We start from the raw sequence: 115343 nt of genomic DNA on the forward strand, positions 1-115343 counted from the left end.
TACAGCCAGCGCGCCAGCAGCAGCAGGCTCAGCCACTGGCCGATCTCGGCCGGATTCAGCACCGGCAGCCACAGCAGCGGTGCGGCGTCGCCCGGCAGCAGCTGGCCCAGCAGCCAACCGATCGCCAGCAGGCCGAACAGCACGCACTGCAGCGGGACGCGCGCGCTGTCGAATGCCGCGCCCAGCGGCCAGCGCAATGCGTTCCAGCGCCACAGCGACAGCGCCGCCATCAGCAGCCACGGCAAGGTCACCAGCAGGGTCGTCCAACCCTGCGCCAGGCCGGCCTCGCCACTACCCCACAAGGCCAGCAACGAAAGCAGCGACGGCCACAGCAGCCACCACAGGAACTGCGCGATGCGGGCCACGGTATCGCCGCCTTGGCGCAGGCACAGCAGGGTACGCACGCCCAGTACCGCGAACACCGCCCAGGCCAGCGCGCCGTGGCCGGCGAACGGCTGGTGGTGTGCATCGCTCTGCATCAGGGCCAGCGGGAAGCCCAGCGCGAGCATGGCCAGCGCGGTCACGCCCAGCGCACGCGCCGGCTGGCGACGCTGCGCTTCGGCCGCCAGCCAGGCAGTGACCGCGGCCAGCACCAGCAACGCGTCCACTTCGGTGCGGTACGGGAAGAAGCGGGTGATCTCATGGACCAGGCCGCCCAGCCACCACAGCAGGCCCCACAGGTAATACACCAGTGCGACCTCATGACGCGGCCTGCGCTGGTAGCTCCACGCCGACGCGAAGCCGGCCAGGGCCAGCAACAGCGCGCCAACGGCGGTCGGGTTGATCAGGAAGCGCAGGTCTTCGTGCCAGTGGTCGCCACCGGCAACGAAGGCGAATGCGGCGCCGATCTGCAGCAACGCGCCGGAGACCTGCGGCAGCCACCGCTTCTGGCGCAGCCCCAACCACGCCAGGCCAGCGCCTTCCAGTGCAAACACGGCGCCCGTGGCGCGCGCCGACAATGCCAGCGGCACCGCCAGCGTGGCGAAACCCACCGCGAGCACGGCATGCGACTGCGCCAGCACGGTGTACGACGCACGTGCGATCAGCGCCCGGGCCAACACCGCGTAGATCGCCGCCAGGCCCAGCGCGCACAGTGCCAGCGTCATCGGTTGCGCGTGCAGCATGCCTGCCTGCAGCGAGAACGCGACCAGCGGCGTGCCGAACACCAGGCTGCCATCGATCAGGTCGCGCCGGCCGGCCGGCTGGCGACGCGCGTACAGCAGCGGAATCAGCAGGTAGAACACGAAGAACAGCGCCAGGAACGGCTCGGTGCTGCTGAACTTGTCCGGTGCGTACTGCAGCACGCCCCAGAAGGTGCCGATGCCGAAGGTGAAGGCGAAGCCCAGCAGGTTCAGCGCGCGCCACGGGCGGAACCAGGCGATGGCGAAGATGCCCGCATTGAGCACGGCGTAATAGCTGAACAGCCCCACGTGGTTGCCACTGCCGGTGGACAGCCACAGCGGTGCCATGAAGCCGGCCAGGATGCCCAGTACGGCCAGCGTGCGCGAGTTCTGCACCACCGCCAGCACGCACAGCCCGGCCACCAGTGCGATCGAACTGGCAAAGGCAAAGGCCGGCGGAATCAGGTCGAAGCGCTTGAACGCCGCGAAGATGGTCAGCAGCAGTACGCCGATGGCACCGCCCTGCAGCGCCAGGGCAAACAGCCGCCGGCGTTCACGCTGGTGCCAACCGAAGGCCAGCAGGCCCAGCGCAGCCACGGTGATGCCGGCAAGGCGCAGTTCGATCGGCAGCACCAGCCAGCCCTGGTCGCTGACGTACTTCAGCAGCGCTGCGACACCGGCCAGCAGCACCAGCATGCCGATCTTGACCGGCACGTTGCCTTCGGTGAACCAGCGCTTGACCGCACCGATGCCACGCTCGATGACATTGGGCAGTTCCGGTTCGGAAGGCAGCGGCGGCTGCACCGGCACCGGCGGCACCGGCGGTGGCGCAGCAGGACGGGGGACAGGCACCTCGGTGGGCGTTGCTTCGCGCACCGGTGGCTGCGGGGGCTGAGGCGCAGCAGCAGCGGCGGCCGGCCGCAGGAACGGTGGATCGGCGCTGGCAGCAGGTGCGGCCACAGGCCGTTCAGGCGCGGGTGCGGTGGCGGCCGGCCTGACGGCGGCCGGCGCGGCGGCCATCGCGCTTTCCAGCGCAGCGACGCGGCGGCGCAGGCCGGCAATCATCACCAGCGCGACCACCAGCAACAGCGGAATGGCCAGAAGAACCAGTACGACCAGGGCTATCAGTGCTTCCATTGCGTGCTTCCAATGCGATCCCGCGCCCCAGCGGCGGCGGTCGACCGCCCCATGCTACGACAGGGTGGGTCCCATAAACGACGAACCCCGGCCAGGCCGGGGTCCGTCTGCGATCTACACCGGCCTTACTTGGCGGCGATGACCTTGGCCATTTCCAGGCACTTGTTGGAGTAGCCCCACTCGTTGTCGTACCAGGTCACCAGCTTGACGAAGGTGCCGTCCAGGGCGATGCCGGCGTCGGCGTCGAACACCGAGGTGCAGGTCTCGCCGCGGAAATCGGTGGCCACGACCTTGTCTTCGGTGTAGCCGAGGATGCCCTTCAGCGCGCCTTCGCTCTGTGCCTTCACTTCAGCGCAGATCTCGGCGTAGGTGGCTTCCTTCTCCAGCTCGACGGTCAGGTCGACCACCGACACGTCCGAGGTCGGGACGCGGAAGCTCATGCCGGTCAGCTTCTTGTTCAGTTCCGGGATGACCACGCCGACGGCCTTGGCCGCACCGGTGGACGAGGGAATGATGTTTTCCAGGATGCCACGGCCGCCGCGCCAGTCCTTGTTGGACGGGCCATCGACGGTCTTCTGGGTGGCGGTGGCCGCATGCACGGTGGTCATCAGGCCGCGCTTGATGCCCCACTTGTCATTGATGACCTTGGCCAGCGGAGCCAGGCAGTTGGTGGTGCACGACGCGTTGGAGATGATTGCCTGGCCAGCATAGGTCTTGTCGTTCACGCCGAACACGAACATCGGCGTGTCGTCCTTCGACGGGGCCGACATGATGACCTTCCTGGCGCCGGCATCGATGTGCTTCTGCGCGGTTTCCTTGGTCAGGAACAGGCCGGTGGCTTCCAGCACCACGTCGGCGCCGACCTCGTCCCACTTCAGGTTGGCCGGGTCGCGTTCCTGGGTCAGGCGGATCTTCTTGCCGTTGACCAGCAGGTCGTTGCCCTGCACCGCTACGTCGGCCTTGAAGCGGCCGTGCACGGAGTCGTACTTGAGCATGTAGGCCAGGTAATCCGGCTCCAGCAGATCGTTGATGGCCACGATTTCGATGTCGTCGCCGAAGTTCAGCACCGCCGAGCGCAGGACGTTACGCCCGATGCGACCGAAACCGTTGATACCAACCTTGATTGCCATTTCTCAAGCTCCTGCAGCCGCGACGGGTGCGGCGGGATGGATAGGGCCCACAAGTCTAGCAGGCCGGGGCTGGCCACCGTGGGCCAGGCCGGGCCGCCAGCAGGTCGGCGGACAGGATTTGATCCGGATCAAAGCGTTAGCGCGGCGTGAGGCCGAGACTGTCGCCATCCACCCAGCAACGAGAACACCCCCATGCGCAAGACCTCCTCCCTGATCGTGGCCAGCCTGGCCGCCGCCCTGTCCCTCGCCGCCGCCCCGGCCATGGCCCAGTCCAAGGGCGACTGGACCGTTTCGGCCGGCGTGCACCAGGTGGCGCCGAAGTCGAACAACGGCTGGCTGGCCGGCGGCACCCTGAAGGTCGACGTCGACAACGACGTCAAGCCGACCATCACCGGCGAGTACTTCATCGCCGACAACCTGGGCATCGAAGTGCTGGCCGCGCTGCCGTTCAAGCACGACATCAACATCAACGGCCTGGGCCGCGTCGGCAGCACCAAGCAGCTGCCGCCGGTGGTGACCCTGCAGTACCACTTCAACAGCAAGGGCAAGGTGTCGCCGTTCGTCGGTGCAGGTGTGAACTACACCACCTTCTTCAGCGAAGATACCACCGGTGCATTGGCCGGCAGCAAGCTGAAGCTGCAGGATTCGTGGGGCCTGGCCGCGCATGCGGGCATCGATTTCGCGATCGGCGAGAAGGGCGCCCTGCGCGTGGACATGCGCTGGATCGACATCGACAGCAAGGTGAAGTTGAACGGCGAGAAGATCGGCACCGTCAACATCGATCCGCTGGTCTACGGCGCTTCGTACGTCTTCAAGTTCTAAAGCGGTGTGTTGAGTGCGGGGGGCTTCGCCCCCCGCTCCCCCGCTATACGCAAAACCCTCGCAGCATGTTGCCCCGGTGATTGCCGGGGCTTTTTTGTGCCTGGGACTGAAGCGGTTCCGGAGCTGGGGCGAGGCGGGGAGCAGAGCCTGTACATCCGAGGCGTAATGGTTGCCTGCAATTGCAAAAGGCGGATTTTGATCCTGCATTTGTTCTTGATGTTGCCTTTGACGTTTGCATCCGCCTCCGCAGCCATGTTGGATGGGGCTGCAGGGGCAGGCGCTGCGGGACCGTCCGCGGCATGAATGCCGCGGACGAGCTTACAGGGACGTACTTGCAACGTGTCCCGCAGCGCCAGCCCCTGCAGCCAGCCCCCAGCAGACAGCAACGCGCCGCTCTTCAATCCACCTACCCCGCTAGAATATGTGCATGAAAGCCCTGCACTCCCTGTTCCTCGCCGCCACCCTGGTGCCGGCCCTGCTGTCCGTCTCCGCCCCCGCCCATGCCTGGGGCGCGCAAGGCCACCGCCTGGTTGCCGAAGTCGCCGACGCCCGCCTCAACCCCGCCGCCCGCGCCGAAGTGGACCGCCTGCTGGCCACCGAAGCGGACGCCACCCTGGCCAGCATCGCGCCGTGGGCCGACCAGCTGCGCGCCAAGGACCCCGGCCTGGGCCGTCGTTCGGCCGGCTGGCACTACGTCAACATCGCCGAAGACGACTGCCATTACGAAGCACCGAAGCACTGCAGGAACGGCAACTGCATCGTCGAGGCCCTGAAAGCACAGAGCGCCATCCTGGGCGACCGCAGCCTGACCGATGGCGAGCGCCTGCAGGCACTGAAGTTCGTCGTGCACCTGGTCGGCGACATCCACCAGCCGATGCATGCCGGTTACGCTCATGACAAGGGCGGCAACGATTTCCAGCTGCAGTTCGGCAACCGCGGTACCAACCTGCACTCGCTGTGGGACAGCGGCATGCTCAACACCCGCAAGCTGGACGACGCCGGCTACCTGCCGCTGCTGCAGAGCCAGCGCGCGCCGAAGCTGGCGCGCCAGTCCAACCCGCAGCGCGACCCACAGACCTGGGCCGAGGCCAGCTGCCGCATTTCCATGCAAGCTGGCGTTTATCCGGCCACGCGTAAAATCGGTGACGAATACACCGAGCGCTACCGGCCGCTGGCCGAAGCGCAGCTGCGACTGGCCGGCGAGAACCTGGCGCAGTTGCTGAACCGCGTGCTCGGCACGCGCTGAGGAGAGTTCCGATGCCGGTCCAGGTGCAGTCGTTCTTCCACCGTGACAGCAATACCTTCAGCTACCTGGTCAGCGATCCGGCCAGCGGTGATGCGGCGCTGATCGATCCGGTCCTGGACTACGACCCGGATACCGACGCCAGCAGTGAAGCGCCGCTGCATGCCGCATTGCAGGCCATCGAACAGCAAGGCTTGCAGCTGCGCTGGCTGCTGGAAACCCATGCCCATGCGGACCACGTGTCGGCCGGGCGCCGGCTCAAGCAGCGCTTCCCGCAGGCCACGCTGGCCATCGGTGAAGGTATCCGCGCGGTGCAAGCCACGTTCGCGCCGCGCTATGGCCTGCAGCTTCCGGCCGCCGATGAGATCTTCGATCACCTGTTCAGCGACGGCGAAACCTTTGCCATTGGCGAGCTGCAAGGACAGGTGATCGCCGTGCCCGGCCACACCAGCGACAGCATCGCCTACCTGATCGGCGATGCGCTGTTCACCGGCGATTCGCTGTTCATGCCCGACGGCGGCACCGCACGCTGCGATTTCCCGGGTGGCGATGCCGCGCAGCTGTATCGCTCGATCCAGCGCCTGCTGGCGCTGCCCGATACCACCCGGGTTTTCGTCTGCCACGACTACGGCCCGGGGGGCCGTGATTTCGCCAACGAAACCACCATCGGTGAACAGCGCGCGCACAACATCCACGTGCATGACGGCGTGGCCGAGGCAGAGTTCGTCAGCGTGCGCCAGGCCCGCGATGCCACGCTGGAAGAACCGAAGCTGATGCAACCGGCGGTGAAGGCCAACATCCAGGGAGGGGCCTGACGTACGCCGGGCAGAGCCCGGCGCCATCGGTTTCCATCACGGACCGCGAGCGTTCATTTTCCCTGCGTGCGCACCACATGCTGGCCCTTCACGATCTCGAAGGTGAAGGCGTACTGCAGGGTGACCGCCACCGGCTCGACCCGTTCGGCGCCCCGGCAGTCACCGCGGTCGGCAGGCACCTTGCCAGCCGCGAAGTGGCAGACCGCTGCGGACGAGTACTTCCACATCGCCACGGCCTCCTGCGCAGCCTGCAGCAGGGGCGCATTCTCGCCCGCAGCACCTGCCGCGCACTCCGGGCGATCGGTCAATGGCAGGCTGCGCTCGACGACGCCGTTGGCATCAACCACCACCTGCAGGCAGATCGTGGTCGGCGCCAGTTCCGCACGCGGGTCACGATCGCCGACCTCCGGGTCCGGTGCCGCGTACAACTGCGGCATCCGGTAGCCCTCGGTCGCACCCAGCGAATACGCCTGCAACTGCCCACTGCCACCGCCCGCCTGCGGCTGCAGTCGCTGGTGGCCGACATTCTCGCTGCGGGTGTGCACGGTGGCCAGCCGTTCCTGGCTCGCACACCCCATCATCAGCGCCGCCACCACGAGCAGCGGCGCGGACTTCACTGGGCGTCCTCGCTGTTGTCCATCGCAAAGGTGATCGGAATCTTCACTGCGCCTGCCACCGGCTTGCCGTTCTTCATCGCCGGCCGATAGGTCCAGCTGCGCGCTGCGGTGATCGACACCGCGTCGAACACGCCCGGATTGGTGGCACTGAGCACCCTGACATCGGTGGGTTGGCCGCTGGCATCCACTTCCACGCGCAGGTTCACCACGCCCACCTGGCGCTCCTCGACCGCGGATTTCGGATAGGAAGGCGGTGGCATCTTGACGACCTGGATCTCCCGATCCATGACCGCCGCTGCCGGGCGGCCAGCCATCGCATCGCCCTGGCTGGCCCACGCTACTGCGCCCATTCCCAGGCACAACCCGACGACCAGCACCTGCCCCGATACCCACGGCAATGCCTTCCGCTTGGACTGCTTCAACATGGCGATACGCTCCTTCAACACGGGTTGGCTGCGCCAATGGCAGACCGCTGGCGCAACCGGGTGGACCAGCTGCGCCTTCAGCAGCGTGCTGGCGTAAAGCCCGCGCAGCGCAGGCTGCGGGGCGATGGTGCGGGCATCGCAGGCCAGTTCCTGGTCGCGCAGGAAGCAGCGTGCGGCCCAGGGCACCAGCGGGTGGAACCAGAACACCGCACGCATAAGCAGCAACGCACCATTGGCCCAGTGATCGCCATTGCGGCGGTGGCTGCGCTCGTGCAGCAGGATCAGGCTCTGTTCCTGCGCGCTGAACTGCTGATCGAAGTCAGGACCGACCACGATGCGCGGCCGCCACAACCCGACCAGCGCGGGCAGGCCGGGGTCGCCACTGGCCTGCCAGCTGCCATCGGTGCGCGGCGTCAGCTGGCCCATGCGCCGTTCGAAGCGACGCTGCGCGCGCAGGTCGCGCAACAGGCAGGCACCTGCGCCCGTCGCCCACAGCGCCAGCAACAGCCCACCCCATGGCAGCGACGGCCGGCTCAGCGCATCGATGGCACCGGGCATCACTTTCAGCGGCAACGTCGGTACCTGCTGCAACAGCGCAACCTGCGGCAGCGGCAGCATCAGCGCCAACAGCAGCATCGGCAGCAACCACCAGCTGCGATAGGCCAGTCCAACGCCGCCCAGCCGCAGCAGCAACGGACGCAGCACAGCCAGCATGATCACGCCTGCCGCCAGCCACACGCTGGCCTGCCACAGTCCACCGAGCAGCTCAGTCATGGTCCAGCTCCTGGATCAGCTTCTTCAGTTCGGCGATGTCCTGTGCGCTCAACTGGCCGCGTTCGCTGAAGTGCGCGACCAGCGGCGCCACGCGCCCTTCGAAGACACGGCCGATGAAGTCCTGGCTCTGCGCCTCCACCCACACCTGGCGCTGCAACAGCGGGCGATACAGATAGCGCCGGCCATCGCGCTCAGCGGCGATGGCGCCCTTGGTCAGCAGGCGGTTGAGCAGGGTCTTGATGGTCGGCTCGGCCCAGTCGCGGTGAGCCAGCGCAGCCACCACATCATCGGCGCTGCGCGGTGCCTGCTGCCACAGCACCTCCATCACAACGGCTTCGGCTTCGCTGATCGGGGTCATGGTTTACATCCGTAATCGATAATCTGATTACGCGCGTAATCGAACCTCCTGTCAAGCCCCTCGACTCCGGATTCATCGGCTTTGCGCCAGCATCGAGCACTCCCGGCCGAGGCTTCGGATGAAAGCGCTTCCCAAGAAGGAATTCCCGGTCGAGCAGGCCCGACGCTTCCTCGAACCCGGCCCGATCGTGCTGGTCAGCACCGCCTGGCGCGGCCAGCGCAACCTGATGACGATGGGCTGGCACATGGTGATGGGCTTCTCGCCGTCGCTGGTCGCCACCTACCTGTGGAATGAAAACCACAGCCATGCACTGGCCGTCGGCAGTGGCGAGTGCGTGATCAACGTACCCGGCGTGGAACTGCTCGATACCGTGGTGGACATCGGCAACTGCAGCGGCCGCGAGGTCGACAAGTTCGCCCGTTTCGGGCTCGATGCGCTGCCCGCGCGCGAGGTCGGTGCGCCGCTGGTCGGGCAATGCCACTCGAACTTCGAATGCCGGTTGTACGACGACAGCCAGGTGGCGTCGAGCAACCTGTTCATCTGGGAGATCGTGCGCGCCCATGTTGCGTCCCGGCCGAAACTGCCGCGCACGGTGCATTACCGCGGCGACGGGCAGTTCATGGTGTCCGGCGTGGAAGTCTCGCGTCGACGGCGGTTCAAGCCCGACATGCTGTAATGCCCGCACTCCCCCGCACGCAGGACCGCCACGCATGACCGAACACCTCACCGACCTGGACGCCGCCGTCGACTGGTTGTTAGCGCGCGTGGACGGGCCGCTGCGGATCGGGGCACCGCTGGCGCTGGGCAAGCCACATCGGCTGCTCAACGCCCTGTATGCGCGCGTCGAGCACGATCCCTCACGGCCGCTGCAGCTGTATACCGCGCTGTCGTTGAATCCGCCGAAGGCGCGTGGCAACGGCCTGGAGGCACGCTTCCTGGCGCCGTTTGCGCAGCGCCACTTCGGCGACGATTTCCCGCGCCTGGCCTATGCCGATGCTATCGCGCGCGACGCGTTGCCAGCGCACGTGCAGGTGGAAGAGTTCTACATGCAGTCCGGCGCCCTGCTCGGTTCACGGCAGGCGCAATCCAGCTATACCAGCCTGAACTACACCCACGCCGCCGATGCGGTCGCTCAGCGCGCACCGCAGGTGATCGTGCAGAAGGTGGCGATGCGGCCGAATGACCGCCGGCTTTCGCTGTCGTGCAACAACGACATCACCCAGGACACGCTCGATGCTATGACCGCGCGCGGCCTGCCGCGCCCGTTGCTGATCGCCGAGATCGATCCGCAGCTGCCCTACCTGGCCGGCTCGGCGACGGTCGATGTGTCGTTCTTCGATCTGGTGATCACCCCACCGCCACCGTACCCGGCGCTGTTCGGGCTGCCGCGGCAGCCGGTCGGCGATGCCGACTACGCCATCGGCCTGTATGCCAGCACCCTGGTGCGCGACGGCGGCACCCTGCAGATCGGCATCGGCACGCTGGCCGACGCGCTCAGCCATGCGCTGGTGCTGCGCCACACCGACAACGCGCGCTACCGCCGCGTGCTGCATGCACTTGATCCGCAGCTGGCCAGCCACCCGCTGGTGCAGGAGATCGGCGGCGTGGACCCGTTCGAAGTGGGACTGTACGGCTGCAGCGAGATGCTCAACGAGGGCTTCCGCCGACTGGTGCAGACCGGGGTGATCAAGCGCAAGGTGCACGACGACCTGGCGCTGATGCAACGCATCGAAAATGGCAGCACGCTGTCCATCGACCATGCCACCCTGGCCGCCGAAGGCGAGTACCTGCATGGTGCGTTCTACCTGGGCTCACCGGAGTTCTACGAGTGGCTGCGCACGCTGCCGGAAGACGAATGCCGTGCGATTGGCATGCGCCGCATCAGCGAGATCAACCAGCTGTATGGCGGTAACGAGGCACTGGAGCGCCTGCAGCGCCGCCATGCGCGTTTCTTCAATTCCTGCATGATGGCTACCGCGCTCGGCGCGGCGGTGTCGGACGCGCTGGACGATGGACGCGTGGTGTCCGGCGTGGGCGGCCAGTACAACTTCGTGGCGATGGCACATGCCCTGCCGGAAGCGCGCAGCGTGCTGATGTTCCGTGCCGCACGCGATGACAAGGGCCACCGGGAATCGAACGTGCGCTGGAACTACGGCCACACCACCATCCCGCGCCACCTGCGCGACATTTACCTCAACGAATACGGCATCGCCGATCTGCGCGGCCTGACCGACGAAGACTGCGTGCATGCGATGACCGCGATCACCGAAGCGCCCTTCCAGGGCGATCTGCTGCAGCAGGCACACGCCTCGCGCAAGCTGCTGGCGGCGTCCCAGCCCGACCCGCAGCGCCAGCAGCGCAACACGCCGCAGGCACTGGCCGCGGCACTGGCTCCATTCCGTGCCGATGGCAGCCTGCCGGACTACCCGCTAGGCAGCGACTTCAACGAGATCGAGCAGGTGCTGGTCAAAGCGCTGGCGTGGCTGAAGGCCAACACGCAGTCCCGCAGCGACAAGCTGCGCACCGTCTGGGCAGCGCTGCGGCAACCGGCCGGCGACGGCGATGCCGTGTACCTGCAGCGCATGGGCCTGCAGGCACCGAAAGACTTCGCCGAACGCCTGGACGCGCGGCTGCTGCGGCTGGCGCTGGCGCGTACCGCCTGAGAAAAAGGGGACGGAGGGAATTAAGTCGTTTGTGCACAAACGACTTAATTCCCTCCGTCCCCTTTTTCTTCCGGCAACGAGAAAGGCCGGCTTCCGCCGGCCTTTCCTTTGTTGCGCCGAGAGGCTGCTTACAGCGCCTTGGCGGCTTCCACCACGTGCGCCGTGGTGATGCCGAAGTGCTTGTACAGCTGGTCGGCCGGGGCCGAAGCACCGAAGGTGTCGATACCGATCACCGCGCCGTCCAGGCCGACGAACTGGCGCCAGAAACCGGTGACGCCAGCTTCCACGGCCACGCGCTTGCGCACCGCGTTCGGCAGCACCGATTCACGGTAGGCCGCATCCTGGCGCAGGAACACGTCGGTGGACGGCATCGAGACCACGCGGGTCTTGATACCGGCCGCATCCAGCTGGGCCTTGGCTTCGGTAGCCAGCGAGACTTCCGAACCGGTGGCGATCAGGATCACGTCCGGGGTACCGGCGGCATCGGCCAGCACGTAACCGCCGCGCTCGATCTGCTTGATCTGCTCGGCGCTGCGCGGCTGGTGCGGCAGGTTCTGGCGGCTGAACACCAGGCAGCTCGGGCCGTCCTGGCGGGTGATCGCGGCCTTCCAGCTCACGGCCGACTCGACCGCATCGCACGGGCGCCACACGTCGTTGTTCGGGATATAGCGCAGCGAGGCCAGGTGCTCCACCGGCTGGTGGGTCGGGCCGTCTTCGCCCAGGCCGATCGAGTCGTGGGTATAGACGTGGATGGCGTGGGCCGGAATCAGCGCGCTCATGCGCACGCCGTTGCGGGCGTAATCACTGAACACCAGGAAGGTGGCGTCGAACGGAATGAAGCCACCGTGCAGGGCCAGGCCGTTGGCGATGGCGGTCATGCCGAACTCGCGCACGCCGTAGTACACGTAGTTGGCGTTGGCGTCGTCGCTGGCAACCGATTTGCTGCCCTTCCACAGGGTCAGGTTGGAGTGCGCCAGGTCGGCCGAGCCGCCGACGATTTCCGGCAGCAGCGGGGCGTAGGCTTCGATGGCCAGCTGCGAGGCCTTGCGCGAGGCGATCGTCGGGCCCTCAGCGGCCACCTGGGCGATGTAGGCATCGGCCTTGGCAACGAAGTCGGCCGGCAGCTCGCCGTGCGAGCGGCGGGTCAGCTCAGCCGCCTCCGCCGGATACTGGCTGGCGTACTTGTCGAACAGCTGTTCCCACTCGGCCTGGCGCAGGGTGCCGGCGCCATTGGCGCGCCAGCCGTCGTAGATCGCCTGCGGGATCTCGAACGGGCCGTACTCCCAGCCCAGCTGCTTGCGGGTGGCTTCCAGCTCGTCCTTGCCCAGCGGGGCACCGTGGCTGGATTCCTTGCCCGCCTTGTTCGGCGAACCAAAACCAATGGTGGTGCGGCAGCAGATCAGGGTCGGCTTGTCGCTCTGCGACAGCGCGGCCTCGATGCCGGCCTTGATGCTGTCCGGGTCGTGGCCGTCAACATCGCGAACCACGTTCCAGCCATAGGCCTCGAAACGCTCCGGGGTGTTGTCGGTGAACCAGCCCTCGACATTGCCGTCGATCGAGATGTGGTTGTTGTCCCAGAAGCAGACCAGCTTGTGCAGGCCCCAGGTGCCGGCCAGCGAGGCCGCTTCGTGCGACACGCCTTCCATCAGGCAGCCATCACCCATGAACACCCAGGTGCGGTGGTCGACCACTTCCAGCTCCGGGCGGTTGAAGCGCTGTGCCAGCAGCTTCTCGGCCAGGGCGAAGCCGACGGCATTGGCGAAACCCTGGCCCAGCGGGCCGGTGGTGGTTTCCACGCCCGGGGTCTCGTGGCGCTCCGGGTGGCCGGCGGTGTGGCTGCCCAGCTGGCGGAACAGCTTGAGCTGCTCGATCGGCAGGTCGTAACCGCTCAGGTGCAGCAGCGCGTACTGCAGCATCGAACCGTGGCCGTTGGACAGCACGAAACGGTCGCGGTTGAACCAGTGCGGGTTGCTCGGGTTATGGCGGAGGTAGTCGTTCCAGAGGACTTCGGCGATGTCGGCCATGCCCATGGGCATGCCGGGGTGGCCGGACTTTGCGGTTTCAACCGCATCGGCGGCGAGGAAGCGGATGGCGTTGGCCAACTGGCGACGGGTAGGCTGCGTCATGGTTCTGTCGGAATCGGGAGGCGGCCGCGGACGTGCGGGCGGCCTATTGTCCCACAGACCCGGGGCCGGGTTCAGGCGTAGGACCAGATCCCTTGCCAGTGAAAGGGATCTGGTCCCGCCAACCCCTTACTTGGGCGCGGCAGCCTCGATCACGCCACACATCGACTTCTTCTGGAAGTCCTCGCCAGTGGCGTAGGTGGCCGGGGTGGTCTTGGTCACGGTGATCTTCGAACCCTTGCCCTCGGCTTCAACCAGCACGTTCCACGGCAGGGTGGTCTGGCCACCATTGAACTGGACGTTCTGTTCCAGGGTCAGCATGCCCAGGTCCTTGTCCACGCTGGCCACCTTCAGGCCCGACTTCACGCCCTCGATCTGGATACGCTTGAGAGCGTCGGCCGGGGTAACGTTGGGCACCACGTCCCAGGTGGTGAAGGTGCGCCCGGCGAAGAAGCTGCCGGTCTTGGTGTAGTTGGTTTCACAGGCCTTCTGGGCACTGGCGTCGAAAGCCAGCAGGCCCAGGGCGGCGACCATCACGTACGAAATCCTCATTTCTGCTCCCTTTCGCACGGCGCCAATCCCGACGCCTTCCATGCGTCGGGATAGTATCCATGGCATTCAGGGCGCGTTCAATCGAGGGGCGTGCCCAGCGCCGGTCCGTCATGCGACTCGCCCTTGGCCACCAACGTGGTCAGGGCCAGGTCGCCGGTCACGTTCAGGGCGGTACGGCACATGTCCAGGAAGTGGTTCACGCCCAGGATCAGGCCGATGCCCAGCGGATTCACACCGACCATCGCGCAGATCATCGCCACCACCGGCAGCGAGCCCGACGGCACGCCCGCCGTGCCGATGCCGCCGAGGATGCAGACCGCCATCACCATGATCTGCTGGCCAATGCTCAGGTCCACGCCAAAGAACTGGGCCAGGAAGATCACCGTCACGCCCTCGAACAGCGCGGTGCCGTTCTGGTTGGCGGTGGCGCCCACGGTCAGCACGAAGCGCGACACGCGCTGCGGCAGGCCCATCTGGTCGGCCACGCGCAGTGCGGTCGGCAGGGTCGCGTTGCTGGAGGCGGTGGAGAACGCCATCACCGTCGCTTCCTGGGTATCGCGGAAGAACGACAGCGGCGAGCGGCCAGACAGCCATACGGCAGTACCGTAGGTCACGACCATGTGCAGGCCGAGCGCCAGCACCACCACGCCCACGTAGGCGCCCAGGCGGATGATCAGCTCGAAGCCGAACAGCGCGGCCAGGTTGAACATGAAGCAGGCCACCGCATAGGGGGCCAGGCGGATGACCAGGTTGATCAGGGTCATCGAGATTTCAAACACGCCTTCGATGGCGCGGCGCAGCGGGGCGACCTTCTCGTTGTCGGTCAGCACCATGCCGATGCCGAACATCAGCGCGAAGAACATCAGCGACAGGATCGCACCGTTGTCCGACGCGGCCTGCAGCACGTTGCTCGGCACGATCGACAGCAGCATGTCCATGCCCTTCGGCGTGCCATGGATGCCAGCGACGATTTCCTTGCTGCGCTCGGCGTTCTCCGACAGCATCATGGCGGCGACCTGCGGATCGACGCCCGCGCCCGGCTTGAGCAGGTTGACCAGCACCAGGCCGATGCCCACGGCAATGCCGGACAGCAGCACGGTATACGCCAGGGTCTTCCAGCCGATGCGGCCGAGGGCGCGGATGTCGCCCATCTCCGATACGCCCATGATCAGCGCCGAGAAGATCAGCGGCACGATCAGCATGAAGATCAGGTTGAGGAACAGGCCCGACGCCGGGGTGGTGACGTAGTCCATGACCCACTTGGCACCGGCCTGCAGACCATCGACGCTGCCGCCCAGGGCGTGCACGATCAGTCCCAGGACCAGGCCGATCGCAAAGCCGATGCCCATCTTCCAATGCAGGGGCAACTTCTTCTTGTCGGCAGCAGCTGCTGTCATACGCGGGTTTCCTCGAAAAATGAATGCACTCTAACAAAGCGCGCAAGCGGCGCCGGTTCAGGTTCGCCGCGTTGGATACAACGGCGCCAGGCCAGTTTCGGCGGTGCCCTTAGCCGCCGACCAGTGCGGTCCGTCACGGAAGACCTCGCGCAGGCGCGTGCGCAAAGGGGCCAGTTCGCCCTGCCCGCCCCAGCGCGCCTGCTGCAGGTCCAGCAACACCTGGCGCTGGGCCGGGTCATCCAGCCGGGCGATCACCTGCTCGATGCGCTCCACGCCCGCCATCGCACACAGATGCGCCTCCACCTGATCGAAACCCTCACCATCCAGCGCGCGGCGCAGTTCGGCCAGGCCCGCGCGCCCGCTCACCACGGTCGGCACAGAGGGCGTGCCGGCTGCAGGCGCCGCCACACGCGGGCGTCGGCCTCGCTGCCAGCCCCACAACAGGGTCAGCAGCCACAGCAGCGCCAGGCCAATGGCCGCCGCCATCCACGGCCACGGACGCTCGGACAGGCCGCTGGCGCGTGGATCGGTCGCGGCGATACGCGCATCCTGTCCATCGCTGCCCGGCAGCGCGGCAGCGGTGTCGATCGGTGGCAGCGCTGCCGGCGAGGCAGTGGCAGCGCCGGTACCGGCCGCAACGGCCAGCGTCAGGTCCGGCAGCTTGGCTTCCTGTGCCTTGCCGTTGCGCACATCCCACCAGGGCAGGCGTGGTCCCGGCACCACCAGCGAACCCGGCTGGCGCGGCACGATCGAATAGCGGCGGGTGATCTTCAGGCGCGGCGTGCTGCCGTTGAAGGTCTCTTCGTACTGTGCCGGTTCGGCAAACACCTGCGCTGCGTTGCCGACATCGGGGACCGGCAGGTCGGTGAACTGTGCTCGGGTGGCGCCTTCGGCAACCGCTTCGACCACCACGTTGGCTGCCTCGCCGGTACGGGCACTGGTGGGCGCGCTGGTGTAGCGCAGCTGCAGGCTCTGCAGGGGCAACCACGGCTGCGGCGCCTGTGCCGGCTGTGCCTGCACCTGCAACGTGCGGTCTGCGCCAGTGGCATTCATGCGGCCATCGCCGCCCCCGAAGAAGTCATCGAAGAAACCTCCGGCGCTGCGCCCGCTGAAACGCGCACCGGACAGCCGCAACGTGCCGCTGCGCTCGGGGATCAGCAGGAAACGTCGTTCGACCACGTTGTAGCGGCGCCCGTTGACCTGGCGCACATCTGTGCGGTCGTCGCCAACGCGCTGCAACGACGCGCCCGCCGGGGTATCCAGCACCAGCTCGCCGGAGGCCAGCTGCGAGGCGAAATACAACCGCACCACCACGCCCACGCTCTGCTGCACGTACGGCGTATCGTCATCGACAAGGGTTTCGATGAAGGCCATCGCATTGCTGTCAGGCCCGGCCACGGCGGCCGCATCGACCTGCAGCGTCAGCGGCGCAGTGCGCACACTGCCCACCTGCAGGCCCGGTACCACCAGCGCACCACTGCGCCGCGGCGTCAGCGCCACGCCATACAGGTTGCGCTGCTGCATGCTGCCATTGCTCCATTCCACCTGGCGGCTGCTGGTCTGGCCGCTCAGGTCGAAGTCGGTGCGCAATGGCGTGAAGTCGGGAGCGCCCTGATCGCTCTCGACATTAAGGGTGACCGTATCACCCATCGCGATGCGGTCGCGGTCCAGCCAGGCGCGTGGTTGCGCCCAGGCCAGCAGCGGCAGCCACAGCAACAGCGCCGCCAGTACCGGCCGTGACCAGTGCCCGTGCATGTTGATCGCCCGCGTCATCGCCCTTCCCTCTTCCTGCGTTCGTTTTCCAGCTGGAACTTGGCCCGCAGCAGCGCGCCCGGATCATCCGGCACACGCCGCATCCACGCTTCCACCGCCTGTTGCTCCTCGCGCTCGCGCGGCGTGCGGCCCTCCCCCCCCGGTACGGGTTTGCCGTCCTTGCCAGCCTCGCCCTCGCGTGCCTGCTGCATCGCCTGCTGCATCCGCTGGCGCTGCTGCTCATCGGCCTGGGCCTGTGCCTTGGCATCCTCCACCTGTGGTGGCGCCTGCTGGCCATCGCGGCCGCGCTCGCCGGGCTGCGGGCTCGACGGGTTCTTGTCGTCACCCGCCTTGGGCTGCCCCTGCTGGCCCGACGGCGGCTGGCCCTGGCCGGGATTCTGCTGGCCCTGCTGCGGCTTCTGGCCCTGCGGGTTCTGCTGGCCCGGGGCATCGTTCTGCTGCTTCTGCTGCCCGTTCTGCGGTGGCTTCTGCTGATCCTGGCCTTTGCCACCCGACTGCTTGCGCTTGCGCGCGGCATCGACCACGGCACGGTTGGCGACCGCATCGGCCATACCGGGATGCAACGCCAGCGCGCGGTCGTAGGCGGCGATCGCTTCGTCGTAGTTGCCTTCGCGTGCCAGCGTGTTGGCCAGGTTGTACCAGCCGGCATCGCTGTCGATACCCTCGAACTGCCTGCGCGCAGTGGCGAAGTCGCCCTTGCGGTAAGCCTGGACCCCCTCGGCCAGGCGCTGATGCTGCGCCTGGTCGCTACGCTTCCACAGCGTGCCCTGCGCGGGTTGCGAGGCCTGCGTCGCAGGTGCCTGCGCCTGCGCGTCATTCATCCATGGCACGAGGCCGACCGCGAGCACCGCGGCCAGCAGCGCACGACGGCGGAAGGCCAGCAATGCCAGCAGCATCACCGGCGGCAGCAGCCAGAAGCCTTCGTCACGCCACTGCTTGCCTTCGCCCGGCCGCTGCGCCGCCGTGCCTTCGCGCGCGTCGAGTACACCGAGCGCACGCAGATCGCTGTCATCGGCGGAGATGCGTGCATAGCGGCCGCCGCCGGCAGTGGCCACCGCGCGCAGGCTGCCCTCATCCAGCGCAGCCTGGCGGATCTGCCCGCTGCCATCGCGGTAGGCCGCACCGGCAGGCGTGCCCAGGCCCAGCACCGACACCTGCAGGCCCAGGCTGCGTGCCTGCGCTGCCGCCAGTGCAGCTTCACCATCCGCCTGGTCGCTGACCAGCAGGATCTGCCCCTGCAGCGCACCGATCTGCCGCATCAGCCGTGTTGCCCAGTCGATGCCGCGGTCGGCACGCTGGCCATCGCGTGGCATAACGTCCGGCGACAGCGCATCCAGATACAGCGCAACATTGCGGCCGTCATCAGTCAGCGGCGCCACGGTGTAGGCATCATCGGCATACACCACCAGGCCCACCTGCCCGCCCTGGCGCGCGCGCAGCAGCTGGCCTACTTTCGCGCGCGCCTGCAGCAGGCGCGACGGTGGCAGATCGGTTGCGCTGATCCGGCTGGACAGGTCCAGTACCACCAGCAGTGGTGCGCTGGCCTGGAACATCGGCTGCGCCTGCTGCCGCCAGCTCGGCCCGGCCATCGCCAGCGATGCCAGTGTCCAGCCCAGCAGCAGCGCCCATGGCAGGCGCACGCGACGCTTCGCGCCGGCGGCCAGCAGATGTGGCAACAGATGTGCATCCACCGCCTGCCGCCACGCATCACTGCGCCGTTGCCGGTACAGCGCCAACGCGATGATCAGCGGCAGCGCCAGCAGTGCCCACAACCACTCGGGCCGCAGGAAGTGCAGCGCGTTCCAGTCGGGAAGATTCGAAGCAAACGCGATCATCGGCGACGCTCCGGCCACAGCCATGCCAATGCGCCCAGCAGCAATGCCAGGCCCAACGGCCACGCATAGCGTTCCTCGCGAGGGCGCAGGCTCGGGCCCTTTGCGGCCACTGGCTCCAGGCGATCGAGCTCGGCATAGATGCCGGCCAGCTGCGCGGTATCACGCGCGCGGAAGAACTGGCCGCCGGTCATGCTGGCGATCCTCTTCAGAGTGGCCTCATCGACCGGATCCTGGTCGGTGGAAATCGGAATGCCGAACAACCGCATGCTGCCATCGCCGCCAAACGCAACCGTGTGGATGCGCACGCCTTCGGCGCGTGCGACTTCCGCAGCGCGCAGGGGTTCCAGCACACCGGCATTGCTGACACCATCGGTCAACAGGATCAGTACGCGCTGCCCCTCCGGCTGGCTACGCAGGCGCTTGACCGCCAGGCCGATGGCATCACCGATGGCGGTCTCGCGCCCGGCCAGGCCGACCACGCTGTCGCGCAGCTGGTCGCGCACGCTGGCCAGGTCCGCAGTCAGCGGCGTGAGCGTATAGGCGCGGTCGCCGAAGATCAGCAGGCCAACGCGGTCGCCGGCACGACGATCCAGGAAGTCGGCCAGCACAGCCTTGGCCGCGGTGAGGCGATCGACCGCCTGGCCGCCCAGCACCATGTCGCCCTCGCCCATGCTGCCGGACACATCCATCGCCAGCATCATCTGCCGCCCCTGCTGCGGCGGGGTGATGGCTTCGCCCAGCTGCTGCGGTCGTGCCAGCGCGATGCACAGTGCACACCAGCCCAGCCACAGCAGCAGCGTGCGCAGCCACGACGCGTCAACACGGCCGCCACCAGACAGGGCTTCGAGCTCGGCGGCAGCATAGGGCACACGCAGTGCGGCGCCGGGTTCTGCACGGCGCTTCCACCAGCGCATCAGCAGCGGCATCGGGAGGGCCAGCAGGGCCAGCGGCCACGCCAGCTGCAGGTCCGGCCATGGCCAATAGGTCGTCCACAGGTTCATCGGCTGCGCTCCAGCAGCATCGCCAGATAGCGTTCGCGGGCCCAGCTGCGCACAGCGGCCACGTCCTTGCTGTCGACGCGCGGGCGATAGGCGCCTTCGGCCAACAGGCTGCGGCGCGCATCGGGCAACGTGCCCTGCGGGTCCAGGCGTTGCCACCAGGCGTCATCGCGCAGTGATTCGCTGCCCGGCTTCGCATGGCGTGCGGCACGGCGCAGCAGTCCCGCGATGGCCGCCAGTTCGGCCGTAGCGTCGGGGGCGATTGCCAGTTCCTGATCGAACAGCTGCAACCAGCGCTGGCGGCGGCGGCGACGTCGCCACATCACCACGGCGATCACCAGCAGCACCAGCACGACCACCGCGCCGATCATCAGGTAACCAGGGGCTGGCGGCCACCATGACGGTGCTGGCGGCAGCTGCACATCGCGCAACGGCAGCGCGGCGCTCATGCCGGCACCTCGGTCGGCGACGGCGCCAGCCAGGCGTCGCTGGGCGCATCGGAGGACAGCACCTGCACGTCGACACGGCGTGCGCCGAGCTGGCGCCGAAGTTCCTGCAGCGGCTCGACAAAGTGCGCCTGCCAGTGCGCCTGCACTTCCCTGCGGCGCAGGTCGAGACCGATGCGCTGCTGCGCGGTCTGGAACTGCAACGCCGCCGACGGTGGCCGCAGCTCCAGTGGATCGACCAGCAGCACCAGGCTGAGGTCGTGATGCTGGGCCAGCGCGCTCCAGCGCGCGGGCGGAATGCGGATGGCCTGCTGCGGATCGGCCAGCACCAGCATGCGTGCCCCCGGGCGCAGCACGCGACCGGCATGGTCCAGCGCGCGCTCCAGGCCCAGATCGTCGGCTGGCGGCTGTGCGTACCAGCGGGTCAGCGCGTCGAGCACGCGCAGCACGCCGCGTGGCCCACCTGCCGGAGCGATCGGCGCTTCGCGGTCGCTGCCACGCAATGCGCCCACGCGGTCGCCACGGCGCTGCGCCGACCACGCGGCAACAGCACCGGCGCGTGCGGCCTGCACCGATTTGAAGCGCACGCGGGTGCCGAAGTACAGCGCCGGCGAGGTATCGGCCACGATCAGGCTGACTCGTTCGCGTTCGGCCTGGAACAGTTTGGTATGGGCGCGACCGGTGCGCGCCGTCACACGCCAATCGATGTGGCGCGCGTCGTCGCCGGCCACGTATTCGCGCGACTCGGCGTACTCCATGCCGCGGCCGCGCAGCGGGGACGGTGCCTGGCCCGCGTTGCCGGTGCGGCCACGGCGCGGCGGCGGCGGACGCTGTGCCAGCCGGCGCAGCGCGACCAGTTCGGCCAGCTGCGGGCGCAGCCCGTCACCTTCGAGCGCAGACGGTGCCTGTTCCACGGATGGATCGGTCATGCGCAGGCTCAGGGTGCCGGCACCCGGGCCAGCAGCTCCTGCACCAGGCGCTCGCCGTCCCAGCCTTCGGCGGTGGCTTCATAGCTGGGCAGCACGCGATGGCGCAGCACGTCGGCGGCGACCGCGCGCACGTCGTCGGGCGTGACGAAGTCACGGCCAGCCAACCACGCCCGCGCGCGGGCACAGCGCTCCAGTGCGATGGAACCGCGCGGGCTTGCCCCCCATGCGATGCGGCGGCCGAGGCCGGCGTCGTAGCGCGATGGATCACGCGAGGCCAGCACCAGTTCGATCAGGTAGCGCTCCAGTGCCGGTGCCATGTGCAGGTCCAGCACTTCGCGGCGGGCGTCGAACACGTCCTGCATCGGCATCTTGTCTGGCGCCGGCGCGGCCTCGCCCAATGCACCACGGGCACGCTCACGGGCCAGCCGCAGGATCTCCGATTCGGCGGCCTGGTCCGGGTAACCGATGCGCACATGCATCAGGAAGCGGTCCAGCTGCGCTTCCGGCAGCGGGAACGTGCCTTCCTGCTCGATCGGATTCTGCGTGGCCATCACCAGGAACAGCGGCGGCAGCGCATAGGTATGGCGGCCAACGGTAACCTGGCGCTCGCCCATGGCTTCCAGCAGCGCCGACTGCACCTTGGCCGGCGCACGGTTGATCTCGTCGGCCAGCAGGATCGGGTGGAAGATCGGGCCAGGCACGAACTCGAAGCGGCCCTCCTGAGGGCGCCAGATCTCGGTGCCGGTGAGGTCGGCCGGCAGCAGGTCGGGGGTGAACTGCACGCGGGCAAAGTCTGCTTCCAGGCGCGAGGCCAGTGCACGGATCGCCGTGGTCTTGGCCAGGCCCGGCGCGCCCTCCACCAGCAGGTGGCCGTCGGCCAGCAACGCGATCAGCAGGCGTTCGACCAGGGCCGCCTGGCCGACGATCTCGGTCGACAACGCATCGCGCAGCTGGGTGAATGCCGCATGCAGGCGGGAGGTTGCCGGCGCGGGCGGCGGCGAGACAGTTTCGGGCATCGGCGGTGGCAGGTTCATGGGGGCCTTTGACCGGCGCAGGACGGCACGGGTTCCCGACATCATCGCAGGGTGCCTTGCGATTGGCATCAAGAACGGCTGAACAGCGCATCCACGCATGGCGTGGATCTACCGGCGGAAACGAGGAAGGGCCGCACAGGGCGGCCCTTCTTCGAAGACTTCGGAGCGGTGGCTCAGTTCTGCTTGGCCACGCGCAGCACCTTCGGGGTGACGAACACCAGCAGTTCGGCCTTGTCCTTGTTGCGGCCGCGCTTCTTGAACAGGTTGCCCAGGAACGGCACGTCGCCCAGGAACGGCACCTTGCTGATGCTGTTGCGATCGGTGAACTCGTAGACACCACCGATCACCACGGTCTGCCCGTCCTCGACCAGCACCGCGGTATTGACTTCGCGGCGGTTGATCGACGGCACGGTGCCGTAGCCCTCCAGCTGGATCAGCTGGTCGACTTCGTCCTTCTTCACCTGCATGTTGAGGAACACGCGGTTGTCGTTGGTGATGGTCGGAGTGACCTTCAGCTCCAGCACCACTTCCTTGAACTGCACGTTCGGCGTCGCCACGCCGCCAGCGGTACCACCGCTGATGGTGACGTAACCGATCTCCTTGCCCTGCTTGATCATCGCTTCGCGCTGGTTGGTGGTGACCACGCGCGGGTTGGAGATCACCTCGCCTCGCGATTCCTGCTGCATGGCCGACAGTTCCACGTCCAGCAGGTAGCCGGCATTGAGGATCGACAGTGCCAGCGAACCCGGGTTGCTGGCGGCGGCCACCGGCAGGTTCCAGTTCAGGCCACGGGTGATCGCCGAGCCGGACTTCACCGGCGGCGGGCCGACCCGGCCACCGGCTTCCCAGTCACGCTCGGCCTTGGCGTTGGCCAGGTCTGTTGCGACCTGCGACTTGCGGGTCTCGGCATTGGCATCCAGGCTGCCGCTGAAGTACACGTTGTCACGGCTGCCGCTGACACCGAACTTCGCGCCCAGTTCGCGGGCGAAGGTATCGGTGGCGATGACGATGCGGCTTTCGATCAGCACCTGGTCGACCGGGCGGTCGATCACGTTGATCAGCTCGCGCATGCGCGCGATCTTCTTCGGGATATCGCTGATCATCAGCGTGTTGGTGCGCTCGTCGGCCACGATGCGGCCGCGCGAGGACAGGAAGCCACTGTCTTCCTGCGACGAGCTGCCCGAACCACCACCGCTGCCACCACCGCCACTGCCACCGATGCCCTTGGCCTCGGTCAGCGCTTTGAAGATCTGCGTGGCGCTGTGGTAGTTGATCTGGATGTAGTCGGTCTGCAGGTCTTCGCGGTTCTCGATGGCGATGCGCGCGTCTTCCTTCTCCTGCTCGAACTTGGCCAGTTCAGCCTGCGGCGCCACCCAGATCACGCTGCCATCGCGACGCTTGTCCAGGCCCTTGGCGCGCAGGACGATGTCCAGCGCCTGGTCCCACGGCACATTGACCAGGCGCAGGGTCACATTGCCCTGCACCGAGTCGGACGCAACCACGTTCAGGTTGGACTCCTCGGCGATCAACTGCAGCACGGTGCGCACCGGCACGTCCTGGAAGTTGAAGGTCACCGGCTTGCCGGTGAAGCCGCGCTGGCCGACGGCCTTGGCCGCCTGGGTGACGCTGCCGGCGGTGACCGCGCCGACGGCGGCCTGGGCCTGCCGCGGGCTGATCTCGACCACGTACTCGTTGCCGCTCTGGTAGGCCAGCGACTCCACTGCACCGCCGGTACTCAGCACCAGCTGGGTGCCGGCACCCGACGGCTTGGCGTCGATGCGCTGTACCGGCGTGGCGAAGTCGGTGACGTTCATCGGCTTCTGCAGGTTGGCCGGCAGTCGGGCATTGCCGACGTCGACCACCACGCTGTTGCCCTGCGTGCGCAGGTCAGGAATCGCGCCCTGCCCGTCGAACTGCACGATCAGGCGCCCGGCGCCGTCATCGCCACGCTTGAAATCGATCTTGGCCACCGACAGGCCTGCCGGCGCAGCGGCCGGTACCACGGTGGCGCCCACCGGCTTTTCCGCCGGTGCGGCAGCCAGCGCCGGAGCGCAGGCCAGCATCAGCGCGACTCCCAGCGCGCTGACACGGTTCAAGGTAGAGCGCCGGATGGGACGCAGCCCCTTGGCTTGGTGAAAGGTCATCGTGCTATCCCCAGTAAACGATCATTGATCTTCAAGCGAGAGCGTTGCCGGCCGTTCCAGCCAGCCACCCGCGCCATCCGGCACCAGTTCGATCAGCTCCACGCGGTCTTCGAAGACCGCCGTGACCCGCCCGTCGCTCTGCCCCAGGTAACCGCCCGGGCGAACCCGGTAGGTGACCTTGTCCGGCCCCATCACCAGCGCCACGGTGCCTGCACCGGTACCGATGGTGCCGACCATGTCCAGCGCATCCAGCGGGAAGCCTTCCAACGGCTCCTTGCGCCGGTTCGGGTCCGGTCGCAATCCGCCGTTCCCCTGCTGCGGATTGGTCCAGGCATCGGTGAACGGATCGCGCATGCCCTGCGCGGAGTATTCAAAGGTCTCGAACTGCTGCATCACCGGCAGCGGCTCCAGCGGTTGCGCCGGTCGCGCGCGCTCGCCTTCCACCCACTTCTCAAGGTTCGGTGCGTCGCCGGGCGTGCTGGTCACGCCACGGCCGCAACCGGCCAGCAGCAGCAGTACAGCCAGCACCATCGCACCACGTACGGTCTGCGCGCGCATCACTTCTTGCCCTCCTTGCCAGCGTCGGCCGCCTGCTGCGCCTGCACTTCGGTCTCGTCCAGGTAACGGTAGGTCTTGACCGTACCGGACAGTTCCAGTGCACCGCTGCGGACGTTGCCGCCGGTCTTTTCCTTGGGCTTGAGGTTGATGTCATGCATGGTCAGGATCACCACCCGCGGCAACGAGGCCACGCCACTGACGAATGCGCCGAACTGGTGGTAACTGCCCACCATGCGCAGCTTGATCGGCTTCTCGGCGTAGAACTCCTTGATCTGCTCCTGCTCCGGCTCGAACAGCTCGTTGGTCAGGCCGCTGGACAGCGCGGTCTGCGAGATGTCGATGATCAGGTCGGGCATTTCGGTCTTGCTCGGCAGCTGCCGCAGCATCTGCTGCAGCACCTGCTCCATCTGCGCCAGCTGCTGCTTCAGCGGCCCCAGGTTCACCGCGCGTTCCTGCTGCTTGGTGAACTCGGTGCGCAGCTCGACTTCCTTCGATTCCAGGCCGGCCAGTTCCTCGCGCTTGCCGCTGATCAGCAGCATCCACGCCACGAACATGATGACCAGCGCCAGCAACGAGCAGAAGACGATCTTGGCCTTCTGCGGCCAGTTGCCGATGTCGTTGAAATCCAGGTTCTTGATGTCGATCTTCTGGCTCATGCGCGGTCCCCCTGCAGCAGCGCATTGAAGGCCTGCGGCGGCTGCGCCAGGCGGCTGCCCTCAGGCTTCGGGGCAGGTGCCGGAGCCGGCGCGGCAGCCGGAGCGGCCGGTTGGTTCGGCTTGGCCGGAGTGGCCGGCGGTGCAGCGGCCGGTGCGGCCGGAGCCGCTGCCGGCTGGCCCGCTGCCGGAGCCGCAGGCGTCGCGGCATCCGTACCTGCGGCCAACGGAGCCACCGGTGCCGGCGGAGCCGTCGCCACCGACCCATCGGCGTTCAGGCCCGGCGTCGCCGAGACCTCTTCGCTCTGTGCCGGCAGTTTCACCTTGACCACGAACACGTAGGGCAGCGCCTTGATGTCGGCCAGCGGACCGACCTTGCCATCCTTGTCCTTCTCCGGGTCACGCGCTTCGATGATCGACAGCTCCGGATTGGTCATCCAGCCGGAGGTCTCCAGGTTGCGCATGTAGGCCGAAACGCGGGCATTGGACTGGGTGCGCCCTTCCAGCGTCAGCACATCCCCTTCCTGCTTCAGTGCGGTCAGCACCACGCCATCGGGAATGGTGCGCACCAGCGCGTCGAACAGGTGGACCATCTGCGAGCGCTTGGCCTGCAGTTCCTCGATCACCTTCTTGCGGGCCAGCAGGCGTTCCTTCTGCGCGTCGAGGCGATCGATCTCCTTGTTCTGTTCCTTGACCTTCTCGATCTCGGCTTCCAGATAGGCGTTGCGGTCCATCTGGCCGCTCACCTGGCGGTCGTAATAGAACCAGATCATCAGCGACAACAGCAGGCCACCGACAGCGGCCATGCCCAGCATTGCGTAGAACTCGCGCTGGCGTTGCTTGCGCCGTTCGGCGCGCCAGGGCAATAGATTGATGCGTGCCATCAGTCGAAGCTCCTCAGCGCCAGACCGGTCGCGATCATCAGCGCGGGGGCATCCTGGGCCAACGCATGCGCGTTCACCTTCGGCCCCAGGGTCATCTGCGCCAGCGGGTTGGCGACCACGGTCGGCACGCCCAGCTGTTCCTCGACCATCTCCGGCAGGCCACCGAGCACGGCGCAGCCGCCGGCCAGCACGATGTGATCGACGCGGTTGAATTCGCTGCCCGCATAGAAGAACTGCAGCAGGCGGCTGATCTGCTGGACCGTGGCTTCCTTGAACGGCTCCAGCACTTCCATCTCGTAGCTTTCCGGCAGGCCGCCCTGGCGCTTGGCCAGCCCGGCTTCCTCGTAGCTCAGGCCGTAGCGGCGCATGATCTCGTCGGTCAGCTGCTTGCCACCGAACACCTGCTCGCGGCTGTAAAGGCTACGACCGCCGCGCAGGACATTGAGGGTGGTCATGGTGGCGCCGATGTCGACCAGCGCAACCACGCCGTCGATGGACACCGGCAGCTCGCTGGCGACCAGGGCGTAGGCGTTCTCGACCGCGAAGGCCTCCACGTCCATCACCTTGGCCTGCAGGCCACCGAGCTCCAGCGCGGACTGGCGCAGCTCAACATTCTCCGAACGCGACGCGGCCAGCAGCACCTGGACCATCTCCGGGTTGTTCGGGATCGACCCGATCACCTCGAAGTCCAGGTTCACTTCCTCGATCGGATACGGAATGTAGTTGACCGCTTCCAGCTCGATCTGGGCTTCCATGTCGTTTTCGTCGAGATCGGCCGGCATCGGGATCACCTTGGTGATCACCGCCGACCCCGCGACGGCGGCAGCGGCCAACTTGGCCTTGCTGCCTGAACGGTTCATCGCCCGGCGGATGGCCTCACCGACGGCCTCCACTTCGACGATGTTCTTCTCCACCACCGCATTCGGCGGAAGAGGTTCCACAGCGTAATGTTCCACGCGGAAACGATTGCCGCTGCGGGACAGCTGCAAAAGCTTTACCGCAGTCGAACTGATGTCGACGCCTACAAGCGGCGACTGACTTTTTGGGATGAGCCCCACGGTTTCTCCCCTGCCGACGGGCACTTGGACGCAAGACCTGCGTCCGAGCATTAATAACGTATTCTTAGCAAATGGCAACGGCCCTGCTGTGAAATCCCTCACGGATTCACCATGCAGCCCCTGACTGTTCCCCTTGCGCTCCCCGGTGCCGACCCCAGCCGCCACCTTGCGTAATCTATACTCTGCGACCACGAAATTCGCAATCGGAATCTGAACCCGATGACTCGACTCCGCCGCTGGCTGCGCTGGATCTTCCTGATTGTCCTGGTCCTGGCGCTGATCGGCGCGGCCGCCGTGGGCGGTCTGTACTATGCCGTTTCCTCCAAGCTTCCCGACGTGCAGACCCTGCGCGACGTGGAAATGCAGGAGCCGATGTACGTCTACGCTGCCGACGGCAAGCTGATGGCGGTGTTCGGCGAGACCCGGCGCACCCCGGTCACCATGAAGGACGTGCCCGAGCGCCTGAAGCAGGCCTTCCTGGCCACCGAGGACGCCCGCTTCTACGAACACGGCGGCGTGGACTACATGGGCATCGGCCGCGCGGTCTGGCTGCTGGCCACCACCAACGACAAGCGCGTGCCGGGTGGCTCCACCATCACCCAGCAGGTCGCCCGCCAGTTCTTCCTCAGCTCCGAGTACAGCTACACCCGCAAGCTGGCCGAGATCCTGCTGGCGCGCAAGATCGAGTCCGAGCTGAGCAAGGACGAGATCTTCGAGCTGTACCTGAACAAGAGTTTCTTCGGCAACCGCGCCTACGGCGTGGCCGCTGCCGCCGAGTTCTATTACGGCAAGAAGCTGAACGAGCTGGACCTGGACGAGATGGCCTCGCTGGCCGGTATCCCCAAGTTCCCGTCGTCGGGCAACCCGATCTCCAACCCGGAACGTGCCCGCCAGCGCCGCGACAATTACGTGCTGCAGCGCATGGCCGACCTGAAGTTCGTCAGCCAGGCCGAAGCCGACGCGGCCAAGGCCGTGCCGATGCACGCCACCGCGCATGAGCCGCCGGTGCAGGTCGATGCACCCTACGTGGCCGAGCTGGTGCGCCAGGAAATGATCGCCCGCTTCGGCGGGGATGTGGTCAACAAGGGCTACCACGTCACCACCACGATCGACTCCACCCTGCAGACCGCCGCCAACCTGGCCGTCCGTGATGGCCTGCTGCTGTACGACCACCGCCACGGCTGGCACGGCGTGGAGAAGCAGGTGCAGCTGGGCGCCGGCGACGATACCGCCGCGCTGGCCGAGCACCTGCGCGGCATGTACGGCCAGGCCGGCCTGCTGCCGGCAATCGTCGCCAGCACCGCGGCCGATGGCAGCGCCACGGTGGTGCTGGCCAACCGCACCGAGATCGTGCTGCCGGCCGGCGCCGCCAAGTGGACCAACAAGACCCCTGGCAAGCTGGTGCAGCGCGGCGACATCGTGCGCGTACGCGCCGGTGCCAAGGAAGGGGAATGGCTGCTGGACCAGATCCCGCGCGGCCAGTCCGCACTGGTCTCGCTGGATGCCCACAGCGGCGCGCTGAAGGCGCTGGTGGGTGGCTTCAGCTTCTCCGGCAACAAGTTCAACCGCGCCACCCAGGCCCGCCGCCAGCCGGGTTCGAGCTTCAAGCCGTTCGTCTACGCGGCCGCTTTCGACAAGGGCTACAACCCAGCCTCGATCGTGCTCGACGCCCCGGTCGTGTTCCGCGATCGCCGCGGCAAGACCTGGGCCCCGCAGAACGACGGCGGCGGCTTCCGCGGCCCGATGCGCCTGCGTGAAGCGCTGGTGCAGTCGCGCAACCTGGTCTCGGTACGCCTGCTTGATGGCATGGGCGTGGACTACGCGCGCAAGTACATCAGCGAGTTTGGCTTTGCCGAATCGGAGCTGCCGCCGAACCTGTCGATGTCGCTGGGCACTGCATCGCTGACCCCGCTGTCGGTGGCGCGTGGCTACGCGGTGTTCGCCAATGGCGGCTCGCGCGTGGATACCTGGCTGATCGACCAGGTCAATGACCGCGACGGCAACCTGGTGTTCAAGGAAAACCCGGCGCTGGCCTGCCGCGACTGCGCCGGCAGCAGCGATCAGCCGGTCAACCAGGTGGTGGATGGCTTCAACTTCGGCGCCCCGGCCCCGAAGGTGGACCCGGCCGCTGCGGCCAAGGCCGAAGCCAAGACCGAAACTGCCGCCGCTCCGGCCAACCCGGATGCCCGCACCGCTCCGCGCGCGATCGACGCCCGCACCGCCTACCAGCTGGTGTCGATGATGCGCGACGTGGTCCAGCGCGGTACCGGTGTGCAGGCCAAGGTGCTCGGCCGCGAGGACGTGGGCGGCAAGACCGGCTCCACCAACGACCATCGTGACGCCTGGTTCTCCGGCTTCGGCGGCCCGTACGTGACCACCGTGTGGGTGGGCCGCGACGACTTCCGCTCGCTGGGTTACCGCGAGTACGGTGGCAAGGCGGCGCTGCCGATCTGGATCGACTACATGCGCACCGCGCTGAAGGACACCCCGATCGCGCAGAACGAGCCGCCCAGCGGCATGGTCCAGGCCACGCTCAACGGCGCGACCGAGTGGGTGAAGGTGGAAGACATGGATCGCCTGACCGACTACGACCTGAACCTCAATACGCCGCAGGCCGACGCCGCCGCGTTCGATATCTTCTGAGGAAGGGTGCAGTGGGTGCCAACCGTGGGTTGGCACCGATGCGACTGTAGAGCCGAGCCCATGCTCGGCTCCGGGCCCCGCGTAGAGCAGCCGAGCGTGGGCTCGGCTCTACAGGATCAACGGCACCCGCTTGCTCCCCTCCGTGAAATACCTACGCGGATGTCACATCCGTGCGCTAGTCTGTAGCCAGGTCGCAACAGGAGTCCTCGCATGCATCGCGCCCGCCAGCATGCTGCCAGCCAGACCCGCGAGCGGCGCCACCGCCTCGCCCACGAAGCCGCCCGCCTGATGGCTGAAGGCGGCATCCGCGACTACCACCAGGCCAAGTTGAAGGCCGCCAGCCGGCTCGGCATCCACGACGATGCCTCCCTGCCCCGCAACACCGAGATCGAAGACGCCTTGCGCGAGTACCAGCGGCTGTTCGCCGGGCCCCAGCACGGCAATGAACTGCAGCGCCGCCGCGAGGCTGCGATGCGCGCGCTGGAGTTCCTGCACGGCTTCGCCCCACGGCTGGCCGGCCCGGTGCTGGACGGCACCGCCGATGCCAACAGCCCGGTGCAGCTGCACCTGCACAGCGACGACCCGGAAGCCGTGCATCGCTTCCTGGACGAGCACGGCATTCCCGCTGAATCGCGGACGCGCCGCCTGCGCATGGACCGCGAGCGCAGCCTGGACGTGCCGGTGTGGGTGTTCAGTGCCGAGGAGCTGACCTTCGACCTGGCCGTACTGCCGTACGATGCGCTGCGCCAGGCGCCGCTGTCGCCGGTGGATGAGAAACCGATGCGGCGCGCGTCTGTCGCACAGCTGCGGCAGCTGCTGGCCGAAGCGGAGATCACCGCGTATATCGGCGGGTGACAGCTGCGCGGGTTCTGGTGGGTGCGGACCGTTGGTCCGCACGGTGCATCAGGCATCCGGACACCTGACCGAAGAGCAGCCGAGCATGGCTCGGCTCTACAAGAGGTGCGTTGCCCTACCAGACATCATGGTGCTGCTCCTCCGTCTCATCGCCAAGCAGGCGCATCAGCCAGGGGGCTCCCACCCGCTGCGGGTACGCCATCATCATCCGCGCGTGCATGTTCTGCAGATCACCCAGCAGCCAGGTCTGGTTGTAGACATCGCCGAACGGATCGGACCACGCCGTCTGTATCCGCGCGCGCTCACCGCCGTTGAGGTTGGGCATCCTGTCCAGCGGGATCTCCAGTACCGGCTCCAGCGCCCGGTTGATGGCCGCGTTCTCCGCCTCCGCCGCACGCATGAGTTCCAGCCGATGGCTCACCTGCCAGCACGGGAAAGGGAAGCAGCTTCCCGTGGCATCGATGTACGCCGCGATGTCGGCCAGCATGTGGGCCTTCAACTGCCACACCATCGCACTGTCCAGCAGCTGCCGCACCCGCAGCGTGCGCAGCGTGCCGGCACGGACATCCTCCGGGGTGGTGAACGGCTCGCCCGGGGTTGGGCCGCCATGCCGCACCAGCACGATGCGATGGATCGCCTCCTGGGTGATGTTCTCCACGCGCAGCGCGGCGGCCTCCGGATGAACGCGCGGCGGCGGCACACTCGATACCCGCCAGGTGTACCAGGCCGCCAAGCCCACACCCGCCACGCACAGCAGGGCGAACAGCAGCCAGCGGTCCAGATTGCGGGTGTAGTAGTAAAAACGTGCCCGCCACAGATAGAACGTGCGGTAGCTGATGAACCGGCTTACCCATCGATACATTGCCATTTCCTCGGCAAGAGCCCCGGCGCGGCGGGGCGGATTACGCGCGTCACGCCGGGGCTCCATGGCTTACCAGCCGATGCCCACGCCGACGCCCATGCTGCGCTCACCGCTGTTGGTGAATGCACCATTGAGGCTGAAGGTGGCCGAGCCCTTTTCGTTGAGCACACGCTGGTAGCCCACGGCCATCGCGGACTCACCCTCGCTGTAGCCCACGCCCGCGCCGAGGCGGTTGTAGGTGGCCAGGCCCGCGGTGTTCATCGCCATCGCGGTCTGTGCGCTGCTCATCGCCGCCATGCGGTTGAAACGCTTGTCCATCTTGTCCAGGCGACGTTCGAAACTGCTGATCGCGCCATCGGTGTACTCGTTGGCGCGTGCCAGCATCTTCTCCAGTTCAGCGGTGTCGACCTGCGGCTTGGGCGTGTCGTCCTTCTTCGACTTCGGCTGCGGCGCGGGCTTCTCACCTTCGCCGGTCGACGCTACCTGCTGGCCGCCTTCGGCCTGCGGCACCGGTGCTTCCGGTTCGGGCACTGAAGCCACCGCCATTGCCTGCGGCTGCGGCGCATCGATGCGCTGCTCGAGCCCATCCATACGACCGTTGAGCTGCTGCTGCATCGAGTGCAGCTGGCCGCCATTGACTGCATCACGACTGCCAGCCGCGATCAGGCCATTGGCCACGTTGGAAATGACCATGCCGTGGGTTCCGGCCAGGGTGAGCTGGTTGAGACCGTCGGCGCGGACGGAGGGCGTGTCCTGGAACACGCTGCGCAGCTGGGACTCGACCTGGTTCACGCGCGAGCGGTTGCTGACCACTGCGCCATCGAGCGCTTCCAATGCGCCATTGAGCGTGGACTGGGAGTGGCCCTGCACGGTGAAGCTGGGGCCGACGATGTTGCCGTCGGCATCGACCTCACCGCCGAGCGCGGACAGCGCGCCGCGGAGCTGGCCGACGGTCGCGGCATTGTGGTTGGCGGTGCCGTTGGCGATGTTTACGAGGCGGCGTTGAAGAAGCTCATTACCAAATGACGCAACTCCTTTTTCGTTTGCTTCAGCACCAAGTCCCAAGGCAAGCGAACCATTGGCCCCCTTCTGGACCTTCGCACCGACGCCGAGAGCAATACCTCCGACTGCAGTTCCACCATCAAACTCTCCCACACCAGCTCCAGTTCCAATAGCAATGCCAAAGTCAGAACCCTCGAAGACAGTAGACCCGCGACCAAGCGCAACTGAATTCATACCCATTGCAAGAGCGCGTGTTCCTACCGCGGTTCCGCCTTCAGCACCTGCTTTCGCGGAGTTTCCAAGTGCTACCCCAGCCAGACCCGCCTCCGCGCCGACAGTTGCGGGAGCCACACCCACGCTAAGGAATCGACCAGCCTCCTCCAGAACATCGAGTCGACCATTGGCTGAGTACAGCTGACTTCCACGAACAACGTCCTGACTATCAGCCGACAACTTCGCTTCGGCCACACCAGTCAAACGCGCACCGCCATAGTCGATGACGCCCGCATCCAGTCCACGCATTGCCTGCGGTCCCATCGCCCGCTCCTTGCGCATCGCCTCCAGATCATTTCGATTCTGCGAGATCTTCTGCTCTGCGGCGTACAGCTGATTGCCCGTTACGGCATCACGGCTTCCTGGCGCCACCCGACCGTCAGCCAGATTGGTCAACACCATGCCGTTCGCGCCATTCAGCGCGATCTGGCTCATGCCATCGCCACGGGCCGAGGGTGAATCCTGGAAGATCGAGTTGAGCTGGCCTTCTACCTTGTCCGCACGGCGACCTACGGTGGTGACAGCTCCATCGAGCGCCATCAACGCATCCTCCACGGTGTTCTGCGTCCCGCCCTGCACCGAGTAGATCGGTGCAATGATGTTGCCGTTGGCATCCATGCCTGCGCTGCCGCCGAGGGTGGCGAGGGAGTCCTTTAGCTGGGAGACAGTGGTGGCATCGTGATCGGCGGTGCCACGATCAACGTTTACGAGACGACGTTGATTGGAGGCATTACCAAAAGACACTGTGTCGGCGGCAGTAGCTTCAGATCCCAATCCGATGGCCACCGAGCCTGACGCTCCAGCCTCGACAGCCGCCCCGGCGCCAACTGCAACGCCGCCGCCCGCGTAGACCTGAGCACCAGCGCCCATCGCGAAACCGTTCGAGGATTCAGCAGAAACGCCGGAACCGCGTCCAATTGCTACGGAGTTGATCCCGAGTGCAGCCGAAAAGGCTCCCACCGCAGTTCCCCCATCCCGCCCGGCTTTAGCAGAATCACCGATTGCCACGCCCAACACTCCTGCATCTGCTTGCCTACTGAATTCATCGAATCCCACACTCACAAACTTGCTATTACTTTCCAGCGACGAGACACGGCCATTCGTTTCGAAAAGCTGCCTCCCCGATACCGCATCGGCGCTGCTATCACTCAGCACCCCATCTGCAAGTCCACTGACTCTACGATTTGCATTGCCGCTGTTACGCACGTCCAGCACAGTCCCACTATTCTTCTCGCCCAGACGAACATTGCCGTTGACGGCGACCTGACTGACCAGTCCTTCCAGCGCCCCCGTGCTGACCAATGCCTTGGCAGCCTCTACCTTCGCAACCGTTGCATCCGCCTGCGCCGCCGTGGCCGCCTTCTCCACGGCAGCCACCTGCGCATTGGTGGCATTGAGCTGCTTGCCGTTGACAGCTTCATTGCTGCTGGCGCCTACCGTGCCATCCGCTACACCGGCAACCTTCCGGCTGGCGTTGGCACTGTTGCGCACGTCCAGTACAGTTCCGCTGTTCTTCTCGCCCAGACGGACATTGCCGTTGGCGGCGGTCTGGCTGACCAGTCCTTCCAGCGCGGTCGTGCTGACCATCGCCTTGGTAGCATCTGCCTTCGCAACCGTGGCATCCGCCTGCGCAGCTGCGGCCGCCTTCTCCACGGCAGCCACCTGCACATTGGTGGCATTGAGCTGCTTGCCGTTGACCGCTTCATTGCTGCTGGCGCCTACCGTGCCATCCGCTACACCGGCAACCTTCCGGCTGGCGTTGGCGCTGTTGCGCACGTCCAGTACAGTGCCGCTGTTCTTCTCGCCCAGGCGGACATTGCCGGTGGCGCCTGTCTGGGAGACCAGGCCGGCGAGCGCAGTCGTCTCGGTCAGTGCCTTGGCGGCGTCGGCCTTGGCGGCATTGGCCGCCGTCTGCGCGCTCGTGGCCGTGCTCTGCGCGGTGGACACGGCCTGGTTGGTCGCGAACAGCTGATTGCCGGTGATGGCATCGGTACTGCCATTGCTGACCGCGCCATCGGCAATGTACTGGATCTTGCGCTTGAGAGTGGCACTGCCCACCGATACGGAGTTGACCGACGCTGTGACGGCGCCAGCACCCAGTGCCACCGCATTGTCATGGCGGGCGTTGGCCCGGTCACCCAGTGCAACGGCGCTGGTGTTGGCCGACACCGCAAGATTGCCCAGCGCGGTAGCGAACTGCGCGGTGGCCTCGCTGCCACGTCCCAGCGCTGTGGACTGCTTTGCGGTGGCTTTGCTCAAGTACCCCATTGCAGTGGCATGCTCGGCGACCGCATTGGCGTCACCGCCTACGGCGATGGAGAAGTTTCCGCTGGCAATGGCCCGGAAGCCCGTCGCGACCGCGCCGTTTGCGCTGCGCGTATTTGCACCGATGGACACGCCGGCATTCTGGTTGTTCACCTTGTTGCCCTCTGCATCGACGCCGGCCAGCGCATCGAATCCGAGTGCGACACTGCGACCGTTGTAGGCCTTGGCATTGTTGCCGATGGCGGTGCTGATGCCGTAGCTGCCCGACTCTGCAACCGCGCCCTTGCCCAGCGCCAGGGTGGTGGCATCGATACGGTTGGTGGCGGACTGCGCAAGCGTACGGACGTCGGCAAGGTCTCCCTTTACAGTTCCCACTGCCGATTCCACTGTCCCCAGCCTGGAGTTCGTGGCGTTGAGCTGCCGGCCATTCACGGCATCCGTACTGCTTGTCGTCAACGTTCCATCAGAAACGCCACTCACTTTTCGCGTCGCCAACACTGCATTGCGCATGCTGACTTCCGTGCCGGTATTGCTGTTGGCAATACGCACTATGCCACTCGCGGAATCCTGCTTGATCAAGCCATCGACCCGCTCGTTCATCGCATGCAGTTGCTTGCCGGTAACGGCATCTGAGCTTGACGCCGTGATGCGGCCGTCTTCCACGTTCACAATCCGCCGTCGCAGCGTGGAACTGCCCACGGAAACAGTGTTCTTTTCGGTTGCGGAAGAACGCACACCCAGCGCAACTGCTCCTTGCACGGCTGCCGACGCACCGTAGCCCAGGGCTACGCTATCAATGCGCGCCTCGGCGCCACCGCCTATGGCGATTGCACCGGTGTAGCCCGGCGTCCCGGCCTTCGCAGCAGCACCTATGGCGATGCCGGACGTGCCGCCGCCGGTATCGACCGAGGCTTTGCTGCCCAGGGCGACGCCATCAACGCCATTGGCGAAAGCGTTTGCGCCCATTGCGACCGCATTCTCGCCCTGTGACAACGAGCCACTGCCGACCGCAAGCGCGTTCTGACGCGTTGCAGCAGCGCTGTTTCCGAATGCGGTGGAGCCGATTCCCTTGCCGTAGGCATTGGCGCCTACAACCGTGCTGTGACCACCATTGGCGGTCGCGTTGTAGCCCACGGCAACACTGTCTACGCCATTGATGTTGGCCTTGTAGCCAAACGCGGATCCATAGTTGCCAACGATCCGGCTTTGGTGCCCGAAACCCGCCCCCCAGCTACCGCTCATATACGTTCCGGCACCGATGACCAGGTATTCCTTCGCGCCGGCAGCCGCGCTGGCCCACAACGTTCCGTCGGTCTGGCCGACATGTGGCAGGCATCGGAGAAAGTCGGAGCCAGCATCAAGGGATGAACAGCCGTAGTACGTCACTCCCGCGAACGCTTCTGTAGTACCCAGCAGGAAGAGCAACGAGGCAATCAGCGAAGCAGACAGTTTCTTCTGCCCGCCAGCACTGTGTCTTGCTACAGCCAGCTCGCTGGCTACCTCCCAGCACCCCTTGGCCCGGTTCCAGATACGCCGATAGATTCGATTCATGGTCTTTCTCCTTAACAGTTTGCGGAAAAGGCATCCCGCGCCATGCGCGGGACGCAGGGAGGGGATCAACTGGACTGGATGGCCACGTCCTGGACATGCTCGCGATAGCCGTCCTGGCTGAGCCGGTAGCGCAGGCGCAGCGAATTGCCCGGCTGCGGCTGGAACGGCAGGGTGAAATCGGCATCCGGGTACAGGCTGTGCGAGAGGTCGTGCGGTGTGCAGACGCCGGCGGCCGTGCATTCGGCCGCATGGACGATGCCGACGCGCAGGGTGCCGCTGTTGTGCAGCGTGTTGCCGCGTACACTCAGGTTGACCACGCCGTCGGCGGGCACCACGTTCACCAGCGCGCCCCACACCAGGCTGACGCCGACGTCGGCGTGCGCAGCGTCGTCGCTGCTTTCCAGTTCAGTGCCTTCCGGACCGCGCACGCCTTCGAAGTACACGCGATATGCGGTTTCCTTCTGCACCGGCTGCAGGGGGATCAGCCGGATCAGGCGATTGCCACCACCTGACAGCGCGAACTTTCCGGGCGTGATGGCAATGGCCGAATCGGCAACCTCGATGTCCTGCTCCTGTTCGCGGGGCGTTGCCGGGTTGTCGATGCGTCGCAGGCTGGCCTGTACATACTGCGGGCGGGTGGACTGCGAGTAGACGCGGATCTGCGCACCGCGCTTGGCATCCATCGCGGTTCGCATGGGATGGATGGACAGGTTGGCGTGTGCTGATGGCGCAAGCAGCGCACTCAACGGCAGCATCCAGACGATCAGTTTGTTCATGGCAGGCTCCGTGTGGGATCAGGGTTTGGCGGTGGGGACGCGCAGTTCCACCGTCAGCTCGCCCTCGTAGAGACCGGGGCGCTTGCTGGCGACGGGGGTGGGAGGTGTCAGCAATGTCAGCGGCGTGGGCACGCAATAGACCGGCTGGCTGATACCGGGCAGCATGACCAGGCGCAGTTCGGCGCCGTCGATGCCATGCAGCAGCTCTTCCACGCCATGCCGCATGCGGATATCGCGCCCGCCGTAGTTCAGGCTGACGTAGTAGTCCAGGCGCTGGCGGTCGTCGCTGCCACCATCGCGATGCCAGACCGCGAAGTCGCTGCCGGGTGGCGGGCGCGGCCCGCTGTCACGCACGGTGACGCCGAGGAATTCGCTCTGCGAGCCGAGGCCGTCGTAGAGGCACATCTCCAGCTGCTTGCGGCCGCCCACCATCTGCTTGATGGGGTCGTAGCGCAGGTCCATGTTGACCAGCGGCGCGATGGTGTCGAAGGCCGGGAAGTAGATCGAGATCGCGTCGTAGTCGGTGACGGTGAAGTCGAAGTTGAAGGTGGCTGTGGCGACGGGTGCTGCGGCGGGGTCGGCCTTGATGTTCAGGCGCATCGTGGCCTTCCAGTGGCCGGCGACGAGACGCGCCAGCTCACCCGAAGCCATGTGCAGCTGAATACCTGTTCCAAGCGGCTCGTCGGCGTTACTTCCAATGCCGCAGCGAAACCAGGTTGCGGCGTGAAACGGATACTTAACGTCGTACCAGAAATCTGTCGCGCAGATCCGCCCTGACATAATTCTGGTCATGAATCCAATAGCGCGAATCTCAGCCCTTAATCCGGTTCGTTGGTCAACCAGCCTAATTACGACCTCAGACGAACTATTTCCGACGCCAAGCTCTCCCTCTGTTGGGCATCTGCCAAACTCAGCGTCAGAAGCAGACCCGCAAACCACATGCATCTGCCCATACTTCAGCGCCAGGTCATGACTGAATCCCAACACCGTCCGCGGCGCCCACAGCACCACGTCACCGGGCACCGCCGAGCGGTCCCACGTCATCACGATGTCCCGGCTCTGGTCGGTGGGATGCGTCTCTGGCGGCCACTGCGCCCACGCCCGTGGCATCAGCACGGCCAGCGCGCACACCAGCATCAACACGAACAACACACGCCGGCTCATGGCGCTCCTCCTGCAGCAGCGGTCTGGGGCGTGGCGGCAATCAGCGCGCGTTCCTGCAGCAGCCGGGTGACGCGGGCCTGCTGGCGGATCTCCGCCGGCAGCTGGGCCACGGCCAGCGGTTCGCAGTGCACGGCACCGACCAGCAGCACCACCTGGCGGCGCTCGCGCACCTGCAGCGGGCAGTGCAGCAGGCGGTCGTCCTGCAGCAGGTAGAGCGTTGTCTCGCGACGCGGGAAGTCGGCGACGAAGCCGCCGTTGGCGCTGGTGCCGGGCACCGGCGCGTTGAGGATGCGGGCGCCGCCCAGCGGCGCGCCGGCAAGCGTGCGGGCGGTGCCGATGAAGGTGTAGGTCACTTCGATCGGCACCGGCATGCGCATCAGCCGCCCCGGGGCCAGGAACATCGGGCGCGCACCGCCTGCGCCGCTCACGCGGATGGCGGCCATGCTGGCGTCGTTGCTGGCGTCCTGCAGTTCGGCACGGTGCGACTGGTAGGCGGTCAACGGCAGCAGCCGGCGCTCGCCGATCTGCAGCCGTTGCCGGCCTGCGCCACTCACCTGCAGTTCGGCCGCCACGCCCTGAAGGTCCAGGTCATCGGTGGCGGCTACCTGTACCGCCAGCCCGGCATCGGCGCCGCTGCCTGCGCCCCAGTAGGCCCCCCGCCGGCCCAGCGCGAAGGCGGAGCTGTGCGTGCCGCTGTAACCTGTCTCGCTGCGGCCATGCTGCTGGTAGTACGCCACGGTGGCGCCGGTCTGTCCGTAGCGGTTCTGCAGCTGCCCGCCCAGCGATGCGCTGTAGCGGTCGCTGTTGTTGGCGCGCAGCTCGGAGGTCAGCTCACGGAACTGCGCGTCCACCTCCTGGCGATAGCTCTGGCCGACGCTGTAGTTGATCTCCGGCCGCTGGTGCTGCGGCTGGCGCATGTCCACCGCATAGCGGCGCTGGCCGTTGCCAACATGGCTGCGCTGTAGGCGGGTGAAGCTCACGTTGAGGTAGATGCCACGGTCGCGCGTGCGGGTGTCACGGGCACTGTCGTGGCTGAGCTGCTGCCACAGGCCCAGCCGCGTGGAGACGCTGAAATCCTGCCAACGATGGCTGCGGCTGAAGCTGGCCTGCCAGGTGCGGCTGAGCTGCGGCTCACGGTGCGGTTGCAGCGGTTGCGGCGGCAGGAACGGATCCAGTGGCGCCAACGGATCATCGTCACCAGGACGGCTCCAACCGGTGCGCCAGGTCTGGCGCCGGGTATACCCCAGGTACGCAGTACCACCGGCGATCGGCAGCGAGACCGATCCGCTGAGCGAGTTGGTGCAGCCCAGGCGGTCCCGTGCATCGGCCTCGAACTGGCAGGCCTTGCCACGCATGCGCTGCTGATAGATGTTCCAGGACGCCTTGCGCCGGTATGACAGCTGATGCTGCTGGCCATGGCTGCCATCGCTGCCGCGCATGCCGCTGAACGTTGCGCGCATCTCCTGCGTGGCCAGCACGCGGCGCAGGTCGATCCGCAGTTCGCCATAGCTGTGCCCGCCCAGGTGGGCGACGCCCGCAGTAGCCGCCAGGTCGCGAGCCAATGGCACGCGCATGCCGGCCACCGTTACCTGCTCACCATCGAAGCGGTCACTGCGGCGCTCGTTGCGGCGGCCACTCTGCACGAACCACTGCCATTGGCTGTCGGTCCAGTCACCGCCCTTGTCGAAGGGGGCTTCTTCGGTACGCACCAGCACGCCATCCTCGTAGATGCGCATGCGCACCAGGTAGCTGCCGAACGGGAAGTTGCGGGTATCGATCTGGTTGATGCCGGCCTGCAGGTAGTAGGTCTGCAGCAGGCGCTCGCCGTCGAACACGTCCACGCGCGCATCGCGGGCGAGCAGGACCGTCAGTGGCGAGGCCTGCACGGCAGCATCGCTGTCCACGTAAGCCTGGGTGGTGCCCACGCGGGCACCGTCGAAGCGGTCCAGCGGCAGCATGCTGAAACCGAAGGTGCCGCCCTGTGGACTGGACAGGTTGCGGCGGTCCATGCGCCCGGCCTGCAGGTAGTACTGCTGGCCCAGGTCATGGCGGTAATAGACGTTGTCGAATTCGAAATGCGCATCGCCACCGCTGCTGCGGTAGCGCTGCTGGGTGAAGTACCAGTCGGCGGACATATGGCCCCGCTGGAACAGGCCCAGAACGCCGGTGCCGCGCGCACTGAACGACTGGTAGTCGCGCCCACCGGTAAGGTTGAGTACCTGCTGGTGCAGGAAAGCGTTCTCGGCATTGCTGCTGAGCGCGTGGAAGCGTTCCGCGGCGGGCTCGCCACCGATCCACTTGCGCGCCACGAACAGGCGCACGGCGCCCTCGCCTTCGTCATACAGCGCGCGCGCGGCCGCAGGGTCTTCCGGGGGATCCAGATAGCCGCAACCGGCCTCGGCGCCACCGAAGCGGCAGGCCAGGTGGCTGTTGCGTGGCAGCGGCTGCGACAGTGCCGGCAGCAGCGCGGCCTGCGCCTCGGCGGACAGGTCCAGTGCCTGCAGCACGCGCGCGGGATCTTCCAGCTGCACATGCTCCAGGGTGACGCGCACCGGCGACAGCCCGGCCGAGCGGCCGAACAGCTGGATGTCGAGTTGTTCGGTCTGTCCTTCGACCAGATCTTCGAAACCGGGCGGGACGCCGCGCGCGGCCGCCAGCGGAGTGGACAACGCCAGGGCGAGCGCGACCGCCAGCCGGGTGACGGCGGGGGCGTGTGAGGTCATGGGGGTACCGCTGGAGAAGCGGCCGGCCCGGGAACCGGGCCGGCGCGGGGATTACGGCGAGGTCGCCTTCTGGTTCAGCACGACGTTGACGATGCCGCTGTAGCGACCCTTGGTGGTGATCGGGGCCGGGGTGGCCTGGGCAATGGTCAACGGCATCGAGATCGAGGCGCCCGGGGTCGAACCGGCACCGGTGAACAGGTCGACCGCCTTGTACTCGATGGCGGCGGCACCCAGCGTGCGATTGTTGAGGCTGATGCTCATCGGCACGGTGACGCTGCCGGTTTCATTTGCGAGGGCAAACGCACCATCGATACGTGCCTCGATATCGGCGGTGTCATCATTGGAGTGGATACGCACGCGCTGGGTGTTCGGAATCAGGCCGCGCAGCGGATCGTGGGTCAGCGTGACCAGGTCTGGCAACGGGGTGCCGTCATCGCGCATCAGCGCCAGGGTCGGGTCGACGTCGGCATAGACGGAGATCTTGGTTTCCAGCGCGTGCGCGGACAGCGAAGCGGTGGCCAGCGCTGCAGCAAGCGCGGCCTTCTTGATGATGGCGTGCATGGGTGTCTCTCTCGGACAGGGGGAATATGAAAGCTCCCCTCCCCAAGGAGAAAAGGGAGGGAAGCATCGCCCGCGGGGATGGATGCGGGCGACGGAGAGAATGTTAGAAATCCATTGCCATGCAGGCCATTCAAGCATTCCTAAAACGTTGAACGTTAAGGGGAATTTTTGAATTCGCTCAATGTTTGAGGGTTATGCAATTTCCCTCATCGGTTCAATGCAACAAACCTCATTGCATTGAATTTGTAGAGCCGAACCCACGCTTTGCTGCCGTTCGCTTCAACCTGCAGGCACGACGGTGACGTGATCGACATCGATGTCGGTGGGCTTGAAGCGATGCGTGTCGACCTTGCCACGCAGCTCGACCACGGTGTCGGCACCGATGGCCTGTGGCGGCAGGTCTTCGTCATCGATCTCGACCTCGATCTGGCCGCTGGCATCACGGAACTGGTAGCGCTCGTCACCGATCTTGGCGGTGAGGGTGCCACGCAGCACCACCGGATGATCATCGCGCTGCGCACGTGCGTCAGCGACGGTGCTGGCAGCGGCCCCTGCCCCCGGCCCGGTGTACTGCGCAAAGGCCTGCGGGCTCAGCAGGGCCAGCGGCGTGGCGATGAAAGCGATGGCGATCAGTCGGTTCATGGCGTTCTCCATACAGGGATCAGTACGCACAGGTTCTATCGCCTTCGACGTGATACCCATGCAATAGATCCGAAAAGATGTGAATGCGACATTCATTGTCAGAACGCGTTCAGATCCGGAAGCGGGCTCTTGTCGTGCGGACCAACGTTCCGCGGTCGCCATCCGCCGAAGACGATCAAGACAAAAAAAAACGCCCCGCAGATGCGGGGCGCTTCCAGCACAACCTACGCGGGCGATCAGCCCTGGTAGTCGCGCACGTCGCTGCCGGTGTAGACCTGGCGCGGACGGCCGATCTTCATTTCCGGGTCGACCTGCTGTTCCAGCCAATGCGACACCCAGCCGGAAGTACGGCCCAGGGCGAACATGACGGTGAACATTTCGGTCGGGATCTGCAGCGCCTTGTAGATGATGCCGCTGTAGAAATCGACGTTCGGGTACAGCTTGCGGGCGACGAAGTACTCGTCCTGCAGCGCAGCCTGTTCCAGCTTCACGGCCACGTCCAGCAGCGGATCCTGCACGCCCAGCTGCTTGAGCACCTTGCTGGTCATCTCGCCGATGACCTTGGCGCGCGGGTCGAAGTTCTTGTAGACGCGGTGGCCGAAGCCCATCAGGCGGAAGCCGGAGGTCTTGTCCTTGGCCTTGACCACGGCGGACTCGACATTGTCGGCGCTGCCGATCTCTTCGAGCATCTTCAGCACGGCTTCGTTGGCACCGCCGTGGGCCGGACCCCACAGCGCGGTGACGCCCGCAGCGACCGACGCGTACGGGTTGGCGCCGGTCGAACCGACCAGGCGCACGGTCGAGGTCGAGGCGTTCTGCTCGTGGTCGGCGTGCAGGATGAACAGCAGGTCCAGCGCCTTCACCACGTCCGGGTTCAGGTCGTACTGGCCGTCAGCGGACTCGAAGGTCTGCTTCAGGAAGCGGCTGACGTAGTCCAGCGAGGTGTCCGGCTTATTGGCCGGCAGGCCCTTGCCGTGGCGGTAGATCAGCGCCGACAGGGTCGGCACCTTGGCGATCAGGCGCACGGCGGCCTTGCGGCGCTGCTCGGCGTCGGACAGGTCCAGCGAGTCGTGGTAGATGGCCGACAGCTGCGCGATCGCGGCCGCCAGGATCGCCATCGGGTGGGCATCCTTGGCGAAGCTGCCGATCAGGGTGTTGATCGAATCGTCGACGTTGGCTTCGGCGGTCAGCTCATCGGTGAAGGCCTTCAGCTGCTCGGCGCTCGGGCGCTCGCCGTTGATCAGCAGGTAGGCCACTTCGACGTAGCTCGACTTTTCCGACAGCTGTTCGATCGGGTAGCCGCGGTACAGCAGCACACCCTTGTCGCCGTCGATGTAGGTGATGGCGGACTTGCAGCTGGCCGTCGCGGTGAAGCCGGAATCGTAGGTGAAGAACCCCGTTTCCTTGGTCAGCTTCGCGATGTCGACGCAGTCGTTGCCAAGGGTGGGTTTGATGACGGGCAGAACGACGGACTTATCGCCGGCGTTGAGCGTGACCTGATCAAGATCGGACACTGTGTGCGCTCCTTCATGGGAAGGCGCCTGCCCAAGCGCATTGGTCAGGCACGTGAATGACGTCCTCGGCCTGTGCCGGGGATCACGTCATTATCGCACAGCAGCATTTGTCGGGTGCTAGACGGAAGTCGTATACGACAGGCGGCCGGACACCGGCCGTTGAGCGGCCCGGATCGGCAAAAGCGTTGTCACACGAACGCAGTGTTCCGTCCATCCCAACGCCCGTTGGGTTGGCGTTGGGGAAAAACAAACGGCCGCGCAGAGCGCGGCCGTCGGTTCGAAGCTGGATCGACAGATCAGCGCGCGTAGCGCTTCTGGAACTTGTCGATACGGCCCGAGGTGTCGATGACCTTGTGCTTGCCCGTGTAGAACGGGTGCGAAGCAGAGGAAATTTCAACCTTGACCAGCGGGTATTCGTTGCCGTCTTCCCACTGGATGGTTTCCTTCGTGCCCATGGTCGAGCGGGTCAGGAACTTGAAATCGGAGGTGACGTCATGGAAGACGACGTCGCGGTAGTTCGGATGGATATCGGCCTTCATGGGCTCACACCGTAAATGGGCTGGTGGTCAAGAGCGGCATTATAAGCACCGGTTGCCGCTCGGGGCAACCGGTGGCGGTCAATCGAGGTCAGTCCGCGCCCAGGGCCTGGCGCACCAGGGCCTCGAAACGCTGCTGGTCGTAGGCCATCAGCAGATCGCAGTTGTCCGGCTGGCCGGTCTGGCGGTTCCAGTCGACGATGGTGGCGCCGCGGCTGAACGTGCCATTCAGCTCCACGTTCAGCGGCCGCGACTCGACCTGCAGCTGCCCTTCCGGATTCAGCGCCCACGCCATGGCCACCGCATCGGCCGTATACCAGCGGCCGCCCTTGGCATCTTCCGACAGCGCGCGGGTCTTGCGCGAGATCAGTTCGTAGAAGCGGGCGCGGTCGGAATCGGCCTGCAGCCATTTCTCGGCGTCCTCCAGCGGCAGGCCGTGGGCAACGGTCGCCTCCCAGTCCGACACCAGCAGGTGCTTGAACGAGGTGAACACCACGTGCGCGGCTTCAGGATCGAAGGCGATGTTGAATTCGGCTGCCGGGGTGATGTTGCCGTGGCAGGTGACCGCGCCGCCCATCACCACGATGCGCTTGATGCGCTGGGGCAGGGTCGGGTCCAGCTTCAGTGCCAGCGCCAGATTGGTCAGCGGGCCCAACATCACCAGCATCAGTTCGCCGGCGTGTTCGTGCGACAGGCGCAGGATGGCCAGGGCAGCGTGCTCGGCCTCGGCCTGGTGGCTCGGCGGCGGCAGGTCCACGTCGCCGTAGCCATCACGGCCATGCACGTGGGCAGCGTCAACGGAGGGGTGCAGCAGCGGATCCGGGCTGCCGGCAAACACCGGTACGTCGGGGCGGCCGACGATGTCACAGAGCTTGAGGGCGTTGCGGACGGTGTATTCGAGGCCGACATTGCCGGCGGCGATGGTCAGGGCGACCACGTCGTGCCGTTCATCGGCAAAGGCCATCAGCAGGGCCAGGGCGTCGTCCACACCGGGATCGGTGTCGATCAACAGGGGGATCTTGTGGGTCATCGTTGCCGTCTTCAGATCGGCAACGAAGTGTGGACCGGGATGATGACCGTTGCAAGTACGGAGGTTGGGGTTCGGCAGGGCTGCGCCCTGCACCCGCAGAGGCAACATCAACAGCAACGGCAAAAGCTGGTTTCCTGGGGGAGGCCGGGGTGGATCCGGTTGCGGGGGACGCCGTAAACCCCCAGGCCGGCCCAGCCGCTGGCGGCTGTGCGTTCGGGCGCTTGCGAAGCAGGGCTTCGCCAGCAAAGCGCCCTCACCCATGGGGGCTTGGCTGCGGCTTGCTCGTGTGCGCTGTCCTGCGCACACGGCAAGGCCTGGGTTGGGCGTCCTGCCCAACCCGCCCGAGGCATGCCTCGGGCCCATGCCGCGGACACCCCCGCAACCGGACCCACCCTGCCTTCGACAGATCGCTACCGCTGTTGGTAGGTGTCGACCTTGGTCGACACATCCACGCGATGCGTGGATGAACATGGAAATGATCAAAAGCGCTGTCTGTAGCGTCGAGCCATGCTCGACTCCCGCGCGCAGCGCGAACGGCAGCCGAGCACGGCTGTACAGTAGATCCACGCCATGCGTGGGTGAGCGTGCCGGAAATGGGGTCAGAGCCCTTTGCTGTGCAAAGGGCTCTGACCCCACTACTCACGCCGAGGCGTAACGCACAGCGGTGCCGATCCAGCGCTGCACCACGCGATCAGCCAGGGCCGGTTGCTGGTCCAACAGGCGCTCGGCCAATTCATGCACGCCGGGCAGCAGGCCAGCGTCGCGGGCCAGGTCGGCAATGCGGAAACCGGCCAGGCCGGTCTGGCGCGTCCCGAGCAGTTCGCCGGGGCCGCGCAGTTCCAGGTCCTTCTCGGCGATGACGAAACCATCGTTGGTTTCGCGCATGGTCTGCAGGCGCTCACGCGCCATCTGCGAGAGTGGTGCCTGGTACAGCAGCACGCAGCGCGACACCGCCGAACCGCGGCCCACGCGGCCACGCAGCTGGTGCAGCTGGGCCAGGCCGAGGCGCTCGGCGTTCTCGATCACCATCAACGAAGCATTCGGCACGTCCACACCCACTTCGATGACCGTGGTCGCGACCAGCAGGTCGATCTCGCCGGCCTTGAACGCCACCATCGTCGCCAGCTTTTCAGCAGCCTTCAGGCGGCCATGCACCAGCCCCACGCGAACGCCCGGCAGCAGCGCCTGCAGCGATTCGTAGGTGGCCTGCGCCGGGGTGGCATCCAGTTCTTCGCTTTCCTCGATGAGCGTGCACACCCAGTACACCTGCCGCCCTTCCTGGCAGGCCAGCGCAATGCGCTCGATCAGTTCCGGGCGACGGTCATTGTTCAAGGCCACGGTCTGCACAGGGGTGCGGCCCGGTGGCAGTTCGTCGATGGCCGATACATCCAGGTCTGCGTATTCGGACATCGCCAGCGTGCGCGGAATCGGCGTGGCGGTCATCACCAGCTGGTGCGGCACGCTGTTGCCGCCCGCGCCCTTGTCGCGCAGCGCCAAGCGCTGGTGCACGCCGAAGCGGTGCTGCTCGTCGACGATGGCCAGCGCCAGGTCCTGGAACACCACCGCCTCCTGCATCAGCGCGTGGGTTCCGACCACCACCTGCGCTTCGCCGTTGGCGACCTGCTCCATCACTTTGGCGCGCGCCTTGCCGGTGACCTTGCCGGCCAGCCAGGCGATGCGCACGCCGAGCGGTTCCAGCCAGCCACGCAGATTGTTGAGGTGCTGCTCGGCCAGCAACTCGGTGGGGGCGGCCAATGCGACCTGCTTGCCCTGCTCCACCGCCAGCATGGCGGCCAGCGCGGCCACCACCGTCTTGCCGGAGCCGACGTCGCCCTGCACCAGCCGCAGCATCGGGCTGGGCCGCGCAAGGTCCTCACGGATCTGCTTGAACACGCGTGCCTGCGCGCCGGTCAGCGCGAACGGCAACTGCTTCAGCAGCGCCTTGGCCAGTTTTCCGGGGCCGGCCAGCGGCGGCGCATGGTGCGCCTGCAATGCAATACGCTGGCGACGCAGGCTGAGGTGATGGGCCAGCAGTTCTTCCATCGCCAGGCGACGCTGCGCCGGGTGGGTACCAGCCGCCAACGCGGCCAGATCGGCATCCGGCGGTGGCCGGTGCACGGTCAGCAGCGCGCTGCGCAGCGGCGGCAGGCCCAGGCCATCGAGCCAACCGTTGGGCAGCAGTTCCAGCGTGCTTTCCTCGGGCAGGCGGTCCAGCGCCTGGCCGATCAGCTTGCGCATGGTCATCGGGCCGACCCCTTCGACGGTGGGATACACCGGGTCGAGGCGGTCGCCGAGTTCGGGATCGTCGTTGCGGCCCAGCACCTGGTAGCTGGGATGGACGATTTCCAGGCCGAGGTGGCCGGGCTTGGGCGTGCCGAAGCAGCGCAGCCGGGTGCCGACCGCGAACTGCCCGACCTGCTGCTGGCGGAAGTGGAAAAAGCGCAGCACCAGAGTGCCCTGCCCTTCGTCTTCCACCGCCACTTTCAGCATCGGCCGGTAGCGCATGCCACGCTCGACCGCGACCACCCGCCCTTCCACCTGCGCCGGCACACCGTTGCGCAGGTCTTCGATGCGGGTCAGCCGGGTCCGGTCCTCATAGCGCAGCGGCAGGTGAAGCCAGAGATCCTGCAGGGTGGCCAGGCCACGTGCCTGCAGTTTGGCGGCCACGGCCGGACCGACGCCGGCAAGCATCGCCAGGGATGCTTCGCCGGACGGTGACAGGACCGGGGTGACCGCCGCCTTGCGTGCCACGTGGCGGTCAGTCGATGACCATCACCGCGTCGACCTCGAAGCTGGCGCCCTTCGGCAGGCCGGAGACTTCGATGGTGGAACGGGCCGGGTACGGGGCCTGGAAGTAGTCCTGCATGACCGCGTTGACCTTGGCGAACTCGCCCAGGTCGGTCAGGTACAGGCCCAGGCGCACGACCTTGTCCAGCGAGCCACCCGCCGCTTCGGCCACGGCCTTGAGGTTGTCGAAGGCGCGGCGGGCCTGTGCTTCGACGTCACCGGCGCCGACGATGTCGCCGGTGGCCGGGTCAAGCGGGATCTGGCCGGAGAAGTACACGGTGTTGCCGGCGCGCACGGCCTGCGAGTACGGGCCGATGGCGGCGGGAGCCTTTTCGGTGTTGATGATCTGGCGGGACATGGGTCGCTCCGGTGCTTGGGGGAAAACAGAGCGGTGATTGTACCGGCTGGGCGCGGCATCGGCCGGGGTCGGATCCGTTTCCTGGCGGGAAACGGCTCTGACCCCGTGCATGATGGGGTCAGAGCCCTCTCCGTTGGAGAGGGATCCGACCCCGGATCCGAAGCAGGGTTATTGGCGGCGTACCGATTGCACGACCGACAGGCGGCGCAGGCGGCGCATCACTTCGGCCAGGTGGTTGCGGTCGCGCACCTGGATGTTGAACGCCAGCACGGCGGCGTTGAAGTCGCGGTCCAGGTAGTCCACGCGTTCGATGTTGGAATGGCTCTGTGCGATGGCGGCGGCCAGCTGCGCCAGCACGCCGGTGCCGTTCTCCACTTCCACCACCAGCGAGGTGTCGTAGTCGCCGGAGACGGTGGTGTCCCAGCCAATCGGCACCCAGCGCTCGGGCGACTTGCGCAGCTCGGCCAGGTTCGGGCAGTCCATGCGGTGCACCACGATGCCCTTGCCGGCGGTGTGGTAGCCCATGATCTCGTCGCCGGGAATCGGCTGGCAGCAGCCGGCGAAGGTGACCACGCCGCGCTCGCTGCCGTTGATCAGGATCTTCTCCTGCGAGTGGTGGCGCGAATGCGGGCCGCCACGCAGTTCGGCGTAGGCCATCAGCGCCTGCGCGGCCTGGGTCGGCATCCAGTTGCCCAGTGCGACCTCGGCCAGCAGCGCTTCCAGGCGCGGGAAGCGGTGTTCGGCCAGGAACGCATCCAGGCGGCCTTTCGGCAGGCGCTCCAGCGACGAATCCATCGCTTCCAGCGCGCGGTCGAGCATGCGATGGCCGAGCTGCACGGCATCTTCGTGCTCCAGCTGCTTGAGCTGGTGGCGGATAGCGGTGCGTGCCTTGCTGGTCACCACGAATTCCAGCCACTGCGGTTTCGGCGTGGCCGAGCGCGCGGTGATGATCTCCACCGACTGGCCCGACACCAGCTTGGTGCGCAGCGGCACCAGTTTCTTGTCCACGCGCGAAGCCACCGCCATGTTGCCCACGTCGGTATGCACGGCGTAGGCGAAATCGAGCGCGGTGGAGTTGCGCGGCAGGGCCAGGATCTTGCCCTTCGGGGTGAACAGGTAGACCTCGTCAGGGAACAGGTCGACCTTGACGTTGTCGAGGAATTCCAGCGAGGAACCGGCGGCGCGCTGCGAGTCGATCAGCTCGACGATCCACGCATGGGCACGGCTCTGTGCGCTGTTGGGCGAATCGCCGCCGAACTTGTAGGTCCAGTGCGCGGCCACGCCGCGTTCGGCGATCAGGTCCATTTCCTCGGTACGGATCTGCACTTCGATCGGCGAGCCATACGGCCCGAACAACACCGTGTGCAGCGACTGGTAACCGTTGGCCTTGGGAATGGCGATGAAATCGCGGAAGCGCCCATCCAGTGGCTTGAAGGTGGCGTGCACCGAGCCCAGCGCGTGGTAGCAGCTGGGCACACTGCGCACGACCAGGCGGAAGCCGAACACATCCATCACCTGGTCGAAGGATTTGTTCTCGTCGCGCATCTTGTTGTAGATGCTCCACGGGGTCTTGATGCGGCTGATCAGCCGATGCTCGATGCCCTCCTTGGCCAGGCGCTGCGACAGCTGCACTTCCACCTGCGCCATCGCTTCGCGGCGCACCACCGGCTGGCTGCGGATGTGTTTTTCGATGATGGCGTGGCGCCACGGGTAGAGTGCCTTGAACCCCAGGTTCTGCAGCTCGCTCTTGACCAGGCTCATGCCCAGGCGCTGGGCGATGGGCGCGTAGATCTCCAGCGTCTCGCGGGCGATGCGGCCACGCGCTTCGCGGCTCTGCGCGCCCAGCGTGCGCATGTTGTGCAGGCGGTCGGCCAGCTTGATCATGATCACGCGCAGGTCGCGCGACATCGCCAGCAGCATCTTGCGGAAGCTCTCGGCGGCCGCCTCCTGGCGGTCACGGAACTTCAGCTTGTCCAGCTTGGTGACACCGTCGACCAGTTCGGCCACGGCTTCGCCGAACTCGGCGGCCAGCGCTTCGCGGGTCAGCGGGGTGTCTTCGATGGTGTCGTGCAGGATCGCGGCGATCAGCGCTTCCACGTCCAGGCCGAGTTCGGCCAGCACCTGGGCCACGGCCACCGGATGGGTGATATAGGGCTCGCCCGACTTGCGCGTCTGCCCAGCGTGCGCGGAGGCCCCGACTTCCCAGGCACGGCGCAACAGCGGCAGCTGTTCCGGCGGCAGGTAATGGGCGGCGCGTTCGAGCTGGAGGACGTAGTCGGGTACGGCGGCAGTGGGGGCTGCGGCGACCTTGGCAGTGGGGCCTGGGTTCATGCCCGAAGCCTATTCCAGCGCGACGTTTACGGCAAATCCTGAATGCGAAACAGCCCGCACGGGGCGGGCTGTTCGGTGTATCCAACGATTACGTTGATCGATGCGATCAATCGTCGTTCTTGGACATGTCTTCGTCGGCGACCACTTCGGCGGCAGCCCACTCCAGCGCTTCGCGCTCGGCGCGCTCACGCTCGGCCTTCTCGACTTCGTCGATCAGGGCGTTGTCGATCTTGCGGGCGGCGATTTCGCGCAGCGCCAGCACGGTCGGCTTGTCCTCGGTCTCGCTGTTGTCCAGCGTGGCCTGCACGCCGTTGGCGAGCTGACGGGCACGCTTGGAAGCCATCATGACCAGTTCGAAACGGTTGTTAACGACTTCCAGGCAATCTTCTACGGTGATGCGGGCCATACGGGCTCCCGGCGACCGGTCGGCCGCTCAGTCGAATGAGGGAAAGGGGACGGAGTGTACTGGCAGGGGCTGGACAAAATCAAGCCAACCCCTACCCGATTCTTTTGGAATCAGTCAGTTGCACCCGGATCGGGGGTCAGCAGCGCCTGGATCAGGCCGGCGTGGCGGACCTTCTGGGCCTCCCGGCGCAGGCGGCTGGCAGTGAAGATGGCGCACAGCTCGTCCACGGCAGTGTCGAACACCTCGTTGACGATGACGTAGTCGAACTCGTTGAAGTGCAGCATTTCATCACGGGCCGCGCCCAGGCGCTGGGCGATGACCGCCTCGCTGTCCTGGCCGCGCTTGCGCATGCGGTCCTGCAAGGCCTGCTTGGACGGCGGCAGGATGAACACGGTGACCGTGCCGGGCACCAGCTGGCGCACCTGCTGCGCGCCCTGCCAGTCGATCTCCAGCAGCACATCCTGGCCGGCGGCCAGCTGCGGCTCCACCGACTGCCGGGCCGTGCCCTTCCAGTCGCCGTGCACCCAGGCGTGCTCGAAGAAGTCGCCGGCGGCGATCATCTGCTCGAACTTCTCGGCACTGACGAAGTGGTAATGCTGGCCGTTCACCTCACCGGGGCGCATCGCGCGCGAGGTGAAGGAGATCGACAGGGCGATCTGCGGGTCACGGGCCAGCGTGGCATTGACGATGCTGCTCTTGCCGGCGCCGGACGGGGCGGCCACGATGTACAGCGTGCCGCGCGCAACGGCGTCCGACGGCTTCGACGGGGCGCTCATGCGCGGAACCCAATTGGTTGATTTCGCAAAATTTTTCCTCGGTGTTCCAGATCCGGCGCGGAGGATCGCGCCAGGACGGCGGGGGCTGCGCGGAACATCCTGGAACCAGGCCCGGCAGACGCTTCCCCAGGGGGCGGGCACGCAACTTTACCAGAGCAGGCCCTTTCCGGGCCCGTCCGGCAGGCGCCGCGCCTTGTGCCACATGGGCGTCCGGGGGCCTGTGCTATAACCGACCCGTACCCAACGACAGCCCGGAGGCCTGCGCCTCCCCGCCATCCCAGGAGAACGGCATGCCATCGATGAGCCGCCGCCAGTTCCTGAAAGTGACCGGGACAACCCTGGTCGGCTCCAGCCTGGCACTGATGGGCTTCGCGCCCGGCATCGCGCTCGCGGAGGTCAGGCAATACAAGCTGACCCGCGCGACCGAGACCCGCAACACCTGTACCTACTGTTCGGTGGCCTGCGGCATCCTGATGTACAGCCTCGGCGATGGCGCCAAGAACGCCGAGCCGAGCATTTTCCACATCGAGGGCGACCCAGACCATCCGGTCAACCGCGGCACGCTGTGCCCGAAGGGTGCCGGCCTGGCCGACATCATCCACAGCAAGTCGCGCCTGCTCTACCCCGAGTACCGCGCGCCGGGCTCGAACGAGTGGAAGCGGCTGAGCTGGGACGATGCGCTGGACCGCATCGCGCGGCTGATGAAGGAAGACCGCGATGCCAACTTCGTGCAGAAGAACGAAGCCGGGCAGACGGTCAACCGCTGGCTGACCACTGGCATGCTGGCGGCCTCGGCCACCAGCAATGAGACCGCGGTGCTGACCCACAAGGTCGTCCGCTCCCTCGGCATGCTGGCATTCGACAACCAGGCACGTGTCTGACACGGCCCGACGGTGGCAGGTCTTGCCCCGACGCTAGGCCGTGGTGCGATGACGAATCACTGGGTCGACATCAAGAATGCCGACCTGATCCTGATCATGGGTGGCAACGCCGCCGAGGCGCATCCGTGCGGGTTCAAATGGGTGACCGAGGCCAAGGCCCACAACAAGGCCCGGCTGATCGTGGTCGATCCGCGCTTCAACCGCTCGGCCGCGGTTGCCGATGTGTACGCGCCGATCCGCACCGGTACCGACATCGTGTTCCTGGGCGGCCTGATCAACTACCTGCTGACCGAGGACCGCATCCAGCACGAGTACGTGCTGAACTACACCGACATGTCGTTCCTGGTGAAGGACGAGTTCGCCTTCAAGGACGGCCTGTATTCGGGCTACAACGAAGAAAAGCGCAGCTACGACCGTTCCAGCTGGGACTATGCCTACGGTGACGATGGATTCGTGCGCAGCGACCCGACGCTGAAGGATCCGCGCTGCGTTTACAACCTGCTGAAACAACACTACGCGCGTTACACCGTGGAGATGGTCGAGCGCATCTGCGGCACGCCGGCCGACAGCATCCGCCAGGTGTGGGACATGATCGCGTCCACCGCCGGCAAGGACAAGGCGATGACCATCCTGTACGCGCTGGGCTGGACGCAGCACTCGATCGGCGCACAGAACGTGCGTGCCGGCACCATGGTGCAGCTGCTGCTGGGCAACATCGGCGTGGCCGGTGGCGGCATGAACGCGCTGCGCGGGCACTCCAACATCCAGGGCCTGACCGACATCGGCCTGATGTCCGACCTGCTGCCCGGCTACCTGACGCTGCCGAAACAGGATGAGCAGGACTACAACGCCTACATCGCCAAGCGCACGCAGAAGCCCCTGCGCGCCAACCAGATGTCGTTCTGGCAGAACTACCCGAAGTTCCACGTCAGCTTGATGAAATCGTGGTGGGGCGATGCCGCCACCGCCGACAACAACTGGTGCTTCGATTACCTGCCCAAGCTCGACAAGCCGTACGACATGCTGCAGGCGTACGAGCTGATGAACGAGGGCAAGATCCACGGCTACATCTGCCAGGGCTTCAATCCTCTGGCCTCGGCGCCGAACAAGGGCAAGCTGATCAGTGCGTTCTCCAAGCTGAAGTTCATGGTCAGCATGGATCCGCTGGAAACCGAGACCATCGCCTTCTGGCAGAACCACGGCGCACTGAACGACGTCGACCCGAGCACGATCCAGACCGAAGTGTTCCGCCTGCCCACCACTTCCTTCGCCGAGGAGAACGGTGCGGTGGTGAATTCCTCGCGCTGGCTGCAGTGGCACTGGAAGGGGGCCAACCCGCCGGGCGAAGCGCGCAGCGACATCGAGATCATGTCCGAGCTGTTCCATCGCATCAAAGCGATGTACGAGAAGGATGGCGGTGCGTGGTGGGAGCCGGTACGCGACCTGGCCTGGAAGTATTCCAACCCGGAGCTGCCGACGCCGGAAGAACTGGCGATGGAATACAACGGCAAGGCGCTGGCCGACGTGTTCGATCCGAAGGACCCGACCAGGCTGGTGCGCAAGGCCGGCGAGCAGCTGGCCGCGTTCGGCGAGCTGCGCGACGATGGCAGCACGTCCTCCGGCTGCTGGATCTACATCGGCGCCTGGGGCCCGACCGGCAACATGATGGCGCGGCGTGACAACAGTGACCCGACAGGCATCGGCAACACGCTGGGCTGGGCCTGGGCGTGGCCGGCCAACCGCCGCGTGATGTACAACCGCGCCTCGTGCGACGTGGCTGGCCAACCGTTCGATCCGCGCCGCACGCTGCTGGCCTGGAACGGCAAGAACTGGGGCAACGTGGACGTGCCGGACTTCAAGGCCGACGAAGATCCTGCCGGCGGGATGGGCCCGTTCATCATGAACCCGGAAGGCATCGCCCGCTTCTTCGCCAAGGCCGGCATGGCCGAAGGCCCGTTCCCGGAGCACTACGAACCGTTCGATACCCCGCTGCGCAGCAATCCGCTCAGCCCCGGCCAGGCCCTGACGCTGAACAACCCCGCGGCACGCGTGTTCGCCAGCGACCGTGCACAGATCGGTTCGCCGGACGAGTTCCCGCATGTGGCCACCACCTACCGCCTGACCGAGCATTTCCACTTCTGGACCAAGCACGGCAAGCTCAACGCCATCATCCAGCCCGAGCAGTTCGTCGAGATCGGTGCGGCATTGGCCGACGAGCTGGGCATCACCAACGGCAGCCGCGTGCGCGTGAGTTCCAAGCGTGGCCATATCGAAGCCGTTGCGATGGTGACCAAGCGGATCAAGGCCCTGCAGATCGAAGGAAAGACCGTGCACCAGGTGGGCGTGCCGATCCACTGGGGCTTCCTCGGTGCGGCCAAGCCCGGATATATCGCCAATACGCTGACCAATGCCATCGGTGACGGCAACTCGCAGACGCCCGAGTCGAAGTGCATCCTGGTCAAGGTCGAGAAGGTGTAGGAGACACGCCATGCCACTGCAATCGCTGGACATCATCCGCCGCTCGGCCACCACCACGCCCTCGCCGGAGGCGCGGGGCGCGCACACCGGCCAGGTCGCCAAGCTGATCGATGTGAGCAAGTGCATCGGCTGCAAGGCCTGCCAGGTCGCCTGCATGGAATGGAACGACCTGCGCGACGAAGTGGGCAGCTGCGTTGGCAGCTATGACAACCCGCCCGACCTGAGCGAACAGTCGTGGACGGTGATGAAGTTCCGCGAGTACGAGGACGAGAAGGGCAAGCTGGAGTGGCTGATCCGGAAGGAGGGCTGCATGCACTGCAGCGACCCGGGCTGCCTGAAGGCCTGCCCGTCGCCCGGCGCGATCATCCAGTACGCCAACGGCATCGTCGACTTCCAGGAAGAGAACTGCATCGGCTGCGGCTACTGCGTGACCGGCTGCCCGTTCGACGTACCGCGCATCTCCAAGAAGGACCACAAGGCCTACAAGTGCACGCTGTGTTCGGACCGGGTGGCGGTCGGCCAGGAGCCGGCCTGTGTGAAGACCTGCCCGACCGGGGCGATCACCTTCGGCAGCAAACAGGCGATGACCGAGCACGCCGCCGGACGCGTGGAAGACCTGAAATCACGCGGCTATGAAAACGCCGGCCTGTACGACCCGCAGGGCGTCGGCGGTACCCACGTGATGTACGTGCTGCAGCATGTGGACAAGCCCGAGCTCTACGCCGACCTGCCCAAGGACCCGCGCATCAGCCCGATGGTGGAAGTCTGGAAGGGCGTAGCCAAGCCGCTGGGCGTGCTGGCGATCGCCGCCACGGCCTTTGCTGGCTTCCTGCACTACATCGGCATCGGCCGCAACACGGTCAATGACGAGGAAGAAGAACAAGCCGAGCACGAGGCGAAGAAGATCGAAGAGGAGCAGCGGCCATGAAGTACGCCCCGCACCCGCGGCAGATCATCCGTTACCGCGCGCCGACCCGCATCAACCACTGGATCGTGGCGATCTGCTTCGTGCTGACCGCGCTGTCCGGGCTGGCGTTGTTCCACCCTGCCCTGTTCCCGCTGACCCAGCTGTTCGGTGGCGGACCGTGGACGCGCATCCTGCATCCGTTCATCGGCCTGGCCATGGTGGTGGGCTTTGCGCTGCTGGCGTTGCGCATGTGGCGCGACAATCTGCCGACCGCCGACGACCGCGCGTGGATGCGGGGCATGCGCGATGTACTGCGCAACGAGGATGAAAAGCTGCCGCCGGTCGGTCGCTTCAATGCCGGCCAGAAGCTGCTGTTCTGGGCCATCATCGGCTGCCTGTCGGCACTGCTGCTGACCGGCTTCGTGATCTGGCGGCAGTACTTCAGCCATTTTTTCCCGATCGGGGTGATCCGCTTCTCGGTGCTCGCCCATGCGTTGTTCGGCTGGGTGCTGATCTGCGCGATCGTGGTGCACATCTATGCGGCGATCTGGATCAAGGGGTCGGTGCGGGCGATGACCCAGGGCAAGGTGACCTATGGGTGGGCGTACAAGCACCACCGACAGTGGTTCCGGGACATCCTGCGCGGGCGGCGGGAACAGGGGTAGCTGCAGGGCCTGCGGCCCTGCACCTGCTTCAAGCCAAGGCAACAGCAACAGCGGCTATCCGTGGGATGGCGGGGTGGATCCGGTTGCGGGAGACGCTGCAAGTACCCCTCCGGGGCCCGGCCCAGCCGCTGGCGGCTGTGCGTTCGGGCGCTTGCGAAGCAGTGCTTCGCAAGCAAAGCGCCCTCACCCATGTAAGCTCGGTCGCCGCATGCGGCTCACGCTCCCGCAACCGGACCCACCCCGCCTTCGACAGTTGGCCGCGATCTGTCGGTGGGTGCCGACCGTTGGTCGGCACTGATCGAATCCCGACCAACGCTCGGGATCCACTTTCAACCAACCGATGGGGTCAGAACCGTTTTCCTGTGGAAAACGGATCTGACCCCAACCTTTCAAATGGCCGGCAACACGCTGGACGCCAGCGCCGACAACAGCGAGGATGGAGCCTGGTTCTTCTGGCTGGCCCTGCATGGCGCAACGCATCCTTGAACCCGGTGAGATCGAGACGCTCGCCTCGCGCGATGTGCCGCGCATCATCCTGCCTGATACCGGGTCACTGTTCGCTACGCGCGCGGCACGCCTGCGCAGCCTGGCCGCGCACAGTGCCATCGGTGGCTACCTGCAGCTGCTGGCGGCGCTGGCCGATGCACAGCAGGCGCTGCTGGATGAGTTGACGCCGCAGCAACGCGAGGGGCTTCAGGCACAGGCGCGCGCGCAGCAGTCGAGCGCGGCGGCTAGCGCCGGCATGCCGTTGCGGCCGGCCAACACACTGCAACTGGATGGGCGCTGGCGCGACTGGCTGCGCACCCTGTGCCGGCACTGTGCCGACGAAACCGGGCTGCCTGTGGAAACCCGGCAGGAACTACAGCGCGTCGCCGCCGCTGATGATGCGTGGCTGGATGCACAGGCGCATGCGGTGCTGGAACGCGATGACGCGCCCTCGGTCGACGCCGTCGCTGCGCTGCTGGTGATGAACGCGCTGCAGGTGTACTGGGCGGTGCTCGCCGCCAGCTTCCATCCGACCGACCTGAAGCCGCTGGCCGATGCGCCAGGGTTGTGCCCGCTCTGTGGCACGCTGCCGGTGGCCAGCGTGGTGCAGGCGCGCCCGCCCTACGCCGCCTATCGCTACCTGTCGTGCTCGCTGTGTGCCTGCCAGTGGCATTACGTGCGCGTGCAGTGCAGCCAGTGCGGCGCCGCCGGCAAGGACATTGCCTATCGCGCCCTGGCCGAGGTGGACGGTGACAGCGGCGAGGCGGTGCGCGAGAGTGCGGTGCGCGCCGAGACCTGCGACCACTGCCACAGCTATCGCAAGATCCTGTACCTGGAGAAAGATCCATCACTGGAGCCGGTGGCCGATGACCTCGGCACGCTGGCGCTGGACCTGCTGCTGGCCGAGGAAGGCTATGCGCGCGCCAGCCAGAACCCGCTGCTGTGGCAATCCGACGGCGACTGACCTATGCCACGCACGCACGCCACGCCGGCATCGGCCGCCGCCCTGCCTTCGCTGGACCGGCTGCTGCGCCTGCCTGCGTTGTCGGCCATGATCGAACGCCACGGCCGCAGCCGCATCACCCAACTGCTGCGCGCGCACCTGCAGGAACTACGCGACCGTATCAGCGCCGCGCAGCTCTCGGCCGAACGCCTCGAACAGGCCATCAACGGCCCGTCGCTGGTCGCGGCGCTCGGCGCCGCACTGGCGGCCGACGCACGCCTGGAGCTGCAGCCGATGTTCAACCTGACCGGCACCGTGCTGCACACCAACCTGGGCCGCGCGCTGTTGCCCGATGCCGCCGTGCAGGCGGTCACCCGCGCAATGACAGCGCCGGTCGATCTGGAATTCGACATCATCCGCGGCCGCCGCGGCGACCGCGATGCACGGGTGCAGGCGCTGGTCTGCGAACTGACCGGCGCCGAAGCCGCCACCGTGGTCAACAACAATGCGGCGGCGGTCCTGCTGCTGCTCAACAGCCTGGCCAACCGCCGCGAGGTGGTGGTGTCGCGCGGCGAACTGGTGGAGATCGGCGGTGCCTTCCGCATTCCCGATGTGATGCGCAGCGCCGGCGCGCGACTGCTGGAAGTGGGCACCACCAACCGTACCCACCCGGCCGACTTCGCCCATGCCATCGGCGCACGTACCGCGTTGCTGATGGAAGTGCATGCCAGCAACTACGCGATCACCGGCTTCACTGCCAAGGTCGACACTGCGGCGATGGCTGCGATCGCGCACGAGCACGGCCTGCCGCTGGTGGTGGACCTGGGCAGTGGCAGCCTGTGTGACCTGGCGGCCTTCGGCCTGCCGCACGAGCCCACCGTGCAGGAAGCACTGGCGGCCGGCGCCGATCTGGTTTCGTTCAGTGGCGACAAGCTGCTGGGCGGCCCCCAGGCCGGCATCATCGCTGGCCGCGCCGACCTGATCGCGCGGATCAACCGCAATCCGCTCAAGCGGGCGCTGCGCATGGACAAGATGGGCCTGGCCGCACTGGAAGCCGTGCTGGCCCTGTACCGCGAACCGGAACGGCTGGCACTGCGGCTGCCGACCCTGCGCAGCCTTTCGCGCCTGCGGGATGACATCGATGAGCAGGCACACCGCCTGCTGCAGCCGATGCGCGCGTCGCTGACCGCCGGCTACGCGCTTGAACGGGCCTCGATGTACAGCCAGATCGGCAGCGGCGCGCAGCCGCAGGCGCAGCTGGCAAGCGCCGGACTGCGCGTTACCAGCGCGCGCCGCGGCGGGCTGGATCGCTTGGCCAAGCGCTTGCGCCAGCTGCCGCGGCCGGTGCTGGGCCGCATTGCCGATGACGCGCTGTGGCTGGACCTGCGCTGCCTGGAACCCACCGACGAAGCCGCCTTCCTCGCGCAATGGAGCACGCTGCAGGCATGATCGTCGGCACCGCCGGGCATATCGACCATGGCAAGACCAGCCTGGTGCGCGCACTGACCGGCATCGAAACCGATCGCCTGCAGGAAGAACGCACGCGCGGTATCTCCATCGAGCTGGGCTATGCCTATGTCCCGGTGGAAAGCACAGGCGGCGGGAGTGCCGAAGCGACGCTGGGCTTCGTCGATGCGCCGGGCCATGAACGCTTCGTGCACACGATGGTGGCCGGCGCCACCGGCATCGATGTCGCCCTGCTGGTGATCGCCGCCGACGACGGTGTAATGCCGCAGACCCGCGAGCACCTGGCAATCCTGCAACTGCTGGGCGTGGACCGCGGCGCGGTAGCCCTGACCAAGATCGACCGTGTGGATGCGGCGCGCCTGGCCCGGGTCGAGATCGAGATCGCCGCGCTGCTGGCCGGAACGCCGCTGCAGGATTCCCCCGTATTCGCCTGCAACAGCACCGCACCAGACGATTCTGGCATCAACGCGCTGCGTACCCAGCTGCACGCGTGGGCGTCGGACAACGCCAACACGCGCCAGGCCGAACTGCGCAGCGAGCTGTTCCGCATGCCGGTGGACCGCGTGTTCTCGCTGGCCGGCCACGGCACGCTGGTGACCGGCGCAGTGCACGGCGGCATCGCTGCCATGGGTGAGCATCTGCAGCTGATGCCGGCCGCCACTGACGTGCGCGTACGCAGCATCCACGCGCAGAACCAAGCCAGCGAACACGCCATGGCCGGGCAGCGCTGTGCGTTGAACCTGGCTGCCATCGCCCGCGACGACATCCACCGTGGCGACTGGATCGCCGACCCGCGCGCCCTGCTGGCGACCCGTCGCGTCGACGTACGCCTGCGGCTTTCCGCACTGGCAACACCGTTGCGCGACTGGGCGCCGCTGCACATCCACTGGGGCACGATGCACCGGCAGGCCCATGTGGTGCTGCTGGAGGACGTCGATCACGGCGACGGACAGTTGGTGCAACTGGTGTTCGATGCACCGGTCTGCGCGATGTGCGGTGATCGCTTCATCGCCCGTGATTCAGGGGCCATCCGCACGCTGGGTGGTGGCATCGTGCTCGATCCGGACCCGCCACAGCGGCGCCGGCGCAGCCAGGCACGGCTCGCCTGGCTGGGCGCACTGGAGCAGCTGGCCACAGGTGCGGGAATCGGCCCGCTGTTGCAGCAGGCTTCCTTCGGCATAGCCATGGCCGCCCTGCAACGCTACTGCCGGCGCGCGGCCGACCGGATCGAACTTCCCGCGGGCACGCGGCGCATCGTCACCCGCGAAGACACGGTGGTCATCCTTGCCTCGCACTGGCAGGCGCTTCGCGAACAGGTGATCACGTCGCTGCGCAGCTGGCACGAGCGACGTCCGGACGAGCCCGGTGTTGATAGCGGGCGCCTGCAGCGCAGTACGCTGCCCGCGCTTGCAGCGAGCCTGTGGAATGCCCTGCTGCAGGGCCTGCTGGACGACGGCAGCGTGCAGCGCGTGGGCGCCTGGTGGCGCCTGCCCGGCCATGACCATGCGCCACCGGAACGCGAACGACTTCTGCTCGAACGCGTGCTGCCGCAGCTGCACGCCGGTCGCTTCGATCCACCGTGGGTGCGCACGCTGGCCACCGACGTTGGTCTGGCCGAAGACGAGGTCCGCGCCGTCCTGCGCCGCGCTACCGCGCGTGGCGAACTGTTCCAGGTAGTGCCGGACCTGTTCTATGCACCGGCCCGCATTGCCGAGCTGGCCGCGATCGTCGCGCAGCTGTCGCAGGCCACCGGCACGGTGGATGCGGCCACCTTCCGCGATGCCATCGGCCTGGGCCGCAAGCGCAGCATCCAGATCTTGGAGTTCTTCAACCACGTTGGCTACACTCGACGCGTCGGTGACCAGCATCGGCCGCGCGGCGACCTGCAGTGGAACGCAGCCCGCGACTGAGCCCACCGGTGCCGCCGTACTTTCGGAAGGCATGCGCATCCGGGCATGCGGCTGGGCTTCAAACCCAGTAGGGGGCGTCGATCGTTCCCTGGTAGGTTCGACTCCTGCTGCCTTCCGCCATTGGTGTTTCCGCAGGAGATGTCGGCATGGCCACGCACGCGCAGTCCCCCGCCCCTTCAACGGTCGATGCCCCGCAACGACTGACTTCGCTGGCACACGGCGGCGGCTGCGGCTGCAAGATCGCGCCGGGCGTGCTGTCCGAACTGCTGCGTGGCGTGCCAGCGCTTCCGGCACCGGCCGAACTGCTGGTCGGCCGCGAGACCAGCGACGACGCCGCGGTGTACCGCCTCGATGACCGCCAGGCAATCGTCGCCACCACCGATTTCTTCATGCCGATTGTCGACGACCCGTTCGACTTCGGCCGCATCGCCGCCACCAACGCGCTGTCGGACCTGTACGCGATGGGGGCACGACCATTGTTCGCGCTGGCCATCGTCGGCATGCCGATCAACACGCTGCCGCAGGAGACCATCCGCGGCATCCTGCAGGGCGGCGAGCGTGCCTGCGCCGATGCCGGCATCGTGGTCGCTGGAGGCCACAGCATCGATTCGGTGGAACCCATCTATGGCCTGGCCGCGATCGGCGTGCTTGACCCGCAGCGGCTCAGGCGCAATGCCGATGCCCGCGCCGGCGATGTGCTGGTGCTGGGCAAGCCGTTGGGCGTGGGCGTGTATTCGTCGGCGCTGAAGAAAGAAGTGCTGGACGCCGACGGCTACCAGCAGATGATCGCGTCGACCACCCGCCTGAACACCGTGGGCGTGGCCCTGGCCGCGCTGGACGGTGTGCACGCGATGACCGATGTCACCGGTTTCGGCCTGCTCGGCCACCTGCTGGAAGTGTGTCGCGCCAGTGGTGTCGCTGCGGAGGTGGACAGCGCACAGGTGCCGCTGCTGCCTCAGGCCCTGGAGCTGCTGCAGCGCGGCTGCTTGACCGGCGCGTCCAACCGCAACTGGGCCTCGTATGGTGCGGAGGTGCGTTTCGCCGATGGGTTGCCGGCACACTGGCAGCCGCTGCTGACCGACCCACAGACCAGCGGTGGGCTGCTGGTGTCCTGCGCCCCGGAAGCGGTGGACGCGGTGCTGGCCTGCTTCCACGACGCAGGGTTCGGCCAGGCAGCCGTGGTGGGGCGATTGGGCGCGGGCCTGCCGGGTGTCAGCGTCCGCTGAGACGCTGTAATGAGAAGGGCGCCCGAAGGCGCCCCTGCTGTAATGCTGGATGCAACATCACTCGATGTTCTGCACCTGTTCGCGGATCTGGTCGATCAGCACCTTCAGCTCCACCGCGGCATTGGACGTACGGCTGTCCACTGACTTCGAGCCCAGCGTATTGGCTTCGCGGTTGAACTCCTGCAGCAGGAAGTCCAGGCGGCGGCCGACCGGCTCGCGCTGCCTGAGCACGCGGCGGATCTCGACAATGTGGCTGCCGAGGCGATCCAGCTCCTCATCCACGTCCAGCTTCTGCAGCCACAGCACCAGTTCCTGCTCGGCGCGGCCGGGGTCGACCGGGTGCGGCAGGTCGGCCAGGCGTGCAGCCAGCTTGGCGCGCTGGCCGTCGCGAATGGCCGGAATCAAGGTGCGCACTTCGGTGGCGATGCGTTCGATGCCGTCCACGCGCTCACTGATGGCCGCCGACAACTTGCCGCCTTCGCGTTCACGCGCCTCGACGAAGCCGTCCAGCACCTGGTCCAGCAGGGCCAGTGCCTCGGCCTGCAGGGCCGCGGCATCGGTGGCCTCGCCACGGGTCACGCCGGGCAGCTGCAGCAGCTCGGTGAAGCTGACCTGCAGGTTGGGGAAATCGGAGGTCAACCGGTGCGCCAGGCGGCCGAGCTGGCCCAGCAGGGCCTCGTCCACCTGCAGGTTGGCCGCTGCTTCCGGCGCACGCAGGCGCATCACCAGATCCAGCTTGCCGCGGCTCAGGCGCGCGGCGATGCGCTCGCGCAGCTGCGGTTCCAGCGCCCGCAGTTCCTCGGGCAGGCGGGTGCCGACCTCCAGGAAGCGGTGGTTGACCGAGCGCAGCTCGCAGCCCAGCGTGCCCCACGGGGTGACCCGCTCGCCGCCGGCATAGGCGGTCATGCTTCGAATCATGGAATGTGTCCGGTGCGTGCAAAGGGGGAATGGTACCCTAGCGCCCTCACCAGAGCCCCCTTGCCCGCCCCGTGAAGGCCGCGGGCGTGGCGGCGTACTCCCTCGCCATTACGGAACCCGCACCATGTCCGATTCCCGCCCCAGCGGCCGCCAGCCCGACCAGCTCCGCCCGGTCGTCATCCAACGCGGCTTCACCCGCCACGCCGAAGGGTCGGTGCTGGTGTGCTTCGGTGAAACCCGCGTGCTGTGCACCGCCAGCGTCGAGAACCGCGTGCCGGGCTTCCTGCGCGGCAAGGGCGAAGGCTGGGTCACCGCCGAGTACGGCATGTTGCCGCGCGCCACCCATACCCGCAGTGATCGCGAAGCGACCCGCGGCAAGCAGGGCGGCCGCACGCTGGAGATCCAGCGCCTGATCGGCCGCAGCCTGCGCGCGTGCGTGGACCGCAACGCGCTGGGCGAGCGCACCATCACCCTGGACTGCGACGTGCTGCAGGCCGACGGTGGCACCCGCACCGCCGCCATCACCGGCGCCTACGTGGCCCTGGTCGATGCGGTGAACGTGCTGATGAAGCGTGGCGACATCAAGCGCAACCCGATCCTGGGCGCGGTGGCCGCGGTGTCGGTGGGCGTGTACCGCGGCACCCCGGTGCTGGACCTGGACTACGCCGAAGACAGCGACTGCGACACCGACATGAACGTGGTGATGAACGACGGTGGTGGCTTCATCGAACTGCAGGGCACCGCCGAAGGCCACGCCTTCCGTCGCGATGAACTGGACGCGCTGCTGGGCCTGGCCGAAAAGGGCGTGGCCGAGCTGCTGGCCGCGCAGCAGGCGGCGCTGTCGGCATGAACCGGCGCCTTGCCCTGAACACCCTGGTGGTGGCCGACTATGACGAAGCCATTGCCTGGTACACCGGCAAGCTCGGCTTCGCACTGCTGGAGGACATCGACCAGGGCCACAAGCGCTGGGTGGTGGTCGGCCCGACCGACGGCAGCGCCGCCGCCCTGCTGCTGGCCCGTGCCAGCGACGAGGCGCAGCGCAGCCGCATCGGCAACCAGACCGGTGGCCGCGTCGCCTTCTTCCTCAACACCGACGACTTCTACCGCGACCACGCGGCGATGCTGGCCGCCGGCGTCGAGTTCCTGGACGCGCCGCGCGAAGAACCCTATGCAACGGTTGCGGTGTTCCGCGATCTGTATGGCAACACCTGGGACCTGCTGGAGCCCCGTCAATGAAGAAACTGGTACTGGCCAGCCACAACGCCGGCAAGCTGGTGGAGATGCAGGAGATCCTCGCCGACCTGCCGCTGCAGATCACCTCGGCCGCCGAACTGGGCCTGGGCGACGTGGAAGAGACCGGCCTGACCTTCGTCGAGAATGCGCTGCTGAAGGCACGCGCGGCCTGCGAAGCGACCGGCCTGCCGGCACTGGCCGATGATTCGGGCCTGATCGTCGACGCACTCGGCGGCGCGCCCGGCCTGTACAGCGCGCGCTATGCCGGCCACCCGACCAACGCCGCGGCCAACAACGCCAAGCTGCTGGACGCGATGGCCGACATTCCCGACGGCCAGCGCAGCGCCCGCTTCTATGCGGTGATCGTGCTGCTGCGCCACGCCACCGACCCGCAGCCGTTGATCTGCGAAGGCCGCTGGGAAGGACAGATCATCCGCGAGCTGCGTGGCACGAATGGTTTTGGCTACAACCCGGTATTCTTGGACACCACCCACGGCATGACCGCCGCGGAAATGGAGCCGGCGCTGAAGAACGCCATCAGCCACCGCGCCATTGCCCTGCACCAGCTCAAGCAGCAGCTGGCGACGCTGTACTGACGCCACCCGATCGAACCAGGGAAGCCGGCCAGTGGCCGGCACTACCGAACAAGCCCATGCCGCACGACCACGACCACTGCAACCACCTGCCGGGCGAAGCCTGCTCCGCTGACCACGACAGCCCGCCGCGACTGGTGCCACCACCGCTGTCGCTGTATGTGCACCTGCCGTGGTGCGTGCGCAAATGCCCCTACTGCGATTTCAATTCGCACCAGGCCAAGGGCGAGCTGCCGTTCGACGCCTACATCGACGCGCTGCTACGTGACCTGGACCAGGACCTGCCGCTGGTCTGGGGCCGGGTGGTGCACAGCGTGTTCTTCGGCGGCGGCACCCCCAGCCTGTTCCCGCCGGAAGCGATCGACCGTTTCCTGCAGCAGGCCAGCGCGCGCCTGCGCTTCGCGCCCAATGCCGAAATCACGCTGGAAACCAACCCGGGCACCGCCGAGCATGGCCGCTTCGACCGCTACCGCGCGGCAGGCGTGAACCGCCTCAGCTTCGGCATCCAGAGTTTCAACGACGCCATGCTCAAGCGCCTGGGCCGCATCCACGACAGTGGCGAAGCCGAGCGCGCGGTGAAGATGGCGCAGGACGCGGGCTACGACAACTTCAACATCGACCTGATGTACGCGCTGCCGGAACAGACCCTGGCCGGTGCCGAGGCCGATCTGGAACGTGCATTTGCACTGCAACCGGCCCATATCTCGCACTACCAGCTGACCCTGGAACCGAACACGGTGTTCTTCGCGCGTCCGCCGCAGGGCATTCCCGATGAAGACAATGCCTGGGACATGCAGGAGCACTGCCAGGCGCTGCTGGCGCAGGCCGGTTTCAGCCAGTACGAAGTCAGCGCCTACGCACGCCCCGGTCGGCAGAGTGCGCACAACCTGAACTACTGGCGTTTCGGCGATTACCTGGGCATCGGTGCCGGCGCGCACGGCAAGATCAGCTCGGGTGCCGAAGAACACGTGCTGCGCCGCTGGAAGCTGAAGCACCCGCAGGCCTACCTGGACAGCGCGGGCACCCCGGCCTCGTTCGGTGGTGACGACGTGATCGCGCCGGAGCGGCTGCCGTTCGAGTACATGCTCAACCTGCTGCGTCTGCACGAAGGTTTCGGCCTGCGCGATTTCGAGTCGCGCACCGGGCTGCCGCGCAGCGTGCTGGACGCACCGCTGGCGGAGGCCGTCCAGCGCGGCTGGCTGGATGTGGCGGACGGCCATGTGCAACCGACCGAGCTAGGCCGTCGATTCACCAACGATGTGGTGAGCCTGTTCCTGGAGGAATAGACCTTCCCGCCGTTAGCGGATAGTGCCGGCCGCTGGCCGGCACTCCGGCGGAGACAGCGCTGCCGGCCCACGACCGGCACCACCGTTCATCCGTCGTCCCTCCCCAGCGGACGTGAGACACGTTCACCCTAAAGTAGCGCCGACTGCGGCCGACACGGTAGATTCACAAGATCGATCCGCGGGAATCCGGGTACCGCTCGCCGATGTCAGCTGTCTTTTCCATTACCTCTGCCGACAAAGCCCGCCTGGCCGCCAGCGACCTGCCACCGCGGGTGCGTGAGCTGCTGGGCGCGTTGATCGGCCTGTGCCGGCAGACGCTGGCCGCGCCGCTGATCCTGACCGTCGAAGCGTTGGAGCAGACGCTGCTGCACGACGCGGATCGCGCGCGCAATCCGCAGCTGCAGGCGGAGCTGATGGCCCAGCGCGGCCAGTTGCATGCCTTTTCCGGTCATTTCGCTGACCGCATGCTTGATGCCGTGGCCGATGCGCTGATACGGCTGCGCGAACCCACGGCCCACTTCAGCCCCGGTTCCACGCCGCCGCCGCAGCCCGGCATGCTCGGGCTGTCGCTGGTCGATGAACATGAAGTGGACCGCGACCTGCTGCTGACCGAGATGGTGCGGAGGGAGACGCTGCGTTCGACCAACACGCTGAACCTGCTGGGCCAACGCCTGGGCGTACTGGCGGCGGCACCGGCCTTCGAGGCCGACACCCTGCCGCTGGCACCACAGGCACTGTGCGCCATGCTGCGCCGGATTGCCGAACAGGATTCGCTCACTGTCGACGTTCAGCTGGCGCTGTACCGCAGCTTCGAACGCCAGGCGCTGGAACGCCTGGGCGACATCCTCGACCGTGCCAATGCCCTGTTGGCCCAGCATGGCGTGCTGCCCGGCCTGGTCTACACCCCCTATCTGGCGCGTTCATCGAGCACCCGGCGGATCATCACCCAGTCGGTGGGCGGTGGTCGCGCCACGCAGCCGGCAAAGCGTGCCGCCGCGCCACTGACCGGCTGGAACGGATCGGCACCGGCCGGCTCCTGGTCGAGCCTGGTGCAGGACGCTTTCCAGGATGACAGCACGGCCGGCGCGGCCTTGCCGGGCTTGACCACCTCCACGGGCAGCGCGCTGCATGCGCTGCTGCAGCAGGCACGCCATGCCAGCGCAGCACCTGCGGATCGCGATGCAGTGCCGAGCGCGGCCGTGGATGCGGTCCTCGCACGCTTGCAGGCGCAGTCCAGCGCCGCCACCGGCGTAGCCGACCTGCAGGCAGCCGTGGTGGCGCAACTGCGCAGCGAGCATGGCACGCAGGCCCAGCTGGGCAGCCACGACCGCGACAGCCTCGACCTGCTGCGCATGCTGATGCAGCACGTGCAGCAGCAGCAGCGTCCGGACCCGGTGCCGGCCGCCCTGCTGGCGCGCCTGCAGGTGCCGCTGGCACGTGCGGCAATGGCCGACCCCGGCTTCTTCGTGCGCGACGAGCACCCCGCGCGCGAACTGCTCAACCAGATTGCCGAAGTCGGCGCCAACTGGCTGGCCGACGATGATGTCGACCCGCAGTTGCTGCAGCGCATGGCACAGAGCGTGCAGGGCCTGCTGGGCCAGGATGCGCGGGCGCCGGAGGCCTTCGCCAGCGCGAACGAGGACGTGCAGCAGCATCAGCGTGCCGCAGCGCATCGCGCCGAGCTGGCCGAGCGCCGCCATGTGGAAGCTGCACGCGGCAAGGAGCGGCTGGAACTCGCGCGGCGACAGGCCAGTGCACAGATCGACCAGTGCTGCGACGCGCAGGAGCCGCCCCGCTTCGTGCAGACCCTGCTGCGTCAGGCCTGGGCCGATGCCCTCACCCTGACCCGCCTGCGCCACGGCGACGATTCACCGCAGTGGCAGGAACGCCTGCAGCAGACCCAACGCATCGCCGCCATCACCGCGCAACCCGTTGATGCACCCGGCGGCACCGATGCAACGCTTGCTGCCGAGGTCGAGGCCGCCCTGCTGCAGGTCGGCTACCACGCCGAGGAAGCCGCCGCCGTCGCACGCAGGCTGGCCACGCCTGGCGGCGAGGACGAGAGCACCTCGCGTACCGAACTGAGTGCCCGCCTGAAGGCGCGCGCGCGCCTGGGCGAGCACGCCGGTACGGCCGCCGGCACGACGCCCGCCACACCGCGCAGCAGTGCCGAGGAAGCCGCTTACCAGCAGCTGTCCTCCCTGCCCTTCGGCAGCTGGTTCGACATCGATACCGGCGATGGCACACTGCGCCGCCAGCGCCTGTCCTGGTACAGCCTGCTGACCGACCACGCCCTGCTGGTCAATCCGCGCGGGCAGAAGATCGCCGATACCGACCTGGATACGCTGGCCCGGCAGATCAGTGCCGGCCAGGCGCAGCTGGTCACTGAGGACAAGGCCCGGCTGGTTGACCGTGCCTGGGAGGCCAGCCTTGGCGCATTGCGTGCACTGGCGGCCGGCCATACGCAGGAGACTTCCGCATGATCACCCAACCGCCGCAGGATACCCGCCGCGCGCCGCGCCGCCAGGTCTCGGACCTGGTACCGGTCACCGACCAGATGCGCGAAAGCGTGGTCGGCCGGCTCGGCAATATCTCCGAAACCGGCATGCTGATGCTGGCCAGCGCACCGTTGCGCGAGGATGCGCTGTACCAGTTGCGCTTCCCCTTGCCGCTGGGCGATGGCCGCCACCAGGACATCGACGTGGGCGTGCACCTGCTGTGGAGCGAACCCGCACACGCCCCCGGACAGAGCTGGACCGGCTTCCGCTTCCTCACCCTGTCGCGCGAGCATCGGCAGCTGCTGCGCCAGTGGGTGGGCGAAGACAGCGACGAGGGGCCGGTTTCGACGGCCTGAGTGCCGGTTCCAGCACAGCGGTTTTTCCCGCTATGCGGCAGAATCTAGGGCCGTTTTCCGTGTCGAGCCACCGCAATGATCCAGCAAGACCCCGGCGCCCTGTATCCCGACCACCTGGCCGTGCTGTGCCGACGTGCCGAACAGGCGCTGGCCCGCGGCGGCTTCGACCACCTGGTGGTGCCCAGCGGCACTCTGCACTACCAGGTGTTCGATGATCGCGACTACCCGTACGCGGTCAATCCGCAGTTCAAGGCCTGGCTGCCGCTGACCCGCGTGCCCAACAGCTGGATCGTGTTCAGCCCCGGCAAGCGCCCGGCGGTGATCTTCCACCAGCCCTTCGACTACTGGCACGTGGTGCCGGATGCCCCCAGCGGCTGGTGGGTGGATCACTTCGACATCCACATCATCCGCAAGCCGGAAGACGCGCTGGCGCTGCTGCCGGCCGATCCATCGCGCTGCGCGATCCTCGGCGAGCCGCAGAGCGCGCTGGGCAACTACGTACCGAACAACCCGGCGCCGGTGGTGAACTACCTGGAATGGCACCGCGGCAGCAAGACACCGTATGAGATCGCACTGATGCGCCAGGCCCAGGTGCTGGGCGTGCGCGGCCACCGCGCTGCGGAGGCCGCATTCCGCAATGGCGCCGACGAGTTCAGCATCCACATGGCGTACTGCCAGGCAGTCGGCCAGGATGCCAATGAGCTGCCGTACGGCAACATCGTGGCGCTGAATGAACATGCCGCTGTGCTGCATTACACCGAGCTGGGCCGCAAGGCACCGCAGCCGCTGCGCAGCTTCCTGATCGATGCCGGCGCCAGTGCCCACGGCTACGCCAGCGACATCACCCGTACCTACGCCGCGCAGGGCCACGACGAGTTTGCGGCGATGATCGCCGCCGTCGACGCCGCCCAGCAGCGGATGTGCGCAGCGGTGCGCCCGGGCTTCGACTACAAGCAGCTGCACGTGGACGCACATCTTTCGCTGATGGGCGTACTGAAGGACTTCGGCGTGATCAAGGTCTCGCCGCAGACCGCGCTGGAGACCGGCGTCAGCGCCGCGTTCTTCCCGCATGGTATCGGCCACCTGATCGGCCTGCAGGTGCACGACGTGGCCGGTTTCGCGGCCAGCGACGAAGGCGGCCGCATCGAGCGCCCGGCGGGCCACCCGTACCTGCGCCTGACCCGCGTGCTGGAACCGGGCATGGTGGTGACCATCGAACCGGGCCTGTACTTCATCGACATGCTGTTGAACGAAGTGAAGGACGCCGGCCACGGCGATGCGATCAACTGGGACCGCGTGGACTTCTTCCGTCCGTATGGCGGCATCCGCATCGAAGACGAAGTGCTGTGCACTGATGGCGAGGCGGACAACCTGACGCGGCCGGCGTTTGCGGCGGCCAACGGCTGAGCCCCTCGTGGTGTGACGCTCAGGTAGAGTCGACTGTTAGTCGACTGGCATCATGCGTGATGCGCGCTTGGCGGGGCGGGTAGGCCATGCAGGGGACGCTGCAAGTACGTCCCTGTAAGCTCGATGGCGCCATCCATGGCGCCAACGCCCCTGCATGGCCCACCCGCCCCACCTTTGACAGTTTCCTGCGCGCGTCCAACCACGGAAAAGAAAAAGAAAAGCAAAAGCGGGTCGCTTGCTGCGCTCACTCTGTGTCACCAAGGTCGACACCCACCAACAGCCGCGCGCGCCAACAACCGCAATTGCCAGTAGATTCACGCCATGCGTGGATGATTCATTCGATGTCAGACAGATGTGCCGACCAACGGTCGGCACCCACCGACAGCGCACGGGATCTGTCAGAGGCGGGGCGGTGTGGGTGGGCAGGACCGTTGGCGCCATGGATGGCGCCATCGAGCCCCCATGGATGGGTTTACGGCGTGTCCTGACCACCCACACCACCCCGCCATCCCACGCAATGCCGCTCTTGCTTCGGCCGTTGCCGTTGCTTCGGCTTGCAGCGGGTGCAGGGCCGCAAGCCCTGCAGAAAAACACCCTACCCCGCCATCACCGCTTCGATCTCATCGGCGCTGCGCGCCAGGCCTTCGGTCAGCACGCGATGACCGTCATCGGTGATCAGCACATCGTCTTCAGTGCGGATGCCGATACCGCGCCAACGCGGTTCCACCGTCGTGTCGTCCACGCCGATGTACAGCCCCGGCTCGATGGTGAACGCCATGCCAGGCTCCAGAAGGCGTGAATCACCGGCGAGGCGGTAATCGCCTACATCGTGCACGTCCAATCCGATCCAGTGGCCGGTCTTGTGCCGGTAGAAGCGCTGGTACAGGCCTTCGGACAGATTCTTTTCCAGCGTGCCCTTCAGCAGGCCCAGCCGCAGCAGGCCCTCGGTCAAGGTCTGCACTGCGGCCAGATGGCCGGCCTCGTAGGGCACGCCCGGCTTGGCCTGGGCCAGCGCCGCCGCCTGCGCTTCACCGACCAGGTCGTGCAGCGCGCGCTGCTCGGCACTGAAGCGGCCGTTCACCGGGAAGGTGCGGGTGATGTCGCTGGCGTAGCCGCGGTACTCGGCACCTGCATCGATCAGCACCAACTCGCCATCGCGCGACCGCGCGTTGTTGTCGCGGTAATGCAGGATGCAGCCGTTGCGGCCGGCACCGACGATGCTGCAATACGCAGGCACCGCATCGCTGGCGCGGAACACGCGTTCCAGCTCGGCCTGCAGCTCGTACTCGTGGATGCCGGCCCTGGCGGCCTTCATCGCCGCCAGATGCGCACGCACGCTGATCTGTGCGGCGTGGTGCATCAGTGCCACTTCGGCGCCGGATTTGAACAGGCGCTGCTCGTGCAGCAGGTGGCCCAGCTCCAGGAACTCATGTGGCGGCTGCGCACCGTGGCGTACCTGCGAACGCACGCGGTTGACCCAGCCGATCAGCTTCAGATCGAAGTCGGCGTCGCGGCCGAAGTGGTAGTAGACGCGCGAGCGCCCTTCCAACAGGCCCGGCAGGATGTCGTCCAGATCATCGATCGGGTAGGCATCGTCCATGCCGTACTGCGCTACCGCGCCTTCCTGGCCGGCGCGACTGCCGTCCCATGCCTCGCGCTCGGCATCGCGCTCGCGGCAGAACAGGATGGCCTCACCGTGGCGGCGGCCCGGAATCAGCACCAGCACCGCTTCCGGTTCCGGGAAGCCGGTCAGGTACTGGAAATCCGAATCCTGGCGGAACGGATAATGGGTATCGAGGCTGCGCACCTTCTCGGCTGCGGCCGGCAGTACCAGGATCGCATCCTCGCCAGCCATGTCCATCAGCTGGCGGCGGCGACGCTTGTATTCGCCGGCCGCGATGCCGGTGCGCTGCTTGATATCCATCAGTTCAGGCGCTGCCGATGGCGCGCGGCCAGCACCACGTCGCCGTGCAGCAGCAGCACCGCCACGCGGATGAATTCCTCGATCTCCGACAGGGCTTCGTCGTCGTCATCGCCGCCGGCCTCGAAATCCTCACTGGACGCACGCGCCAGGCTGGCCATGTCGGTCAGCGCTTCTTCGCCCTCTTCGGACAGGGCCGGGCGGCGGCCGCCGCTGCCCAGGCCGAAGCCGCCCAGGAACGAGCGGGTCCAGCTGAACATGGCATCAGCCTGCGCGGACACGTCGTCGCTGTCGGCGAGCAGCAGTTCGAAGGCGAAGTCGCGGTCTTCCAGCTGCTTGATGGTGGCCTGCAGCAGCTGCCCCAGCACGCTGTCGGCGGCCACCGGTGGCAGGGTGTCGTCGGCCAGCACGCGCGCCGGCCAATCGTTGCCGGGGGCGCCGCCGGCGGCCAGCCAGCCGCACAGCGCTCCGTGCAGCTCGGCAGCGGTAGCGCCCAGGCCCAGCGCCTGGCTGGCGCGGGTAACGTCGTCGACGGAGGGAAGTTCGGTCATCGTGCGGCTCGTTCGGAATAAGGAAACCCGGGGTGCGCACGCGCGCGCCCGTGAGACCCCGTAGTGTAGCAACCCTGCGGCATCCTCTCGTGGCCGTCCGGCCTTGCTGCGACAGCGCTTGACCGCCCTCACCCGGCTTGCCTATCGTGCCCGCATGGAACCCGCCGATCCCCTTGCCCAGCTGCAGGACTTTGCCGCCCGCGTGGACGCGTTGCTTGAACGCAACCAGCGCCTGGCCGAGGAGAACCGCAGCCTGCGCCACCAGCAGGAACAGCTGGTGGCCGAGCGCTCGACGCTGCTGGCCAAGAACGAACAGGCGCGCTCGCGGGTGGAAGCGATGATCAGCCGGCTCAAATCCCTGGAGCAGCACACATGAGCGCCGAACCGGTCAGTGTCCGCATCCTCGATCGTGAATACACCGTAGGCGTCGGCGGCGACGAACGCGACAGCCTGATGGCTGCTGCGCGCCTGCTCGATGCGCGCATGCGCGAGATCCGCGGCAGCAACCGCATGGCCGCCGTCGACCGCGTCGCCGTGCTGGCCGCGCTGAACCTGGCCCACGAACTGCAGCTGCTGCGCGACGAGAACGCCCGCCAGGCCGTGGCGCTGCAGCAGACGCTGGCCGACCTGAACCGGCGCCTGGACCGCGCCATCGACGGCACCCCATAGAAAAAGGGGACGGAGGGAATTAAGGCGCATTCGCCCCTTCCGTGCTGGAAACGCCTTAATTCCCTCCGTCCCCTTTTCGCTTGTCTGAATTGGCACGGACTGTTGCCGACGAACGGCCTATCCAGATCCTGCGTGCTGGCTATAATGGCCACGCGTTCTCTGCGGTACTCGACGGCATGTGCAAACATTCGCCTTGTCCCTTAAGAACGACACCGGGAGCGCGACAGCGCCGGGAGTGCAGGTCCGCCTTGTAGCGGGAAGCCCGATGGTTCTCCAGCGTTCCCACTTGAGCCCCCGGGTTCAAGGTCGTTTCGCATGCATCGACATTGCGGAGAATGCAATATTCCAGCAAGGGCGGCGTCTTCGGGCGTCGCCCTTGTTCTTTCCGGCACAATGATGGCTGATCCTTGCCGCTCGCTGCCATGACCGACCCGCGCCAGGCCCTGCGCCACGACCTGCGGCAACGCCGCCGTGACCTTAACGCTGGTGAGCGCATCGCCGCCGCCGAATCGCTTGCCGATGCCCTGCTCGCCCTGCCGTTCGCCCCGCGCGAAGGCGCCGTGGCCGGCTACTGGGCGCTGGATGGCGAAATCGCCCTGCACCGCTGGCAGCTGCAGCTGCCCGAAGGACTCACCTACTGCCTGCCGGTGCTGGCCGGCGACGTGCTGCGCTTCGCACCATGGCGGCCCGGGCAGCCGCTGACCAGCAACCGCTATGGCATCCCCGAGCCGGACGTGGCCGTGGAAGACACCCTGGAACCGGAACGGATGGCGCTGGTCGTGACCCCATTGGTGGGTTTCGACGCACAGTGCCGCCGGCTGGGCATGGGGGGCGGCTGGTATGATCGCAGCTTCGCCTTCCGCCACGACCGGCCGGCGCCGCCCTGGCTGGTCGGTGCTGCGTTCGCGGTGCAGCAGGTCGAGTCCTTGCCGGTGGCGTCGTGGGACGTGCCGGTGGATGCGATCTGCACCGAAGACGGCACCCTGTTCCCCTCCGCTGCCCCCGTGAACGCATGACCGCCCGCAAGCGCTACTGGCTGATGAAGTCCGAACCGGACGCCTTCTCCATCGATGACCTGGCAAAGGTCAAGGTCGAACCCTGGAACGGGGTGCGCAACTACCAGGCGCGCAATTTCATGCGCGATGGCATGCAGGTGGGCGACGGCATCCTGTTCTACCACTCCAACACCAAGGTGCCCGGCATCGTCGGCCTGGCCACCGTCGCCAGCCCAGCCTACCCGGACGACACCCAGTTCGACCCGAAATCCGACTACCACGACCCCAAGAGCACGCGCGAAAACCCGCGCTGGATGCTGGTGGACGTGGCCTTCGACCGCAAGCTCAAGCAGGTGATCGCGCTGGACGAGATCAAGCTGCACGCTGACGAGCTCGGCGAGGGCTTCCCGCTGGTTGCCAAGGGCAATCGCCTGTCGGTGTTCCCGGTGACCGCCGCGCAGTGGAAGCTGCTGCTGTCGCTGGAAAAGAAATCCTGATTCCCCGCCTGAGAGTTCTTCCCATGTCCGAAGCCAAGCGCCTGGCCGCCGAGAAAGCCATCGAGTACGTCGAAGACGGCATGATCGTCGGTGTCGGCACCGGTTCCACCGTGGCCTATTTCATCGATGCCCTGGCCCGCATCCAGCACCGCATCAAGGGAGCCGTGTCCAGCTCCGAGCAGAGCACCGCACGCCTGAAGCAGCACGGCATCGAGGTGATCGAGCTGAACCACAGTGGCAACCTGTCGCTGTACGTCGATGGCGCCGACGAGTGCGACCCGAACAAGTGCCTGATCAAGGGCGGCGGCGCCGCACTGACCCGCGAGAAGATCATTGCCGAGGCCAGCGAGCGCTTCATCTGCATCGTCGACCCGAGCAAGCAGGTGCCGGTGCTGGGCAAGTTCCCGCTGCCGGTGGAAGTGATCCCGATGGCGCGCAGCCTGGTCGCCCGCCAGATCCGCGACATGACCGGCGGCCAGCCGACCTGGCGCGAGGGCGTGGTCACCGACAACGGCAACCAGATCCTGGACATCCACAACCTGCAGATCACCGATCCGGAAAAGCTGGAGCGCGAGCTCAACCAGTTGCCGGGCGTGGTCTGCGTCGGCCTGTTCGCGCGCCGTCGCGCCGATGTGGTGATCGTCGGTGGCGAGCCGCCGGTCGTGCTCTGACCCTTCCCAAGGATCCTGACAATGTCGCTGTTGCGTTCGCTGCTGATGCTTCCGCTGCTGGCCCTGGCCGGCTGCGCCACCGACGCGGCCCGCCATTGGGTCGAGCTGGACGGCGCCCGCTACCAGGTCGAGCTGGCCACCAACGATGAAACCCGCGCGCGCGGGCTGATGTTCCGCGACCAGATGGCGGCCGACCACGGCATGCTGTTCATCCACGACCGCGAGGAAATGCAGGCGTACTGGATGAAGAACACCAAGATCGCGCTGGACATCCTTTACTTCGACAGCCAGCGCAAGCTGGTCAGCCAGCAGCGCGACGTACCGCCGTGCTCGGCCGGCGACATGTGCCCGCCCTATCCCAGCGGCGGCCCGGCGCGTTATGTGCTGGAACTCAACGCCGGCCAGGCCGAGAAGCTGCAGCTCAAGGACGGCACGGAGCTGAAATTCGGTCCGGGCATCGAAAAATAACGGTAGTGCCGGCCGCTGGCCGGCAATCCAACCCGACCGGGGTCAGATCCCTTTCGCAAGCGAAAGGGATCTGACCCCTGAATTTTTCACGCGACACCGCTTGAAACCGCCTGCGAATGACGCCAGTCTGTGGCCATGCAGGACCGGATCACACTCCCCGACTGGGATGCCTTGGCCGACCTCGAAGACGAGGCGCTGCCACTGTTGCCGACCGCGCTGCTGATCGCGCGCGATGAATACCCCGATCTGCAGCCGTCCACCTACGACGCGCTGATCCAGAGCCATGTCGAGCACCTCCGCTCGGAAGTGGAGAGCATCGACAACAGCCCGCTGAAGATGGCGGCGATCAACCGCCACCTGTTCGACGAGCTGGGCTACAGCGGCGACCACGACGAGTACTACGACCCGCGCAACAGCTACCTCAACCAGGTATTCGAGCGCCGCCTGGGCAACCCGATCTCGCTGGCGCTGGTGCAGATGGAAGTCGCGCGCCGGCTGGGTATTCCGCTCGATGGCGTGTCCTTCCCCGGCCACTTCCTGGTGCGCCTGCCGGTGGACGACGGCGTGCTGGTGATGGACCCGTTCAACGGCGGCCGGCCGCTGGACGTGGACGAACTGCGCGAGCGGGCCAAGTCACACCTGGGCGGGCAGATGCCCGACGACCAGGTGCTGGCGCAGATCCTCGACCCGGCGCCCGCGCGCGCGATCCTGATGCGCATGCTGCGCAACCTGCACGGCGTGTATGCCGAAGCCGGCGAGTGGGACCGCGCCGCGCGCAGTGCCGACCGCCTGCTGAAGCTGGCCCCGGAGCAGGACGATGCGCTGCGCGACCGCGGCCTGGCCTACCTGCAGCTGGAGTACCTGGCCGGTGCCCGCCACGATCTGGGCCAGTACCTGAAGCGCAACCCGGAAGCCAGCGACGCGCAGTGGCTGCGCGAGAAGCTGATCGACCTCGGCGGGCCTATGCCGCGGCTGCATTGAGGGAGGCGGTGTGCGGACCGACAGTCCACACCTACCCTCATCAATCGACCTCGACCATCTCGAAATCAGCCTTGGTCACCCCGCAATCCGGGCAGGTCCAGGTCTCGGGAATTTCCTCCCAGCGCGTCCCTGGCATGATGCCTTCCTCCGGCAAGCCTTCTGCTTCGCTGTACAGGAAGCCGCAGACCACGCACATCCAGGTGCGCAAGGTGGTGGGGGTGGCATCGCTCATCGGATAATCAGGACTGGATTCACGGGCCGCCATTGTCCCATCGCGGTCCACTCACCGGTAGCCATCGATGACTTCTGCTTCCCCGGCGCCCCGCGGCGTCTACCTGATCACCCCGGACGAGCCCGATACCACACGCCTGCTGGCCCGTACCGCGCCGCTGCTGGCCGCGGGCGCCACCTGGCTGCAGTACCGCAACAAGACCGCAAGCGACGCGCTGCGGCGGGAGCAGGCCACCGCGCTGCAGGCACTGTGCGCAGACCACGGCGTACCGCTGATCGTCAACGACGACCCGGCGCTGGCCAAGGCCGTGGGCGCGGCGGGCGTGCACCTGGGCGGCACCGACGGCGACATCCCCAGCGCGCGCGCCCTGCTCGGCCCCGAGGCCATCATCGGCGCCTCCTGCTATGACCAGCTGGCCAATGCCGAGAGGGCCGTGGCCGCCGGCGCCAGCTACGTGGCCTTCGGCGCGTTCTTCCCGACCACCACCAAGATCACCACCAGCCGCGCCCATACCGACCTGCTGCGGCAAAGCGCCGCACTGGGCGTGCCGCGGGTGGCGATCGGTGGCCTGACGCCGGACAATGTCGGTCCCATCATCGACGCCGGCGCCGATCTGGTCGCCGTGGTCAGCAGCGTGTTCGCCGCCGAAGACCCGGTCGCGACCCAGCGCGCCTACCTCGCCCAGTTCGCGTAATGCCCAGGAAAGCCCCATGAACCACGACCAGTCCCACGCCCTGTTCTCCCGCGCCCAGCAGCTGTTGCCGGGCGGCGTCAATTCGCCGGTGCGCGCGTTCAAGTCGGTCGGCGGCGAGCCGTTCTTCGTTGAACGCGCCGACGGTGCCTACCTGTACGACGTCGATGGCAACCGCTACATCGACTACGTCGGCTCCTGGGGCCCGATGATCGTCGGCCACAACCATCCGGCGGTACGCCAGGCGGTGAAGAAGGCGATCGACAACGGCCTGTCGTTCGGCGCGCCATGCGCGGCCGAAGTCACCATGGCCGAGACCATCACCCGCCTGGTGCCGTCGTGCGAGATGGTGCGCATGGTCAACTCCGGCACCGAGGCCACCCTGTCGGCGATCCGGCTGGCGCGTGGCGCCACCGGCCGCAACCGCATCGTCAAGTTCGAAGGCTGCTACCACGGCCACGGCGACTCGTTCCTGGTCAAGGCCGGCAGCGGCATGTTGACCCTGGGCGTGCCGACCTCGCCGGGCGTCCCGGCCGGGCTGAGCGAACTGACCCTGACCCTGCCCTACAACGACTTCGAAGCGGCCACTGCGCTGTTCGAGCAGCAGGGCGATGACATCGCCGGCCTGATCATCGAACCGGTGGTCGGCAACGCCAACTGCATCCCGCCGCGAGAGGGCTACCTGCAGCACCTGCGCGAACTGTGCACGAAACACGGCGCGCTGCTGATCTTCGACGAAGTGATGACCGGCTTCCGCGTTGCCCTCGGCGGTGCGCAGGCGCACTACGGCATCACCCCGGACCTGACCACCTTCGGCAAGATCATCGGCGGCGGCATGCCGGTGGGCGCCTACGGCGGGCGCCGCGAGCTGATGCAGCAGATCGCCCCGGCCGGCCCGATCTACCAGGCCGGCACGCTGAGCGGCAACCCGGTGGCGATGGCCGCTGGCCTGGCGATGCTGGAGCTGATCCAGCAGCCGGGCTTCCACGCCGACCTGGCCGAGCGCACCGCACGCCTGTGCGCCGGCCTGGAAGCGGCCGCCGCCGAAGCCGGCGTGGCGGTGACCACCACCCGCGTGGGTGCGATGTTCGGGCTGTTCTTCACCAGTGAGAAGGTGGAGACCTATGCGCAGGCCACCGCCTGTGACATCCCAGCGTTCAACCGCTTCTTCCACGCGATGCTGGAGCAGGGCGTGTTCCTGGCGCCGTCGGCGTACGAGGCCGGTTTCCTGTCCAGCGCGCACGACGATGCCGTGATCGAGGCCACCCTCGCCGCTGCACGCGTGGCATTCAAGGCCGCCAAGGGCTGAGACACCCACTGGTAGGTGCCAACCTTGGTTGGCACAAAAAGGGGACGGAGGGGATTAAGTCGTTTATGCACAAACGACTTAATCCCCTCCGTCCCCTTTTTTCAACCGAAGACGAACTTGCCCTTCATCATCGCGAAGTGGCCGGGGAACGAGCAGAAGAAGGTGTAGTCGCCGCCCTTCTGCAGGCCCTGGGTGGAAAAGCGCACGCGCGTGGTCTCGCCACCACCAATTACTTTGGTGTGCGCCAGCACGCGCTTGTCAGCCTTCGGCAGGTAGCTGTCGGCCAGGGTCATGCGCATGCCTGCCAGTGCCACCGGCTGGTAATCGGCAGTGCGGGTCAGCACCCAGTTATGGCCCATCGCGGTAGCGGCCAGCTTGCCGGTGTGGCGCAGGGTCAGGTCCACGGCAGTGCAGTCGGCGGCAAGCTTGATCTCGCGAGTGCTGAAGCTCATCTGGTCGGTGCTGTCGATGCTCACTGCACACACCCGCGCCATCGCCGACGGCGCCAGCATCAGCGCGCCCAGTCCCACTGCCACCCACCAAGCCTTCATCGTTGCCTCTCCTGCGGATTCAAGCGCCATTCTAGGCAGGCCCCTGCGGCCGCGTCTGCGACCGTCTGTCGCATGGCTGCTCCAGGGTTTCCCGAGTGTTCACTGCAATGGCATGCTCGGCCGATGCGGATCGATCTGTTGCTGCTGGATGTGGATGGCGTGCTGGTGCAGTACCAGCGCGCGCAGCGCGTGCTGCACCTGGCGCAGGTACTGGACGTTACCCCTGCCGCAGTGCAGGCGGCGCTGTTCGACAGCGGACTGGAAGCGGCGCATGACAACGGCACGCTGCAGGGTCCGGCCTATCTGGCGCGGCTGGGGGAGTGCCTGGGCAGGACCGTCGATGTACCCAGCTGGATCGCCGCACGCCAGGCGGCCAGCCATCCGCAGCACGCGGTGCTGCAGCGGCTGCAGGTCCTGCAGCTGCCACTGGCGGTACTGACCAACAATGGCGCGCTGATGGTGCAGGCGCTGCCCATCCTGCTGCCGGAACTGTTCCCTGCGCTGCAGGGACGCGTGTTCTGCAGCGCCGATTTCGGCCTGCGCAAACCCGCACCGGAGGTCTTCCTGCGCACGCTTGAGGCCCTCGGCGTGGCGCCTTCGCGCACGCTGTTCGTCGATGACCTGTTCGCCAATGTGCGCGGCGCACGCGCCGCCGGCCTGCACGCGGAAACCGTGCGCGATGGCCGAGGGCTGGGCAAGGTGTTGAAGCGTTACGCGGTGGGCTGATCGGGGTCAGAGCCCTCTCCGCAGGAGAGGGATCCGACCCCAGCGCCGGGGCGTCAGCGCGCGGCGATGAACGCAGCAATCGCTGCGCGCAGGCGCTTGAGGCCTTCGGCCACTTCTTCGTCGGTGATGTTCAGCGACGGCACGAAGCGCAACACGTCCGGGCCGGCCTGCAGGGTCAGCAGGCCGTGCTCGGCGGCATGGTCGAGGATCGCCCCGGCCTGGCCGGCAAAGTCCTTGCCCAGCACCGCACCCAGCATCAGGCCGCGGCCACGCACGTCGCTGAACACACCGAACTCGTCGTTGATGCGGGCAAAGCCATCGCGCAGCGCCTTCGACTGGCGGCTGACATTGGCGGCGATCTCCGCCGAGGCCAGCTTGCGCAGTGCCACGCGGGCCACCGCAGCGGCCAGCGGGTTGCCGCCGAAGGTGGTGCCGTGCGCGCCGAACTGCATGGTCTCGGCCACCTTCGGGCCGGCCAGCATCGCGCCGATCGGGAAGCCGCCACCGAGTGCCTTGGCCAGGGTGACCATGTCCGGCACCACATCATCCTGCCAGTGCGCGAACAGCGTGCCGGTACGGCCCATGCCGGCCTGGATCTCGTCCAGCACCAGCAGTGCGTTGTGCTGGTCGCACAGTTCACGCACGCGCTTGAGGAAACCGGACTTGGCCGGCATCACGCCGCCCTCGCCCTGGATCGGCTCCAGCATCACCGCCGCCACGTCGCCGGCGGCCATCGCGGTTTCCAGCTGCACCTCATCGTTGAAATCGATGTAGCGGAAGCCGCCAGGCAGCGGCTCGTAGCCTTCCTGGTACTTCGGCTGGGCGGTGGCGGTCACCGCGCCCATCGTGCGGCCGTGGAAGCTGCCACGGAAAGTGATGATCACCCGCTTGTCGGCGGCACGGCCCTGGCTGGAGGCCCACTTGCGGACCATCTTGATCGCCACTTCGTTGGCTTCGGCGCCGGAGTTGCACAGGAACACGCGCTCGGCAAAGCGGCTGGCCTTCACCAGTTCCTCGGCCAGGTGCAGCGGCGGCGCGCTGTAGAAAACGTTGCTGGTGTGCCAGAGCTTGCCGGCCTGCTCGACCAGCGCGGCCACCAGGTCCGGATCGTTGTGGCCCAGGCCACACACCGCGATACCCGCAGCCAGGTCGATGAACTCACGCCCCTGGCTGTCCCACACGCGGGCGCCCTGGCCTCGCTCCAGTACCACCTGGCGGGGCTTGTAGACCGGCAGGTAATAGTGCGAAAGGGAGATCAGCGGATCGGTCGCGGCGGTCATGGCAGTCGGCAGGATTCAGGAATGCCCATTCTCGCGCCGGAACCCCTGCGGCACAATGCGCCCATGCGACCGTTTTCCGCCCCCCAGCTGAATCCCGCCACCGAGACCGGCTGGCGCCGTCGGTGGTTCGACATCATCTACCGCCATGACTCGCGGCCCTCGCGCAACTTCGACCTGATCCTGGTGGTGGCGATCGTCGCCAGCATCCTGGTGGTGATGATCGACAGCGTGCAGCACCTGCATGCCGAGTGGTCCACCGGCCTGTACATCCTGGAATGGGGCTTCACCATCATCTTCACCGCCGAGTACCTGCTGCGGCTGGCGGTGGTCAAGCGACCGCTGCGCTACGCGGTGAGCATCTGGGGCATCATCGACCTGCTGTCGATCCTGCCCGCCTACCTGTCGATGTTCATCCCCGGCGCGCAGAGCCTGCTGGTGGTGCGTGCGCTGCGCATCCTGCGCGTGTTCCGCATCCTCAAGCTGACCCGCTACATCGAGGAAAGCGGCGTCCTGATGACGTCGCTGTGGCGCAGCCGGCGCAAGGTGCTGGTGTTCCTGTTCACGGTGATCACCATCACCATCATCGCCGGGGCGCTGATGTACGTGATCGAGGGCCCCGAACACGGCTTCACCAATATCCCGGCCAGCATGTACTGGGCGGTGGTGACCATGGCCACGGTCGGCTTCGGCGACATCGTGCCGCAGACCGTGCTTGGCCGCTTCGTCACCTCGGTGCTGATCCTGATCGGCTACAGCATCATCGCCGTGCCGACCGGCATCTACACCGCCGAACTGGCCAGCACCATGCGCGAAGCCGAACTGGCCGCGCGCCGCGATGCCCGCGGCTGCCCGCATTGCGGGCTGGAGGGGCATGAACCCGATGCGCGGCACTGCCGCAAGTGTGGTGGCCAGCTGCCGGATGCGTTCAGCCATTGAGGCACATGCCGGCCAACGCCCGGCACTACCGGACCAACAGGGTGCGCGCCGGGCATGGGCCGGCGCTACCGTGGGCAGATCCACGCCCTGGTGGATCGCCCTCAACGCATCCGGTTGCTGGTGGTTACCAGGTCGTTGTAGGCATCCAGAATCGTCGACTGTGCGCCTTCAGGGTCGGTGGTGAGCCAGCTGCCCGACGCCTTGCGCTCGGCGGCCAGCGCATCGGCGGTGATCGGCTTGCCCTGTTCCAGGCGCTCGACTCCGCGCCCGGCGGTACGCACCAGCTTGTCGGCCGAGCGCTGCACATGGCCCCACATCGGGTCGTCCTTGCCGACACCACCGTTCTGGATTTCCGTCACCAGCGCCTGATAGTCGGCCAGCTGGCCGCGCAACACCGCAACGTCCGGTGCCTCGCCCTGGAACGCCATTGCCAGCTGCTTGCCATCGCCGACAAGGCGCAGATGGTAGTACGCCAGCGAGCGGCCTTCGCTTTCCTCGATCTGCTTCAGCTGGGCGGCGCGGCGATCGTTCTCGTTCTTTTCCAGCGCCGCATCCATCGCCTCGCTGGCCTTGAAGAAATCAGCATAGGCCTGCATCAGCGGGGCATGCTGGCTGCGCATCCCTTCACCACCATCGCGACGATAGTCCTCGCGGGTGAAATAGCCATCGGCGCGCTCGATCAGGGTGTTCAGCGCCAGGAACGCCTGCTGGTACTGCCGCGCGGCCGCATCCAGCGACGTCGCCGGGACCTTTGCCAGCGCCTCGCTCAACGGCTGGCCGCAGTACTCGACCCGGTGCGACAACACCTTGCCAGGTGAGCGCGGCTGCGCTTCCTTGCCAGTTGGACCGGCTTCGGGATCCTTCATCCAACCGGTGTAGGTCTGGAAACCCTCGTGGATGGGCTGTTCGACGCCGTTGTAGCACTCGATATAGGCGTTCACCCTTTCCAACCCGGGATCGGCGACAGCCAGCCCGGCCGGGTTGTTGCAGCCGGCCAGCGCGCAGAGCAGGAGAACAGGAATCAGGCGTGTGGATGCATTCAAATCAGTTCCTTGCACAAGTGAAAACTGCAGGCATCGTCATGCATGGCGCGAGCGCGCGCTCCAGCACCTCGGCAAGGTGCTGGCATTCGGGGCTGCAGGGCGTGTCATGCCGCAATCAACCTGCTCAATCGCGACAAAAATGAAGCGTTGAGCTTCCCGCTTACTGGCGGTTGCTCTGGAAAACCAGCGAGTTGTATTCCTGCATCAGCTTGCTGGCCGAGCCGCGTGGCGCCATCGAGGGCGAATCCAGCATGCGCCGTTCGAAATCGCTGTAGGGCGTCTTGCTGCTGACCCGCTGCAGCCGCTCCTTGCCTTCCCGACGGAAGTTCTCTGCTTCGCGCTCGAAGCTGTTCCAGTCCAGCTTGCCCGGCTCCTGATCGGCCACCTTGGCATGCGCCTCGTCGGAAATACGGTTGAAGGCGTCGAGTCGTTCACGGGCTTGGGCCGGATCAAAGTCGTCCTCGCTCATCAGCTCCACGATCGCTTTGGCTTCCAGCATCATCGCCAGACGGTAGTACTCGCGCGTTCGCCCCTCGGCCTGTTCCAATACCTTGAGCTGCTCGCGCTGGGCAGCGTCATTCTGGCGCTCCAGCTCGGCGTTGAACGTTTCGCTGGCAGCCACGAAGTCCTTGAATGCGGCCATCAAGGGCGCGTGCAGTTGCTTGCCCCTGGCAAACTGGTCGTCTTCGTAGTCCTGGCGATCGTAGTAGTCGTGCGCCTCCTTGCTGATCGGCACCAGCGCCTTCAGCGCCTGCTGATAATGGCTGGCAGCAGCATCGAGTTCGGCCAGCGCCGGCTTGGCAGCCATCGCCTCGGTCACCGGGCCATCGCACTGCTTCATATCGTAATCGCTGATCTCGAACGGGCCGTACACCTGTGTCTCGCGCCCGGTCGGGCCGGCCTCGACGTCCTTGATCCAGCGCGTATAGGACTGGAGGCTGTCGTGCGTCTTCGAATCAAGCGCGTTGAAGCAGCCGATGTAGGCGTTGAGCTTCGCAGTCAACTGCTGCTGTGCGTCGGACGGCACCGTGTTGGCCTCCGGCTTGCCCGAGGCGCCGGCGTCGCCAGCGGTTGCAGGAGCCTTGCCACCGCAGGCGGCCAGGACAAGCGACAGCGAAGCGGCCAGCGCCGCGACGGAAAGCGTACGTGACATGTGTTCACATCCCTGTTGAAAACGGTTACAGCCCTGTATTCTAGCGCAGCAGGCCGAGGGCCGCAGCCCTCGGCCCTTGCGCAACGTAGCACTCAGTCCAGGAACAGATCCGGCAACAACGACCGCGACGGGTCCACGGCATAGCCGGACAGGTCGCTGACGCCGGCCTGTGCCAGCACTTCATCGTCGATCAGGAACTGGCCATTGAAGCCCGCCGCTTCGCGCACCAGCACCGCATGCGCGGCGTCGGCCATGATCTGCGGCGTACGGCAGCCGGCCGCATCGACGCCCGGAATCATGTTGATCGCATCGGTGGCGATCACCGTGCGCGGCCACAGCGCGTTCACCGCCACACCCTGCGGGCCGAATTCCGCGGCCAGGCCGAGCGTGACGAAGCTCATGCCCATCTTCGCCAGCGTGTAGCCGGTATGCGCGCCCCACCACTTCGGTTCCAGGCTCGGCGGCGGTGCCAGGGTCAAGATGTGCGGGTTCGGCGCCTGCAGCAGGTACGGCAGGCAGGCCTGCGCACACAGGAAGCTGCCACGCGAATTGACCTGCTGCATCAGGTCGAAGCGTTTCATCGGCGTATCCAGCGTGCCACGCAGCCAGATCGCGCTGGCGTTGTTGATCAGGATGTCGATGCCCCCAAAGGTGTCGACCGTGGCCGCAACCGCGGCGTGCACCTGCTCTTCCTCGCGGATATCGCACTTCAGCGCCAGCCCCTGGCCACCGGCGGCGGTAACGGCCTCGGCCGCGCTGTGGATGGTACCTGGCAGCTTCGGGTTCGGCACCGCCGACTTGGCCGCAATGGCCACGTTCGCCCCGTCACGCGCAGCGCGCAGTGCGATGGCCAGGCCGATGCCACGCGAGGCACCCGTGATGAAAAGCGTTTTGCCCTGCAGACTGCCCACGTTCCACACTCCAGCGTATGCAATGAGCCGCTAGTATGCCGCGCCGACGTGGAGTTCACCCGGCCTTGACGATACTGGCGCCTCCAGTCAACGCACGAGGTCCACGCCATGCGCCGTTCCCGCCTGTTGCTGCCTGCCCTGGGGCTTGCCCTGCTGACCGCCTGCCAGGGCCGTTCGCCGGAACCCGGCAAGGAACCGTCGGCCGGTGACACGCCTAGCGCGGAGAAAGCCGCCGCAGACGGCAAGCTGCGCTGGAGCGAGGCAGTGGTGTGGGATGGCGACCTCAACGCCTGCCGCCAGGGCGGGAATGCAGCCACGCGTGAGTGCCTGCGCGATGCGATGCGCGCTGGTGGCGCAAGCGCCGATGCCATTGCTGCCGCCGAACAGTTGTCCACCGGCGGCGAGCTGGCCTACGTGACGGCCTGGCACGAGAACGAAGGCCTGGGCATTGCCACGGTCGAGTATCCGTTCCGCGCCAACACCAACGAGGGCACCCGCCTGGTCGACGCCACCGGCAAGCGCATCGATGTGGATGCCGTGCAGCTGGACGACACCCTGCGTGCCGACCCCGCCGTGCAGGCCCTGCTGAAGGACCACCCGCAGGCCACGCCGTTCGCACCGGCGCAGTCGGCCGGGGCCACGCCGCTGGAGAACGGCGGCATCCGCCTGCTGTACCGCACGCCGCTGCGTGACTGCCACGCCTGCCCGGATGTAGGCCAGCTGCAGATCGCCTACGACTTCGACGCCAAGCGCAACTTCATCGGCCAGCAGGTAGTGCCGGCAACGCCGTAAGGTCGCCGGCACTACATCAAGGCCGTCAGCGGGCGCATCCACGCATCGCGTGGATCTACCGGTACGCCTGCGCCTGCTTCCTCAGCAGATGCGGCACGATCAGCTGATGCACCGGCGCAACCGGCAGCATGTACACGCGCCCGAACGCGTTGTGCGTATGCACCACGGTCGCCACTTCCAGCACGTCGCCCTGCCACTGCAGGGCCAGCTGCACACGCAGGTGGCGGTCGTCGTCTTCCAGCACGATGGCATCGTCACTGAGCGACTGCAGGGTGAAGATGCCCAGTCGCTGCCCGGGTTGAGGATCCGCAACATCCTGCACCGCGCGCAACGAGCCCAGGTGCTTCATGCCGAGCAGGCGCATGCCGCGATTGCGCAGCGCCATCAGCCCATCGAACCAGCCGGGAATGGTCGCGGCCATATCGCGATAAGCCTGCAAGGCCGAGCGCCCATCACGATGGGTGGTTGCCTGGCAGGCGTGCACGAAGTCGGCACTGGCCAGCTGTGGGCGCAGGACGCTGCCCGCACTCGGTGGGCCGGTCACTACCTGCAGTGGACTCACGGCTTGGGCCCCTGCCCCTCGTTGTCTTCCCAATGCAGGATGCGACGGGTAACGAAGCGGTAGACCGGCTTGCCCGTGGCGAACCACAGTTCGCGCACCCACGAGGTGCGCTTGAGCACGCGCTTTTCCACTGGGGTGAGCGACTCACGGCAGTACATGCGCTTGTGCTTGAGCAGGTGGCGCAGGTCCTCGCGGGCCAGCAGGCGCATCCAGCGCGAGCGCGGGTTGCCGATCACTGCCAGCTGGAAGTCGATCAATGCCGGGCGGCCGTCTTCGGTCACCAGCCAGTTGGCTTCCTTGGCCAGGTCGTTGTGGGCCACGCCGCGCCGATGCAGCTGCTGCAGCAGCCGACGCGCGGCGCGGAACCAGGCCAGGTCGCCACGCGGTGGGCGCTGGTACATGGCGTCGCCGGCCATGAAACTGCGGTCGAGATGATGCCCATTCCACGCCAGCAGCTGCGGCACGTCGGCCATGCCATGGATATGGCGCAGCGCGCGCGCTTCGCGGCGGGCCAGCCACCAGGCCGGCAGGCGCAACCACAGCGGCGTGGCGCCCAGGTCACGGCGTACGAAGGGGCCGGCAGGCCCTTCCACACGGAGGATGCGACCGAAGCTGTCGGCCTTCAAAGCATGTAGTGGCGTGTCTGGCGTATGCGGCATGGGCCCATTCTAGGCGATGGCGCCGGTTGCAAACGGTCACCAAGCGGCTGGGAACCAGTCACCTTCACGCACCTATAATCGGGCAATGGACTCTTCATGGATCGACGCCACGCTTGCGTGGATTGCCGCTCACCCCGTGCTGGCGGGTGCCGTTATCTTCCTCATCGCCTTCTGCGATGCGGTGATCATTCTCGGCGCCATCGTGCCGGCGCTGCCGCTGCTGTTTGCGGTGGGCGTGTTCATCGGCCTGGGCCAGATCTCCGGACCGTACGCGGTGGCGGCGGCCGCACTGGGCGCATTCGCCGGCGATGGCATCAGTTACTGGATCGGGCGCCGCTGGGGCGACCGCCTGCGTGGCGTGTGGCCGTTCAGCCGTTACCCGCAGCTGCTCGACCGCGGCGAAAACCTGTTCCGCCGCAACGCGTTCAAGAGCATTCTGGTGGCACGCTACGTCGGCGCGATCCGGCCGTTCGTGCCGGCCATCGCGGGCATGATGAAGATGCCAGCCAGCCGCTATGTACAGGCCAGTGGTATCGCCAGCATTTCATGGGCGGTGCTGTTCCTGGCCCCCGGCTGGATTCTTGGCGAGGCCTATGACGCGGTGGCCGCAGTAGCCGGTCGGCTGGTGGTGGTGGTCGGCCTGCTGGCGGTGATCCTTGGCCTGGTCTGGGCCATCGTGCTGTACGGCTACCGCTGGTCGGCCGCGCGCATGGACAACTGGCTGGCACGCCTGCTCGACTGGTCCAACCGCCATCCGACGCTGGGCCGCTACACCGTCGGCGTGCTGGATCCGAAGCGGCGCGAGTCGGTGCCGCTGGCGATGCTGGCGCTGATGCTGCTGGTGCTGGGCTGGGGCTGGTTCGCGCTGCTGACCGTGGTGGTCGCGCATGGCGAGCCACTGGCGATCGACCTGCTGGTACACCAGGCAATGCTGGCCCTGCGCAACCCGCTGGCCGATTACCCGATGGCCGCGCTGGCGTCGCTGGGCGCCTGGCAGGTGCTGCTGCCGGCCACTGCGGCGGCGATGGGCTACCTGGTCTGGCGCCGGCGCTGGATGGCGGCCGCGCACTGGCTGGCCGCGCTGGCTTTCGGCCTGGCGCTGACCATGCTGCTCGGCGCTACCGTCGATGTTGTGCGCCCGGTCGACGCCAGCAGCGGCTTCGGCTTCCCGTCGGTGTCGGTGACGATGGCCACCATCACCTTCGGCTTCTTCGCGGTGCTGATCGCCCGCGAGATGCCCGGCCGTACCCGCGTCTGGCCGTACCTGGTGTCGGGCATCGTGGTCAGCCTGATCGGTTTCTCGCGCCTGTACCTGGGCGCGCATTGGCTGAGCGATGTGATCGGCGGCATGCTGTTCGGCACGTTCTGGCTGCTGGTGCTGGGCATCGCCTACCGCCGCCGCTTCAACCGCTCGTTCTGGGTGAAGCCGGTGGCATGGCTGTTCTACGGCGTCTTCGCCGTCGCCGCGATGTGGTACGCACCGCGCAACATCCCGGTGAAGCTGGAACGCTTCGAGCCGACCTTGCCGGCCCCGCAGGCAATGGACACGCAGGCCTGGTGGCAGCACGACTGGTCGACACTGCCGGCGCGCCGCAACGAGTTCGATGACGACCAGCGCTGGCCGCTGGACGTGCAGGTGGCCGGTCCGCTGGCACCGCTGCAGGCGCAACTGGAAGCGCGCGGCTGGAAGCGGCAGGAGCAGGCCGGCTGGCAGCAGGCGCTGCTGATGCTGGACAAGAACACCGGCGCCGATGAACTGCCGGTGCTGCCAGCGACGCTGGAAACCCGCGTGGAAGCGCTGTTGATGGTACGCCCGGGTACACACCGTGATGAGCGCTACGTACTGCGCCTGTGGCCGGCCCCTGCGCAGTTGCAGCCGGGCAACACGCCGCTGTGGCTGGGCAGTGCACAGACCCTGCGCTACGAACGCCATTTCGAGTGGATCGGCATGTGGCACCCGCTGCGTGGCGTCGACCCGGCATTGAATGCCGTGAAGGACGCCGTGCAGGACCTGCCGCAGCGCGAGGACGTGCACAGCGAAACCGGGTTGCCGGTGCTGCGGTTGAAGACCACCACGCCCTGACCGGTACCGGTCGCGATCACCCAGTGTAGAGCCGAGCCCATGCTCGGCTGCTCTTCGCGGGATCCATCAAGCCGAGCATGGGCTCGGCTCTACAGCAGATCCACGCCCTACATGGATGGCTTCTACGGCATCCAGCCCAGCAGCTGCTGCAATCGCTGGTGCGGATCGTCCATCTGCAGCAGCTGAAGGCGCTGCTGCTCGCTCAGCGGCAGCAGCTCGGCCAGCCGCCAGCCGACCCAGCTGGCCTGGTCCAGCAGCGCCGGATTGGCCGGCGCATAGGCCTCGCCGGCCTGCTCGATGATGTGCCCCAGCACCGTGGCCAGCAGTGCATGCTGCGGCCGCAGTTCGTCATCGGGGTCTTCCTCGCACCAGCGCACATCAGCCACCACCAGGCCGTTGTCGCGCACGCGGGTGCGCTCGACATGGAAGCGACGGGTACCGCGCAGGCGCAGCTGCAGCACGCCGTCGGCGCCGACATCGAAGTCTTCGATGCGTACCTGCACGCCAAAGGCGGCCGGTGTCGCCGGTGCGCCGACCTCCTCGCCCTCGAGGATCAGGCAGACGCCAAATCCCTCACCACTGCGGCCGCTGTCGCGGACCAGGTCCAGATAGCGCCGCTCGAACACGCGCAGGCCTACCGCTGCACCCGGTACCAGCGCGGTGTGCAGCGGGAACAGCGGCAGCGAGCCGTCGCCGCTCATCGGGCCTGCAGCGCGGCGAGGAAGCGGCGCGGGGCACCGTCGAAGCCACCGTTGGACATGAATACCACGTGGTCGCCGCTGCGCGCGCTGGCCTGCAGCTGCGCCAGCAATGCGTCGGTATCGGGCACCGCGTGGGCTTCGCCACGCACCGCGGCGATCACCGCCGCAGCATCCCAGGCCAGTTCCGGGCGATGCAGGAACACCACTTCATCGGCCAGCGCCAGCGAGGGAGCCAGCGCCTGCGCATGTGCGCCCAGCCGCATCGAGTTGCTGCGCGGCTCCATCGCGACCACGATGCGCGCATCACCCACCTTGGAACGCAGGCCCTCCAGCGTGGTGGCGATCGCAGTCGGATGGTGGGCGAAATCGTCGTAGACGGTGATGCCGTCATGGCTGCCGATCACTTCCATGCGGCGCTTGACGCTGCGGAAGCGTGCCAGCGCCGGAATAACCTGGGCAGGTGCCACGCCCACTGCATGCGCGGCGGCCAGCGCGGCCAATCCATTGAGCACGTTGTGGCGGCCCAGCAGCGACCACTGCACATCACCCAGCGCCTGCCCACGATGGTGCACGCGGAAGGCGCTGCCATCAGCGGCCAGCAGCTCGGCATGCCATTCCAGCGACGGATCGAATCCGAAGCGCTCGACCGGGGTCCAGCAGCCCATCGCCAGCACTTCGGCAAGGTACTGATCCTCGCCGTTGACGATCAGACGCCCACGTGCGGGTACGGTACGCACCAGATGGTGGAACTGGCGCTGGATCGCGGCCACGTCCGGGAAGATGTCGGCGTGGTCGTACTCAAGGTTGTTGAGGATGGCCACCAGCGGCCGGTAGTGCACGAACTTGCTGCGCTTGTCGAAGAAGGCCGTGTCGTACTCATCGGCTTCGACCACGAACTCGCGCCCCTGGCCCAGGCGGGCGGAGACACCGAAATCCTCGGCGACACCGCCGATCAGGAAGCCCGGCGAGCGCCCTGCACTTTCCAGCAGCCAGGTGAGGATGGTGGTGGTGGTGGTCTTGCCGTGGGTACCGGCCACGGCCAGCGTGTCGCGGCCCGGCAGCACCTGCTCGGACAGCCACTGCGCGCCGGAGATATAGCGCTGGCCGGCATCGAGCACGGCTTCCACGGCGGCATTGCCGCGCGACAGCGCGTTGCCGATCACCACCTCGTCGGTACCGGCCGGCACGCTGTCGGCACGGTAGCCCTGGTCCAGTGTGATGCCCAGCTGTTCGAGCTGGGTCGACATCGGCGGGTAGATGGCCTGGTCGCTGCCGCTGACGGAATGCCCAAGTTCCCGCGCCAGGGCGGCCACGCCGCCCATGAAGGTGCCGGCAATTGCAAGGATATGTACGCTGCTCATGACCGAGGATTGTGACCGATGACGGCTGTATAGGGCCAATGTCCGCTGTCGGGTAAGACAACCCCTACACGGGATGTGAGAAAACTCCAATCAGCTGTCAGGGAATTCCCGATAGCGATGTTCTGTGAACCCGGACACAATTCGAACTGCCAGCCGCAGTACCCGAACCGGTCCTACTCCCCAAGAGGCCATCCCCAAGGGAGCTCATGCTGCGGGGCCCTGAGCAAGCCCTTCGCTGGCGCCTATCAAACGACACAGGCCTGATCCTCGCGGACCAGGCCTGTGTTTTTTGCGCCCGAAGGACCGGACGCATGCCGGCCCCGCCGGATCAGGCCTTGATCGCTGCCAGGATGCGGGCTTCGATCTCGTCCAGCTCACCGACGCCATCGACGCGGGCCAGGGTGCCACGGCCGGCGTAGAAATCGACCACCGGGGCGGTCTGGTCGTTGTAGACCTGCAGGCGCTGGCGCACCGCTTCCGGGTTGTCATCGGCGCGGCCCTGCTCCTTGGCGCGGCCGGCGATGCGGTCCACCAACAGCTCGGTGGGCACATCCAGCTGCACCACCGCGTCCAGCGGCTGGCCGATCTTGGCCAGCAGGCCATCCATCGCATTGGCCTGGGCCACATTGCGCGGGTAGCCATCGAGGATGAAGCCCTTGGCGACATCAGCCTGGGTCAGGCGCGACTCCAGCATGCCCAGCAGGATGTCGTCCGACACCAGGTTGCCGGCATCCATCACCGTCTTGGCCTGCTTGCCCAGCTCCGTGCCGGCGGCGATTTCCGCGCGCAGCATGTCACCGGTCGAAATGTGGGCGATCCCCAGCTTTTCCTTCAGGCGCGTCGCCTGTGTCCCCTTGCCCGAACCGGGCGGTCCCAACAGAACCAATCGCATTGACCTGACTCCAACGTGTTGAAAACAAAGAAGGTTCGCGTCCCGGACGGTCCGGTATCGCTGCACCGCAATAGCGCCACTTTACCGCATCCGGGTAATGTCCCTGCAATGTCCCCTCCCCCGAGCAGGTAGAAGCATGCGCAACGGTACTCTCCTTTATGCCCAGTCCGGCGGTGTCACCGCCGTCATCAATGCCACGGCGGCAGCGGTGATCGAGCAGGCCCGGGCCAAGGGCATCAAGGTCCTGGCGGCCCGCAACGGCATCCTCGGCGCGCTGCGCGAGGAGCTGATCGACACCAGCAGGGAGAGTGCCGCCGCGATCCGCGCCCTCGCCCATACCCCGGGCGGCGCCTTCGGCTCGTGCCGGGTCAAGCTGAAATCGCTGGATGCCGACCGCGCCCGCTATGACCGCCTGCTGGAGGTGCTGCAGGCCCACGACGTGCGCTGGTTCCTCTACAACGGCGGCAACGACTCGGCCGACACCGCACTGAAGGTCTCGCAGCTGGCCAAGGCCTCCGGCTACGACCTGACCTGTATCGGCGTGCCCAAGACCATCGACAACGACCTTGCCGTTACCGATACCTGCCCCGGCTTCGGGTCAGCGGCCAAGTACACCGCGGTCTCGGTGCGCGAAGCAGCACTGGACGTGGCGGCGATGGCCGAAACGTCCACCCGTGTCTTCATCTACGAAGCGATGGGCCGCCACGCCGGCTGGCTGGCCGCCGCCGCCGGCCTGGCCGGCAACGGTGATGACGAAGCGCCGCACATCATCCTGCTGCCCGAGCGCGCCTACGACGAGGCCACGTTCCTGGCCAAGGTGAAAGCCGTGGTCGAGCGCGTCGGCTACTGCGTGGTGGTGGCGTCGGAAGGCATTGCAACCGCCGATGGCCGCTTCGTTGCCGATGCCGGCGGTGGCAAGGACTCGTTCGGTCATTCGCAGCTCGGCGGCGTGGCGGCGCACCTGGCCGGCCGGGTCAAGGATCAGCTGGGCCTGAAGGTGCACTGGGCACTGCCCGATTACCTGCAGCGCTCGGCCCGCCACCTGGCCAGCAGGACCGACTGGGAGCAGGCGCAGGCGGTGGGCAAGGCCGCGGTGCAGCTGGCACTGAAGGGCCAGAATGGCGTGATGCCGGTGATCGTGCGCAGCAGCGATGCGCCCTATCGCTGGAAGATCGAAGCGGCGCCGCTGTCGAAGATCGCCAACCACGAGAAGAAGATGCCGGCTGGTTTCATCCGCCGCGATGGCTTCGGCATCACGGCCAGGGCGCGCGCCTACCTGTCACCATTGATCAAGGGCGAAGCACCGCTTCCCTATGGCACCGATGGCCTGCCGAAGTACGTCACCCTGAAGAACGTAGCGGTGAAGCAGAAACTGCCGGCCTTCGAAGGCTGACCTGAAAAAGGGGACGGAGGGGATTAAGTCGCATACGCCCTTCTGTCATCTCCAACAGCATCAGCAGTGGGTCGGATACGACTTAATCCCCTCCGTCCCCTTTTCATGGAGATCATCATGGCACTGCGTGTTGTCCGACTCGGTACGCCGCGCCAACCCGGCGAGGGACTGCGCATCGGCACGGTGCGGCGGCCACCGCGCGGCGTGCCGCGCAGCGAGTTCGCCCGACAGGACTGGTACGACGTCTGGTTTCCGACCCTGTCACCCAGCGCGGAGCTGGTGAAGCGGGCACATGAGGCAACGACGGCGGCCGATTGGACCGCCTTCTTCCGCCATTACAAGGCCGAGATGAAGGCGCCCGATGCCGCCCACGCGCTGGACCTTCTGGCCGCGATGTCGCAACACAGCGACATCAGCGTGGGCTGCTACTGCGAGGATGAAGCGCACTGCCACCGCAAGGCATTGCGCGAGCTGCTGGTGGCGCGGGGGGCAATGCTGGCGGAGTGATCAGCCGGATGCCGGCCAGCGGCCGGCACTACCACGCGTGGATGACGGCGTGGGCGTAGCGCCCGCGCCACCTCAATTGCAAGCCTTGCCTTCCATCTGCAACTGCGCGGCGAACATCGTCACCTGCGGAATCTGGCCGGCGGCGGCCTGCTTCTTCGCCTCTTCCAGATAAATGCGCGATTGGCCCTGCCCGTCCAGCTCGACCTTGTGGCTCGACGGCAGGCGCCACACCCGCACCACCGCCTGCTGCGCCGGGCACGCGGCATTGGGCACGCGGATCACATCATTGAGCTTCCAGCCCTTGTCGGCACTCGGCTGCGCCTTGGTGTAATCGACGAAGCGCGCGCGTGGCTGGCATTGCTCGCTGGTCCGGACGGCGGAGAAGCGATATGGCGCGGCGGCATCACCGGTGAACGCACCTTCCAGCCGCGCGCAGGCCTCGGGGATCTGCCGCAGCGTATGCACCGCGCCCACCGCCTGCGGCGCACCGACCGCACGCTGCAGTTCCGGCGTTTCCGCAGCGAAGGCCGGTGCGGCCAGGACCAGGGCGGCAAGCATCAACAGGGACAGGCGCATGGGGGATCTCCTACGGGGCTGTGCGCAGGCTTGCAGAGGCTGCCTTAACGGGGTGCAAAGGCCGTTGGCTCGCCAATCATGCCCAGGGCCCGACGGCATGCGCCGCGGCTCCCAGGAGCCAGTCGAGCATGGCTCGACTCTACAAGTGGCGGCACGCATACTGCGGGCACCAGGGAACGCTGAACACCGCCATACGTCGGACGACCGCCAAGGTCGGTACGGGTTGGTTCCAGGCTGCAGCCCGTCGTCCCCCTCGTGGTGCCGTTCATCGCCACTGGATGCCTACATCCATTCTGCGGAGGGGTCTAATGCTGGAACGTCACGGGCTGTCACTGGCGCTGGGCTGCGCCATTCTCGCGATCCTGTTCGGAATCGTCTCGGCGCGCTGGATCCTGCGCCAACCCACCGGCAATGCGCGCATGATCGCGATCGCCACCGCGATCCAGGAAGGTGCGCGTGCCTACCTCAACCGCCAGTACCTGACCATCGGCGTGGCCGGCGTGGTGCTGTTCGTGCTGGTCGGTGTGTTCCTCAGCTGGTACACCGCGATTGGTTTTGCAGTCGGCGCGGTGCTGTCCGGCGCCGCCGGCTACATCGGCATGAACGTGTCGGTACGCGCCAACGTGCGTACCGCAGAGGCGGCGCGCAACGGCATCAGCGCGGCGATGGACGTCGCCTTCCGCGGCGGCGCGATCACCGGCATGCTGGTGGTCGGGCTGGGCCTGCTGGGCGTGGCCGGCTACTACGCACTGCTGTTGCAGATGGGCCTGCCGATGGAACAGGCGCTGCACGCGCTGGTCGGCCTGGCCTTCGGCTCCTCGCTGATCTCGATCTTCGCGCGCCTGGGCGGCGGCATCTTCACCAAGGGCGCCGACGTGGGTGCCGACCTGGTCGGCAAGGTCGAAGCCGGCATTCCCGAGGACGATCCGCGCAACCCGGCGGTGATCGCCGACAACGTCGGTGACAACGTCGGCGACTGCGCCGGCATGGCGGCCGACCTGTTCGAGACCTACGCGGTGACCGTGATCGCCACCATGCTGCTGGGCAGCCTGATGCTGGCCGAAGCCGGTGCCAACGCGGTGCTGTATCCGCTGGTACTGGGCGGCGTGTCGATCATCGCGTCGATCATCGGCGCGCTGTTCGTCAAGGTGAAGCCCGGCGGCTCGATCATGGGCGCGCTCTACAAGGGCGTGATTGTTTCCGGCGTGCTGGCCGCCATCGCCTTCTACCCGATCACCACCGGACTGATGTCCGACAACGTGCATGGACCGATGGCGCTGTATGGCTGCGCGCTGATCGGCCTGGTCCTGACCGGCCTGATCGTGTGGATCACCGAGTACTACACCGGCACCCAGTACAAGCCGGTGCAGCACGTGGCGCAGGCGTCGACCACCGGCCACGGCACCAACATCATCGCCGGACTCGGCATCTCGATGAAATCCACCGCGCTGCCGGTGGTGGCGGTGTGTGCGGCGATCTGGGGCGCGTTCGCACTGGGCGGCCTGTACGGCATCGCCATCGCCGCCACCGCGATGCTGTCGATGGCAGGGATGATCGTCGCCCTCGATGCCTACGGCCCGATCACCGACAACGCCGGTGGCATCGCCGAAATGGCCGAGCTGCCTTCGGAGATCCGCGACATCACCGACCCGCTGGATGCGGTGGGCAACACCACCAAGGCCGTGACCAAGGGCTACGCGATCGGCTCGGCGGCGCTGGCGGCACTGGTGCTGTTCGCCGACTACACCCACAACCTGCAGGCAGCCAATCCCGGCCAGGAGTTCCGCTTCGATCTCAGCGACCACACGGTGATCATCGGCCTGTTGATCGGCGGCCTGATTCCCTACCTGTTCGGTGCGATGGCGATGGAAGCGGTCGGCCGCGCGGCGGGCGCAGTGGTGGAAGAAGTGCGCCGCCAGTTCCGCGAGATTCCCGGCATCATGCAGGGCACCGGCAAGCCGCAGTACGACAAGGCGGTGGACATGCTGACCCGCTCGGCGATCCGCGAAATGATCGTACCCTCGCTGTTGCCGGTCGCCGTGCCGGTGGTGGTCGGCCTGCTGCTGGGGCCGCGCGCACTGGGCGGCCTGCTGATCGGCACGATCGTCACCGGCCTGTTCGTGGCCATTTCGATGACCACCGGCGGCGGCGCCTGGGACAATGCCAAGAAATACATCGAGGATGGCCACTTCGGTGGCAAGGGCAGCGAAGCGCACAAGGCCGCAGTGACCGGCGACACTGTTGGTGACCCGTACAAGGACACCGCCGGCCCGGCGATCAACCCGCTGATCAAGATCATCAACATCGTGGCGCTGCTGCTGGTGCCGCTGCTGTAGATCCACGCGACGCGTGGATGGCAGGCTCGACGGGGTCAGAACCCTTTCCTGCGGAAAGGGATCCGACCCCGATGGCGGTCACCGCCCGCGCAGGAAGAACCACACGGGCACCATCACGTTCACCGGGTCGCCGGCCACCTCGGGCGGCGGCGGGCCGCGCGAGGATCGTTGGCGTCGTCCACTTCCACGACCGGATGGGGCTCCGGTCGCGGTGCCGGCCGGCTGAGCACGTAACCGGCGCTGGCGGCAAAGAACAGGCCCACGCCGAGCAACAGGCGCCACGACGGATGCGCGCCCCAGCAGAACAGGGCAAAGCCCGCCACCATGCCTGCGCTGGCAAACGCCTTGCCCTTGCCCGACACGGCACCCTGCTCGCGCCACAGCCGCAGCGACGGGCCGTAGCGTGGATGCGCCAGCAGGCGCTGCTCGAACTTCGGCGAGCTGCGCGCGAAGCAGCCCACCGCGAGGATCAGGAAGATGGTGGTCGGCATGACTGGCAGCAATGCGCCGATCACCCCGAGGCCGACCATCAGCCAGCCCAGCGCGAACCAGAGCCAGCGCATCAGCGCTGCACCTGCGGGCGCGCGCCGCGCATCAGGCGAATTCCACTTCGACGTGGCGGTACACGCTGCGGAACGCAGCGTCGGCTGCATCGATCACCTGCTGGTCCTGCTCGGCACTCAGCGGCACCGCGTCCAGCACAGCGGTGAACTCGCGCCAGTGGCGCGCTGTGCCATCGGGATGGGCGGCCAGGTGGCGGGCGCCGAAATCACGGTGCAGGCCGAGCCTGGCCGCCATCTTGTACAGAAGGGTGCCACCGAGATTGGAGCCTTCGGCCACGTACAGCCAACCCAACGCAGTCGGCAGCGCGAGGTCCGAGGGCAGCGCGTCGATGTCCGCGCCAGGCAGGGCCTGCTCCAGGTCCTGCAGGTCGCGTGCGACCTGTGTCAGGCGCCGGCGCTCTCCAAGATCGGGCAGCAATGCGCCCAGGGCAGGGTTGGCATACAGCGCATCGATGCTGCGGTGGAAGCGATACTGCACGCGCAGGAAACGGGCGAAGTTGCTGCGGTCGGCGAAGATGTCACCGGCCATGATGCGCTTGTCCAGCGCACCGTGGCTGTCGCGGGTGGCGGCCTTGAGCCGCAGGCTGCGGCTGTTTTCGGGAGCGATGTGTGCGTTCATGGGGGAATGCCAGGGGGGTCGTCCTGCTGTAGACGTCCGCCGCGGGGGTTTCCCCAAGCCCATGTGTGCCGATAATGGGGCCATCCCCTTCTTCCACCCGGAACCGATGATGATCACCACCGAACCGCGCATGACCAACCTGTTCCTGCAGCTGGGCCTGGACGCCAGCGCCGAAGGCATCGCCCGCTTCATCCGCGAGCACCAGCTGGCCACCGACGTCGAAGTCGTCGAGGCGCCCTACTGGAACGATGCCCAGCGCCAGTTCCTGGCCGAGTCGCTGCAGGCCGATGCGGCATGGACGACCGTGGTGGACGAGTTGAACGAGTCGCTGCACGAAGATGCGGTGAAGGCCGCGACCGGGCTGTAAGCGGGTTACGCACGCTCGCTGGGGTCGGATCCCTTTCCACTGGAAAGGGATCCGACCCCACCGCTCATCCGCGACCGATCAGTACTTCCAGGTCAACGCCAACCGCGCGGTGCGGCCCGGTGCCGGCATCACGCCCAGGGCCAGCGGGTCCAGGTAGTAACGGTCGGTCAGGTTGTCGACGCCGGCTTCCACCGACAGCTGGTCGTTGAAGCTCCAGCTGGCGAACAGGTCGACCAAGGTGTTCGGCCGGTACAGCTGCTGGATCGCCGACAGGCCCACGTTCCAGTCCTTGTCCAACTTGCTGATGGGGCCAGCGTTGTGGACCATGCGGGCGCCGAAGGTCAGGCGCTCGTCGAACAGGCGCGAGCCCAGGATCAGGTTGACTGTGTAGCGCGGCGGGTTCTGGGTGTTGGTGTACGAGCCCTCGAAGCCACCGTCCACGCAGTTGGGTGTATTGGCCAGCTCGTCGTTCCTGCGCTGCGCGCCATAGGCACGACGCTCGGCGGCGATGTCCGGCGCGCAGGTCTTGGCCTTGACATAGTAATGCGCGGACAGGTCGGCGAAGACCTTGCCGCTGTCATAGCTGGACTGGAATTCCATGCCCGAGACCTTGAACTGATCGACGTTGCGGATCAGGCCGGCCGAAAGCGTGCGGTAGTCACGGGTGATCAGGTCGTCGATGCGGGTATCGAAGTACGCCAGCTTCAGCGCCAGGCGGTCGCCAGCGGTAAACAGGTCGTAGCGGAGGGTGCTGGCACCGATTTCCCAGCTGCGCGCGCGCTCCGGCTTCAGCTCACCGACCGGCTTGGCAGCGGTGAACAGGCCCAGCGTGGTCTCGAACAGGCTCGGCAGCTTGGTGCCTTCGGCGTACTTCACGTAGACCAGGGTGTCTTCGCTGAAACGGTAGGCCACGCTGGCGGTCGGCGAGAACGCGGTGTCGCGACGGCGGATCGGCTGCGACCAGCTCCAGCTGACCGGCACTTCCAGATCCTGCGGCTTGCCGACGTCGTAGAAGTTCCAGCCGGCGATGTCGCCCACCGTACCCTTCTTGTACGGCGAGGCCAGCAGCGAGGCCTGGGTGAAGTTGCCGTTGGCATCCGGATACCAGTTCAGCAACGCGATGCGCTTGGCGCGCCACGAGGGCAGTGCCGGGTTGCCGTTGAGCAGCTCGGTGTAGCGGTACTGGCCCTGCACCTCGTAGGCATCGGGCGTGGCCAGCCGGTTGCGGTCGTGCACGTCCACCCGGTTCCAGCGGCCACCGGCCAGCAGCTCCCAGTGTTCGTCGGGCTGCCACTTCAGCGCGGCCACGGCGCTGTATTCCTTGCGCTCGGCATTACGCAGGAAGCGGTTGTTGACCAGGTCATCGTGCATGATCGGGCCCGAGCTGCCCGGGGTGATGTCTTCGTCGCTGTAGGACAGGCCGTAGTCGAGCGTGAACGCACCGGCGCGGGTGTCGAACCTGGAGGTATTGCTGGCATCCAGGCCGAAGCGCTTCTGCCGCAACGGATTGCGGTAGGCATCCTTGTAGCCGGGATCGCCACTGAAACTGGGCGCGTCATACCACTCTGTGCGGCGGTCGAAGTACCACGGGGTGATGCCGGTCAGGCTGTTGTACATCACGCTGTCGGTGTCGGTGTACGCAGCGTTGACGCGCAGGTCGATCAGCCCGCTGTCCGGATTGAAGCGATAGCGCAGGGTGTAGCTGTCCATGTCGACGTGGCCCGGGTCCCACTGCGGGATGCGGTCACGGTCGACGCGGATGATCTGCGAGGCCATGATCTCGCCGGCCGTGCCTTCATAGCGGCGGTAGCCGGCTTCCAGGCTCTGCGTGTCATCGATGCGCCAGGTGCCCTTGAGCAGCGCCGACTTCGAACGCGAGGAGGTATTGAACACTTCGGTACGCGGCGGATTCAGCGGCGCCAGCGTACGACGGGTCTGCGGGAAATCATCGTAGCCGTGCTTGCCGGAGAAGTAGTTGCCGTTGTCCCGGTACGCGTAGGCCGCAACCAGGTCGAAGCGGTCCCAGTGACCGGCACCGGCCACGTTGAAGAACTGGCTGCCGGTAGCGCTGCGATCGCTGCGCGGCGCCGCACTGTATGACGGCAGGTTGTTGGCACTGCCATTGGCCAGGCCACCGCGCACGCGCACGCCGAAGTCGCGGCCCTCGCGCAGCACGTCACCGATCTTCAACGTCTCCATCTCGACCACGCCGCCGATGCCACCGGACGCGTTGGCCTGCAGGCTCGGGCCCTTGGTGATGGTCAGGCTGGAGATCAGGTCGGGGTCGAGGTAGGTGCGCTGTGACTGGCCCGCATAGCCGCGGTAGGTGTCCATGCTGGACTGGCCACCGTCGATGATCACCGGTACGCGGCCCTGGCCCTGGATGCCACGGATGTTGACGTCGAAGCCGTTGCCCACGCGCGGATCACCGGCGGTGACACCGGCCACCCCCTTGACGATGTCACCGTTGGAGGTGCCGCGGAAACGCTCCAGATGCGTGCGGTCGAGCGTGGTGGTCGAACCCACGCTGCGATAGCTGTCGAGCAGGCGCGCTTCATCGTTGTTCGCACCGCTGTCGACGCGGTCGCCGGCCACACTCAGCGTGTCGGTGACGATCACACCGCTGTCGGCCGGCACCGGCGTTGCTGCCCCCAGAGTGGCCGCATCGGCGCTGACCCGGCGCACCGCCACGCCACTGCCCTGCAGCAGGCGCTGCAACGCCTGGTCGGCCGACAGGCTGCCGCTGACCGCGTGGGAGGTTACGCCGTGTGCCAGCGATGCGGGGTACACCACCTGCACGCCGGATTGGCGCATGTAGCTGCGCAGGGCCTCATCCAGCGGTTGTGCAGGAATATCAAAGCGCAGTACGGCCGCGTGCTCGCTGCGGGCGCTCTGCGCCAGTGCGGGTGGCGTCGTACTGGCCAGCCCGGCGGCAAGCAACGCAATGCACAGACGGGACGGGCGCAGTACGCGGCCCGAGCGGTGGGAGTCGAACATGGAAGAACCTGTCAGGTAATCGGTGCCGCGAACGCGGCGTCATCCGCAACACGGGCGGACACGGCGACGTACGTGGCGACGGCGGGTACGTTCGCCGGGTAAGACGGCTGGGCGCGCGACAACCCCAAGAGCGATTTGCGGTCACGGGCGATGCCGACGTGGCGCGGGTGGGTGCCGACCGCTGGTCGGCCGGTGGTAGCGGTGGGTGCCGACCGATGGTCGGCACAGAGACGCTCATCCACGCGTGGCGTGGATCTACTGCACGATGGCGACGCCGAATGGAAGACGAGTAACCTGAAGACCTGCCGTTACCGCCAGCGCGTCCAGCGCCTGTTCCGGGCGGTCGATGCGCAACGCAGCACTCACTGCAGGCAGACGTGACAGATCGCCGCGCACGAAGGTCGGCCCCGCGCGATAGCGCCCCACCCACTGCAACGCATCGGCAACGGGGACCTGCTCCAGCAGCAGCTCGCCCTGGCGCCAGGCGCCGACGCTGTCGGCGGTCACGTCAGCCCGTCGCATCACCCCGCCACGTTCAGTGTAGACGGCACGCTGCCCCTGCTGCAGGTAGGTCCAGCCACCGTCGGCCGGGCTGGCCACGCGCACCCTGCCCTGCCCAACCTGGGTTTCCACCCCGTCGTCGCCACGCGCCACGGTGAACGCGGTCGAGATGTCCTCGACCAGGCCATTGCCGGCGCGCACGCTGAAACGCCGCTGTGCATCCGGGCTGACCTCGAACCAGGCGCGCCCGCGCAGCAGCTCGACCTCGCGGGCGTTCGCATCGAAGCGCACGGCAATCGCACTGTCCGCATCCAGCACCGCCCGACTGCCATCGGGGAGCCGCACGTGCTGCACCTGATGCGTGCTGCGATGATCGGACTGCAGGCGCAGCCACGCCTCCGGCCATGCCACCAGCATCGCCAGCATTGCCGCCACAGCCATCGCCCAGCGCAGTCGATGCGGCCCACGCCATCGGCTGGCCCCGGCGGCCTGTGGGCGCGGCCCGACACTGCGCCACAACGCGCGCTCGTGTTCGAAGGCCCTGCGGTGCCCCGGCTGTTGCAGCCAGTGCTCGAACGCCTGCATGCGTGCATCGCTGATGTCACCCGAGGCCAGCCACGCGATCCAGTCCCGGGCCTGTTCGGCCAGGGCATCGTCATTGGCGGCGGGCTGCATGTTCGGCGGGCTCATCGGCTGGCGGACAGGCGCATTCAAGCGCAGGCGGGGAACTAGACCGCATCCACGGTCCAGTGATCAAGACGTCTGCGCGAAGGCCAGCCCCAAGCCGGCGCGCTCATCGACCGCTGCGCGCCCAGGCCAGGCGCTGCAGCGCGGAGCGCACATGATTCTCGACGGTGGTCACCGACACCCCCAAGCGGCGTGCGATCTCGGCCTGGGTGAGGCCCTGCAGGCGGTTGAGCCGGAAGATGGTGCGGGTCGGCTCCGGCAGGTGACCCGCCGCATCGAGCACCCGCTGCAGCTCATCCTGTGCCATGGCCTGCTCCTCGGTGGAGATCACCTCGTCGGCCCCCCACAGGTAGTGGTCGGCCAGCAGCCGGTTGCGGCGGCTCGATTCGCGGCCGTGGTCAGTTGCAAGGTTGGCGGCCAGCCGATACAGATAGGCCCGCGGATTGTCGATCGCCTGGCTGTCATCGACCCCTCGCGCCTTGAACCAGACCGCCTGGATCACGTCCTCGGCGCCGTTGTCGCCCCCGAGGATGCGCTGCACCCGGCGCAGCAGCGCGGGCCGCTCGCGGATCAGCAGCTCAGTGAGGGAGGCAGCATTGGAGGGCATGCGCGGAGCCGGGACGACAGACGGGAGGCACCGCGCATGCTACTCCGGCAATGCGAATAAGTCACATTCTTGTCTATGCCGGGACTACAGGCAATCAACCAGTGCGTCGTAGGTATTGGCTTTCGTGCCGGGCAGCGGCGCGTGCAACGCATCGAACCCGTCCCCCGTTTCCCACACCTGCAACAGGGTTTCCAGGCGTGTTCCTGTTGCCAGCGGCAGCACGCAGGCATAGCGTCCGCGGTTGACCGTGATCAGGCCGCTGGGCTTTACCCTGGTGTTGCTACCAGCGAAGGTCCATACACACTGGACAACCACCCCCGTGGCCTGTTCCACGGAACAGCGCAGGCGCATGGCCCACAGATTGATGTACTCGCCCTCGCAGAAGGTATCGCCACATACCTCATCGAAGCCACGCACCAGTTGCCGCTCGGCAGCAAGGAAACGCTCGTGGCCGCCCCCCGGGCCGGCGTAATCCCGCGCATCGACGAACGCAGGCGCAGCCTGCGCGACACCGGCGCACGGCAGGCTGACAGACAGCACGCCACACAACAGCCAGCATCTACGGAAGCTCCCCATCAGCCCACCCTCCCCTGCGTGCGCAGGCATTCAGGCAACCCATCGAAGATGCCGTGGTCAAGCCCAGGCAAAGGCGCGGTCAGGCCGCCCGGCGCTTCCAGGGAGGCGTAGAACGCGTCGACGGGCACCCCGGGCTGCATTTCGACCGGACAGACCCAGCTCCCGTTGTCGATCCGCACGTGTCCCGTGTCGGGCTCAACCTCCAGCTCGCTGGCGGCCACCACCCAGACACAGCGCTGCACGGTGCCGCGGTGGGCGAGCACGGCGCAGCGGAACTCCATCACCCGGTAGTTGCTGTAATCACCTTCACACAAGGTGTCGGCACACCATGCGGCGAATTCGCCGGCGACCGCGTCCTCCAGCGCAAAGGCACGGTCCCATCCGGCCTCGTCGGAGGGATAGTCAATCAGGTTGACATGCAACCCGCGCGCGAGCGCGGGCAGCGGCGCCAGCAGCAGCAAGGCACAACAGCCCAAGCGGTTCCAGTTCATGGCAAGTCTCCTTGGCAAGGACGTCCAGCCTGCCGCGGGGACCGGGTCGAACCCATCGGGAAACCCCGCCCCACCCGCTCCGCCAGGGGCGGGCGCGCAGGTCGGCCCAGCCCTACCCTGCACAGCGCCCGGCAAAGGCATAAAATGGTGAGCTATCCGTCTATATCCCCACCTGGAGCACACCATGGGCCTGGAACTCGTCTCGCCCGGCAAGAACCCGCCGGAAGAAATCAACGTCATCATCGAGATCCCGAAGGACTCGGAGCCGGTGAAGTACGAAGTGGACAAGGAAACCGGCGCGATCTTCGTCGACCGCATCCTGTCCACCCCGATGCGCTATCCGTGCAACTACGGCTACGTGCCGAGCACCCTGTGTGGCGACGGCGATCCGGCCGACGTGCTGGTGGTGCTGCCGCTGCCGCTGGTGCCGGGCTCGGTCGTGCGCTGCCGTCCGGTCGGTGTGCTGAAGATGAGCGATGAGGCAGGCAGCGACGAGAAGATCCTCGCCGTGCCGGTCTCGAAGATCTTCAGCGGCTACGCCCACGTCGAAGACATCGCCCAGGTCTCGAGCCACTGGCTGGAGCGCATTGGCCACTTCTTCGAGCATTACAAGGATCTGGAGAAGGGCAAGTGGGTCAAGCTGGACGGTTGGGGTGGCGCCGCTGAGGCCAAGCAGATCCTGATCGAGGCGCACCAGCGCCATCTCGACAGCAAGGCCTGAGCCTGAACCGGATCGCTCCGGCGATACCCCGCCGGAGCGATGCGGGTCACGTTTCATGATGACGGCACATCACTCTTGCTGCCGTATTAGGTAAATTGCGTCACTTCACACGTCATCGACATCCATCGTCGAGACAGCCAGGGGAATGTGTCGTGCGTATTCTGCTTGTTGGGGATGCAGCCAGCCTGCCGGCTGAGCTGACCGAATTCATTGCCGATCTTGGGGAAGACTGGCAGCCGCTGACCGCCGCCGATGGCCAGACCGCGATGACCGCGGTGGCCACGCAGGGTGTGGACGCGGTGATCGTCTGCCCGCAGTTGCCCGATCTCAATGCCACCACGCTGCTGGGCCAGATCCGGACACTGCGCCCGGAAACCATCCGCATCGCGCTGGTCGATGCACACCATGGCAACCGCCCGCCGCCGGCGCGCCTGATCGGTGTCGCCCACCGCTTCCTGCCGCTGCCGCTGGCGCCGGAAGTGCTGCTGGAGGCATTGACCAGCCTGGAAGAACTGCGCGAAGTGCTGGACAGCCCGCGCCTGCGCGATGCCATCGGCCGTATCGAGAAACTGCCATCGCCACCGCACCTGTACCTGAGCCTGACCCAGGCCCTGGAACATGACGATGATACCGACAGTGCCGATGTGGCCAAGCTGGTCGCCGCCGATCCGGCCATCGCGGCCAAGGTGCTGCAACTGTCGAACTCGGCGTTCTTCAGCCAGGGCCGCACCATTGCCGACCTGCGCACTGCGGTCACCCGGCTGGGCCTGGCCACGCTGCGTGACCTGGTGCTGGCCAGCGAAGTGTTCTCCGCGCCGACGCTGTCAGCTGCCGAGCGCAACTCACTGCAGCAGCGCGCCTTGCTCGCCTCGCGGCTGGCCGCACGCCTGCTGCCCGAGTCCAGCGCCGAACTGGGGGCGACTGCCGCACTGCTGGCCGACATCGGCCTGCTGCTGCCCGGCGTGCGCAACGAGCGCAGCGAGCCCGCGCTGGCCGGCGATACCCGCCCAGGCCATGCCGAAGCCGGCGCCTACCTGCTGGGCCTGTGGGGCCTGCCGATGCCGATCATCGAAGCGGTGGCCTTCCACCTGCAGCCGCAGCGCGCCAACACCCGCAGCTTCTGGGTGACCGGCGCGGTGCACGTGGCCCTGGCGCTGGTCAATGGCGATCCGGTGGACGAGGACTACCTGCAGCGTGCAGGCGTGCTGAACAAACTGCCGCAATGGCGCGAGCACGCCAATGCACTGATGGGACTGGTGCCCAGCGACGCCTGAGCGTGCTGGATGATGTCCGGACGACAGAGGGCGCACCCACACGGTGCGCCCTTTCCTTGTCAGCGGGTACCGCAGGCATCCTGCACGCAACGCCGGTACTGCGACTCGCAGATGACCGGTGACTTGCCACTGGCCAGGCACTGCTGGCGGAACTCTTCGCAATAGAGCCCGCCACCACAGACACCGAGGCCCTGCGCGAACACCGCGCCCACCAGCGTTGCATAGATCAATGCAGCCGCCGATGCCTGGCGCAGCAACGTGTTCTTCATACCCCTCTCCACATGCGAGCGTCCGGTATTGGACCTCCTGACTGTGTCGATTGCGACACGACGGGACCGTGACTGCGCTCACCTTCCAACAGTTTCCGGAATTCCCCTACAAAAAAGAGGGCGGACCTAGCGGCCCGCCCTCCTCGTGTTGCTACCGCACTTCGATGGATCAGAAGCGCTGGGTGTACTTCATGTACAGGAAGCGACCCACATCGAAGCCGCCGTAGTAGGCGAACGCCGAGTTCGGAGCCGAGTACTGCAGCGGACCCTTGTGGTCGAACACATTGTTCGCGCCCAGGGCGATCGTCGCATCCCACGGTGCCTTCCAGCTGACCTGCAGGTCGTGGAAGGTGTTGGAGCCGGTGTGACGCAGCGGATCGGTTTCGCCATTGGCCATGTGGTTCGGCGCATCGCACCAGCCATCAGCCAGCGAGATGCAGCTTTCCTTCATGCCGGAGTAGTAGCGCGCGGTGTAGTTCACACCGAAATCGCCGTACTGCCAGTTGACGCCCAGGTTCGAACGCACGCGGAACAGGCCCGGCTCGCCGACGCGGCCGATCATGATGTTGTCACCCGCGCTGTTCTGGCCCTGCTCGTCGTACTTGGCGGTGTAGCTGGTGGTCCAGTCGATGCTGAACTGACCGATGGCCAGTTCCGGCAGGCGGTACTTGATGCCCAGGTCGTAACCTTCGGTTTCCATCTTGCCGAGGTTGGCGGTGCCGTAGGTGATCGCACTGACGTGGCCGTCAGCCGCACGGGTCACGCTCGAGCAACGCTCGGAGTTGCCCAGCACGTAGCAGTCACGCAGGATGCGGTCGACGCTGTCAGCGATGATCATGTCGCTGATTTCGTACTTGTACCAATCCAGCGAGACGTCCAGGCCCTGCACCCAGCGCGGGCTCCACACCAGGCCGAAAGTGGTGCTCTTGGAGGTTTCCGGCTTCAGGTTCGGGTTGGCACCCGAGACGAATTGGTCACCCGACTGGCACGGCAGGGTCGAGCACGGCAGGTTGCCCTGGCCCAGCTGCACATAGTTGGCCGGAGCGCCAGCGGCGGTGCACGCGGCATTGCCGGCAACGCTGCCCGGGGCGTTCACGCCGCACGGATCGATGTAGGACTCGAAGCTCGAGCTCAGGCCACCGTACAGGTCGCTGATGGTCGGAGCGCGGAAGCCCTCGGCGTAGGTGCCGCGGACCAGCAGTTCATCCAGCGGACGCCAGGTCAGGCCGAACTTGCTGTTGGTGGTGCCACCGAAGTTGCTGTAGTCCGAGTAACGGCTGGCAACGTTCAGGGTCAGCTCCTTGGCGAAGGCCATGTCGGCCAGCAGCGGCACGTTCAGTTCGAGGTAGACCTCGTTCAGATCGTACTGGCCGCGGGTCGGCTTCTGGCCCAGGCCGGTGGACTGGCCCGACTGCGCGAAGGCGTCCGGCACGTAATTGCCTTCTTCCTTGCGGTGCTCGACACCCAGCGCGAAGCCCAGGTCGCCGGCCGGCAGGGTCACGATGGAACCGGACAGGTTGGCGGTGAAGCTGGTGGTCTTGGTGACGCCGCGGGTGGTGAAGGTCGGGAACAGGAAGTCCTGCAGCTCCTGGTTCGCCAGCGAACCCTGGCCATCAACGCCGTACGGCAGCAGCGGGTTCCACGGGCGGCAGTCGCCCAGGATCGGCTTGGCCGAGGTGCCGCAGCGTGCAACGCCGCCGGCATCGATGAACGACGGGCCCAGGGCCTGGCCTGCAGCGATCAGGCTCATGTCGCCGCGGTTGCTCTTGATCGACTCGTTGCGGTTCCACAGCGCGCCGACGTCCCAGTCGAAGGTCTTGCCGCCCAGCTCGAAGAAGCCGGTCAGGGTCGGAGCGAAGCGCAGGGTCTTGAGCTGGCTGTCAGTGGTACGCGGCACTTCCCACAGGCGGCGACGGAAGCTGACGTCCTGGCCGACCGGGTTGAAGGCGCTCGAACCCTCCAGCGGGGTGCCGAAAGAGTTGGACTGGAACGGGTAGCCGGCGATCTGCTGGAACGTCTGGCGCTCGTTGTAGAGCACGTCGGTGTTCAGGCTGATCGAATCGGTGAAGTCGTACGTGCCGTTGATGTAGACCGACTTGCGCTTCACACCGGTCAGCAGGGTCATCTGCTCGTTGGAGTTGGCGAATTCGTCCGGCGTAATGACATGGTAGTCATTCGGGTTCTTCGGGTTGCCGCCGGCGTTCAGGGTCTTCCAGACAGCCTGCTTGGAGTCGCCGCAGTTGACCTGGGTCGGGTTGCACCAGCTGCCGTTCTGGCTGATCGGGCTCCAGGTGGCCGAGGTCGAGTTCGGACCCAGCGAGCCGTCGCGGCTGTACCAGCGGTCCTTGGCCCACACCGGATCCTGCTTCGAGTACTCGGCCGACAGGGTCAGGCTGCCGCGTTCGCCGCGGGCACCGAGGGTCATCGAATAGGTTTCGGTGTCGCCGTCGCCCTTGCCGTACTGGCCGACGTAGACGTTGGCTTCGCCGCCGTCGAAGTTCTTGCGGGTGATCACGTTGACCACGCCGGCGATGGCGTCGGAACCGTAGATCGACGAGGCGCCGTCCTTCAGGATTTCGATGCGCTCAACGGCAGACATCGGGATCTGGCTCAGATCCTGGTAGCCCGCAGTGGTTGCGCCCAGACGCTTGCCGTTCATCAGCACCAGGGTGCGCTGGGCGCCCAGGTTGCGGATGTCGACGTAGTAGCCGCCCACGTTCTCGCCCGAAGCCAGCGACTCCGAACGCGAGATGGCCGGGGAGCCGGCCGAGGTCAGGTTGTTCAGCACGTCGGCGACGCTCGAGAAGCCCTGCTTTTCCAGGGATTCGCGGGTCATCGTCAGGATCGGCTGCTGGGTTTCCACCGAGGCGCCGCGGATGCGCGAGCCGGTGACCGAAATGCGGTCCAGGTCGGTGGTGCCCTTTGCTTCCTGCGCCGAAGCAAAGGCCGGCGCCAGCGCCAGCGCAATGCCGGCCGGCAGCAAGCCGAACCGCACTGCGGGATTACGAACGTTCATCAATCTCTCCAAGGTACGTGTTAGCAGCGTGTTAAAACACCCCAGCACGTTACGATTGCGTTGCAGCGCTGTATTTGCGCGAACCAACCGGAGACTTTGCGGATTGTGGCGGGAGCAAGCCGCCGTTCTCCCTGAAGCGCGATGCGGACTGGCCGTAGCGGGCGCGGAACGCACGCGCGAAGCTGCAGCAGTTGTCGAAACCGCTGGCGGCAGCGACCTCGCCCACCATCATGTCGGTGTCGCGCAGCAGATCAGCGGCGCGTTCGAGGCGCAGTCGTGCCGAAAGCGACTGCGGGCTTTCCTCGTACAGGCTCTGGAAGGTCTTGGACAGGTACCAGCTGGAGAAGTTGGTCAGCTCGGCCAGTTCGCCGATTCGCACCACCCGGTGGCTGTTGCCTTCCAGATAGAGGCGCGCGCGCTGCATGCGGCCGAACACCTGGCGCTTGCGGCTGCGCGAGCGGCCAGGGCAGCGCTGCACGTTGTCGGCCAGGCCGCGCTGCAGGCCCGCGAGGTGCAGCAGCAGCGGGCGCAGGGCCTGTGCCGGCTGGCCGCTGGCCAGCGCGTCGCGCCACAGGCGCAGCGCCACGCGCGCATCAGTGCGGTTCATCCGGCCACGACCTGCATACAGGCCGCAGTCGGCCATCTCGGTCAGCACGCGAAGCGCTTCGATGTTCAGGTTCAGGCCAACGCACAACCCGTTGCGACCGGCCTGCACCAGCGGCCGCGATTCCTTCTCGAACGCGATCCACTCGCCCTGGCGCAGGCGGAAGCGCCCTTCCTTGGCCTCGACCCACGAGCTGCCACGCACCTGCATCCAGACAGTGAAGCTGGAGCCGGCGGTCTGCAGGCTGCCCAGCCGGGCCACGCCCAGGCAGGTCGGTGCGACGTCGTCGAGCGACCGGTCCAGGGAAACAGTTTGGCCGCGATCGGCCAGCGAGAGTTGACGCATGGGGGCACCACGGATTTGCCTAGTACAGGACTCCGTTTTGCCAAATCAGGCGGCACTGCGTCAGGAAGGTCCGACGAGATCGCCACGAATTCGCGACGAGATCCCGACGAAGAAATTACGAAGGCCCATTTCCCTTGAACAACAACAACTTGGAGAATGCGGGGAACAGTGCAGGCGGGCGTTCGGGCAACCGCATCACGCCGATGTCAGCGCCATCGCTGACCGCCATCGCCACGAACAGGTCCTTTCCGTCGGCGCTGGCACTGAGCCCGTTGCCGGCGCTGAGCCGTTCTGCGTCCAGGCAACGTTCCGGCTCCTCGCGGCCGGGCTGGATGCGCACGAAGGTGGTGCCACACGTGGTCGAGGTACCGAGGTAGCCGATGCCGCTGTTGCCGGTCACGGTCCAGGCCCGGTATCGCCAGCGGCTGGGCCGGTCATCGCTGATCTGCTGCACGCTGGCCGGGGACAACGCGGCATCCGCCGACCACAGGCCACCGGCGGCCAAGCGGGTGAACAACACGCGGCCACTGCTCCGGTCAAAGCGCGCCTGCGACACCCCATCGATGCTGGCCAATCGGCGCCAGGGCTGGACGCTGCGATCGAACAGGCTCAACCGCGTGCGCTGGTCGGCATCGCGCTCGACCACAAACAGCTGCTGCGGCGAGGCGCCATACAGTGCCTGCAACGGCTGTTCGGCAGGAACCGGCAAGGGTTGCAGGCGTTCATCGCGTGGCGCGATTTCATAGAGCACCGTGCGCCCATGCGCATCGCGGCCAACCACGAGCAACTGCCGGCTGTCGGCCGACCAGTCAGGCGCCTGCCGCGCTTCCGGCCGCAGCCCTTCGATGGGACGCAGCGAATCCGGTCGCTGCATGTCCGCCCACCACAGGGCGAAGCTGCCGGAACGATCGGAGGTGAAGACCAGCTGGCGGCCATCAGGCGCTGCCATCGGCTGCCCATCGCGGCCACTGGAGGCGAACAGTCGCTCGGGCGTGCCGCTGCCCTGCATCGGCACCTTGAACACGCCGAACTGCGCGCGCCGGTGGACGAACGCCAGCATGCCACCGCGTCGCGACACCGCTGGCCACTGCGCATCATCCAGGCCGGCATCGCGCAACGTGTGCCGCTCGACGTCCAGGTAATAGAGCCGCGCCTCGCTGTCGACGCGGCGACCGAAGACGATGGTGCGGCCATCGTCCAGCCAGGCCCAGCCGCGCAGCTCTGCCGCTTCGTTGGTCAACTGCTCCGGCGTGCCGCCCGCAGCGGGCACCCGCCACAGATCACCCAGCTGCGGGTTGCGCACGAACACCAGCCATTGCCCATCGGGCGAATACCGCGGTGCGTAGTCGAAGTCATCTTCATCGACGCTGTAGGCCAGCGCGCGCCACTGGCCACTGGCCAGGTCCAGCACGCGGATGCCACGGTGCGCGTAGCGACCGACCATGCTGCCGAACACCAGGCCACGCCCATCTGGCGTCCAGTCGAAACTGAGCAGCTCCGTGCCATCGCAGCGTGTGGCCTGGCGCAGTGCGCCACCGGTGGCGCTGGCGATCAGTACCTGGCAGCCGCCGTCGGCGGAGAACCGCGCGAAGGCGATTTCGCGACCATCCGGCGACCAGTTCGGGAAGCGATCGACGGCACCGGCCGGTGGCGCCAGCAACTGGCGCGCCGGTGCGTTGCCGGAGGTCTGCAGCTTGATCGCGCCACCGCCGTTGCCATCCTCGTTGGCGCCCTCATAGGCCACCAGCGAACCGTCCGGTGACAGCGTGGGATAGGTTTCGAAGCCGCTGGTTGCGGTGATCAACCGATACGGTCGCTGCGGGCTGCCGATCACCCGCGTACCGTTCTCCACGGCAGCCTCCACCGGCGAGCTGCCGGCCGGTGCACGACGCAGCAGCAGCGTGGTCAACACCAGCAGCGTGGCCAGCATCAACACGCCCAGCACCAGCAGCACGCGCCGACGGATATGGCGCCAGCGGCGGCGCGCTGCCTGTGGATGCGCAGGCAACGCAGCAGTGGTCACCGGCTGCGCGGCCATGCCTTCGTCGTCGGGGACGCCTGCGGCCACGGGCTCGGCATCGTCCAGCACCTGCACCGGGACCAGAAGCCGATAGCCTGTCTTGGCGATGGTTTCGATGTAGGCCTGGCCGTTGTCGTCGTCGTTGCTGAACGCCTTGCGCAGCTGGGTGACGGCCTGGGTCAGCACATCGTTGGTCGGCAGCGTGTCCGGCCATACCTCGGCGAACAACTCGTCGCGGGTGACAACGCGACCCGGCTGCCGCAGCAGCACGCGCAGCACGCCCAGCGCCTTCGGCGTCAGCCGGCGCGGGCGACGCGCGCCGACGACCTCGACTTCGCGCGAGGACAGAGTGACGGTGCACTCTCCTATCCGGATCCGATCGGATACCGGGAACTGGATTTCGCTGCTGTTCATTTTCTGCTACACAGTAGAGACAGGTCC

At 66.9% G+C, this 115343-nt stretch carries 101 protein-coding genes, 1 tRNA gene and 1 other RNA gene (1 of these 103 running past the window's edge); 43 read left to right on the forward strand and 60 right to left on the reverse strand.

All coding sequences use genetic code 11. The annotated features are described in order from the left end of the window. Positions 1–2258 carry the 5' portion of a DUF2339 domain-containing protein gene (locus tag ACSYHF_RS16135; RefSeq protein WP_065185304.1) on the reverse strand. Its footprint begins 415 nt before the window's first position, so only the first 2258 of its 2673 coding nucleotides appear in the window; it begins with the start codon at positions 2256–2258; its stop codon lies off the left edge, out of view. A 125-nt stretch (positions 2259–2383) separates the two neighbouring features. Next, a complete protein-coding gene (gene gap / locus ACSYHF_RS16140) occupies positions 2384–3388 on the reverse strand; it encodes a type I glyceraldehyde-3-phosphate dehydrogenase (RefSeq protein WP_005418885.1) in 1005 nt (334 codons plus the stop codon). A 192-nt stretch (positions 3389–3580) separates the two neighbouring features. Here gap and ACSYHF_RS16145 point away from each other — a divergent pair, with 192 nt between their 5' ends. From ACSYHF_RS16145 to ACSYHF_RS16155, 3 genes are all read left to right on the forward strand, one after another. Next, positions 3581–4210 (forward strand): OmpW/AlkL family protein, encoded by a 630-nt coding sequence (locus ACSYHF_RS16145; RefSeq protein ID WP_005418891.1) that lies wholly within the window; start codon positions 3581–3583, stop codon positions 4208–4210. A gap of 427 nt (positions 4211–4637) precedes the next feature. Then, positions 4638–5456 carry a S1/P1 nuclease gene (locus tag ACSYHF_RS16150; protein ID WP_065185306.1) on the forward strand — a complete coding sequence of 273 codons (819 nt, stop codon included), beginning with the start codon at positions 4638–4640 and terminating at the stop codon, positions 5454–5456. 11 nt (positions 5457–5467) lie between these two features. Beyond that, a complete protein-coding gene (locus ACSYHF_RS16155; RefSeq protein WP_069139292.1) occupies positions 5468–6268 on the forward strand; it encodes an MBL fold metallo-hydrolase in 801 nt (266 codons plus the stop codon). 53 nt (positions 6269–6321) lie between these two features. Here ACSYHF_RS16155 and ACSYHF_RS16160 read toward each other — a convergent pair whose 3' ends face one another. The 3 genes from ACSYHF_RS16160 to ACSYHF_RS16170 are packed head-to-tail and all read right to left on the reverse strand — an operon-like array spanning position 6322 to position 8442. Further along, positions 6322–6885 (reverse strand): hypothetical protein, encoded by a 564-nt coding sequence (locus ACSYHF_RS16160; RefSeq protein ID WP_069139291.1) that lies wholly within the window; start codon positions 6883–6885, stop codon positions 6322–6324. Next, positions 6882–8084, reverse strand: a complete 1203-nt coding sequence (locus tag ACSYHF_RS16165; protein ID WP_111128040.1) for a M56 family metallopeptidase — start codon at positions 8082–8084, stop codon at positions 6882–6884. The genes ACSYHF_RS16160 and ACSYHF_RS16165 overlap by 4 nt, the downstream gene beginning before the upstream one ends. Continuing rightward, a complete protein-coding gene (locus ACSYHF_RS16170; RefSeq protein ID WP_111128041.1) occupies positions 8077–8442 on the reverse strand; it encodes a BlaI/MecI/CopY family transcriptional regulator in 366 nt (121 codons plus the stop codon). The genes ACSYHF_RS16165 and ACSYHF_RS16170 overlap by 8 nt, the downstream gene beginning before the upstream one ends. A gap of 118 nt (positions 8443–8560) precedes the next feature. On the opposite strand from ACSYHF_RS16170, the gene ACSYHF_RS16175 reads away from it, so the two are divergent. Continuing rightward, entirely contained in the window at positions 8561–9118 is a 558-nt protein-coding gene (locus tag ACSYHF_RS16175; RefSeq protein WP_065179076.1) for a flavin reductase family protein, read from the forward strand. Between the two features lie 34 nt (positions 9119–9152). Beyond that, a complete protein-coding gene (locus ACSYHF_RS16180) occupies positions 9153–11105 on the forward strand; it encodes an acetyl-CoA hydrolase/transferase C-terminal domain-containing protein (RefSeq protein ID WP_375368103.1) in 1953 nt (650 codons plus the stop codon). 128 nt (positions 11106–11233) lie between these two features. Here ACSYHF_RS16180 and tkt read toward each other — a convergent pair whose 3' ends face one another. From tkt to ACSYHF_RS16250, 14 genes are all read right to left on the reverse strand, one after another. Continuing rightward, entirely contained in the window at positions 11234–13231 is a 1998-nt protein-coding gene (gene tkt / locus ACSYHF_RS16185; RefSeq protein ID WP_111128195.1) for a transketolase, read from the reverse strand. A 126-nt stretch (positions 13232–13357) separates the two neighbouring features. Beyond that, the gene (locus ACSYHF_RS16190) at positions 13358–13780 is read right to left on the reverse strand and encodes a hypothetical protein (RefSeq protein ID WP_227837915.1); all 423 of its coding nucleotides are present in this window, start codon (positions 13778–13780) and stop codon (positions 13358–13360) included. Between the two features lie 77 nt (positions 13781–13857). Continuing rightward, positions 13858–15177, reverse strand: coding sequence for a dicarboxylate/amino acid:cation symporter (locus tag ACSYHF_RS16195; protein ID WP_005418900.1), 1320 nt, complete (start codon positions 15175–15177; stop codon positions 13858–13860). Positions 15178–15234: 57 nt separating this feature from the next. Next, on the reverse strand, positions 15235–16950 hold the full coding sequence (locus ACSYHF_RS16200; RefSeq protein WP_329915712.1) for a BatD family protein: 1716 nt from the start codon (positions 16948–16950) through the stop codon (positions 15235–15237). Continuing rightward, complete coding sequence (locus ACSYHF_RS16205; protein ID WP_188247708.1) at positions 16947–18785, reverse strand: VWA domain-containing protein; 1839 nt, start codon at positions 18783–18785, stop codon at positions 16947–16949. The genes ACSYHF_RS16200 and ACSYHF_RS16205 overlap by 4 nt, the downstream gene beginning before the upstream one ends. Further along, positions 18782–19786, reverse strand: coding sequence for a vWA domain-containing protein (locus tag ACSYHF_RS16210; protein WP_188239634.1), 1005 nt, complete (start codon positions 19784–19786; stop codon positions 18782–18784). Before ACSYHF_RS16210 ends, ACSYHF_RS16205 begins: the two co-directional genes overlap by 4 nt. Beyond that, a complete protein-coding gene (locus tag ACSYHF_RS16215) occupies positions 19783–20232 on the reverse strand; it encodes a DUF4381 family protein (RefSeq protein ID WP_329915711.1) in 450 nt (149 codons plus the stop codon). Before ACSYHF_RS16215 ends, ACSYHF_RS16210 begins: the two co-directional genes overlap by 4 nt. Then, positions 20229–21158: a DUF58 domain-containing protein gene (locus ACSYHF_RS16220; RefSeq protein WP_447575807.1), complete on the reverse strand. Its 930-nt coding sequence runs from the start codon at positions 21156–21158 to the stop codon at positions 20229–20231. The genes ACSYHF_RS16215 and ACSYHF_RS16220 overlap by 4 nt, the downstream gene beginning before the upstream one ends. 8 nt (positions 21159–21166) lie before the next feature. After that, complete coding sequence (locus tag ACSYHF_RS16225) at positions 21167–22192, reverse strand: AAA family ATPase (RefSeq protein ID WP_005418911.1); 1026 nt, start codon at positions 22190–22192, stop codon at positions 21167–21169. Positions 22193–22365: 173 nt separating this feature from the next. Continuing rightward, positions 22366–24336 (reverse strand): type IV pilus secretin PilQ, encoded by a 1971-nt coding sequence (locus tag ACSYHF_RS16230; RefSeq protein WP_138952622.1) that lies wholly within the window; start codon positions 24334–24336, stop codon positions 22366–22368. A gap of 21 nt (positions 24337–24357) precedes the next feature. Beyond that, positions 24358–24894, reverse strand: coding sequence for a pilus assembly protein PilP (locus ACSYHF_RS16235; protein WP_262221990.1), 537 nt, complete (start codon positions 24892–24894; stop codon positions 24358–24360). Further along, positions 24894–25550, reverse strand: coding sequence for a type IV pilus inner membrane component PilO (gene pilO / locus ACSYHF_RS16240; protein ID WP_005418916.1), 657 nt, complete (start codon positions 25548–25550; stop codon positions 24894–24896). The genes ACSYHF_RS16235 and pilO overlap by 1 nt, the downstream gene beginning before the upstream one ends. Next, the gene (locus ACSYHF_RS16245) at positions 25547–26431 is read right to left on the reverse strand and encodes a PilN domain-containing protein (protein WP_414604156.1); all 885 of its coding nucleotides are present in this window, start codon (positions 26429–26431) and stop codon (positions 25547–25549) included. The genes pilO and ACSYHF_RS16245 overlap by 4 nt, the downstream gene beginning before the upstream one ends. Next, positions 26431–27489: a pilus assembly protein PilM gene (locus ACSYHF_RS16250; RefSeq protein WP_014038321.1), complete on the reverse strand. Its 1059-nt coding sequence runs from the start codon at positions 27487–27489 to the stop codon at positions 26431–26433. Before ACSYHF_RS16250 ends, ACSYHF_RS16245 begins: the two co-directional genes overlap by 1 nt. A gap of 219 nt (positions 27490–27708) precedes the next feature. Here ACSYHF_RS16250 and ACSYHF_RS16255 point away from each other — a divergent pair, with 219 nt between their 5' ends. Both ACSYHF_RS16255 and ACSYHF_RS16260 read left to right on the forward strand, forming a co-directional pair. Continuing rightward, positions 27709–30132, forward strand: coding sequence for a penicillin-binding protein 1A (locus ACSYHF_RS16255; protein WP_065179086.1), 2424 nt, complete (start codon positions 27709–27711; stop codon positions 30130–30132). Between the two features lie 210 nt (positions 30133–30342). Further along, on the forward strand, positions 30343–30987 hold the full coding sequence (locus ACSYHF_RS16260) for a hypothetical protein (protein WP_005418931.1): 645 nt from the start codon (positions 30343–30345) through the stop codon (positions 30985–30987). Positions 30988–31102: 115 nt separating this feature from the next. Here the strand turns inward: ACSYHF_RS16260 and ACSYHF_RS16265 are convergent, their stop codons facing one another. The 15 genes from ACSYHF_RS16265 to gmk form a co-directional block, all read right to left on the reverse strand. Next, positions 31103–31849, reverse strand: coding sequence for a hypothetical protein (locus tag ACSYHF_RS16265; RefSeq protein ID WP_005418933.1), 747 nt, complete (start codon positions 31847–31849; stop codon positions 31103–31105). 69 nt (positions 31850–31918) lie between these two features. Then, positions 31919–36940 (reverse strand): ESPR-type extended signal peptide-containing protein, encoded by a 5022-nt coding sequence (locus ACSYHF_RS16270; RefSeq protein ID WP_188247711.1) that lies wholly within the window; start codon positions 36938–36940, stop codon positions 31919–31921. A 65-nt stretch (positions 36941–37005) separates the two neighbouring features. Beyond that, the gene (locus ACSYHF_RS16275) at positions 37006–37716 is read right to left on the reverse strand and encodes a pilus assembly protein (RefSeq protein WP_188247712.1); all 711 of its coding nucleotides are present in this window, start codon (positions 37714–37716) and stop codon (positions 37006–37008) included. An 18-nt stretch (positions 37717–37734) separates the two neighbouring features. Then, positions 37735–38880, reverse strand: a complete 1146-nt coding sequence (locus tag ACSYHF_RS16280) for a CfaE/CblD family pilus tip adhesin (RefSeq protein WP_447575808.1) — start codon at positions 38878–38880, stop codon at positions 37735–37737. Next, positions 38877–41603 carry a TcfC E-set like domain-containing protein gene (locus ACSYHF_RS16285; RefSeq protein WP_329846025.1) on the reverse strand — a complete coding sequence of 909 codons (2727 nt, stop codon included), beginning with the start codon at positions 41601–41603 and terminating at the stop codon, positions 38877–38879. The genes ACSYHF_RS16280 and ACSYHF_RS16285 overlap by 4 nt, the downstream gene beginning before the upstream one ends. Positions 41604–41654: 51 nt before the next feature. After that, a complete protein-coding gene (locus ACSYHF_RS16290) occupies positions 41655–42164 on the reverse strand; it encodes a CS1 type fimbrial major subunit (protein ID WP_005418942.1) in 510 nt (169 codons plus the stop codon). A 279-nt stretch (positions 42165–42443) separates the two neighbouring features. Further along, on the reverse strand, positions 42444–42806 hold the full coding sequence (locus ACSYHF_RS16295; RefSeq protein ID WP_005418949.1) for a NirD/YgiW/YdeI family stress tolerance protein: 363 nt from the start codon (positions 42804–42806) through the stop codon (positions 42444–42446). A gap of 236 nt (positions 42807–43042) precedes the next feature. After that, positions 43043–44320, reverse strand: coding sequence for a citrate synthase (locus ACSYHF_RS16300; RefSeq protein WP_005418950.1), 1278 nt, complete (start codon positions 44318–44320; stop codon positions 43043–43045). 296 nt (positions 44321–44616) lie between these two features. Continuing rightward, on the reverse strand, positions 44617–44859 hold the full coding sequence (locus ACSYHF_RS16305; RefSeq protein WP_005418951.1) for a type B 50S ribosomal protein L31: 243 nt from the start codon (positions 44857–44859) through the stop codon (positions 44617–44619). A gap of 88 nt (positions 44860–44947) precedes the next feature. Beyond that, entirely contained in the window at positions 44948–45886 is a 939-nt protein-coding gene (locus tag ACSYHF_RS16310; RefSeq protein WP_447575809.1) for a nucleoside hydrolase, read from the reverse strand. Between the two features lie 639 nt (positions 45887–46525). After that, positions 46526–48637: an ATP-dependent DNA helicase RecG gene (recG, locus tag ACSYHF_RS16315; protein ID WP_188247715.1), complete on the reverse strand. Its 2112-nt coding sequence runs from the start codon at positions 48635–48637 to the stop codon at positions 46526–46528. A 7-nt stretch (positions 48638–48644) separates the two neighbouring features. Continuing rightward, a complete protein-coding gene (locus ACSYHF_RS16320) occupies positions 48645–49031 on the reverse strand; it encodes a RidA family protein (RefSeq protein ID WP_005418954.1) in 387 nt (128 codons plus the stop codon). A 168-nt stretch (positions 49032–49199) separates the two neighbouring features. After that, positions 49200–51362, reverse strand: coding sequence for a RelA/SpoT family protein (locus tag ACSYHF_RS16325; protein WP_005418955.1), 2163 nt, complete (start codon positions 51360–51362; stop codon positions 49200–49202). A gap of 106 nt (positions 51363–51468) precedes the next feature. After that, a complete protein-coding gene (gene rpoZ / locus ACSYHF_RS16330; RefSeq protein WP_005410877.1) occupies positions 51469–51768 on the reverse strand; it encodes a DNA-directed RNA polymerase subunit omega in 300 nt (99 codons plus the stop codon). 110 nt (positions 51769–51878) lie between these two features. Next, on the reverse strand, positions 51879–52544 hold the full coding sequence (gene gmk / locus ACSYHF_RS16335) for a guanylate kinase (protein ID WP_005410878.1): 666 nt from the start codon (positions 52542–52544) through the stop codon (positions 51879–51881). Positions 52545–52834: 290 nt separating this feature from the next. Between gmk and fdnG the strand changes: the two genes are divergently transcribed. The 9 genes from fdnG to selD all read left to right on the forward strand — a co-directional run bounded on the left by fdnG (position 52835) and on the right by selD (position 63507). Next, entirely contained in the window at positions 52835–55903 is a 3069-nt protein-coding gene (gene fdnG, locus ACSYHF_RS16340) for a formate dehydrogenase-N subunit alpha (RefSeq protein ID WP_146135723.1), read from the forward strand. 10 nt (positions 55904–55913) lie between these two features. Continuing rightward, positions 55914–56831 (forward strand): formate dehydrogenase subunit beta, encoded by a 918-nt coding sequence (fdxH, locus tag ACSYHF_RS16345; RefSeq protein WP_053500839.1) that lies wholly within the window; start codon positions 55914–55916, stop codon positions 56829–56831. Next, the gene (locus tag ACSYHF_RS16350; RefSeq protein ID WP_005418959.1) at positions 56828–57475 is read left to right on the forward strand and encodes a formate dehydrogenase subunit gamma; all 648 of its coding nucleotides are present in this window, start codon (positions 56828–56830) and stop codon (positions 57473–57475) included. Before fdxH ends, ACSYHF_RS16350 begins: the two co-directional genes overlap by 4 nt. A gap of 270 nt (positions 57476–57745) precedes the next feature. Then, on the forward strand, positions 57746–57961 hold the full coding sequence (locus ACSYHF_RS16355; protein ID WP_134955450.1) for a hypothetical protein: 216 nt from the start codon (positions 57746–57748) through the stop codon (positions 57959–57961). Then, positions 57942–58925, forward strand: a complete 984-nt coding sequence (gene fdhE, locus ACSYHF_RS16360) for a formate dehydrogenase accessory protein FdhE (RefSeq protein WP_065179096.1) — start codon at positions 57942–57944, stop codon at positions 58923–58925. The genes ACSYHF_RS16355 and fdhE overlap by 20 nt, the downstream gene beginning before the upstream one ends. A gap of 3 nt (positions 58926–58928) precedes the next feature. Next, positions 58929–60353, forward strand: coding sequence for an L-seryl-tRNA(Sec) selenium transferase (selA, locus tag ACSYHF_RS16365; protein ID WP_164230423.1), 1425 nt, complete (start codon positions 58929–58931; stop codon positions 60351–60353). Beyond that, positions 60350–62281 (forward strand): selenocysteine-specific translation elongation factor, encoded by a 1932-nt coding sequence (gene selB / locus ACSYHF_RS16370; protein WP_447575810.1) that lies wholly within the window; start codon positions 60350–60352, stop codon positions 62279–62281. Before selA ends, selB begins: the two co-directional genes overlap by 4 nt. 24 nt (positions 62282–62305) lie before the next feature. Further along, positions 62306–62401: transfer RNA gene (locus tag ACSYHF_RS16375), tRNA-Sec, on the forward strand. A 26-nt stretch (positions 62402–62427) separates the two neighbouring features. Then, positions 62428–63507 (forward strand): selenide, water dikinase SelD, encoded by a 1080-nt coding sequence (selD, locus tag ACSYHF_RS16380; RefSeq protein WP_005418964.1) that lies wholly within the window; start codon positions 62428–62430, stop codon positions 63505–63507. Between the two features lie 57 nt (positions 63508–63564). Here selD and ACSYHF_RS16385 read toward each other — a convergent pair whose 3' ends face one another. Further along, positions 63565–64425, reverse strand: a complete 861-nt coding sequence (locus ACSYHF_RS16385; protein ID WP_005418965.1) for a YicC/YloC family endoribonuclease — start codon at positions 64423–64425, stop codon at positions 63565–63567. Between the two features lie 124 nt (positions 64426–64549). On the opposite strand from ACSYHF_RS16385, the gene rph reads away from it, so the two are divergent. The 7 genes from rph to pepQ all read left to right on the forward strand — a co-directional run bounded on the left by rph (position 64550) and on the right by pepQ (position 71798). Beyond that, entirely contained in the window at positions 64550–65275 is a 726-nt protein-coding gene (gene rph, locus ACSYHF_RS16390; RefSeq protein WP_188247721.1) for a ribonuclease PH, read from the forward strand. Next, positions 65272–65661: a VOC family protein gene (locus ACSYHF_RS16395; protein ID WP_447575811.1), complete on the forward strand. Its 390-nt coding sequence runs from the start codon at positions 65272–65274 to the stop codon at positions 65659–65661. The genes rph and ACSYHF_RS16395 overlap by 4 nt, the downstream gene beginning before the upstream one ends. Beyond that, positions 65658–66254: an RdgB/HAM1 family non-canonical purine NTP pyrophosphatase gene (gene rdgB / locus ACSYHF_RS16400; RefSeq protein WP_188247722.1), complete on the forward strand. Its 597-nt coding sequence runs from the start codon at positions 65658–65660 to the stop codon at positions 66252–66254. The genes ACSYHF_RS16395 and rdgB overlap by 4 nt, the downstream gene beginning before the upstream one ends. Before the next feature lie 56 nt (positions 66255–66310). After that, complete coding sequence (hemW, locus tag ACSYHF_RS16405; RefSeq protein ID WP_447575812.1) at positions 66311–67537, forward strand: radical SAM family heme chaperone HemW; 1227 nt, start codon at positions 66311–66313, stop codon at positions 67535–67537. Positions 67538–67740: 203 nt separating this feature from the next. Continuing rightward, on the forward strand, positions 67741–70020 hold the full coding sequence (locus ACSYHF_RS16410) for a DUF1631 family protein (protein WP_447575813.1): 2280 nt from the start codon (positions 67741–67743) through the stop codon (positions 70018–70020). Further along, complete coding sequence (locus ACSYHF_RS16415) at positions 70017–70391, forward strand: PilZ domain-containing protein (RefSeq protein ID WP_005418979.1); 375 nt, start codon at positions 70017–70019, stop codon at positions 70389–70391. The genes ACSYHF_RS16410 and ACSYHF_RS16415 overlap by 4 nt, the downstream gene beginning before the upstream one ends. A 75-nt stretch (positions 70392–70466) precedes the next feature. After that, positions 70467–71798 carry a Xaa-Pro dipeptidase gene (gene pepQ / locus ACSYHF_RS16420; protein ID WP_065179103.1) on the forward strand — a complete coding sequence of 444 codons (1332 nt, stop codon included), beginning with the start codon at positions 70467–70469 and terminating at the stop codon, positions 71796–71798. A 595-nt stretch (positions 71799–72393) separates the two neighbouring features. Here the strand turns inward: pepQ and ACSYHF_RS16425 are convergent. Beyond that, the gene (locus tag ACSYHF_RS16425) at positions 72394–73716 is read right to left on the reverse strand and encodes an aminopeptidase P N-terminal domain-containing protein (protein WP_088123875.1); all 1323 of its coding nucleotides are present in this window, start codon (positions 73714–73716) and stop codon (positions 72394–72396) included. A gap of 5 nt (positions 73717–73721) precedes the next feature. Further along, entirely contained in the window at positions 73722–74270 is a 549-nt protein-coding gene (locus tag ACSYHF_RS16430) for a UPF0149 family protein (protein ID WP_005418994.1), read from the reverse strand. Positions 74271–74424: 154 nt separating this feature from the next. Here ACSYHF_RS16430 and ACSYHF_RS16435 point away from each other — a divergent pair, with 154 nt between their 5' ends. The 8 genes from ACSYHF_RS16435 to ACSYHF_RS16470 all read left to right on the forward strand — a co-directional run bounded on the left by ACSYHF_RS16435 (position 74425) and on the right by ACSYHF_RS16470 (position 78551). Then, on the forward strand, positions 74425–74646 hold the full coding sequence (locus ACSYHF_RS16435) for a TIGR02449 family protein (RefSeq protein ID WP_005418996.1): 222 nt from the start codon (positions 74425–74427) through the stop codon (positions 74644–74646). Further along, positions 74643–74939 carry a cell division protein ZapA gene (locus ACSYHF_RS16440; RefSeq protein WP_005410899.1) on the forward strand — a complete coding sequence of 99 codons (297 nt, stop codon included), beginning with the start codon at positions 74643–74645 and terminating at the stop codon, positions 74937–74939. Before ACSYHF_RS16435 ends, ACSYHF_RS16440 begins: the two co-directional genes overlap by 4 nt. A gap of 153 nt (positions 74940–75092) precedes the next feature. Continuing rightward, a non-coding RNA gene (gene ssrS / locus ACSYHF_RS16445) (6S RNA) lies at positions 75093–75278 on the forward strand. 83 nt (positions 75279–75361) lie between these two features. Further along, a complete protein-coding gene (locus ACSYHF_RS16450) occupies positions 75362–75955 on the forward strand; it encodes a 5-formyltetrahydrofolate cyclo-ligase (protein ID WP_032954483.1) in 594 nt (197 codons plus the stop codon). Further along, entirely contained in the window at positions 75952–76431 is a 480-nt protein-coding gene (locus tag ACSYHF_RS16455) for an EVE domain-containing protein (protein WP_005419001.1), read from the forward strand. The genes ACSYHF_RS16450 and ACSYHF_RS16455 overlap by 4 nt, the downstream gene beginning before the upstream one ends. A 23-nt stretch (positions 76432–76454) precedes the next feature. After that, complete coding sequence (gene rpiA, locus ACSYHF_RS16460; RefSeq protein WP_005419003.1) at positions 76455–77102, forward strand: ribose-5-phosphate isomerase RpiA; 648 nt, start codon at positions 76455–76457, stop codon at positions 77100–77102. A gap of 21 nt (positions 77103–77123) precedes the next feature. Beyond that, positions 77124–77570, forward strand: a complete 447-nt coding sequence (locus ACSYHF_RS16465; RefSeq protein ID WP_005419005.1) for a DUF192 domain-containing protein — start codon at positions 77124–77126, stop codon at positions 77568–77570. A gap of 135 nt (positions 77571–77705) precedes the next feature. Beyond that, positions 77706–78551 carry a SirB1 family protein gene (locus tag ACSYHF_RS16470; RefSeq protein WP_005419007.1) on the forward strand — a complete coding sequence of 282 codons (846 nt, stop codon included), beginning with the start codon at positions 77706–77708 and terminating at the stop codon, positions 78549–78551. A gap of 40 nt (positions 78552–78591) precedes the next feature. Here the strand turns inward: ACSYHF_RS16470 and ACSYHF_RS16475 are convergent, their stop codons facing one another. Continuing rightward, positions 78592–78816, reverse strand: coding sequence for a rubredoxin (locus ACSYHF_RS16475; RefSeq protein ID WP_447575814.1), 225 nt, complete (start codon positions 78814–78816; stop codon positions 78592–78594). 34 nt (positions 78817–78850) lie between these two features. Between ACSYHF_RS16475 and thiE the strand changes: the two genes are divergently transcribed. Both thiE and hemL read left to right on the forward strand, forming a co-directional pair. After that, positions 78851–79477: a thiamine phosphate synthase gene (gene thiE, locus ACSYHF_RS16480; protein WP_005419011.1), complete on the forward strand. Its 627-nt coding sequence runs from the start codon at positions 78851–78853 to the stop codon at positions 79475–79477. 16 nt (positions 79478–79493) lie between these two features. Further along, on the forward strand, positions 79494–80783 hold the full coding sequence (hemL, locus tag ACSYHF_RS16485; protein WP_095377969.1) for a glutamate-1-semialdehyde 2,1-aminomutase: 1290 nt from the start codon (positions 79494–79496) through the stop codon (positions 80781–80783). Positions 80784–80884: 101 nt separating this feature from the next. Here hemL and azu read toward each other — a convergent pair whose 3' ends face one another. Beyond that, on the reverse strand, positions 80885–81334 hold the full coding sequence (gene azu, locus ACSYHF_RS16490; RefSeq protein ID WP_005419015.1) for an azurin: 450 nt from the start codon (positions 81332–81334) through the stop codon (positions 80885–80887). Between the two features lie 123 nt (positions 81335–81457). Here azu and ACSYHF_RS16495 point away from each other — a divergent pair, with 123 nt between their 5' ends. Then, a complete protein-coding gene (locus ACSYHF_RS16495; protein WP_005419017.1) occupies positions 81458–82060 on the forward strand; it encodes an HAD-IA family hydrolase in 603 nt (200 codons plus the stop codon). 53 nt (positions 82061–82113) lie between these two features. Here the strand turns inward: ACSYHF_RS16495 and ACSYHF_RS16500 are convergent, their stop codons facing one another. After that, the gene (locus ACSYHF_RS16500; RefSeq protein ID WP_138952579.1) at positions 82114–83340 is read right to left on the reverse strand and encodes an acetylornithine transaminase; all 1227 of its coding nucleotides are present in this window, start codon (positions 83338–83340) and stop codon (positions 82114–82116) included. A gap of 63 nt (positions 83341–83403) precedes the next feature. Here ACSYHF_RS16500 and ACSYHF_RS16505 point away from each other — a divergent pair, with 63 nt between their 5' ends. Then, positions 83404–84276, forward strand: a complete 873-nt coding sequence (locus tag ACSYHF_RS16505) for an ion transporter (RefSeq protein WP_069139259.1) — start codon at positions 83404–83406, stop codon at positions 84274–84276. Positions 84277–84377: 101 nt separating this feature from the next. On the opposite strand, the gene ACSYHF_RS16510 is transcribed toward ACSYHF_RS16505, so the two are convergent. From ACSYHF_RS16510 to ACSYHF_RS16520, 3 genes are all read right to left on the reverse strand, one after another. Further along, positions 84378–85319: a YiiG family protein gene (locus tag ACSYHF_RS16510; RefSeq protein WP_005419023.1), complete on the reverse strand. Its 942-nt coding sequence runs from the start codon at positions 85317–85319 to the stop codon at positions 84378–84380. Positions 85320–85479: 160 nt separating this feature from the next. Then, the gene (locus ACSYHF_RS16515; protein ID WP_005419025.1) at positions 85480–86472 is read right to left on the reverse strand and encodes a YiiG family protein; all 993 of its coding nucleotides are present in this window, start codon (positions 86470–86472) and stop codon (positions 85480–85482) included. Positions 86473–86564: 92 nt separating this feature from the next. Further along, positions 86565–87383: an SDR family oxidoreductase gene (locus ACSYHF_RS16520; RefSeq protein WP_005419027.1), complete on the reverse strand. Its 819-nt coding sequence runs from the start codon at positions 87381–87383 to the stop codon at positions 86565–86567. A gap of 108 nt (positions 87384–87491) precedes the next feature. On the opposite strand from ACSYHF_RS16520, the gene ACSYHF_RS16525 reads away from it, so the two are divergent. Next, positions 87492–88175: a hypothetical protein gene (locus ACSYHF_RS16525; protein WP_005419028.1), complete on the forward strand. Its 684-nt coding sequence runs from the start codon at positions 87492–87494 to the stop codon at positions 88173–88175. A 55-nt stretch (positions 88176–88230) separates the two neighbouring features. Here the strand turns inward: ACSYHF_RS16525 and ACSYHF_RS16530 are convergent, their stop codons facing one another. Both ACSYHF_RS16530 and ACSYHF_RS16535 read right to left on the reverse strand, forming a co-directional pair. After that, positions 88231–88737, reverse strand: coding sequence for a DUF2867 domain-containing protein (locus ACSYHF_RS16530; RefSeq protein ID WP_005419030.1), 507 nt, complete (start codon positions 88735–88737; stop codon positions 88231–88233). Further along, positions 88734–89396: a serine/threonine-protein kinase gene (locus tag ACSYHF_RS16535; RefSeq protein ID WP_032954487.1), complete on the reverse strand. Its 663-nt coding sequence runs from the start codon at positions 89394–89396 to the stop codon at positions 88734–88736. Before ACSYHF_RS16535 ends, ACSYHF_RS16530 begins: the two co-directional genes overlap by 4 nt. Before the next feature lie 85 nt (positions 89397–89481). On the opposite strand from ACSYHF_RS16535, the gene ACSYHF_RS16540 reads away from it, so the two are divergent. Next, positions 89482–91479: a VTT domain-containing protein gene (locus ACSYHF_RS16540; protein WP_447575815.1), complete on the forward strand. Its 1998-nt coding sequence runs from the start codon at positions 89482–89484 to the stop codon at positions 91477–91479. A 122-nt stretch (positions 91480–91601) separates the two neighbouring features. Here the strand turns inward: ACSYHF_RS16540 and ACSYHF_RS16545 are convergent, their stop codons facing one another. The 3 genes from ACSYHF_RS16545 to ACSYHF_RS16555 all read right to left on the reverse strand — a co-directional run bounded on the left by ACSYHF_RS16545 (position 91602) and on the right by ACSYHF_RS16555 (position 94433). After that, entirely contained in the window at positions 91602–92180 is a 579-nt protein-coding gene (locus ACSYHF_RS16545; protein WP_005419042.1) for an LON peptidase substrate-binding domain-containing protein, read from the reverse strand. Continuing rightward, positions 92177–93541: a UDP-N-acetylmuramate:L-alanyl-gamma-D-glutamyl-meso-diaminopimelate ligase gene (mpl, locus tag ACSYHF_RS16550; RefSeq protein ID WP_005419043.1), complete on the reverse strand. Its 1365-nt coding sequence runs from the start codon at positions 93539–93541 to the stop codon at positions 92177–92179. The genes ACSYHF_RS16545 and mpl overlap by 4 nt, the downstream gene beginning before the upstream one ends. A gap of 328 nt (positions 93542–93869) precedes the next feature. Then, positions 93870–94433 carry an adenylate kinase gene (locus ACSYHF_RS16555; protein WP_005419045.1) on the reverse strand — a complete coding sequence of 188 codons (564 nt, stop codon included), beginning with the start codon at positions 94431–94433 and terminating at the stop codon, positions 93870–93872. Between the two features lie 136 nt (positions 94434–94569). On the opposite strand from ACSYHF_RS16555, the gene ACSYHF_RS16560 reads away from it, so the two are divergent. Both ACSYHF_RS16560 and ACSYHF_RS16565 read left to right on the forward strand, forming a co-directional pair. Then, positions 94570–95826, forward strand: a complete 1257-nt coding sequence (locus tag ACSYHF_RS16560) for a 6-phosphofructokinase (RefSeq protein WP_005419049.1) — start codon at positions 94570–94572, stop codon at positions 95824–95826. A 117-nt stretch (positions 95827–95943) separates the two neighbouring features. Then, entirely contained in the window at positions 95944–96333 is a 390-nt protein-coding gene (locus ACSYHF_RS16565; protein ID WP_188240636.1) for a DUF488 domain-containing protein, read from the forward strand. A gap of 72 nt (positions 96334–96405) precedes the next feature. Here ACSYHF_RS16565 and ACSYHF_RS16570 read toward each other — a convergent pair whose 3' ends face one another. Further along, complete coding sequence (locus tag ACSYHF_RS16570; protein WP_072168428.1) at positions 96406–96909, reverse strand: hypothetical protein; 504 nt, start codon at positions 96907–96909, stop codon at positions 96406–96408. A 308-nt stretch (positions 96910–97217) separates the two neighbouring features. Here ACSYHF_RS16570 and ACSYHF_RS16575 point away from each other — a divergent pair, with 308 nt between their 5' ends. Further along, a complete protein-coding gene (locus ACSYHF_RS16575; protein ID WP_447575816.1) occupies positions 97218–99245 on the forward strand; it encodes a sodium-translocating pyrophosphatase in 2028 nt (675 codons plus the stop codon). A gap of 119 nt (positions 99246–99364) precedes the next feature. Here ACSYHF_RS16575 and ACSYHF_RS16580 read toward each other — a convergent pair whose 3' ends face one another. Together ACSYHF_RS16580 and ACSYHF_RS16585 are read right to left on the reverse strand one after the other, a co-directional pair. Next, positions 99365–99808 carry a YbaN family protein gene (locus tag ACSYHF_RS16580; RefSeq protein ID WP_329845765.1) on the reverse strand — a complete coding sequence of 148 codons (444 nt, stop codon included), beginning with the start codon at positions 99806–99808 and terminating at the stop codon, positions 99365–99367. A gap of 31 nt (positions 99809–99839) precedes the next feature. Beyond that, positions 99840–100427, reverse strand: coding sequence for a biliverdin-producing heme oxygenase (locus tag ACSYHF_RS16585; protein ID WP_095377961.1), 588 nt, complete (start codon positions 100425–100427; stop codon positions 99840–99842). Positions 100428–100536: 109 nt separating this feature from the next. On the opposite strand from ACSYHF_RS16585, the gene ACSYHF_RS16590 reads away from it, so the two are divergent. Further along, complete coding sequence (locus tag ACSYHF_RS16590; RefSeq protein WP_032954498.1) at positions 100537–100794, forward strand: DUF2789 domain-containing protein; 258 nt, start codon at positions 100537–100539, stop codon at positions 100792–100794. A 78-nt stretch (positions 100795–100872) separates the two neighbouring features. Here the strand turns inward: ACSYHF_RS16590 and ACSYHF_RS16595 are convergent, their stop codons facing one another. The 5 genes from ACSYHF_RS16595 to ACSYHF_RS16615 all read right to left on the reverse strand — a co-directional run bounded on the left by ACSYHF_RS16595 (position 100873) and on the right by ACSYHF_RS16615 (position 106653). Further along, complete coding sequence (locus ACSYHF_RS16595) at positions 100873–103791, reverse strand: TonB-dependent receptor domain-containing protein (protein WP_447575817.1); 2919 nt, start codon at positions 103789–103791, stop codon at positions 100873–100875. Positions 103792–104046: 255 nt separating this feature from the next. Beyond that, the gene (locus ACSYHF_RS16600) at positions 104047–104982 is read right to left on the reverse strand and encodes a FecR family protein (RefSeq protein ID WP_447575818.1); all 936 of its coding nucleotides are present in this window, start codon (positions 104980–104982) and stop codon (positions 104047–104049) included. Positions 104983–105085: 103 nt separating this feature from the next. Beyond that, entirely contained in the window at positions 105086–105586 is a 501-nt protein-coding gene (locus ACSYHF_RS16605) for an RNA polymerase sigma factor (RefSeq protein ID WP_111129432.1), read from the reverse strand. Positions 105587–105670: 84 nt separating this feature from the next. Beyond that, entirely contained in the window at positions 105671–106126 is a 456-nt protein-coding gene (locus ACSYHF_RS16610; RefSeq protein ID WP_005419074.1) for a hypothetical protein, read from the reverse strand. Positions 106127–106161: 35 nt separating this feature from the next. After that, positions 106162–106653, reverse strand: coding sequence for a hypothetical protein (locus ACSYHF_RS16615; RefSeq protein ID WP_005419076.1), 492 nt, complete (start codon positions 106651–106653; stop codon positions 106162–106164). Between the two features lie 184 nt (positions 106654–106837). Here ACSYHF_RS16615 and ppa point away from each other — a divergent pair, with 184 nt between their 5' ends. Together ppa and ACSYHF_RS16625 are read left to right on the forward strand one after the other, a co-directional pair. Next, on the forward strand, positions 106838–107374 hold the full coding sequence (gene ppa / locus ACSYHF_RS16620) for an inorganic diphosphatase (RefSeq protein WP_005410935.1): 537 nt from the start codon (positions 106838–106840) through the stop codon (positions 107372–107374). A 152-nt stretch (positions 107375–107526) separates the two neighbouring features. Further along, positions 107527–108648, forward strand: a complete 1122-nt coding sequence (locus ACSYHF_RS16625) for an HDOD domain-containing protein (RefSeq protein WP_049413685.1) — start codon at positions 107527–107529, stop codon at positions 108646–108648. Positions 108649–108707: 59 nt separating this feature from the next. Here the strand turns inward: ACSYHF_RS16625 and ACSYHF_RS16630 are convergent, their stop codons facing one another. The 4 genes from ACSYHF_RS16630 to ACSYHF_RS16645 all read right to left on the reverse strand — a co-directional run bounded on the left by ACSYHF_RS16630 (position 108708) and on the right by ACSYHF_RS16645 (position 115316). Further along, positions 108708–108917 (reverse strand): hypothetical protein, encoded by a 210-nt coding sequence (locus tag ACSYHF_RS16630; RefSeq protein WP_014648325.1) that lies wholly within the window; start codon positions 108915–108917, stop codon positions 108708–108710. A 169-nt stretch (positions 108918–109086) separates the two neighbouring features. Next, positions 109087–111933: a TonB-dependent receptor gene (locus ACSYHF_RS16635; protein WP_061479548.1), complete on the reverse strand. Its 2847-nt coding sequence runs from the start codon at positions 111931–111933 to the stop codon at positions 109087–109089. A gap of 49 nt (positions 111934–111982) precedes the next feature. Further along, positions 111983–112882, reverse strand: coding sequence for a helix-turn-helix transcriptional regulator (locus ACSYHF_RS16640; protein ID WP_053497516.1), 900 nt, complete (start codon positions 112880–112882; stop codon positions 111983–111985). A 115-nt stretch (positions 112883–112997) separates the two neighbouring features. After that, positions 112998–115316 (reverse strand): winged helix-turn-helix domain-containing protein, encoded by a 2319-nt coding sequence (locus ACSYHF_RS16645; RefSeq protein ID WP_005419096.1) that lies wholly within the window; start codon positions 115314–115316, stop codon positions 112998–113000. Positions 115317–115343 lie beyond the last annotated feature (27 nt).

The sequence above is a fragment of the Stenotrophomonas maltophilia group sp. P373 genome (assembly GCF_053295075.1).

Coding starts and splice junctions, on each gene's coding strand:
- ACSYHF_RS16210 (WP_188239634.1), bottom strand. CDS start 19,786: ATGAACCTGTGGACGACCTATTGGCCATGGCCGGACCTGCAGCTGGCG.
- ACSYHF_RS16605 (WP_111129432.1), bottom strand. CDS start 105,586: ATGCCCTCCAATGCTGCCTCCCTCACTGAGCTGCTGATCCGCGAGCGG.
- ppa (WP_005410935.1), top strand. CDS start 106,838: ATGGGCCTGGAACTCGTCTCGCCCGGCAAGAACCCGCCGGAAGAAATC.
- ACSYHF_RS16455 (WP_005419001.1), top strand. CDS start 75,952: ATGACCGCCCGCAAGCGCTACTGGCTGATGAAGTCCGAACCGGACGCC.
- ACSYHF_RS16150 (WP_065185306.1), top strand. CDS start 4,638: ATGAAAGCCCTGCACTCCCTGTTCCTCGCCGCCACCCTGGTGCCGGCC.
- ACSYHF_RS16430 (WP_005418994.1), bottom strand. CDS start 74,270: ATGACCGAACTTCCCTCCGTCGACGACGTTACCCGCGCCAGCCAGGCG.
- ACSYHF_RS16465 (WP_005419005.1), top strand. CDS start 77,124: ATGTCGCTGTTGCGTTCGCTGCTGATGCTTCCGCTGCTGGCCCTGGCC.
- ACSYHF_RS16305 (WP_005418951.1), bottom strand. CDS start 44,859: ATGAAGGCCGATATCCATCCGAACTACCGCGACGTCGTCTTCCATGAC.
- ACSYHF_RS16500 (WP_138952579.1), bottom strand. CDS start 83,340: ATGACCGCCGCGACCGATCCGCTGATCTCCCTTTCGCACTATTACCTG.
- ACSYHF_RS16475 (WP_447575814.1), bottom strand. CDS start 78,816: ATGGCGGCCCGTGAATCCAGTCCTGATTATCCGATGAGCGATGCCACC.
- ACSYHF_RS16415 (WP_005418979.1), top strand. CDS start 70,017: ATGATCACCCAACCGCCGCAGGATACCCGCCGCGCGCCGCGCCGCCAG.
- ACSYHF_RS16320 (WP_005418954.1), bottom strand. CDS start 49,031: ATGTCCCGCCAGATCATCAACACCGAAAAGGCTCCCGCCGCCATCGGC.
- gap (WP_005418885.1), bottom strand. CDS start 3,388: ATGGCAATCAAGGTTGGTATCAACGGTTTCGGTCGCATCGGGCGTAAC.
- rpoZ (WP_005410877.1), bottom strand. CDS start 51,768: ATGGCCCGCATCACCGTAGAAGATTGCCTGGAAGTCGTTAACAACCGT.
- ACSYHF_RS16290 (WP_005418942.1), bottom strand. CDS start 42,164: ATGCACGCCATCATCAAGAAGGCCGCGCTTGCTGCAGCGCTGGCCACC.
- ACSYHF_RS16165 (WP_111128040.1), bottom strand. CDS start 8,084: ATGACTGAGCTGCTCGGTGGACTGTGGCAGGCCAGCGTGTGGCTGGCG.
- ACSYHF_RS16265 (WP_005418933.1), bottom strand. CDS start 31,849: ATGTATCGATGGGTAAGCCGGTTCATCAGCTACCGCACGTTCTATCTG.
- ACSYHF_RS16600 (WP_447575818.1), bottom strand. CDS start 104,982: ATGAGCCCGCCGAACATGCAGCCCGCCGCCAATGACGATGCCCTGGCC.
- ACSYHF_RS16525 (WP_005419028.1), top strand. CDS start 87,492: ATGCGCCGTTCCCGCCTGTTGCTGCCTGCCCTGGGGCTTGCCCTGCTG.
- ACSYHF_RS16225 (WP_005418911.1), bottom strand. CDS start 22,192: ATGAACCTGCCACCGCCGATGCCCGAAACTGTCTCGCCGCCGCCCGCG.
- mpl (WP_005419043.1), bottom strand. CDS start 93,541: ATGAGCAGCGTACATATCCTTGCAATTGCCGGCACCTTCATGGGCGGC.
- ACSYHF_RS16450 (WP_032954483.1), top strand. CDS start 75,362: ATGACCGACCCGCGCCAGGCCCTGCGCCACGACCTGCGGCAACGCCGC.
- thiE (WP_005419011.1), top strand. CDS start 78,851: ATGACTTCTGCTTCCCCGGCGCCCCGCGGCGTCTACCTGATCACCCCG.
- ACSYHF_RS16235 (WP_262221990.1), bottom strand. CDS start 24,894: ATGCGCGCGCAGACCGTACGTGGTGCGATGGTGCTGGCTGTACTGCTG.
- ACSYHF_RS16175 (WP_065179076.1), top strand. CDS start 8,561: ATGAAAGCGCTTCCCAAGAAGGAATTCCCGGTCGAGCAGGCCCGACGC.
- ACSYHF_RS16585 (WP_095377961.1), bottom strand. CDS start 100,427: ATGAACGCACACATCGCTCCCGAAAACAGCCGCAGCCTGCGGCTCAAG.
- ACSYHF_RS16170 (WP_111128041.1), bottom strand. CDS start 8,442: ATGACCCCGATCAGCGAAGCCGAAGCCGTTGTGATGGAGGTGCTGTGG.
- gmk (WP_005410878.1), bottom strand. CDS start 52,544: ATGAGCGCCCCGTCGAAGCCGTCGGACGCCGTTGCGCGCGGCACGCTG.
- ACSYHF_RS16275 (WP_188247712.1), bottom strand. CDS start 37,716: ATGAACAAACTGATCGTCTGGATGCTGCCGTTGAGTGCGCTGCTTGCG.
- ACSYHF_RS16570 (WP_072168428.1), bottom strand. CDS start 96,909: ATGCGCCTGTCCCTGTTGATGCTTGCCGCCCTGGTCCTGGCCGCACCG.
- ACSYHF_RS16385 (WP_005418965.1), bottom strand. CDS start 64,425: ATGATTCGAAGCATGACCGCCTATGCCGGCGGCGAGCGGGTCACCCCG.
- pilO (WP_005418916.1), bottom strand. CDS start 25,550: ATGAGCCAGAAGATCGACATCAAGAACCTGGATTTCAACGACATCGGC.
- ACSYHF_RS16470 (WP_005419007.1), top strand. CDS start 77,706: ATGCAGGACCGGATCACACTCCCCGACTGGGATGCCTTGGCCGACCTC.
- ACSYHF_RS16515 (WP_005419025.1), bottom strand. CDS start 86,472: ATGTCACGTACGCTTTCCGTCGCGGCGCTGGCCGCTTCGCTGTCGCTT.
- ACSYHF_RS16640 (WP_053497516.1), bottom strand. CDS start 112,882: ATGCGTCAACTCTCGCTGGCCGATCGCGGCCAAACTGTTTCCCTGGAC.
- ACSYHF_RS16630 (WP_014648325.1), bottom strand. CDS start 108,917: ATGAAGAACACGTTGCTGCGCCAGGCATCGGCGGCTGCATTGATCTAT.
- ACSYHF_RS16280 (WP_447575808.1), bottom strand. CDS start 38,880: ATGAGCCGGCGTGTGTTGTTCGTGTTGATGCTGGTGTGCGCGCTGGCC.
- ACSYHF_RS16565 (WP_188240636.1), top strand. CDS start 95,944: ATGGCACTGCGTGTTGTCCGACTCGGTACGCCGCGCCAACCCGGCGAG.
- tkt (WP_111128195.1), bottom strand. CDS start 13,231: ATGACGCAGCCTACCCGTCGCCAGTTGGCCAACGCCATCCGCTTCCTC.
- ACSYHF_RS16635 (WP_061479548.1), bottom strand. CDS start 111,933: ATGAACGTTCGTAATCCCGCAGTGCGGTTCGGCTTGCTGCCGGCCGGC.
- selB (WP_447575810.1), top strand. CDS start 60,350: ATGATCGTCGGCACCGCCGGGCATATCGACCATGGCAAGACCAGCCTG.
- ACSYHF_RS16645 (WP_005419096.1), bottom strand. CDS start 115,316: ATGAACAGCAGCGAAATCCAGTTCCCGGTATCCGATCGGATCCGGATA.
- ACSYHF_RS16325 (WP_005418955.1), bottom strand. CDS start 51,362: ATGAACCCAGGCCCCACTGCCAAGGTCGCCGCAGCCCCCACTGCCGCC.
- ACSYHF_RS16215 (WP_329915711.1), bottom strand. CDS start 20,232: ATGAGCGCCGCGCTGCCGTTGCGCGATGTGCAGCTGCCGCCAGCACCG.
- selD (WP_005418964.1), top strand. CDS start 62,428: ATGGCCACGCACGCGCAGTCCCCCGCCCCTTCAACGGTCGATGCCCCG.
- ACSYHF_RS16505 (WP_069139259.1), top strand. CDS start 83,404: ATGCGACCGTTTTCCGCCCCCCAGCTGAATCCCGCCACCGAGACCGGC.
- ACSYHF_RS16410 (WP_447575813.1), top strand. CDS start 67,741: ATGTCAGCTGTCTTTTCCATTACCTCTGCCGACAAAGCCCGCCTGGCC.
- ACSYHF_RS16200 (WP_329915712.1), bottom strand. CDS start 16,950: ATGACGCGGGCGATCAACATGCACGGGCACTGGTCACGGCCGGTACTG.
- ACSYHF_RS16590 (WP_032954498.1), top strand. CDS start 100,537: ATGATCACCACCGAACCGCGCATGACCAACCTGTTCCTGCAGCTGGGC.
- ACSYHF_RS16230 (WP_138952622.1), bottom strand. CDS start 24,336: ATGACCTTTCACCAAGCCAAGGGGCTGCGTCCCATCCGGCGCTCTACC.
- ACSYHF_RS16580 (WP_329845765.1), bottom strand. CDS start 99,808: ATGCGCTGGCTCTGGTTCGCGCTGGGCTGGCTGATGGTCGGCCTCGGG.
- ACSYHF_RS16545 (WP_005419042.1), bottom strand. CDS start 92,180: ATGAGCGGCGACGGCTCGCTGCCGCTGTTCCCGCTGCACACCGCGCTG.
- ACSYHF_RS16435 (WP_005418996.1), top strand. CDS start 74,425: ATGGAACCCGCCGATCCCCTTGCCCAGCTGCAGGACTTTGCCGCCCGC.
- ACSYHF_RS16560 (WP_005419049.1), top strand. CDS start 94,570: ATGCGCAACGGTACTCTCCTTTATGCCCAGTCCGGCGGTGTCACCGCC.
- ACSYHF_RS16145 (WP_005418891.1), top strand. CDS start 3,581: ATGCGCAAGACCTCCTCCCTGATCGTGGCCAGCCTGGCCGCCGCCCTG.
- hemW (WP_447575812.1), top strand. CDS start 66,311: ATGCCGCACGACCACGACCACTGCAACCACCTGCCGGGCGAAGCCTGC.
- ACSYHF_RS16190 (WP_227837915.1), bottom strand. CDS start 13,780: ATGAGGATTTCGTACGTGATGGTCGCCGCCCTGGGCCTGCTGGCTTTC.
- ACSYHF_RS16395 (WP_447575811.1), top strand. CDS start 65,272: ATGAACCGGCGCCTTGCCCTGAACACCCTGGTGGTGGCCGACTATGAC.
- ACSYHF_RS16195 (WP_005418900.1), bottom strand. CDS start 15,177: ATGACAGCAGCTGCTGCCGACAAGAAGAAGTTGCCCCTGCATTGGAAG.
- fdxH (WP_053500839.1), top strand. CDS start 55,914: ATGCCACTGCAATCGCTGGACATCATCCGCCGCTCGGCCACCACCACG.
- fdhE (WP_065179096.1), top strand. CDS start 57,942: ATGGCGCAACGCATCCTTGAACCCGGTGAGATCGAGACGCTCGCCTCG.
- ACSYHF_RS16595 (WP_447575817.1), bottom strand. CDS start 103,791: ATGTTCGACTCCCACCGCTCGGGCCGCGTACTGCGCCCGTCCCGTCTG.
- ACSYHF_RS16495 (WP_005419017.1), top strand. CDS start 81,458: ATGCGGATCGATCTGTTGCTGCTGGATGTGGATGGCGTGCTGGTGCAG.
- rpiA (WP_005419003.1), top strand. CDS start 76,455: ATGTCCGAAGCCAAGCGCCTGGCCGCCGAGAAAGCCATCGAGTACGTC.
- ACSYHF_RS16220 (WP_447575807.1), bottom strand. CDS start 21,158: ATGACCGATCCATCCGTGGAACAGGCACCGTCTGCGCTCGAAGGTGAC.
- ACSYHF_RS16155 (WP_069139292.1), top strand. CDS start 5,468: ATGCCGGTCCAGGTGCAGTCGTTCTTCCACCGTGACAGCAATACCTTC.
- ACSYHF_RS16310 (WP_447575809.1), bottom strand. CDS start 45,886: ATGACCCACAAGATCCCCCTGTTGATCGACACCGATCCCGGTGTGGAC.
- azu (WP_005419015.1), bottom strand. CDS start 81,334: ATGAAGGCTTGGTGGGTGGCAGTGGGACTGGGCGCGCTGATGCTGGCG.
- ACSYHF_RS16535 (WP_032954487.1), bottom strand. CDS start 89,396: ATGCCGCATACGCCAGACACGCCACTACATGCTTTGAAGGCCGACAGC.
- ACSYHF_RS16205 (WP_188247708.1), bottom strand. CDS start 18,785: ATGATCGCGTTTGCTTCGAATCTTCCCGACTGGAACGCGCTGCACTTC.
- ACSYHF_RS16440 (WP_005410899.1), top strand. CDS start 74,643: ATGAGCGCCGAACCGGTCAGTGTCCGCATCCTCGATCGTGAATACACC.
- ACSYHF_RS16555 (WP_005419045.1), bottom strand. CDS start 94,433: ATGCGATTGGTTCTGTTGGGACCGCCCGGTTCGGGCAAGGGGACACAG.
- pepQ (WP_065179103.1), top strand. CDS start 70,467: ATGATCCAGCAAGACCCCGGCGCCCTGTATCCCGACCACCTGGCCGTG.
- ACSYHF_RS16245 (WP_414604156.1), bottom strand. CDS start 26,431: ATGGCACGCATCAATCTATTGCCCTGGCGCGCCGAACGGCGCAAGCAA.
- ACSYHF_RS16255 (WP_065179086.1), top strand. CDS start 27,709: ATGACTCGACTCCGCCGCTGGCTGCGCTGGATCTTCCTGATTGTCCTG.
- ACSYHF_RS16295 (WP_005418949.1), bottom strand. CDS start 42,806: ATGAACCGACTGATCGCCATCGCTTTCATCGCCACGCCGCTGGCCCTG.
- ACSYHF_RS16615 (WP_005419076.1), bottom strand. CDS start 106,653: ATGAACTGGAACCGCTTGGGCTGTTGTGCCTTGCTGCTGCTGGCGCCG.
- ACSYHF_RS16540 (WP_447575815.1), top strand. CDS start 89,482: ATGGACTCTTCATGGATCGACGCCACGCTTGCGTGGATTGCCGCTCAC.
- ACSYHF_RS16575 (WP_447575816.1), top strand. CDS start 97,218: ATGCTGGAACGTCACGGGCTGTCACTGGCGCTGGGCTGCGCCATTCTC.
- rdgB (WP_188247722.1), top strand. CDS start 65,658: ATGAAGAAACTGGTACTGGCCAGCCACAACGCCGGCAAGCTGGTGGAG.
- hemL (WP_095377969.1), top strand. CDS start 79,494: ATGAACCACGACCAGTCCCACGCCCTGTTCTCCCGCGCCCAGCAGCTG.
- rph (WP_188247721.1), top strand. CDS start 64,550: ATGTCCGATTCCCGCCCCAGCGGCCGCCAGCCCGACCAGCTCCGCCCG.
- ACSYHF_RS16180 (WP_375368103.1), top strand. CDS start 9,153: ATGACCGAACACCTCACCGACCTGGACGCCGCCGTCGACTGGTTGTTA.
- selA (WP_164230423.1), top strand. CDS start 58,929: ATGCCACGCACGCACGCCACGCCGGCATCGGCCGCCGCCCTGCCTTCG.
- ACSYHF_RS16285 (WP_329846025.1), bottom strand. CDS start 41,603: ATGACCTCACACGCCCCCGCCGTCACCCGGCTGGCGGTCGCGCTCGCC.
- ACSYHF_RS16270 (WP_188247711.1), bottom strand. CDS start 36,940: ATGAATCGAATCTATCGGCGTATCTGGAACCGGGCCAAGGGGTGCTGG.
- ACSYHF_RS16260 (WP_005418931.1), top strand. CDS start 30,343: ATGCATCGCGCCCGCCAGCATGCTGCCAGCCAGACCCGCGAGCGGCGC.
- ACSYHF_RS16350 (WP_005418959.1), top strand. CDS start 56,828: ATGAAGTACGCCCCGCACCCGCGGCAGATCATCCGTTACCGCGCGCCG.